At 61.2% G+C, this 113,154-nt stretch carries 108 protein-coding genes (1 of these 108 only partly in view); 57 read left to right on the top strand and 51 right to left on the bottom strand.

What is annotated here, in order from left to right; genetic code table 11:
• The first annotated feature begins 92 nt into the window (after window positions 1-92).
• Window positions 93-512 (top strand): hypothetical protein, encoded by a 420-nt coding sequence (locus CLV89_RS16350; RefSeq protein WP_133166736.1) that lies wholly within the window; start codon window positions 93-95, stop codon window positions 510-512.
• A 297-nt stretch (window positions 513-809) separates the two neighbouring features.
• On the opposite strand, the gene CLV89_RS16355 is transcribed toward CLV89_RS16350, so the two are convergent.
• Window positions 810-1,916, bottom strand: coding sequence for a Hint domain-containing protein (locus tag CLV89_RS16355; protein WP_106164744.1), 1,107 nt, complete (start codon window positions 1,914-1,916; stop codon window positions 810-812).
• Window positions 1,917-2,316: 400 nt separating this feature from the next.
• Between CLV89_RS16355 and CLV89_RS16360 the strand changes: the two genes are divergently transcribed.
• Both CLV89_RS16360 and CLV89_RS16365 read left to right on the top strand, forming a co-directional pair.
• Window positions 2,317-3,996 carry an O-linked N-acetylglucosamine transferase, SPINDLY family protein gene (locus CLV89_RS16360; RefSeq protein WP_106164745.1) on the top strand — a complete coding sequence of 560 codons (1,680 nt, stop codon included), beginning with the start codon at window positions 2,317-2,319 and terminating at the stop codon, window positions 3,994-3,996.
• 216 nt (window positions 3,997-4,212) lie between these two features.
• Window positions 4,213-4,833: an exopolysaccharide biosynthesis protein gene (locus CLV89_RS16365; protein WP_106164746.1), complete on the top strand. Its 621-nt coding sequence runs from the start codon at window positions 4,213-4,215 to the stop codon at window positions 4,831-4,833.
• A 13-nt stretch (window positions 4,834-4,846) separates the two neighbouring features.
• On the opposite strand, the gene CLV89_RS16370 is transcribed toward CLV89_RS16365, so the two are convergent.
• Window positions 4,847-6,649, bottom strand: a complete 1,803-nt coding sequence (locus CLV89_RS16370) for a diguanylate cyclase (protein WP_106164747.1) — start codon at window positions 6,647-6,649, stop codon at window positions 4,847-4,849.
• Between the two features lie 318 nt (window positions 6,650-6,967).
• Between CLV89_RS16370 and CLV89_RS16375 the strand changes: the two genes are divergently transcribed.
• The 4 genes from CLV89_RS16375 (at window position 6,968) to CLV89_RS16390 (ending at window position 12,455) form a co-directional block, all read left to right on the top strand.
• Window positions 6,968-8,344: a methyl-accepting chemotaxis protein gene (locus tag CLV89_RS16375; RefSeq protein ID WP_106164858.1), complete on the top strand. Its 1,377-nt coding sequence runs from the start codon at window positions 6,968-6,970 to the stop codon at window positions 8,342-8,344.
• Between the two features lie 809 nt (window positions 8,345-9,153).
• A complete protein-coding gene (acs, locus tag CLV89_RS16380) occupies window positions 9,154-11,112 on the top strand; it encodes an acetate--CoA ligase (protein WP_106164748.1) in 1,959 nt (652 codons plus the stop codon).
• 5 nt (window positions 11,113-11,117) lie between these two features.
• Entirely contained in the window at window positions 11,118-11,801 is a 684-nt protein-coding gene (locus CLV89_RS16385; protein WP_106164859.1) for an adenylate kinase, read from the top strand.
• 153 nt (window positions 11,802-11,954) lie between these two features.
• Complete coding sequence (locus CLV89_RS16390) at window positions 11,955-12,455, top strand: flavin reductase family protein (RefSeq protein WP_106164749.1); 501 nt, start codon at window positions 11,955-11,957, stop codon at window positions 12,453-12,455.
• A 10-nt stretch (window positions 12,456-12,465) separates the two neighbouring features.
• On the opposite strand, the gene CLV89_RS16395 is transcribed toward CLV89_RS16390, so the two are convergent.
• The 7 genes from CLV89_RS16395 to CLV89_RS16425 form a co-directional block, all read right to left on the bottom strand.
• Window positions 12,466-13,161, bottom strand: coding sequence for a 4Fe-4S dicluster domain-containing protein (locus CLV89_RS16395; RefSeq protein WP_243395047.1), 696 nt, complete (start codon window positions 13,159-13,161; stop codon window positions 12,466-12,468).
• A gap of 171 nt (window positions 13,162-13,332) precedes the next feature.
• Window positions 13,333-14,319, bottom strand: coding sequence for an ABC transporter substrate-binding protein (locus CLV89_RS16400; RefSeq protein ID WP_106164751.1), 987 nt, complete (start codon window positions 14,317-14,319; stop codon window positions 13,333-13,335).
• Window positions 14,320-14,518: 199 nt separating this feature from the next.
• A complete protein-coding gene (locus tag CLV89_RS16405; RefSeq protein ID WP_106164752.1) occupies window positions 14,519-15,367 on the bottom strand; it encodes an ABC transporter permease in 849 nt (282 codons plus the stop codon).
• A gap of 82 nt (window positions 15,368-15,449) precedes the next feature.
• Entirely contained in the window at window positions 15,450-16,367 is a 918-nt protein-coding gene (locus tag CLV89_RS16410; protein WP_106164753.1) for an ABC transporter permease, read from the bottom strand.
• 24 nt (window positions 16,368-16,391) lie between these two features.
• Window positions 16,392-17,219 (bottom strand): ABC transporter ATP-binding protein, encoded by an 828-nt coding sequence (locus CLV89_RS16415; protein ID WP_106164754.1) that lies wholly within the window; start codon window positions 17,217-17,219, stop codon window positions 16,392-16,394.
• Window positions 17,220-17,271: 52 nt separating this feature from the next.
• Window positions 17,272-18,726: a dihydropyrimidinase gene (gene hydA / locus CLV89_RS16420; protein ID WP_106164755.1), complete on the bottom strand. Its 1,455-nt coding sequence runs from the start codon at window positions 18,724-18,726 to the stop codon at window positions 17,272-17,274.
• A 138-nt stretch (window positions 18,727-18,864) separates the two neighbouring features.
• Window positions 18,865-20,115, bottom strand: coding sequence for a Zn-dependent hydrolase (locus CLV89_RS16425; protein WP_106164756.1), 1,251 nt, complete (start codon window positions 20,113-20,115; stop codon window positions 18,865-18,867).
• A 282-nt stretch (window positions 20,116-20,397) separates the two neighbouring features.
• On the opposite strand from CLV89_RS16425, the gene CLV89_RS16430 reads away from it, so the two are divergent.
• Window positions 20,398-21,036, top strand: coding sequence for a TetR family transcriptional regulator C-terminal domain-containing protein (locus CLV89_RS16430; RefSeq protein WP_106164757.1), 639 nt, complete (start codon window positions 20,398-20,400; stop codon window positions 21,034-21,036).
• Between the two features lie 199 nt (window positions 21,037-21,235).
• Here the strand turns inward: CLV89_RS16430 and preA are convergent, their stop codons facing one another.
• From preA to CLV89_RS16445, 3 genes are all read right to left on the bottom strand, one after another.
• Complete coding sequence (preA, locus tag CLV89_RS16435) at window positions 21,236-22,540, bottom strand: NAD-dependent dihydropyrimidine dehydrogenase subunit PreA (RefSeq protein ID WP_106164758.1); 1,305 nt, start codon at window positions 22,538-22,540, stop codon at window positions 21,236-21,238.
• A gap of 64 nt (window positions 22,541-22,604) precedes the next feature.
• Window positions 22,605-23,939, bottom strand: a complete 1,335-nt coding sequence (locus CLV89_RS16440; RefSeq protein ID WP_106164759.1) for an NAD(P)-dependent oxidoreductase — start codon at window positions 23,937-23,939, stop codon at window positions 22,605-22,607.
• A gap of 284 nt (window positions 23,940-24,223) precedes the next feature.
• Window positions 24,224-24,490, bottom strand: a complete 267-nt coding sequence (locus tag CLV89_RS16445; RefSeq protein WP_106164760.1) for a DUF2312 domain-containing protein — start codon at window positions 24,488-24,490, stop codon at window positions 24,224-24,226.
• A gap of 207 nt (window positions 24,491-24,697) precedes the next feature.
• On the opposite strand from CLV89_RS16445, the gene CLV89_RS16450 reads away from it, so the two are divergent.
• On the top strand, window positions 24,698-24,913 hold the full coding sequence (locus tag CLV89_RS16450; protein ID WP_106164761.1) for a hypothetical protein: 216 nt from the start codon (window positions 24,698-24,700) through the stop codon (window positions 24,911-24,913).
• Between the two features lie 72 nt (window positions 24,914-24,985).
• On the opposite strand, the gene CLV89_RS16455 is transcribed toward CLV89_RS16450, so the two are convergent.
• Entirely contained in the window at window positions 24,986-25,201 is a 216-nt protein-coding gene (locus tag CLV89_RS16455; RefSeq protein WP_106164762.1) for a hypothetical protein, read from the bottom strand.
• 571 nt (window positions 25,202-25,772) lie between these two features.
• On the opposite strand from CLV89_RS16455, the gene CLV89_RS16460 reads away from it, so the two are divergent.
• Window positions 25,773-26,195, top strand: a complete 423-nt coding sequence (locus CLV89_RS16460) for a protein tyrosine phosphatase family protein (RefSeq protein ID WP_106164763.1) — start codon at window positions 25,773-25,775, stop codon at window positions 26,193-26,195.
• A gap of 139 nt (window positions 26,196-26,334) precedes the next feature.
• Here the strand turns inward: CLV89_RS16460 and CLV89_RS16465 are convergent, their stop codons facing one another.
• From CLV89_RS16465 to CLV89_RS16485, 5 genes are all read right to left on the bottom strand, one after another.
• Complete coding sequence (locus CLV89_RS16465) at window positions 26,335-27,600, bottom strand: FliM/FliN family flagellar motor C-terminal domain-containing protein (protein WP_106164764.1); 1,266 nt, start codon at window positions 27,598-27,600, stop codon at window positions 26,335-26,337.
• A 76-nt stretch (window positions 27,601-27,676) separates the two neighbouring features.
• Window positions 27,677-30,367 carry an ATP-binding protein gene (locus CLV89_RS16470; protein WP_106164765.1) on the bottom strand — a complete coding sequence of 897 codons (2,691 nt, stop codon included), beginning with the start codon at window positions 30,365-30,367 and terminating at the stop codon, window positions 27,677-27,679.
• The gene (locus CLV89_RS16475; RefSeq protein WP_106164766.1) at window positions 30,364-30,765 is read right to left on the bottom strand and encodes a hypothetical protein; all 402 of its coding nucleotides are present in this window, start codon (window positions 30,763-30,765) and stop codon (window positions 30,364-30,366) included. Before CLV89_RS16475 ends, CLV89_RS16470 begins: the two co-directional genes overlap by 4 nt.
• A gap of 10 nt (window positions 30,766-30,775) precedes the next feature.
• Window positions 30,776-31,189, bottom strand: coding sequence for a response regulator transcription factor (locus CLV89_RS16480; protein WP_106164767.1), 414 nt, complete (start codon window positions 31,187-31,189; stop codon window positions 30,776-30,778).
• A gap of 96 nt (window positions 31,190-31,285) precedes the next feature.
• On the bottom strand, window positions 31,286-32,617 hold the full coding sequence (locus CLV89_RS16485) for a helix-turn-helix transcriptional regulator (RefSeq protein WP_106164768.1): 1,332 nt from the start codon (window positions 32,615-32,617) through the stop codon (window positions 31,286-31,288).
• A gap of 237 nt (window positions 32,618-32,854) precedes the next feature.
• Here CLV89_RS16485 and CLV89_RS16490 point away from each other — a divergent pair, with 237 nt between their 5' ends.
• From CLV89_RS16490 to aat, 9 genes are all read left to right on the top strand, one after another.
• Entirely contained in the window at window positions 32,855-34,201 is a 1,347-nt protein-coding gene (locus CLV89_RS16490) for a substrate-binding protein (RefSeq protein WP_106164769.1), read from the top strand.
• Window positions 34,202-34,359: 158 nt separating this feature from the next.
• Window positions 34,360-35,382: a branched-chain amino acid ABC transporter permease gene (locus CLV89_RS16495; protein ID WP_106164770.1), complete on the top strand. Its 1,023-nt coding sequence runs from the start codon at window positions 34,360-34,362 to the stop codon at window positions 35,380-35,382.
• Window positions 35,383-35,386: 4 nt separating this feature from the next.
• A complete protein-coding gene (locus tag CLV89_RS16500) occupies window positions 35,387-36,586 on the top strand; it encodes a branched-chain amino acid ABC transporter permease (RefSeq protein WP_106164771.1) in 1,200 nt (399 codons plus the stop codon).
• Window positions 36,587-36,598: 12 nt separating this feature from the next.
• Window positions 36,599-37,354 (top strand): ABC transporter ATP-binding protein, encoded by a 756-nt coding sequence (locus tag CLV89_RS16505; protein ID WP_106164772.1) that lies wholly within the window; start codon window positions 36,599-36,601, stop codon window positions 37,352-37,354.
• A gap of 15 nt (window positions 37,355-37,369) precedes the next feature.
• Window positions 37,370-38,125, top strand: coding sequence for an ABC transporter ATP-binding protein (locus tag CLV89_RS16510; RefSeq protein WP_106164773.1), 756 nt, complete (start codon window positions 37,370-37,372; stop codon window positions 38,123-38,125).
• 143 nt (window positions 38,126-38,268) lie between these two features.
• Entirely contained in the window at window positions 38,269-38,805 is a 537-nt protein-coding gene (locus CLV89_RS16515; RefSeq protein ID WP_106164774.1) for a PAS and helix-turn-helix domain-containing protein, read from the top strand.
• Between the two features lie 173 nt (window positions 38,806-38,978).
• A complete protein-coding gene (gene accB / locus CLV89_RS16520) occupies window positions 38,979-39,470 on the top strand; it encodes an acetyl-CoA carboxylase biotin carboxyl carrier protein (protein WP_106164775.1) in 492 nt (163 codons plus the stop codon).
• Between the two features lie 9 nt (window positions 39,471-39,479).
• The gene (accC, locus tag CLV89_RS16525; RefSeq protein ID WP_106164776.1) at window positions 39,480-40,823 is read left to right on the top strand and encodes an acetyl-CoA carboxylase biotin carboxylase subunit; all 1,344 of its coding nucleotides are present in this window, start codon (window positions 39,480-39,482) and stop codon (window positions 40,821-40,823) included.
• A gap of 72 nt (window positions 40,824-40,895) precedes the next feature.
• Complete coding sequence (gene aat, locus CLV89_RS16530; protein ID WP_106164777.1) at window positions 40,896-41,528, top strand: leucyl/phenylalanyl-tRNA--protein transferase; 633 nt, start codon at window positions 40,896-40,898, stop codon at window positions 41,526-41,528.
• Here the strand turns inward: aat and CLV89_RS16535 are convergent.
• The 8 genes from CLV89_RS16535 to CLV89_RS16570 form a co-directional block, all read right to left on the bottom strand.
• Complete coding sequence (locus CLV89_RS16535) at window positions 41,492-41,929, bottom strand: DUF2155 domain-containing protein (protein WP_106164778.1); 438 nt, start codon at window positions 41,927-41,929, stop codon at window positions 41,492-41,494. The two genes, aat and CLV89_RS16535, sit on opposite strands and share 37 nt — an antisense overlap.
• Window positions 41,929-42,384, bottom strand: coding sequence for an outer membrane lipid asymmetry maintenance protein MlaD (gene mlaD, locus CLV89_RS16540; RefSeq protein ID WP_106164779.1), 456 nt, complete (start codon window positions 42,382-42,384; stop codon window positions 41,929-41,931). The genes CLV89_RS16535 and mlaD overlap by 1 nt, the downstream gene beginning before the upstream one ends.
• 69 nt (window positions 42,385-42,453) lie before the next feature.
• On the bottom strand, window positions 42,454-42,840 hold the full coding sequence (locus CLV89_RS16545; RefSeq protein ID WP_106164780.1) for an NADH:ubiquinone oxidoreductase subunit NDUFA12: 387 nt from the start codon (window positions 42,838-42,840) through the stop codon (window positions 42,454-42,456).
• Window positions 42,841-42,953: 113 nt separating this feature from the next.
• The gene (locus CLV89_RS16550) at window positions 42,954-43,352 is read right to left on the bottom strand and encodes a glyoxalase superfamily protein (protein ID WP_106164781.1); all 399 of its coding nucleotides are present in this window, start codon (window positions 43,350-43,352) and stop codon (window positions 42,954-42,956) included.
• Window positions 43,353-43,362: 10 nt separating this feature from the next.
• On the bottom strand, window positions 43,363-43,728 hold the full coding sequence (locus CLV89_RS16555) for a RidA family protein (protein WP_106164782.1): 366 nt from the start codon (window positions 43,726-43,728) through the stop codon (window positions 43,363-43,365).
• Window positions 43,729-43,837: 109 nt separating this feature from the next.
• Window positions 43,838-44,548 carry a dienelactone hydrolase family protein gene (locus tag CLV89_RS16560; protein ID WP_106164783.1) on the bottom strand — a complete coding sequence of 237 codons (711 nt, stop codon included), beginning with the start codon at window positions 44,546-44,548 and terminating at the stop codon, window positions 43,838-43,840.
• A gap of 130 nt (window positions 44,549-44,678) precedes the next feature.
• Window positions 44,679-45,944, bottom strand: coding sequence for an ATP-dependent Clp protease ATP-binding subunit ClpX (gene clpX, locus CLV89_RS16565; RefSeq protein ID WP_106164784.1), 1,266 nt, complete (start codon window positions 45,942-45,944; stop codon window positions 44,679-44,681).
• Between the two features lie 153 nt (window positions 45,945-46,097).
• Entirely contained in the window at window positions 46,098-46,730 is a 633-nt protein-coding gene (locus tag CLV89_RS16570) for an ATP-dependent Clp protease proteolytic subunit (RefSeq protein WP_106164785.1), read from the bottom strand.
• 287 nt (window positions 46,731-47,017) lie between these two features.
• Here CLV89_RS16570 and CLV89_RS16575 point away from each other — a divergent pair, with 287 nt between their 5' ends.
• The 8 genes from CLV89_RS16575 (at window position 47,018) to mdoH (ending at window position 57,804) form a co-directional block, all read left to right on the top strand.
• Window positions 47,018-48,025: a GlxA family transcriptional regulator gene (locus CLV89_RS16575; RefSeq protein ID WP_106164786.1), complete on the top strand. Its 1,008-nt coding sequence runs from the start codon at window positions 47,018-47,020 to the stop codon at window positions 48,023-48,025.
• Between the two features lie 128 nt (window positions 48,026-48,153).
• Window positions 48,154-48,660: a DUF302 domain-containing protein gene (locus CLV89_RS16580; RefSeq protein WP_106164787.1), complete on the top strand. Its 507-nt coding sequence runs from the start codon at window positions 48,154-48,156 to the stop codon at window positions 48,658-48,660.
• 33 nt (window positions 48,661-48,693) lie between these two features.
• On the top strand, window positions 48,694-50,307 hold the full coding sequence (locus CLV89_RS16585; RefSeq protein WP_106164860.1) for a thiamine pyrophosphate-binding protein: 1,614 nt from the start codon (window positions 48,694-48,696) through the stop codon (window positions 50,305-50,307).
• Window positions 50,291-51,478: a CaiB/BaiF CoA transferase family protein gene (locus tag CLV89_RS16590; protein ID WP_106164788.1), complete on the top strand. Its 1,188-nt coding sequence runs from the start codon at window positions 50,291-50,293 to the stop codon at window positions 51,476-51,478. The genes CLV89_RS16585 and CLV89_RS16590 overlap by 17 nt, the downstream gene beginning before the upstream one ends.
• Before the next feature lie 263 nt (window positions 51,479-51,741).
• Window positions 51,742-53,106 (top strand): tetratricopeptide repeat protein, encoded by a 1,365-nt coding sequence (locus tag CLV89_RS16595; protein ID WP_106164789.1) that lies wholly within the window; start codon window positions 51,742-51,744, stop codon window positions 53,104-53,106.
• Window positions 53,107-53,128: 22 nt separating this feature from the next.
• On the top strand, window positions 53,129-54,403 hold the full coding sequence (locus tag CLV89_RS16600; RefSeq protein WP_106164790.1) for an OpgC family protein: 1,275 nt from the start codon (window positions 53,129-53,131) through the stop codon (window positions 54,401-54,403).
• The gene (locus tag CLV89_RS16605) at window positions 54,400-55,926 is read left to right on the top strand and encodes an OpgD/OpgG family glucan biosynthesis protein (protein ID WP_106164791.1); all 1,527 of its coding nucleotides are present in this window, start codon (window positions 54,400-54,402) and stop codon (window positions 55,924-55,926) included. The genes CLV89_RS16600 and CLV89_RS16605 overlap by 4 nt, the downstream gene beginning before the upstream one ends.
• A complete protein-coding gene (gene mdoH, locus CLV89_RS16610; RefSeq protein ID WP_106164792.1) occupies window positions 55,927-57,804 on the top strand; it encodes a glucans biosynthesis glucosyltransferase MdoH in 1,878 nt (625 codons plus the stop codon).
• 73 nt (window positions 57,805-57,877) lie between these two features.
• Here the strand turns inward: mdoH and CLV89_RS16615 are convergent, their stop codons facing one another.
• Both CLV89_RS16615 and CLV89_RS16620 read right to left on the bottom strand, forming a co-directional pair.
• The gene (locus tag CLV89_RS16615) at window positions 57,878-58,735 is read right to left on the bottom strand and encodes a CE1 family esterase (protein WP_207796958.1); all 858 of its coding nucleotides are present in this window, start codon (window positions 58,733-58,735) and stop codon (window positions 57,878-57,880) included.
• A complete protein-coding gene (locus tag CLV89_RS16620; protein ID WP_106164794.1) occupies window positions 58,723-59,196 on the bottom strand; it encodes a rhodanese-like domain-containing protein in 474 nt (157 codons plus the stop codon). The genes CLV89_RS16615 and CLV89_RS16620 overlap by 13 nt, the downstream gene beginning before the upstream one ends.
• Before the next feature lie 294 nt (window positions 59,197-59,490).
• Between CLV89_RS16620 and CLV89_RS16625 the strand changes: the two genes are divergently transcribed.
• From CLV89_RS16625 to selD, 7 genes are read left to right on the top strand one after another with little or no spacing between them, the layout of a single operon-like run.
• Window positions 59,491-62,352 carry a monovalent cation/H+ antiporter subunit A gene (locus CLV89_RS16625; RefSeq protein ID WP_106164795.1) on the top strand — a complete coding sequence of 954 codons (2,862 nt, stop codon included), beginning with the start codon at window positions 59,491-59,493 and terminating at the stop codon, window positions 62,350-62,352.
• 4 nt (window positions 62,353-62,356) lie between these two features.
• Entirely contained in the window at window positions 62,357-62,710 is a 354-nt protein-coding gene (locus CLV89_RS16630; protein ID WP_106164796.1) for a Na+/H+ antiporter subunit C, read from the top strand.
• Window positions 62,707-64,353 carry a monovalent cation/H+ antiporter subunit D gene (locus tag CLV89_RS16635; RefSeq protein WP_106164797.1) on the top strand — a complete coding sequence of 549 codons (1,647 nt, stop codon included), beginning with the start codon at window positions 62,707-62,709 and terminating at the stop codon, window positions 64,351-64,353. The genes CLV89_RS16630 and CLV89_RS16635 overlap by 4 nt, the downstream gene beginning before the upstream one ends.
• Window positions 64,353-64,850 carry a Na+/H+ antiporter subunit E gene (locus tag CLV89_RS16640; protein ID WP_106164798.1) on the top strand — a complete coding sequence of 166 codons (498 nt, stop codon included), beginning with the start codon at window positions 64,353-64,355 and terminating at the stop codon, window positions 64,848-64,850. The genes CLV89_RS16635 and CLV89_RS16640 overlap by 1 nt, the downstream gene beginning before the upstream one ends.
• Window positions 64,847-65,116 carry a K+/H+ antiporter subunit F gene (locus tag CLV89_RS16645; protein ID WP_106164799.1) on the top strand — a complete coding sequence of 90 codons (270 nt, stop codon included), beginning with the start codon at window positions 64,847-64,849 and terminating at the stop codon, window positions 65,114-65,116. Before CLV89_RS16640 ends, CLV89_RS16645 begins: the two co-directional genes overlap by 4 nt.
• Before the next feature lie 10 nt (window positions 65,117-65,126).
• On the top strand, window positions 65,127-65,507 hold the full coding sequence (locus tag CLV89_RS16650; RefSeq protein WP_106164800.1) for a Na+/H+ antiporter subunit G: 381 nt from the start codon (window positions 65,127-65,129) through the stop codon (window positions 65,505-65,507).
• Between the two features lie 42 nt (window positions 65,508-65,549).
• On the top strand, window positions 65,550-67,712 hold the full coding sequence (gene selD / locus CLV89_RS16655; RefSeq protein ID WP_106164801.1) for a selenide, water dikinase SelD: 2,163 nt from the start codon (window positions 65,550-65,552) through the stop codon (window positions 67,710-67,712).
• A 142-nt stretch (window positions 67,713-67,854) separates the two neighbouring features.
• Here the strand turns inward: selD and mnmH are convergent, their stop codons facing one another.
• Complete coding sequence (gene mnmH / locus CLV89_RS16660) at window positions 67,855-68,913, bottom strand: tRNA 2-selenouridine(34) synthase MnmH (protein WP_106164802.1); 1,059 nt, start codon at window positions 68,911-68,913, stop codon at window positions 67,855-67,857.
• Window positions 68,914-69,032: 119 nt separating this feature from the next.
• On the opposite strand from mnmH, the gene CLV89_RS16665 reads away from it, so the two are divergent.
• Window positions 69,033-69,506 carry a MarR family winged helix-turn-helix transcriptional regulator gene (locus tag CLV89_RS16665; RefSeq protein WP_106164803.1) on the top strand — a complete coding sequence of 158 codons (474 nt, stop codon included), beginning with the start codon at window positions 69,033-69,035 and terminating at the stop codon, window positions 69,504-69,506.
• A 99-nt stretch (window positions 69,507-69,605) separates the two neighbouring features.
• On the opposite strand, the gene CLV89_RS16670 is transcribed toward CLV89_RS16665, so the two are convergent.
• Window positions 69,606-69,908 (bottom strand): DnaJ family domain-containing protein, encoded by a 303-nt coding sequence (locus CLV89_RS16670; RefSeq protein WP_106164804.1) that lies wholly within the window; start codon window positions 69,906-69,908, stop codon window positions 69,606-69,608.
• Window positions 69,909-70,100: 192 nt separating this feature from the next.
• Between CLV89_RS16670 and CLV89_RS16675 the strand changes: the two genes are divergently transcribed.
• Window positions 70,101-70,574 (top strand): GNAT family N-acetyltransferase, encoded by a 474-nt coding sequence (locus CLV89_RS16675; protein WP_106164805.1) that lies wholly within the window; start codon window positions 70,101-70,103, stop codon window positions 70,572-70,574.
• Window positions 70,575-70,655: 81 nt separating this feature from the next.
• On the opposite strand, the gene CLV89_RS16680 is transcribed toward CLV89_RS16675, so the two are convergent.
• Window positions 70,656-72,236 (bottom strand): bifunctional metallophosphatase/5'-nucleotidase, encoded by a 1,581-nt coding sequence (locus CLV89_RS16680; protein ID WP_106164806.1) that lies wholly within the window; start codon window positions 72,234-72,236, stop codon window positions 70,656-70,658.
• A gap of 188 nt (window positions 72,237-72,424) precedes the next feature.
• On the opposite strand from CLV89_RS16680, the gene CLV89_RS16685 reads away from it, so the two are divergent.
• Window positions 72,425-72,763 (top strand): DUF952 domain-containing protein, encoded by a 339-nt coding sequence (locus tag CLV89_RS16685; RefSeq protein WP_106164807.1) that lies wholly within the window; start codon window positions 72,425-72,427, stop codon window positions 72,761-72,763.
• Window positions 72,764-72,796: 33 nt separating this feature from the next.
• On the top strand, window positions 72,797-73,855 hold the full coding sequence (locus CLV89_RS16690; protein WP_106164808.1) for a quinone-dependent dihydroorotate dehydrogenase: 1,059 nt from the start codon (window positions 72,797-72,799) through the stop codon (window positions 73,853-73,855).
• Window positions 73,856-74,054: 199 nt separating this feature from the next.
• On the opposite strand, the gene CLV89_RS16695 is transcribed toward CLV89_RS16690, so the two are convergent.
• Genes CLV89_RS16695 through CLV89_RS16705 form a run of 3 tightly spaced genes read right to left on the bottom strand, consistent with a single transcriptional unit; the run spans window position 74,055 to window position 76,336 of the window.
• Complete coding sequence (locus CLV89_RS16695; RefSeq protein ID WP_106164809.1) at window positions 74,055-75,380, bottom strand: MATE family efflux transporter; 1,326 nt, start codon at window positions 75,378-75,380, stop codon at window positions 74,055-74,057.
• An 18-nt stretch (window positions 75,381-75,398) separates the two neighbouring features.
• Window positions 75,399-75,917, bottom strand: coding sequence for a PaaI family thioesterase (locus CLV89_RS16700; RefSeq protein ID WP_106164810.1), 519 nt, complete (start codon window positions 75,915-75,917; stop codon window positions 75,399-75,401).
• Complete coding sequence (locus CLV89_RS16705; protein WP_106164811.1) at window positions 75,914-76,336, bottom strand: PaaI family thioesterase; 423 nt, start codon at window positions 76,334-76,336, stop codon at window positions 75,914-75,916. The genes CLV89_RS16700 and CLV89_RS16705 overlap by 4 nt, the downstream gene beginning before the upstream one ends.
• A 124-nt stretch (window positions 76,337-76,460) precedes the next feature.
• Between CLV89_RS16705 and CLV89_RS16710 the strand changes: the two genes are divergently transcribed.
• From CLV89_RS16710 to CLV89_RS16760, 11 genes are all read left to right on the top strand, one after another.
• Complete coding sequence (locus CLV89_RS16710) at window positions 76,461-76,832, top strand: MerR family transcriptional regulator (protein ID WP_106164812.1); 372 nt, start codon at window positions 76,461-76,463, stop codon at window positions 76,830-76,832.
• A 114-nt stretch (window positions 76,833-76,946) separates the two neighbouring features.
• Window positions 76,947-77,210, top strand: coding sequence for a hypothetical protein (locus tag CLV89_RS16715; RefSeq protein WP_106164813.1), 264 nt, complete (start codon window positions 76,947-76,949; stop codon window positions 77,208-77,210).
• A 340-nt stretch (window positions 77,211-77,550) separates the two neighbouring features.
• On the top strand, window positions 77,551-77,952 hold the full coding sequence (locus tag CLV89_RS16720) for a MerR family transcriptional regulator (protein WP_106164814.1): 402 nt from the start codon (window positions 77,551-77,553) through the stop codon (window positions 77,950-77,952).
• Between the two features lie 65 nt (window positions 77,953-78,017).
• Window positions 78,018-79,799 (top strand): acyl-CoA dehydrogenase C-terminal domain-containing protein, encoded by a 1,782-nt coding sequence (locus CLV89_RS16725; protein ID WP_106164815.1) that lies wholly within the window; start codon window positions 78,018-78,020, stop codon window positions 79,797-79,799.
• 93 nt (window positions 79,800-79,892) lie between these two features.
• Window positions 79,893-80,105 (top strand): hypothetical protein, encoded by a 213-nt coding sequence (locus CLV89_RS16730; protein WP_106164816.1) that lies wholly within the window; start codon window positions 79,893-79,895, stop codon window positions 80,103-80,105.
• A 44-nt stretch (window positions 80,106-80,149) separates the two neighbouring features.
• Window positions 80,150-81,313: an acyl-CoA dehydrogenase family protein gene (locus CLV89_RS16735; protein WP_106164817.1), complete on the top strand. Its 1,164-nt coding sequence runs from the start codon at window positions 80,150-80,152 to the stop codon at window positions 81,311-81,313.
• Between the two features lie 285 nt (window positions 81,314-81,598).
• Entirely contained in the window at window positions 81,599-82,231 is a 633-nt protein-coding gene (locus CLV89_RS16740; protein WP_106164818.1) for a glutathione S-transferase family protein, read from the top strand.
• 10 nt (window positions 82,232-82,241) lie between these two features.
• Entirely contained in the window at window positions 82,242-83,453 is a 1,212-nt protein-coding gene (locus tag CLV89_RS16745; RefSeq protein ID WP_106164819.1) for an acetyl-CoA C-acetyltransferase, read from the top strand.
• Window positions 83,453-83,938, top strand: a complete 486-nt coding sequence (locus CLV89_RS16750) for a cupin domain-containing protein (RefSeq protein WP_106164820.1) — start codon at window positions 83,453-83,455, stop codon at window positions 83,936-83,938. Before CLV89_RS16745 ends, CLV89_RS16750 begins: the two co-directional genes overlap by 1 nt.
• A complete protein-coding gene (locus CLV89_RS16755; protein WP_106164821.1) occupies window positions 83,935-86,136 on the top strand; it encodes a 3-hydroxyacyl-CoA dehydrogenase NAD-binding domain-containing protein in 2,202 nt (733 codons plus the stop codon). The genes CLV89_RS16750 and CLV89_RS16755 overlap by 4 nt, the downstream gene beginning before the upstream one ends.
• 188 nt (window positions 86,137-86,324) lie before the next feature.
• Entirely contained in the window at window positions 86,325-86,870 is a 546-nt protein-coding gene (locus tag CLV89_RS16760) for an AAA family ATPase (RefSeq protein ID WP_106164822.1), read from the top strand.
• A 63-nt stretch (window positions 86,871-86,933) separates the two neighbouring features.
• Here the strand turns inward: CLV89_RS16760 and CLV89_RS16765 are convergent, their stop codons facing one another.
• Together CLV89_RS16765 and CLV89_RS16770 are read right to left on the bottom strand one after the other, a co-directional pair.
• On the bottom strand, window positions 86,934-87,626 hold the full coding sequence (locus CLV89_RS16765; protein WP_106164823.1) for a Hint domain-containing protein: 693 nt from the start codon (window positions 87,624-87,626) through the stop codon (window positions 86,934-86,936).
• 127 nt (window positions 87,627-87,753) lie between these two features.
• Window positions 87,754-88,419 carry a sulfotransferase family 2 domain-containing protein gene (locus tag CLV89_RS16770; RefSeq protein WP_106164824.1) on the bottom strand — a complete coding sequence of 222 codons (666 nt, stop codon included), beginning with the start codon at window positions 88,417-88,419 and terminating at the stop codon, window positions 87,754-87,756.
• Between the two features lie 164 nt (window positions 88,420-88,583).
• On the opposite strand from CLV89_RS16770, the gene CLV89_RS16775 reads away from it, so the two are divergent.
• Together CLV89_RS16775 and CLV89_RS16780 are read left to right on the top strand one after the other, a co-directional pair.
• Complete coding sequence (locus tag CLV89_RS16775) at window positions 88,584-90,212, top strand: AMP-binding protein (RefSeq protein ID WP_106164825.1); 1,629 nt, start codon at window positions 88,584-88,586, stop codon at window positions 90,210-90,212.
• Between the two features lie 114 nt (window positions 90,213-90,326).
• The gene (locus CLV89_RS16780) at window positions 90,327-91,337 is read left to right on the top strand and encodes a hypothetical protein (protein ID WP_106164826.1); all 1,011 of its coding nucleotides are present in this window, start codon (window positions 90,327-90,329) and stop codon (window positions 91,335-91,337) included.
• A gap of 130 nt (window positions 91,338-91,467) precedes the next feature.
• On the opposite strand, the gene CLV89_RS16785 is transcribed toward CLV89_RS16780, so the two are convergent.
• The 5 genes from CLV89_RS16785 to CLV89_RS16805 all read right to left on the bottom strand — a co-directional run bounded on the left by CLV89_RS16785 (window position 91,468) and on the right by CLV89_RS16805 (window position 96,548).
• A complete protein-coding gene (locus tag CLV89_RS16785; RefSeq protein WP_106164861.1) occupies window positions 91,468-92,706 on the bottom strand; it encodes an SPOR domain-containing protein in 1,239 nt (412 codons plus the stop codon).
• Between the two features lie 183 nt (window positions 92,707-92,889).
• Window positions 92,890-93,522: a uracil phosphoribosyltransferase gene (gene upp / locus CLV89_RS16790; RefSeq protein WP_106164827.1), complete on the bottom strand. Its 633-nt coding sequence runs from the start codon at window positions 93,520-93,522 to the stop codon at window positions 92,890-92,892.
• Between the two features lie 86 nt (window positions 93,523-93,608).
• Entirely contained in the window at window positions 93,609-94,820 is a 1,212-nt protein-coding gene (locus CLV89_RS16795) for a phosphopentomutase (RefSeq protein WP_106164862.1), read from the bottom strand.
• Window positions 94,820-96,124 carry a thymidine phosphorylase gene (locus tag CLV89_RS16800; protein WP_106164828.1) on the bottom strand — a complete coding sequence of 435 codons (1,305 nt, stop codon included), beginning with the start codon at window positions 96,122-96,124 and terminating at the stop codon, window positions 94,820-94,822. Before CLV89_RS16800 ends, CLV89_RS16795 begins: the two co-directional genes overlap by 1 nt.
• Window positions 96,125-96,128: 4 nt before the next feature.
• Complete coding sequence (locus CLV89_RS16805) at window positions 96,129-96,548, bottom strand: cytidine deaminase (protein WP_106164829.1); 420 nt, start codon at window positions 96,546-96,548, stop codon at window positions 96,129-96,131.
• Window positions 96,549-96,858: 310 nt separating this feature from the next.
• Between CLV89_RS16805 and CLV89_RS16810 the strand changes: the two genes are divergently transcribed.
• Together CLV89_RS16810 and prpE are read left to right on the top strand one after the other, a co-directional pair.
• A complete protein-coding gene (locus CLV89_RS16810; RefSeq protein WP_106164830.1) occupies window positions 96,859-99,138 on the top strand; it encodes an NADP-dependent malic enzyme in 2,280 nt (759 codons plus the stop codon).
• 374 nt (window positions 99,139-99,512) lie between these two features.
• The gene (gene prpE, locus CLV89_RS16815) at window positions 99,513-101,402 is read left to right on the top strand and encodes a propionate-CoA ligase PrpE (protein ID WP_106164831.1); all 1,890 of its coding nucleotides are present in this window, start codon (window positions 99,513-99,515) and stop codon (window positions 101,400-101,402) included.
• A 77-nt stretch (window positions 101,403-101,479) separates the two neighbouring features.
• Here prpE and CLV89_RS16820 read toward each other — a convergent pair whose 3' ends face one another.
• Both CLV89_RS16820 and CLV89_RS16825 read right to left on the bottom strand, forming a co-directional pair.
• Complete coding sequence (locus tag CLV89_RS16820; RefSeq protein ID WP_106164832.1) at window positions 101,480-101,677, bottom strand: CsbD family protein; 198 nt, start codon at window positions 101,675-101,677, stop codon at window positions 101,480-101,482.
• Window positions 101,678-101,802: 125 nt separating this feature from the next.
• Entirely contained in the window at window positions 101,803-102,348 is a 546-nt protein-coding gene (locus CLV89_RS16825; protein WP_106164833.1) for a hypothetical protein, read from the bottom strand.
• Between the two features lie 151 nt (window positions 102,349-102,499).
• Between CLV89_RS16825 and CLV89_RS16830 the strand changes: the two genes are divergently transcribed.
• Complete coding sequence (locus CLV89_RS16830) at window positions 102,500-103,933, top strand: amidase family protein (protein ID WP_106164834.1); 1,434 nt, start codon at window positions 102,500-102,502, stop codon at window positions 103,931-103,933.
• Between the two features lie 144 nt (window positions 103,934-104,077).
• Here CLV89_RS16830 and CLV89_RS16835 read toward each other — a convergent pair whose 3' ends face one another.
• Window positions 104,078-104,833: an NAD kinase gene (locus CLV89_RS16835; RefSeq protein WP_106164835.1), complete on the bottom strand. Its 756-nt coding sequence runs from the start codon at window positions 104,831-104,833 to the stop codon at window positions 104,078-104,080.
• A gap of 175 nt (window positions 104,834-105,008) precedes the next feature.
• Between CLV89_RS16835 and glyA the strand changes: the two genes are divergently transcribed.
• Window positions 105,009-106,304, top strand: a complete 1,296-nt coding sequence (gene glyA / locus CLV89_RS16840) for a serine hydroxymethyltransferase (protein WP_106164836.1) — start codon at window positions 105,009-105,011, stop codon at window positions 106,302-106,304.
• A 124-nt stretch (window positions 106,305-106,428) separates the two neighbouring features.
• Here the strand turns inward: glyA and CLV89_RS16845 are convergent, their stop codons facing one another.
• From CLV89_RS16845 to CLV89_RS16855, 3 genes are all read right to left on the bottom strand, one after another.
• Window positions 106,429-106,716, bottom strand: coding sequence for a YiaA/YiaB family inner membrane protein (locus CLV89_RS16845; protein ID WP_106164863.1), 288 nt, complete (start codon window positions 106,714-106,716; stop codon window positions 106,429-106,431).
• Window positions 106,717-106,807: 91 nt separating this feature from the next.
• Window positions 106,808-107,482, bottom strand: coding sequence for a PspA/IM30 family protein (locus CLV89_RS16850; RefSeq protein WP_106164837.1), 675 nt, complete (start codon window positions 107,480-107,482; stop codon window positions 106,808-106,810).
• Between the two features lie 97 nt (window positions 107,483-107,579).
• Window positions 107,580-108,176, bottom strand: coding sequence for a TetR/AcrR family transcriptional regulator (locus tag CLV89_RS16855; RefSeq protein WP_106164838.1), 597 nt, complete (start codon window positions 108,174-108,176; stop codon window positions 107,580-107,582).
• Window positions 108,177-108,360: 184 nt separating this feature from the next.
• Here CLV89_RS16855 and CLV89_RS16860 point away from each other — a divergent pair, with 184 nt between their 5' ends.
• A complete protein-coding gene (locus tag CLV89_RS16860) occupies window positions 108,361-109,278 on the top strand; it encodes a DUF817 domain-containing protein (protein ID WP_106164839.1) in 918 nt (305 codons plus the stop codon).
• Here the strand turns inward: CLV89_RS16860 and CLV89_RS16865 are convergent.
• Window positions 109,232-109,597, bottom strand: coding sequence for a hypothetical protein (locus tag CLV89_RS16865; RefSeq protein ID WP_106164840.1), 366 nt, complete (start codon window positions 109,595-109,597; stop codon window positions 109,232-109,234). The genes CLV89_RS16860 and CLV89_RS16865 overlap by 47 nt on opposite strands.
• 127 nt (window positions 109,598-109,724) lie before the next feature.
• Here CLV89_RS16865 and CLV89_RS16870 point away from each other — a divergent pair, with 127 nt between their 5' ends.
• Window positions 109,725-110,483 (top strand): alpha/beta fold hydrolase, encoded by a 759-nt coding sequence (locus tag CLV89_RS16870; protein ID WP_207796959.1) that lies wholly within the window; start codon window positions 109,725-109,727, stop codon window positions 110,481-110,483.
• Window positions 110,484-110,563: 80 nt separating this feature from the next.
• Here CLV89_RS16870 and CLV89_RS16875 read toward each other — a convergent pair whose 3' ends face one another.
• The 3 genes in view from CLV89_RS16875 to CLV89_RS16885 are tightly spaced (at most 4 nt apart) and all read right to left on the bottom strand, a layout consistent with a single transcriptional unit that may run on beyond the window.
• Complete coding sequence (locus CLV89_RS16875) at window positions 110,564-111,439, bottom strand: DNA adenine methylase (RefSeq protein ID WP_106164842.1); 876 nt, start codon at window positions 111,437-111,439, stop codon at window positions 110,564-110,566.
• Window positions 111,440-111,443: 4 nt separating this feature from the next.
• Window positions 111,444-112,238: an endonuclease gene (locus tag CLV89_RS16880; protein WP_106164843.1), complete on the bottom strand. Its 795-nt coding sequence runs from the start codon at window positions 112,236-112,238 to the stop codon at window positions 111,444-111,446.
• Window positions 112,231-113,154, bottom strand: the 3' portion of a protein-coding gene (locus tag CLV89_RS16885; protein WP_106164864.1) for a DNA cytosine methyltransferase. The gene runs 414 nt beyond the window's last position; the window shows 924 of its 1,338 coding nt (coding positions 415-1,338); its start codon lies beyond the right edge, outside the window; it ends in the stop codon at window positions 112,231-112,233. The genes CLV89_RS16880 and CLV89_RS16885 overlap by 8 nt, the downstream gene beginning before the upstream one ends.

A 113,154-nucleotide genomic window follows, 5' to 3' on the forward strand; every position in this document is an offset into this window, starting at 1 on the left:
CCAGTTTCTGGTCTTGTAGGTTGGGGGTGTCGGTCTGCTCATGCAGCCCAGCTACCACGCTGGATTCACGAGATGAATCCCTCAAAGGATTTGTGAAACAGAGCCTTGTGCGCCCAGAGGAGGCCGACGCCCTCGATTTCAGCGGTTTCATCTCACGTGGCTTCTTGCATTTCTCTGACGGCTTGCGCTATCGCCTCGTGCTGGGCGACACGGTGGCGGACGCCCGTGCCGAGGACATCACCCTGCACGGTCAGCCGCTCGACAGCATGTCCGAACGCCAGTTCCGGGTGGCCTTCAACAGCTACGTTCGGCTTGGCGGGTTCTCCGAGGCCTGGAATGGCAAGGCCATCGGCGCAGGGGTGCCCGGTCAGATCCAGGGCATGGACCTGCGTGGTCTGGAGTATGAGGAAAGCGGTCTGGTCTATCGCAATGAGATCATCGCTCAGATCCGTCAGGACGGTGGGATCAGCGCCAACGCAGCCACGCTGGACGGACGACTGACCGTCGCCTGACCAGCCAATGTCACCCGAGGACATCGAAACCCTGGCCAAATGCACCGGCCAGGGTTTTTCTGCGTGGCGCAGTGGCAGCGTTCAGTCCACAGCCCTCTCGTCAATACCGATCAGAGCAGAGGGTGCTTGAGACCCCGAAAGGTTGCCAAGCCGCGACGGCTTCAGAACGGACTGTCGTTTAGCAGTTCTCAGCGCCCGACGTCGGCGACCGGATGCTGCACACTACGCACTCATCAGCTGCAGCATCACGGGCGGGGCCATACAGGTGCTATTTCGGCGCCCTGCCCCGTTTTAGGTCTATAAAACCAGCGCCTTGTTGTTCTTGACATGACGCGCGGCGAGAGAACGGGCCTGACGGCCATTCAGCAAGAGACGTGCGCCGTCGGGGGCGCAAAAACCGGACCGTGCGCGCAGTTGCGGAAAGATCGAAAATATCTCCTCCCGCGCCTCGGCACTGATGCCTTGAACCGCCATCGGCCCAAGGTAGAGCGACTCTGTCTGGGCCCCGTTCGAGGTGACAATCTGATGCGTGTCGAAGGTGAAGTGGTAATATGTGACGTCACTGATATCCGTTGCAACGTCGATGCCCTTGGCTTCCAAGAGCTGTTTCGCCGCCGCCAGAACCTCGTTGGTGCCAAACATGCGCTGCGCGATCTTGGACCGCACAAGCACCCGGTGTTGCGGTGACACCAGCAGATCACGGGACGGGGTATCATTGCCAAGGGCGCCCGCTTTGATCCGGATCGGGTAAAGTTTCGGGTCCGCAACAAGTGCCGCCGCGCTTACAGTGCGGGAACCGATCCAGCGGATCTTCTGTAGTCCGGCGTCGCGGGTCATAACCAGATCGCCTGCTTTGAGGCGCTCTACCGCGGTCTGGCCCATGTGCGTCTCGATCAGCGTGCCCGCCGCGAAGCAGACCAGAACCCCACCAACGCTGGCATGGGAATAGGCGTCGCTGTTGCTATCGATACCCAGGCTTCTGAGCGGCGTGTCCGGGGGCGGCACATCGCCGATAAAGACGAGGTAATAGCCATCCTCCCCCGCATCATTGAGATCCGCATCATTGTTCAGGTCAACATCAACAACGCCGATCTGATAGACGTTCGTCCCGTCGCTGACCTCGAACACATAATCCATGATGGCATGCCGTTCGGTGCCACCGATATTTGTGGTCTGCTGTCCGGGCTGGCCGATCACCTGGCTTGGAGAGACCGTTTCGTTTGTCGGGTCGCCGTTGTAATTGATGGCGTTGTCATCTTCTTCGCGGACAACATGCGAGGTGGTGCTACCGGAATAACTCCAGATAGCCCCGCGAGGCGGCGCAACATTATAGGTAAACCCGGATCCGTTCACGGCGCTTTGCGTGCCGAAGATCGTCTGAGTGTAGTTGTAATAAATCGCCATATTGAATGCGTTCACGCGCTAGGGGCAACCGTGGATCGGTCGGAGTTTTTGACTGCTGTCTTTAACTATAATTTAAAGATTTGTCACTTTCACCCTCAAACTCACACATATTCGGCGAGGGTGCCAACCGTGCAACTCACAAGGCAAGTCGCGGTACTCGCGGGGAAAACTTGGGGCTTGCGCTCGGGCACGGTGCGCCGCCAACGACATCGTGATCGCGGCAATACACGCCAAATTGTCGGTCCTCGCCCCCTGCCCGCTATGCGTTTTTTAATCCTTTGCCGTCATACCCAAGACACATATGGCACTCTGGCAGAACCAACCACACCCCGTCAGGAGGAGGCGCTCGACCGCCCCATCACACAGCCCCGGCTAACGTCAAACCCAAGGGTTTCATTGAATGACTGTCCCTTTCTCGCGAGGCACCTCTCGTCCCCTATATGAACAGGCCGTTGCTCTTTTGCGGGGGGGCGCGTTTTTGCGTGCCGAGGGGATGATGCAGCGGTCTGTTGCCGAAGAAGGTGAGACAGCTCTCAGCTATCATTACCTTTCTGAAATCCTGTCGCGCCTGCCTGATCGCGTCGAAGACGCCCTGCAGGCCCAGCAACAAGCCGCTGATATCGCAGGCGATCACCCTGTTTTCCTGGCGGCTCTTGGCCTTCGCCTGCATGACGCCGGCAAGGATGTCGCGGCGCTCGATGTGCTGGAACGTGCGCTTGTGATTGACCCGAACTGCCCGCTTGCATTGCCCTGGGCGCTTCGACTGCGCCGTCGTTTTCTGCGCTGGACGGATGAGGCGCAAGAAGATCAGGGCATCCGCACCGCGCTGAAGAGCGGACGCCTGATCGATCCACTGATGCTGCTGTCGTTCATCGACGATCCAGAGGTGCAGCAGGCTCACTCGCAACCCAGTGTAGCGGTTGCGCGGAGCGCGGACCATGCGCCAAAGGCCCCGCGCGGCAAACTGCGGATCGGCTATTTCTCCGCCGACTTTTGCGAACATGCGACCATGCATCTGATTGCCGGGATGCTCAAAGCGCATGATCGGACGCGGTTTGAGTTCTATGTTTATGACTTCCTCCCGCAACCACAGAGCCGCTATCACACGCTGATACGCGATTTTGCCGATATCTATCACGACATCTCACAGATCGACGATGCCGGGGCGGTTGCGCTGGCGAGGTCAGATCAACTCAACATAGCGGTCGACCTCAAGGGGCTGACGACCGACTGTCGCCCCGTCCTTTTCGAACATCGCATCGCCCCGATGCAAGTGTCGTTCCTGGGCTTTCCGGGCACAACAGCCATCCGTGAAATCGACTTCATGATTGCCGATCCTATTACCATACCGGCGGCGGAGGAGAGGTTTTACAATGAGCAGATCCTTCGCATGCCCATATGCTATCAGCCCAATGACAATACGCGCCCCGTGCCCGAGGCGGACAATCTGCGGGCAAAATACGGCCTGCCGGAAGACAAGTTCATTTTTGCGAATTTCAACCACCCGCATAAGGTCGGACCACGGGAATTTGGGGTCTGGATGAACATCCTGCGGCAGGTGCCTGACGCCGTCCTTCTGTTTTATACCGGCGCGCATGACCTTTCGCTCGAGCTTGAGCGGCAGGCACGCCGTCACGAGATCGATCCGTCACGGATCTTGCCTTGCGGAATAATGACCCAGACGGCGCATATCGAACGTCTGGCGCAGGTTGATCTCTGCCTCGATTGTTTTGCCTATAACGCCCACACAACCGCGTCCGACGCGCTCTGGGCGGGGGTTCCCCTACTCACGCTGTGCGGGCGTCAGTTCTCTGCGCGTGTTGCCACGAGTATTCTCTCGGCCGCCGGCGTTCCGGAATTGTCGACAAACTCGCTCGAAGACTATGTCGGCCAGGCCGTTCGTCTGGCCGTCTCACCTGACGAAATCAACGCGCTGAAACGCACCCTCCGGCGGAACCGCAGCTCTTGCGCACTGTTCGACACGAAGACCTGGACCAGAGATTACGAGGACCTTCTTACCGGCGCCTACCTGCGGGGCGCATCGAACAGTCCTACCGAACGACGGCCCGGCGCGGTCTAAAACGCATGCGCGCCAGAACCCGGTCTGACGTGATCGGAGCGTTCTAGAGATGCGTCCTCCGCCAAGGCAGAAGCGGCGGGGTGGACGCCGCATCTGTTGCACTGACCGCAATCGGTGCCTTGACTGTCTTGGGCTAAAATGCGCTCAGCGACGTTAGGTGATTGAAAACAGGCGATCAAAAGACGATATCGGGGGGACAAAGAAGCGAGGGATTCGATGCGACGCAAGGACGGGATACGACATCGGCCGTCCTTATCGTTGCCCATACTGCGCACGCTTCGCAGCCAGCATCAGACCGGCGCGCTCACCCTCGGAAGCCTTCTCTCCGGCCTTGGGGAGCGATCATTTGGCTGGGCGATCGTGGTGTTTTCATTGCTGACGCTACTCCCGCTCCCCCCCGGTTCAACGCTGATCACCGCGCTGCCCCTTCTGGTGACCACCGGGCAGATGATGCTTGGCTACCGGTATGTTAGCCTGCCCGGTCCGCTCGCCCGGCTGCGTCTGGACCAGAGCAAGATGCGCCACACGGTGTTACGTCTGCGTCCCATTACCCGACGGATCGAGCGGATCCTGACCCCGCGCTTAACGATGCTTTTTGCCCGGCGGTATGATCGCCCTCTTGGACTGCTGCTGTTCCTGATTGCTTTTGCGCTGTTCATCCCGGTGCCGCTGAGCGGGTGGTTTCCGGCGATCGCGCTGTTCGTATTTGGCGTCGGGCTGGTTGAGCGTGATGGCTTGGTTGCCATGCTGGGTCTGCTCCTCGGAGCGGCCTCAGTCCTGCTCACGGTGGTGATCCTGACCTCGCTTGCTGCGGGCGCCGACGCGCTGATCCACTAGACCAGACCGGGCCTCACCGCGGCTGTTCGCTCTCCAGCCCATCTGCTGCACTGATCTCGACCCGATTTCGGCCCGCCGCCTTGGCCCGCAGCAATGCGGCATCCGCGCGGGCACGCAGCGTCTCTGTGCTATCGCCTGCGTTTGCAATCGCAAGTCCAATGGAAACGGTGATCCCGTCAATATGCTGCCCCCGGAAGGAAAAGGAGGTGCTTGCCACGCTCTGGCGAACATCCTCTGCCAACTGATGCGCACGCTCTGCGTCGTAGCCCGGCAGAAGGACCACAAACTCTTCGCCACCAAAGCGATAGCAGGTGCCATGCCCCTCTGTGATGCGGGCCAGGATTCCGGAAAAAGACTGAATTACCGCATCACCGGCATCATGACCGAACTCGTCATTGAAGCGTTTGAACCAGTCGATATCGAGCATCAAGCAGGCCAACGGCGCCATCAATCGCCCTGTCGCGTATCGAATGAGCGCTGCATCGAGGGAGCGCCGGTTGAGCAACCCAGTGAGCGGATCACGTTCCACCAGCTGCGTCATCTGATCGCGCAGTTTCAAGTTCACCGCCGTCAGAGCGATATTCTCCGCAATCAGCTCCAGATACAACTGATCGTCCCGGATCATCTTGGCGTCGCCCCCACGGGCGTCGAAGCTCAGCAATCCCACCGTATCGCCCTGGGCGGAAAGCGGAATGCACAAGGCTGCAGCCTTGCCCGCGCCGAGGTGGGCGCAGCGCATATCCTCGCCCTCGTCAAAGTTACTGCCATGGGTACGTCCCCGGCGCAGCCCCCAGCACGCCTCGGTTTCGAACTCCTGCGATGGCGACAGGTCGCTCTGCCAACGCGCGACACATTGCAAGGCACCGGTCTCGTCATCTCGTAGAAAGATGCCGCCAGAGAGCTCCGGAAACATCTGCGGCGCATAACATGCAAGCACGCGCGCCATTTCCGACAGGGACTGGCAGGCCTGCAGCCGGTGCATCATCTGCAAGATCAAATCCTTGATCTTGATATCCCGACGCCGCTCCGCATCCAGACGCTCTCGCTCCAGCCCGTTCTCGCGGAAGATATGGATCGCCGAATTCAACTCGCCAATCTCGTCCCGACGTCCGTCCAAGGGAACCTCGACCGCGAAATCCTGACTGGCGAGACGTTTGACAATGCCGGTCATGCGCGACAGCGGCAGTGACACCCGACGCCGCAGAACAAAATAGAGCACAGCGAGAAACACCGCCGCGGTGAAGGACAGCATGATCCGAGCCGCAAGGCCGAACAGGTTGCTGCGCTCTTGCGCGGCGATCAGATCCTGGTCGGTACGAGATCGCACCGTACTGCGAAACTGTCGCACATCGTCGATCAGCTTGACGTGGTCGCGATAATGTTCAGCTCCGAAGAGGATCTCTTGCGCGGTTGCAGCATCGCCCGCCTGATAGGCCTTGATCGCCTCCAGCTCCATGTCTTCCAGCGCATCCACATCGGTGTTGATCCGCTTTAGAAACGCCTGCTCCTCCTCCGTCGCCCCCAGCGATGCAGCCGCTCTAGCAGTCGCTTCAAGCTGGTGCTCTACCGTGTTCGCATCGTCAAAAGCCTGCAAATGGGCGAGGTCTCCGCGCATGACATAAAGCCGTGCCTCATCGGTGCGCAGCTCGGCGCCGATTGCCAGCTCCTCCCCCAGCTCATTCAGAGCAAGATGTACGCTAACCGCGCGGCGTTCTTCGCGCGCACTATTGGCGGCCGCGATAAATGCGATACCCGAAACCGCCGTGAGAACCACGGTTACACCATAGGCCCAGTTCGTTATCGTGCTGATCTTCATGCGATTTTGTCCAGATTTGCCGCTTCCACCTTGCAGAGCACTTGCACTGGTACAATTGGAAATCGGCTATTTTCGAACAATTGGAATGTGTTGTGGTTTGAACGCCACCCCGCCACCACGTTTCACATCCGGACTAGGCACTCCAAGCAGTGAAATCTCTTGCCGGACCGGAAGAGCGCCCCCTGATGCGTTTCGATTTATCGAAACCAGCCCGGTTTAGACGCTCGCGCAGAAGGGATCTGTTAGGATCTTTTTGTTACCCAGAGTCACACGCCAGTCCGTTTTCGGACGTAGACACTGACGAAGTGGTACATGTACATGTTTTTGCGAAAGTCCCGAGAAACCGCCCAATCCAGTCAGAATGATGACCGTAAGTTGCGCGAGATGATTGAACGGACACAAGCCGTTATCGAGTTTGAGACCGACGGTACCATCATTCGAGCGAATGATAACTTTCTCGAAGCAATGGGATATTCACTGGACGAAATTCAGGGCAAGCATCACAGCATGTTTGTCTACCCGAGTTTCGTCAAATCCGACCGATACCGCCAAATGTGGCAAGATCTGGCGGACGGGATTCCTCAAACAGATCAGTTTCCACGACTTGGCAAGGGGGGGAAGGTTGTCTGGATCATGGCAACATATGCCCCCATCATCGCCGAAGATGGCACGGTTGAGCGTATCATCAAGATTGCCAACGACATTACCAAGCGCCGTATGGAGATCCTCGGCATCGCATCCGCGCTCGAACAGCTGCGCGACGGTAACCTGACCCATCGCTGCGCTCCATCTGAATTGGAAGATATCGGCAGACTGTCGAGCGCCTATAACGAGGCCGTGGACGCCCTGCAAAATGCGATCAGGACCGTCGGCGATGTGGCACACGGCGTGGAACGCACTGCCGGGCAAATGAACGAGTCCTCCTCCGAGCTGTCGCAACGCACGGAAAACCAGGCTGCAACGCTGGAACAGACCGCCGCAGCCATCGAAGAGCTGACGGCAACCGTGCGCTCTGCCGCAGATGGCGCCAAGGAAGTCGAGGGCAACGTTCAAAACGCGCGCAACACTGCCGAAAAGAGCGGCCAAGTGGTGCGCGACGCCGTCGAAGCCATGTCGAAGATCGAAACCTCGTCGCAGAGCATTTCCAAGATCATCTCCGTCATCGATGACATCGCATTTCAGACCAACCTCCTGGCGCTCAACGCGGGCGTCGAGGCCGCTCGCGCAGGAGAGGCCGGTCGTGGGTTCGCCGTCGTGGCCTCCGAAGTGCGCGGTCTTGCGCTGCGCTCGGCTGACGCGGCTGGAGAAATCAAAGGGCTGATCGATCAAAGTGCGCAACATGTGTCCGAGGGCGTAACCCTCGTTGGTCGCACAGGAACCGAACTGGAAGAAATCGTAACCAGCGTCAATTCGATCTCTGAAAATGTGAGTGACATCGCGCGCGGAACCGAAGAGCAATCCATCACTTTGGCCGAAATCAACACCGGCATCGGTCACCTTGACGAAGTCACACAACACAATGCGGCCATGGTGGAACAGACCACTGCCGCCAGCCAGACACTGGCCAGCGATGCCAAGGAAATGTCACGGCAGATGGCAAAGTTTGTGACGGAAGAAGGCGTTGTAGTTGCCGAAGCCCCATCTACGGGAGAGAGCCCAACGGCGCCGGCACCTGAGCTGCGTACAGGGACCTGATCGCGACGACGTCGTCTCGGCGTCGTTTCCCCTTGTCCCGCCTGCCCCGCCGGTTATTGGTCGGGCGGGACTGTATGCTGCCGGATTTCATTTCTCTGCGCCACCACCAACAGCCGTGTAGCATGCGCGTATCCTATCACGGCAGTACTCTTCGCCGACCCCATTGGTCGTTAAACCGGGCGCTCAGGCAGAATCCCAAACCCTGTGTGCGAACGAGCTTCAGGTTTACGGACCAGAGGAAGTTCGCCAGCTAACCATTTATTTTAAATTAGTTCTCCATGGCACCATCACTCTCGACGCGACCATTTTTCTCCAGAACATAGCTTCACCCAAGCGGGTAATCCGGACCCCCACGAGCGTTTCGTTCCTGCCTCGACATAGAGGGCGCTCACACTGCGCGGCCATGCGGCTATCTGAGTGCGATGACGAAATCCACCACAGCCGATGAATGTGAAAAGTCCCGAGATACCGGACATCGCGCCCACACGGGATAGACGCAGCCCGGCACATCACACCTAGAAACACCGATGCGCGCTGCAAACTACGGCGCAGTTTTCATGCGTGACAGGGTATGAAATTGACAGTAAAAGCGCGTCTTCTCATGTAAAAATCGTCAAATTCGTGCTTTGATTTACAACTCAGCCCCTGCCATCGGAAATTGATTTACAAGCAAGCCCTTATTTTCGCGATGTTTATTCACATCTTTTCAACTTTGCTTATTATCACGCCCGAGGTTGGAGATTGTTTGACTCTTTGCGCGCTTCCATGTGGAGATCACGCGCAAGAGAATATTGGAGGGAGGACATTCCATGACCACGCCCGAGAGCGCTGTGTACCCGCCGTCTGAGGACATCGTGAAGAACGCCCATGTGGATGCGGCGAAGTATGACGCGCGGTATGCGCAATCGCTGGAAGATCCGGATAAGTTCTGGGCCGAACAGGCCGAGCGGATCACCTGGATCAAACCGTTCAGCAAGGTCAAAAATGTCTCCTACGACTTTGGCAACGTTGACATCAAATGGTTCGAAGATGGCACGCTGAACGTTGCTGCCAACTGCATTGATCGCCATCTGAACACGCGCGCAGAGCAGACCGCAATCATCTGGGAGCCAGATGACCCGAACGAAGCGGCCAAGCATATCTCCTACAAAGAGCTGCACCTGAAGACCTCCCGGATGGCCAACATCCTGGAGAGTATGGGCGTACGCAAAGGCGACCGCGTGGTGATCTACCTGCCGATGATCCCGGAGGCCGCTTATGCGATGCTGGCCTGCGCCCGCATTGGTGCGATCCACTCCATCGTGTTTGCCGGCTTCTCTCCGGATGCGCTGTCAGCGCGGGTGAACGGATGTGACGCCAAGGTGCTCATTACCGCCGATGAGGCGCCGCGCGGTGGTCGCAAGACACCGCTGAAATCCAACGCCGATGCGGCGCTGCTGCATTGCAAGGAAAGCGTGAAATGCCTCGTTGTGAAGCGCACCGGCGGTCAGACCACTTGGGTCGACGGGCGCGATTACGACTACCACGAGATGGCGCTGGAGGCGAACGATTACAACAAGCCCGCCGAAATGAATGCCGAGGATCCGCTGTTCATTCTCTACACCTCCGGCTCCACGGGGCAGCCCAAGGGCGTGGTGCATACCACCGGCGGCTATCTGACTTATGCGGCGCTGACCCATGAGGTGACCTTCGACTATCACGACGGCGACATCTACTGGTGTACCGCGGATGTGGGCTGGGTCACCGGCCATAGCTACATCGTCTACGGCCCGCTAGCCAATGGCGCCACGACGCTGATGTTCGAGGGCGTCCCCACCTACCCTGACGCGGGCCGGTTCTGGGCTGTCTGCGAGAAACACAAGGTCAACCAGTTCTATACCGCCCCCACCGCGATCCGCGCGTTGATGGGTCAGGGTCCTGAATTCGTAGAGAAATACGACCTCTCCGACCTCAAGGTTCTGGGCACGGTGGGTGAGCCGATCAACCCGGAGGCCTGGAATTGGTACAATGACGTGGTCGGCAAGGGTAAATGCCCCATCGTCGACACCTGGTGGCAGACCGAAACCGGCGGTCACCTGATGACGCCGCTGCCGGGCGCCCATGCGACCAAGCCGGGGTCTGCGATGAAGCCGTTCTTCGGTATCGAGCCAGTGGTGCTGGACCCGCAATCGGGCGCGGAGATCGAAGGCAATGATGTCGAGGGCGTGCTCTGCATCAAATCCAGCTGGCCCGGTCAGATGCGCACGGTCTGGGGTGATCACGAGCGCTTTGAGAAGACCTATTTCTCGGACTACAAGGGTTATTACTTCACCGGCGACGGGTGCCGCCGCGACGCGGATGGCGATTACTGGATCACCGGTCGCGTCGATGATGTGATCAACGTCTCCGGTCACCGCATGGGCACCGCCGAGGTCGAAAGCGCGCTGGTGGCGCATGCCGCCGTGGCCGAGGCCGCCGTGGTGGGCTACCCGCATGAGATCAAGGGCCAGGGCATCTACTGCTATGTGACGCTGATGAATGACCGCGAGCCCTCGGACGAGCTGGTCAAGGAGCTGCGTCAGTGGGTGCGCACTGAAATCGGTCCGATCGCCTCGCCAGATGTGATCCAATGGGCGCCGGGCCTGCCCAAGACCCGCTCCGGCAAGATCATGCGCCGGATTCTGCGCAAGATCGCCGAGAATGATTTCGGCAGCCTCGGCGATACCTCGACACTGGCCGATCCTTCGGTGGTCGATGATCTGATTGCAAACCGCACGGCGAAGGGATGACCAACATGAGTGTAGACGTGATGACCCGCCCCGCGGTCTTGATCCTGCTCGGCCCGCCCGGCGCAGGCAAGGGCACCCAGGCGCGGATGCTGCAGGACCGGTTCGGCCTTGTGCAGCTTTCCACCGGCGACCTGCTGCGCGCCGCGGTGGCCGCCGGCACCCCCGCCGGCAAGCAGGCCAAGGCGGTGATGGACGCGGGCGATCTGGTCTCGGACGAGATCGTGATCGCGATCCTGAACGACCGCATGGCGGAGGAGGACTGCCGCAACGGCGTCATCCTCGACGGTTTCCCGCGCACCACGGTGCAGGCTAAGGCGCTGGACGATCTGCTGGCCTCCACCGGCCAGCGCATCAACGCCGCGATCAGTCTGAAGGTCGATGACAGCGCCATGGTCGACCGAATTTCGGGGCGCTCCACCTGTTCTGGCTGCGGCGAAGGCTATCACGACACCTTCAAGCCACCGCTGGCGGATGGCAGCTGCGCCAAATGTGGCTGCACCGAGCTGACCCGCCGCGCCGACGACCGGGCCGAGACCGTGGCCAGTCGACTGGAAGCGTATCACGCGCAGACCGCGCCGCTGATCAGCTACTACGACGAGGCTGGCGTTCTGACATCGATCAACGCCATGGCCGATATCGACAAGGTTGCCAGCGAGATGTCCTCGGTCGTTCAGTCTGTCATCGACTGACCCGATCAAACGAGGCAGACTGCTCTGATTGAAAGATCCCGGTTCTGGACCGGGGTCTTTTCTTTTGCATCTTGTGCCGGTCATTGAAATAAGAGCGCAACGCGCGCAGGCGCCCGACCTGGCACAGAGCACGATAGACGGATTTCACGACACATGACCCAAACCAGCTTCACGCCCGGCCCTGATACGCTCACTGAAATGCGTGCCGCACTCGGCTGTTTTGCCACTGGCGTCGTCGTGGTCACCACCGAGACCAAACGTGGTCCGTTGGCCATCACCGCCAACAGCTTCACCTCCGTCTCGCTGGCGCCTCCTCTGGTTCTGTGGTGCCCAGCCCTGCAGTCGAAACGCCATGATCCATTTGTCGACGCAACGCATTTCTCGATCCATGTCATGGCAGAGCGCGATATAGACACGGCGCTGCATTTTGCCCGCAATGGCGAAGTGTTCGACACCCATGACTGGGTCGAAAGCCCCGAAGGCGTGCCAGCGCTGACGCAGGCTCTGGTGCGCCTTGATTGCACTCACCATGCGGCCCACCCCGGAGGCGATCATACGATCCTGGTCGGGGAGGTCCTGCGGGTCAGCCAGCGCGGCGATCTTGGCGCTGGATTGGTTTTTCACCAAGGCAAATACGGCCGTTTCACCGACTAGGCAAAGACCGTCAGGCCCGCCGCCTTACCGGCGCAAGCGGCTGAATGGCCAACACGCGCTCCGGGCAGGCTGAGGCGCACAGACCGCAGCCCGTGCATTGGTTGTCCCGGATTTCGAGTGTCTGACCCTCCTCACCAAGGTGAATCGCTCCGGTCGGACAGGCCCACTCACATTGGCCGCACAGGGTACACCCTTGGGTTATACTGACACATCCCTGTGCCTCCGGCGCAGCGGCAGGCGCCAGCCCCGGATTGCTTGGCCCGATGTGACCGGCAATGGCATCCACGTCTTCAAGCAAGCTCCCCAGTGCGGAGTCCGAGTGAAACAGCGCGACCGCACCCTTCAGGCCAGGACATGCCGCCAGATCTTCGACGAGTTTCAATTGATGATGTATCAATCTGATATCCGGAGACAGTTCCAGGAACACCTTCTGGAACCCATGTGCAAGCGCGTCCAAGACATCTTCTGATGACAGACATGCGCGTGTGCAGACAGAGACATTCGTGACCGCGTAGGCCCCGCGCCGAAGGTTCGGCGGATGCCGGGGCATGGGGACGTTGAAGTAAAGCACCAGCGCCTGAGCCCCGCCCCCCATCTGGCTGCTGAGCCGCGCCTCAAGACAGGCGCGCTCCAATGATGCGGAGCGGCGATCACCCGCAGACGTCGCCGCGCCGCAGAAACACAAACTACTTGTTAAATGGGACATTCTATCCCCCCAGAACGCGGGGCGGCAGATGCCCCGCACACATCAAGTGAAGCGCCTAGACCCTTAACAGAAAGTTACTTTTTCTTAGAATTGACGGCGCCCACCCGCAAATGCGGATGGGCGCGCTTGGCCCCTCACTCGGGAGCCCTCGTCTCAACGAAAGTTCAGACCTTAATTGAGTGCTGCATCAGAGATTGCATGGGTCCATGCCCCTTCGGGCGTCTTGGTGATCACCGGATCGGAGCCGCCGGTCAGCAGGGTTTCCACCGTGCGTTCATAATCCGACGCATCAAGCGCACCATTGCTGCCGGAGGTCAGCTTGGCCACTTCGCGCATCATGCGCTTCTGGTGCACTTCCGTCTGCGCGCCGGATGCATCGTTGTCGAGTACAATGTCGGCCGCCTCATCAGGGTTCTCTTCCGCGTATTTCCAGCCCTTCATCGAAGCCCGAACAAACCGCTCCATCTTGCCGACAAACTCCGGATCCTCGAGGTTTTCCTCAAGTACATAAAGCCCGTCTTCCAGCGTCGCGACGCCCTGATCCTCATATTTGAAGGTGACCAGCTCATCCTCGGCCACACCGGCGTCGATCACCTGCCAGTATTCATTGTAGGTCATGGTGGAAATGCAATCGGCCTGACGTTGCAGCAGCGGGTCAACGTTGAAGCCCTGTTTCAGCACCTCGACGCCCTCGGGCCCCTTGCCCTCTGTCGAGATCCCCAGCTTGCCCATCCAGCTCATGAACGGAAACTCATTGCCGAAGAACCAGACACCAAGGGTGCGGTCGGCAAGATCGGCGGGTTCCGAAATGCCGGTGTCCTTCCAGCAGGTCAGCATCATGCCGGAGGATTTGAACGGCTGGGCGATATTGACCAGCGGCAGACCCTTTTCGCGCGCCGCCAGCGCGGCTGGCATCCATTCCACGGTGACATCAGCACCACCGCCTGCGATCACCTGTGTTGGTGCAATGTCAGGCCCGCCCGGCAGGATGGTCACGTCGAGGTCTTCCTCGCCGTAGAACCCTTTGTCGAGGGCCACGTAATAGCCCGCGAATTGAGCCTGCGTGACCCATTTGAGTTGCAGTTTGACCTCATCCGCGGCTTGGGCGCCAGAGGCGGCCATCAGTGCCATGGCGGCGGCTGTGAGCACTTGTTTCATATGTTGGAACTCCCTGTTGATTATAGTGAAAGCCTGCGCGAAACGGGTGCTTCGATCAAAGGTTTTTCGCGTCAAGACCGCAGGAAAACCTAAAAATGCGCAGGTATTGAGCACAGCCCGGTCGGGGAATTTATCCCTCTTTTCCAGATGCTTGCGCCCAAATTTGAATGCGCCCCCGCAGGATGCGGAGGCGCAGAATTCACGCCCCGCGTTGCGACGGGTGCCAGAAGGTCAATGCCTTCTCCAGCGCCGCAATCAGGCCGTAGAACAGTGACCCGGCCAGGGCCGCCACCACGATCTCGGCCCAGACCATGTCCAGCGCCAGCTGACCAACCGAGGTGGAAATGCGAAAGCCCATACCGACAGTGGGCGAGCCAAAGAACTCTGCCACGATCGCGCCGACAAGCGCCAGTGTGGTGGAAATCTTCAACCCGTTGAACACGAACGGCAAAGCCGCAGGCAAGCGCAGTTTCAACAAGCTCTGCCAGTAGGAGGCCGCATAGGTGTGCATCAGGTCGCGCTGCATCTCGGAGGCTTCGCGCAGCCCCGCCACGGTGTTCACCAGCATCGGGAAGAACACCATGACCACAACCACGGCGGCCTTGGAGTGCCAGTCAAACCCGAACCACATCACCAGAATCGGCGCGGTGCCGACGATGGGCAGGGCCGCCACGAAATTGCCGACAGGCAACAGGCCGCGACGCAGGAAATCGCTGCGATCCACCAGAATGGCGGTCACAAAGGCCGCGCTGCAGCCGATGACATAGCCGCCAAGCGCGCCTTTCAGGATCGTCTGGGCAAAGTCCTGCCACAGGATCGACAGGCTGTCCGCAAACCGCACCGCGATCAGTGTGGGTGCGGGCAGGATCACCAGCGGAACGTCCAGTCCGCGCACCAGCAACTCCCACACCAGCAGTATGGTGAGGCCAAAGATCACCGGCACCAGCAGCCCGACGGCCCGCGTATCAGCGCGCGGTCCATTGGCCAGACGCGCATTGATCCACCAGCCTGCACACCAGACCAGAAACGCAAGAAACACCAATTCCATCACTGCGCCCCTTTTTTCTGTCTAACACACAAAGGAGGCCGCACCTGCGCTGTGGGGGCCGCGCCCGTTTTTGCAACAGTCATCATGCCTTCACCCCCATGCGTCCGAGCAATACACGCTCAATCAGCCCCAGCAGCGCAACCAGCAAGGCCGCCAGAATCGCGGCAGCAAACAGCGCCGACCAGATCTGTACGGTCTGCCCGTAGTAGCTGCCCGCCAGCAAGCGCGCGCCAAGCCCCGCCACGGCACCGGTGGGCAATTCCCCCACAATCGCGCCGACCAGCGACGCCGCGATGCCGATTTTCAGCGAGGTAAAGAGATAGGGCATCGAAGACGGCAGCCGCAGTTTCCAGAACACCTGATTGCCAGAGGCAAAATAGGTCTTCATCAGGTCGAGCTGCATGTGATCAGGGCTGCGCAGCCCCTTCACCATGCCCACCACCACCGGGAAAAAGCTCAGATAGGCGGCGATGATCGCCTTGGGCAACAGCCCCTGAACGCCGATGGAATAGAGCACCACGATGATCATCGGCGCCAGCGCAATGATCGGGATGGTCTGGCTGACGATGGCCCAGGGCATCACCGACATGTCCATCACCCTTGAGTGCACGATGCCTACGGCCAAGAGAATGCCCAGCCCTGTGCCGATGGCAAACCCCAAGAGGGTCGCCGACAGCGTCACCTGCGCGTGGTAGATCAGGCTGCGTTTAGAGGTAATCTTCTTCATCACCGTGGTCTGCCACAGCTCGACCACCACCTGATGTGGCGCGGGCAAGCGCGGGCGATCCACCGACCAGACGCGGTCTATGGCAAAGCTGTTCTGCGCCACCAGACCAAGGGCGGAAGCCTCCCGGCGCTCTCTGGCGGTCGCCGGTTCGACCTGCTCACCGGCGCGCTCTGCGGCGTCCAGTACACCTTTGATGTTCATCGGAACGCAGGCGATATACCACAGGCCGACAATGGCGGCTACAACGGTGAGGACGGCTACAACGGTCTTCATGCGCGCACCTCCCGGATGTTTCGGTCAGTCATGGCCATGCCCCGCGCGCAGACCTTCGCGAACACGATGGGCGATCTCGATGAACTCCGGCGTGTCGCGGATATCCAGCGGGCGTTCCCTGGGCAATGTGCTTTCGATCACCTCATGGATACGGCCCGGACGCGGCGACATCACCACGATCTTGGTCGACAAATAGACCGCCTCGGGGATTGAGTGTGTGACGAAGCCGATGGTCTTATTGGTCCGCGCCCAGAGCTTCAGCAGCTGCTCGTTGAGGTGGTCGCGCACGATTTCATCAAGTGCCCCGAAGGGTTCGTCCATCAGCAACAGATCCGCATCGAAGGCCAGTGCGCGGGCGATCGACGCCCGCTGTTGCATGCCACCGGACAGCTGCCAGGGAAACTTGCCGCCAAAACCCGCAAGTTCTACCAGCTCCAGCACCTCGGCCACACGCTGGTCTTGTTCGGCCTTGGAATATCCCATGATTTCAAGTGGTAGCTTGATGTTCTTAGCGATGGTCCGCCACGGATACAGCCCCGCCGCCTGGAAGACGTAGCCATAGGCACGGCTTTGGCGGGCCTGCTCCGGTGTCATGCCGTTCACCGACAGGCTGCCCCCCGTCGGGGTTTCCAGCGCCGCCACGCAGCGCAGGAACGTGGTCTTGCCACAGCCCGACGGGCCGATGAAGGAGACGAACTCCCCCTTGTTGATATTGAGATTGATGTCTTTCAACGCATGCACCGACGTCTCGCCGGATCCGAACACAAGGTTCAGATCACGGGCTTCGATCACGGGGCCGGCCTGGGCGGCGTCGGAGGCGCTGTCTACCTGGGAGGTCATTTGCATATTCATTTCATAGCCTTGGTCAGACAAACGGGGACCCGAGGCCCCCGCTATATTGCGCTTAGACGCCGGTGGCGGGGATGCCGCTGCGTTCGACAGGGCGCGGTGCGGTCAGGTCCTTCCAAGTGGACAGGGCGGTGTTGACCGTGGTGTTGGGCGCGCGTTCAACGAACTTGCCGTGACCTTCCTGGGTCTTGATCTCACCATCCATCACCGCGACTTGGCCGCGGGTCAGCGTATAGCGTGGCAGGCCCTTGACCTCCTTGCCCTCGAAGACGTTGTAATCAATGGCAGATTGCTGCGACGCCGCCGAGATCGTTTTGGTCTTCTTCGGGTCCCAGACCACCAGATCCGCATCTGCGCCGACCAGTACCGCGCCTTTCTTAGGGTAGCAGTTCAGGATCTTGGCGATATTGGTCGAGGTCACCGCGACAAATTCATTTGGCGTCAGACGCCCGGTCTCAACCCCATGGGTCCAGAGCATCGGCATACGGTCCTCAAGCCCGCCGGTGCCATTGGGGATCTTGGTGAAATCCCCCACCCCATAGCGTTTCTGCTCGGTCGAGAAGGCGCAATGATCCGTGGCCACCACCGACAACGATCCGGACTGCAGACCAGCCCAGAGGCTGTCCTGATGCTGCTTGTTACGGAACGGCGGCGACATCACCCGGCGCGCGGCGTGATCCCAGTCGGCGTTGAAATATTCACTCTCGTCCAGCGTCAGGTGCTGGATCAGCGGCTCGCCCCAGACCCGTTTGCCTTGCATGCGCGCACGGCGGATGGCCTCGTGGCTGTCCTCACAGGAGGTGTGCACCACATAGAGCGGCACGCCCGCCATATCGGCGATCATGATGGCACGGTTGGTGGCCTCGCCCTCCACCTGTGGCGGGCGGGAATAGGCGTGCGCCTCGGGGCCGGTGTTGCCCTGCGCCAAGAGTTTCGCGCTGAGTTCGGCGACCACATCGCCGTTTTCGGCATGCACCATGGCAATGCCACCAAGCTCCGACAGGCGCTGGAAGGACGAATAGAGCTCATCGTCGTTCACCATCAAGGCGCCCTTGTAGGCCATGAAATGCTTGAATGTGTTGATGCCACGCGTTTCGATCACGGTCTTCATCTCGTCAAAGACCTGCTCACCCCACCAGGTGACCGCCATATGGAAGGAATAGTCGCAGTTCGCCCGCGTGGATTTGTTGTCCCAGCGTTTCAGCGCGTCCAGCAGGCTCTCGCCCGGCTGCGGCAGTGCGAAATCCACCACCATGGTGGTGCCGCCCGCCAGCCCTGCGCGGGTGCCGCTTTCGAAATCGTCGGTGGAATAGGTGCCCATGAAGGGCATCTCCAGATGGGTATGCGGATCAATCCCGCCCGGCATCACGTAGCAGCCGGTGGCGTCCAGCACCTCGTCGCCCTTCAGATCCGGGCCGATTTCGGTGATGACTCCGCCCTCGACCAGCACATCCGCCTTATAGGTCAGATCCGCGGTCACGATGGTGCCGTTCTTGATGACTTTGGTCATTGTTATCTCCCTGTGGTCCAGCGCCTGACGCGCTGTTGTCTGACATCCCCGGGCCGGCTTCTTGTGGCTCTGAATACCCCGGGGGAGGCGCGCCCGCAAAAGGCGCGGCGGGGGCAGCGCCCCCTTGTTCCTGTGCGGTCAGGCGACGATCTCTGCCGTCTCCAGCACCGCATGCAGCATCACATCGGTGCCCGCTGCCGCCCATTCCTGCGAGATATCCTCGGCCTCATTGTGGCTGAGCCCATCGACACAGGGGCACATGATCATCGCCGTCGGCGCCACATCGTTGATCCAGCAGGCATCATGGCCAGCGCCCGAGATGATATCCATATGGCTGTAGCCCAGACGTTCGGCGGCATTGCGCACCGCAGAGACACAACCGGGATCAAAGGTGACAGGATCAAAATGTCCCACCGGCTCGATCTCCAGCCCAAGACCCAGTTCTTCGGCGATCTCGGCAGCCTTGGCCTCGAATTGCGACCGCATAGAGGTCAGTTTTTCCAGATCCGGGGTGCGGAAGTCGACGGTGAACACCACCTTGCCGGGGATCACGTTGCGCGAGTTCGGATAGACGTCGCAATGCCCGACCGCACCCACCGCATGTGGTTGATGCGCCATGGCGATCTCATGCGCCGCCTCTGTCATCCGCGCCATGCCAAGGCCCGCGTTCACCCGCATATTCATCGGGGTCGAACCCGTGTGCGCGTCCTTGCCGGTCACCGTGCATTGCAACCACCAGAGCCCCTGCCCGTGGGTCACGACGCCAATGTCCTTCTTCTCAGCTTCGAGAATCGGCCCTTGCTCGATGTGCAGCTCGAACATCGCATGCATCTTGCGCGCGCCGACCGCCTCATCACCGACCCAGCCGACACGCTTCAGCTCCGCGCCGAAGCTCTTTCCCTCGGCGTCTTCGCGCCCGTAGGCCCAGTCCTGCGTGTGTTTGCCAGCAAAGACCCCGGAGGCCAGCATGGCGGGGGCAAAGCGGGTGCCCTCCTCATTGGTCCAGTTGGTGACAACGATGGGGTGTTTGGTCTTCACACCAAGGTCGTTCATGGTGCGGATCACTTCCAGCCCGCCAAGCACGCCAAGCACACCATCGTATTTGCCGCCCGTCGGCTGGGTATCGAGATGCGAGCCCATGTAGACCGGCAGCGCGTCAGGATCCTCGCCCGCCCGGGTGGCAAACATGTTGCCCATCGTGTCCAGCCCCATGGTCATGCCCGCGGCCTCGCACCAGGATTGGAACAGGGCGCGGCCCTCGGCGTCCTCGTCCGTCAGCGTCTGGCGATTGTTGCCGCCCGCGATGCCGGGGCCGATCTTGGCCATCTCCATCAGGCTGTCCCACAGCCGGTCGCCGTCGATTTTCAGATTCTGTCCAAGCGTCGTCATTTTACGCTTCCTTCCCTGTCGTCTGCCCCATTCTCATCTCGCGGAACGGGTTTATTGTGGCTGGTGCAGCCTGGGTCAGTGGCTTATGTCTCGTCCAGTGGAATTATCGGGCCTTTCGGTCTGACATTTGACCATCTGGTCAAACTCACGCTAACAGCAGATGACACTCAGTCAAGAATTAGCGCGCCTTTCGTGATGTTTTACATTCGCGCTGCTGGACAAATGCGTGAAAACCGGGCGAGTCTGCCGGTGATCATATGATAAAGAGAGACCCGGCCCGACATGCCCAGAGACCGCAGCCCCACCCGGATCCAGAAACGCAACCGCGCCACGATCATCGAAGCGGCGCTCGACGTGTTCTCCCAACATGGGTTTCGCGGCGCCACGGTCGACCAGATCGCCACTGCCGCCGGGCTGTCAAAGCCCAATCTGCTCTATTACTTCCCCTCGAAAGAAGCGATTTTCACCGAACTTTTATCAGAGTTATTAGATACTTGGCTGGCACCCTTGAGGGAGATTGACCCGAAGGGGGAGCCGCTTGACGAAATTCTGGCTTACGTGACGCGCAAACTGCAGATGAGTCAGGACATGCCGCGCGAAAGCCGTCTCTTTGCCAACGAAATCGTGCAAGGTGCGCCGCGGATGATCGATGCGCTGTCGACGGACCTGCGCGCGCTGGTGGATGAAACAGAGACGATTTTTGCGGACTGGATGGATGCGGGGCGGATCGCACGCGTGCATCCCCGTCACCTGCTGTTTTCCATCTGGTCCCTGACCCAGCACTATGCGGATTTCGAGGTGCAGGTGCAGGCCTTGATGACGCCAGAAGATCCGTTTGCAGAGGCAGGCGCCTTCCTGGATACGCTCTATCGCCGCATGCTGACCCCGACGGTCTCACCGGCGATTTTGGGTGACGCCTAGCCAGATTTTGCGGGCTTTGTCGGCCTGAAAATCGCCATTCTCTGATGCCATTTCACCGTGCGTTCTGCGCCTTTTTGCCCAGTTTGGCGTCTGGTCTGGCTGGCATCTGATCTGGGTGCTGGCGTATCGTCCTATTGTCAGACGTATACAACGCCAACACCCTCCGTAATTTCACGCGGCGCCCAAGGGCGCGACGCCCTTACTCCGCAGCAGTTGCCGCAGGGTTGTTCGGATGCGCCGTCCAGTTGCCATACTCGCCGGACACCACCTGCCCCGTGCGCTCATCTACCGCGCCGACTGCGATCTCTTCCATGGTGATGCAGTTCTCGACCGGGCAGACATTGACGCAGAGGTTACAGGCCACGCATTCATCGTCCTTCACGGTAAAGGTCCGGTCCTCAGACATGGCGATCGCCTGGTGCGAGGTATCCTCGCAGGCCGCAAAGCAGCGACCACATTTGATGCAATCGTCCTGGCTGATCCGTGCCTTGGTGACGTAGTTCAGATCGAGATACTGCCAGTCGGTGACGTTCGGCACAGCCATGCCGCGGAAGTCCTCGATCGAGGTGTAGCCTTTCTCGTCCATCCAGTTGGACAGGCCGGAAATCATCTCTTCTACCACCTTGAAGCCATAGGTCATGGCGGCGGTGCAGACCTGCACGTTGCCGGCCCCGAGCGCGATGAACTCCGCCGCGTCGCGCCAGGTGGTCACGCCACCGATGGCAGAGATTGGCAGGCCAGCGGTCTGCGGATCACGCGCGATCTCGGCCACCATGTTCATGGCGATCGGCTTGACAGCCGGGCCGCAATAGCCGCCATGGGTGCCCTTGCCACCAATCATCGGCTCTGGCGACATCGCATCCAGATTGACCGAAGTGATCGAGTTGATGGTGTTGATCAGCGACACAGCATCGGCATTGCCCGCATGTGCGGCGCGCGCCGGGTGGCGGATGTCGGCGATGTTCGGCGTCAACTTCACGATCACCGGCTTGCCGTAATATTGCTTGCACCACTCCGTGACCATCTGGATGTATTCCGGCACCTGCCCCACGGCGGACCCCATGCCGCGTTCAGCCATGCCATGCGGACAGCCGAAATTCAGCTCGATCCCGTCGCAGCCGGTCTCTGCCACACGCGGCAGGATCGCCTTCCACGCGGCCTCCTCGCAGGGCACCATGATGGAGGCAATCAGCGCACGGTCCGGGTAGTCCTTTTTCACGCGGGTCATCTCGTCGAGGTTCACCTGCAGCGGACGGTCGGTGATCAGCTCGATATTGTTGAGCCCCAAGAGCCGTCGGTCGGCGCCCCAGATCGCGCCGTAGCGCGGGCCGTTGACGTTGACCACCGGCGGGCCTTCGGCGCCGAGCGTTTTCCAGACCACACCACCCCAGCCGGCCTCAAAGGCGCGACGGACGTTGTATTCCTTGTCGGTGGGCGGCGCGGAGGCCAGCCAGAACGGGTTCGGCGATTTGATGCCGAGGAAATCTGTCGTAAGATCAGCCATTTGATCTCTCCCTGTTTGCTAACTGTGCAGCCTGCCCTGCGGCGCAGGGCGGCACACAGCGGCTTCAGCCCATCAGGCTGGTATGGATGTCTTCGGCCGCGTCGCGGCCCTCGGCAACGGCGGTCACGGTGAGGTCTTCTCCGCCCGAGGCACAATCGCCCCCGGCCCAGACCCCGGCGACGGACGTGCGGCCTGTCTCGGAGACCGCAATTTTGCCGCCAGTGACGTCGATGCCCTGCGGCGCGCCCTCCAGCGTTTGCCCGATCGCCTTGAACACCTGATCGGCGGCCAGTCGGGTGGTCTCGCCGGTGCCTTTCACGCGTCCGTCGGCAACCTCGGTGTATTCCAGCTCGATCTCGGCGGATGCGCCATTGCCGTGGATGGCCTTTGGCATCACGTTGAACATCAGCTTAACGCCCTTGGAAGCGGCGAGATCCTGTTCGAACCGGCTGGCGCCCATGGCACCGCGATCCCGGCGATACGCAATGGTGACGTTTTCCGCGCCCAGCAGTTTCGACTGCACCGCCGCGTCCACCGCGGTCATGCCGCCGCCGATCACCACCACGTTCCGGCCCACCGACAGTTCGGTCAGATCATCCGCCTGGCGCAGATCCTCGATGAAGGACACCGCATCCCGCACGCCTTCCTTGTCCTCACCCTCGGTGCGCAGCGCGTTGACGCCGGCGAGACCGATCGACAGGAACACCGCGTCATGGTCGGCCTTTAGCCCTTCGAGGGTCAGCCCCTTGCCAAAGCCCTTGTCATATTCGATCAAGATGCCGCCGATCTGCAGCAGCCAATCGACCTCGCGCGCGGCAAAGTCATTGGTGGATTTATAGGCGGCGATGCCAAATTCGTTGAGGCCACCAGCCTTGGACTTCGCCTCATAGACCACCACGTCATGACCCTTCATCGCCAGACGATGCGCCGCGGCCAGTCCTGCCGGGCCTGCGCCCGCAACCGCGATCTTCTTGCCGGTGCTGGCGGCGCGGGTGAATGGATGAACGTCCTGTTCCATCAACAGATCGGTGGCATAGCGCTGCAGGCGACCGATTTCGACCGGCTTGCCTTCGGCCACTTCGCGCACGCAGACCTCTTCGCAGAGCGTCTCTGTCGGGCAAACCCGGGCGCACATGCCACCAAGGATGTTCTGGTTCAGAATTGTTTTGGCCGCGCTTTCAGCATGGCCACCCTGAATTTCACGGATGAACTGGGGAATGTCGATCGAGGTGGGGCACGCGGTCATGCAGGGCGCATCGAAACAGAAATAGCAACGATCCGCCGCGACCGTGGCCTCATGCGCGTCAAAGGGCGCATGAAGATCCCCGAAGTTGTCGGCAATCTCTGCCGCGGACAAGCGCGCGGCGTGAATCCCGGATGCCTGGTGGCTACTCGCCATTGGGTATCTCCCTATTGGTGTTGGGTGTTCGTTTTTTCTCTTGTTGTTGGAATCAGAGTGCCACAGGCTGATTTTTTATCAACTGGTAAAATTTTGGATTGCTGTATTTTCTTTATAAAACGCACAAACAGCAGCCCGTAACCCACTGTTTCAATTGAAGAAGGCGTAAGTGATGAAATCGGTGGCAGATGCGCGTGATAGCACGTCACCTGATCGCCAAACGCAAAACGGGGACCTGAGTCCCCCCAGATCCCCGTTCAAACAGCTGTGTTGCGCAGACCGCGTTAGTGCATGCCGAGCGCTTCTTTGTACATTTCCAGCACCGCCTCTTCTTCGGCAATGTCGTTCTCGTCACGCTTGCGCAGAGCGATGATCTTGCGCAGAACCTTGACGTCATACCCGCGCCCCTTGGCTTCGGCCATGACCTCTTTCTGCTGCTCGGCGATCGCTTTTTTCTCTTCGTCCAACCGCTCGAACCGTTCCACGAACTGACGCAGCTCGCCTGCGGTCACGCGGTAGTTTTCGCTCTTTTCGTCTTCGGTGATGTCCATGTGATGGCCCTCGTGCAATTTGCCTCAACTGGTCCGGCTTGCCACCGGTTGAGGCAGAGGGATACAGCGCCCTCCCCCGCCCCGCAAGACTGGAGTTAACCGCCCTCGCGCTTGCAGTGCGGCGACCACTCTTGTAGGCGCTAATCCACCGGTACGGCCCGCGCGCGCTTCGCTGCGTCGGACGCTTGAGACAAGAGGTAGGCGGAAATGGAATATCTGGTTTGGGCCGGCGGCGCCCTGTCGATCCTGGGCATGCTGGGGCTGGCGTGGTGCGTGCTGAGCGTCGTGCGCGCAAAGCGCAAAGGGCTCGACGACGAGGAGCTGCGCGCCGTGTTGCAATCGGTTCTACCGAAGAACCTCGGTGCGTTGCTGCTGTCGGTGCTGGGTCTGATGCTGGTCATGATCGGCCTGTTCCTGAGCTGATCGCCCCGGATCAGGCTTCTGACCGGTTGCGACACCGACCCAGGCGCAACCGGCGTTCTTCAATGTCGCGTTTCAGATCGGCATATTGTCGAACTGGCTTTCGACGATTTCGTCATTGAGAACCTGCTCCGTGCGGCGCAGATGTGCCGGCACCGAAACTCCGGTGTCCTTGATCCGCTTCAAGACCTGCGCAAACTCTGGCTGCAGGTCCAATCGAGCCTGTTCCGGCGCGATGCGGATCTTCTTCTCAAGCTGGCAGGCACGTTCAATCAGTTGCTCCGTGGTCATTCGTTACTCTCCTCCCCTACACAACGGCGTCACTGGCCCCGAGGCAGTCTCTGGCGCGTCGCCGCATTGCAACAGTCTACATCAATCCAGAGTTGCTGCAATGTCAGGCGAGCGCAATTCCCTAAATTGACGCAGGCCTGCAGAAAAAGTCTAAAAATAAGGCATACCGCGCTGCAGCGAGGACGAGCTTTGATTTCTGCACAGGCAAATGAAATGCTGCGATAGCTAGCGTTAACTCAACTCTTACGTGTGTATCACATAGGAGCTCGACAACCAGAACCACATTTATTTTCTCGGTCGATTTTATTGCAGTGCAGCACCCTTCTCAGGTGATCGGAAACCAGAAAATTCCGGATCAGCCCCGCCATTCCTGTGCTGGCGGCGCGCCCTCGCGGGACGTCGACGCGAACGCGGCGCCAAAACGTTGCGGTACTGTCTCATGTCCAGAGAGGTTGCAGCCGCCTCACCCTTGCACGGGCTCTGTCGCTGGGTGCGCGTCGGCACGGCTGTGCCGGGAGCGCGCCTGTGCTTCGTTCTGGACCAGCGCGCGGCAAACGCGTAAACAAACGCCATGGATGCACGCACGCTTACGCCCCGCTATTCGGTTACTCCGCAGATCTCCGTGGAGGATGTTCCCGACATTGCCGCAGCCGGTTTCACGACCGTGATCTGCAACCGTCCTGATGCGGAGGTTCCGCCGAGCCATCAGGCGGATACGATTCGTGCTGCTGTCGAAAGCGCCGGTCTGACCTTTCATGTCCTGCCCCTGACACATCAAACGATGACCCCAGAGAACGTCGCTCAGCAACGTGCCTATTTTGAAAATGCAGACGGTCCGGTACTGGCCTATTGTGCGTCCGGAACACGTTGTTCTGTGATCTGGGCCCTGGGCCAAGCGTCCGACGTTTCGGTGGACGAGATAATGTCGACAACGCAGAAAGCGGGCTATGACCTGTCTGGTTTGCGCCCAACTCTGGAAGCGCTACAGGGCTGAGGCTGTTTCCAACGCTCGATAAAGTCACATTGCATATGGCCCGCGCATGAAATGCCGGGCCATTTTCGACAGAACACACCACGCGTTGCTCACAACTGGTTGCTCAGACGCGTTTCGCGCCATTTGCGCCTCGTCGACCTTAAGTGCCGGTTTCAGGCAGCTCGTGATTGAGGCCCGCAAGTTCCGAAATCTCTGCCGCGGCATCATCTGCGTTGAAATCCCCGAGATCGTTCATCGGCAGTTCCGGAAGCTCCCCCATGCCAGCAAAATCACCCATCGGCATATCGCCCGCATCGAGCCCGCCGTCGAGATTGCCACCAAGGTCGCCGCCCAGGCCTCCCCCGATGTCTCCGCCGAAATCGTTACCCATCATGCCGCCAAAATCATCGCCGAGGCCATCGCCCGGCTCTTGCAGCCCCTGTGCCGCAATCGACAGGTCCAATGTATTGTCTTCGAGTGCGGGCGCTGCGCCCTGCCCAATGCCGTCAGAGAAGACACCTTCGTTGCTCGGAACCAACCGGGTGCGCTGCTCATTGAGACGCACGGCCCTAGCGCCGTTGATCTGACCGAGTCGTCCCTTCGCAATATGCTGACCGTTGATCGCAATCAGATCAGTCTCATAGAGATAGGCCTGATCCAGCGGCAGCAAATCGCCTGCTTTCAGACCAGAGAACTGGCGCAGTGGAATACGCTTCTTGCACAGGACGGCCGAAAGCTCTGCGCGCATTGAGCCGACGCTGGAGCCAAGGCGCGGCCCGCTCACCGAATTGGATTCGTCATATTCCTCGACCGACGGTTCCGGCAGCACCAAGCAGATCTCGCCCTGCATCTTGCCGGTCGCCAGATCCACATTGAGGTTGATAACGCGATAGTCATCAGCTTCCATTCCAAGGACCAGCGTGCGCACATCCTCAACCTGAGCGCCAAAGCGATAGCCCTCGAAGATGCGCAGATCGGTCTGCTCCTCAAGCAAGGCCGTGACCTTGGAGAACATTTTTTCAAGGAACTCCGCCACCATGGCGGCATCCGTGGGCGTATAATTTCGCTCGTCACCGTACATGCCAAGCACGGTGCCCATGGTCTGCTGTTGAATCAACGCGGTCACCGCCGCCGCGTCGAATGTGGCCGCGCCGATGCGCCCTTCGGGACAATCCAGCACCACCAGCAGATGCTTGTCGGACAGCAGTCCACTGAGATCCTCTGGCACGCGGTTGGTCTGGCGCGCTGCAATCACAGCCATGGGCAGTTCACACAGGTCCTCCGCTGCACGCGCAACAGACCTGCGCAAGGCCTTCAGCGTGATCGAGCCACCTGTTCCTGCTGTGCCCTCTTTTGAGGCCGCAAGTTTTCGCGCCAGTCCCCCGACCGCGCGCTTGCCATCCTCGCTTTGATCCTTGTCAGTCATAAAATGAACCTGAGCCTTCCACACCCGTATGAAACTGGTTTTAGCCCAGAGCTGGTTACCAAGACCTTTACAGAATTCAGCGGATTTCTTCTATTTTCATCTGAATTGGAAAAGTTACACGAAACGCCGCCCCCGCAAGCGCTGGTTGAAAGCTGATATCGCCTCCAAGACGGCGCATGATCTCCTTGCAAATCGCCAGGCCAAGCCCCGCCCCACCAGCACGTTCCGGTGTCGCCCGCGAGAATTTTTCAAAAATCATCTCGTGGAAATCTGCAGGGATGCCCACGCCATTGTCACAAAAATCGACATGAACCTGCCCGTTCGTATTGGAAACGGAAATTTGCAACTCTGGCGCAACGGCTGTGCAATATTTCTGAGCATTCGCAATGAGATTGATAAAGACCTGCGACAGCCGGTCCACATCCGTTTCCACCTCCATTGCCTCCGCTGTGCGATCCCGCGTGACGCGCAGGGGCCCATCTGCCCCGGCCAGTGCGGATGCGACGGCATGGTCGAGAATATCCGACAGATGACGGTGAGACACATTAAGCGTCACCTCACCGCTCTCCAATACACTGAGGTCAAGCAGATCGTTCAGCAGCCGCGTCAGACGCAGAGCCTCGTCATGGATGATCGAGGCGTATTTGTGCTGCTCCTGTGCATTCAGCCCCGGCTCATCCCGCAGGATCTCTGAGAACGCCCGGACGGAGGTCATGGGCGTGCGCAATTCATGGCTGACCTGACTGAGAAAGACGTCTTTCTGCTCCGAAAGCTGCGTCAACTTCTGGTTGGTCTCACGCAGCTGCCGCGCAGTGCGCGACAGTTCCTGAGACTGCGCCTCCAGCCGACTTGAATACTCCAGAAGCTGCGCCGACTCGTCCGCCACAGCCAACAGATCTTCAACCGACACCGCCGCCCCGCTGACGATCTGACCGATCATCGCATGGGCTGCAGCCGCCCCGATCGAGGCGCTCAGCTCGCGCTCCAATTGTTCCAGGAAAACCGGCGTCGGCTCCGGCAGAGGCCCGGGTCCTCCCTGACGTTTCAATGCCGCCTGAAAAAACACCTGCGCCTCGTCCGGACCCAGGATGCGTTGGGACATGATCATCAGATCCTCGCTCTGGGCAACTGAGCCGGTCCAACCGCCGGGTCCTGCGGAATGATCGAAGACATGCACGAACTGCGCACCCTGCAGGCGCTCCATCGGGCTTGGAAAACTGCAAACGGAAACAATCGCATAGGCGGCAATATTCAGGCTCATGGACCAGAGGACGCAATGCACGATCGGGTCCAGCCCCTCGATTCCAAACAGGGCCTGCGGTCGAAGCCAATGCAGGCCAAACGGTCCCTGCATCAGCGTCTCGGCCGAGAACACCCCGCCTGCAACCTCCGGCAAGAGAAGCGTATATCCCCAGACCGTGAAGCCGATGAACAGCCCCGCCAGCGCCCCGGACCGGGTGGCACCGCGCCAGAACAACCCGCCCACAAGCGCAGGCAGGATTTGCGAAATACCGGAGAACGATATCAGGCCAATGGCGGCCAATGCGGCCCCTCCGCCGGAAATCTGGTAGTAGGCATAGCCCAGCCCCATGATGGCAGCGATGGAGAAGCGGCGCGCAAAAAGCACCACGGAGCGCACATCCCCCGACACCGACGCACCACCAAAGGCTCCGGTGGTGCGCAGCCAGATCGGCATCACGATGTGGTTTGACACCATGGTCGACAGGCTCATGGCGGCGACGATCACCATCGACGTTGCCGAGGAAAACCCGCCGAGGAACGACAGCATCGCCAGCCCGTTCTGCCCTTGCGACAGCGGCAGCGTCAGCACGAAGAGATCCGGGTTGGCGCCCTCCGGCAATAGCTCCAGCCCGACAGCCGCAATCGGCACCACAAAGATCGAGATCAGCAGCAGGTAGGTGGGAAAGGCCCAGGCGGCGACGCGCAGATGTCGCTCGTCCTCATTCTCCACCACCATCACCTGAAACATGCGCGGCAGGCAGACGAAGGCAGACGCCGCCAGAAACGTGATCGCGGTCCATCGCCCGCCATCGACCTGCCAACCACCGATAGGCGATTGGTCTACGCGATCCAGCACCTGTTCCACGCCCCCGGCCAGCCCCCACACGACAAAGATGCCGACCGCAACCAGTGCTATCAGCTTCACCACCGCCTCTAATGCGACGGCCATGACCACGCCGTGGTGGCGCTCATTCGCATTGAGATTGCGGGTTCCGAACAGAATCGCAAAAAACGCCAGCCCGGTGGCAATCCAGAACACCGTGCCGCTTTCGTTGTGGCTCCGGGTTGGATCCGCCTCCGCGAAGATCGCCACCGACAGGGTGATCGATTGCAATTGCAACGCGATGTAAGGTGTAACGGCGATCACCGCGAGCACGGTCACCCCGATGGCCAAGACGTTGGATTTGCCGTAGCGCGCCGACAGCAGATCGGCGATCGAGCTGATCCGCTGGCTGCGCCCCACGCGCACCAGTTTGCGCAGCCCCCACCACCAGCCGATCATCACCAGCGTCGGGCCAAGGTAGATGGTGATATACTCCATCCCCGACCGTGCCGCATATCCAACCGCGCCGTAGAACGTCCAGGCGGTGCAATATATCGACAATGAGAGCGTATAGATCAGCGGTGATCGCATGAAGCGCGCGCTGCGCCCCCTGAGAGCCTGCCGATCGGCCCAGAATGCCACCATGAACAAGAGGGTCACATACCCGATACTGACCATCGCCAGAAGGTTCAGTGAGGTCATGCCTTCGTCTCCGAGGAGGAGCGATCCGCCTCCGCATCCGGCAGGCGTTCTGTCAACACATCTACGGTTTCTGTCGGAGCGCCCTTGCCTGTCCAATGCACCGCCCAGCGACGCACGGCGATGGAAAAGCCGAACGAAAACAGGATCAGTCCGATCCAGACAGAGAAAATATAGATCATCGCTGAGGACATGCTGCTGCCCGACTGGCTGTCCGGCGCCACATCAGCTGACGGGTCAAGCTCTCGCCGTGCCCACAACAACGGCACCAGAAACAGCAGAGCCCCGATGAAGGGCGCAAGGCGCGAGATATCCATAAGGCGTCGACGACGATAGGTACGCCGTTCGACAAAGGGGGCACGCAGCTCGTCCTTCCCGCCTGCGCCATCGGAGCGTATCATCGCGCGCAGCTCAGCCTGCGTCGCATATGGACGACACGGAGGGCATTCCTTGCTGCGCCTGAGCGTTCAGGTCGCGCACCGCGGTCAACACTTCCGTGTTGGAAAACGGCTTGGTCATGAAGCGGGTGACGCCAGCGCGTTCCGCCATTTCACGATCCTTGAGCTGACCGCGTGCGGTCAACATCAGAACAGGCAGATGAGCCATCGCCTCCACCTCTCTGATTTCGCGGATAATTTCCATACCGCTCTTGCCAGGCAGCATAAGGTCGAGAATGACCAGATCGGGCGCCTCGGCCTCGATCACCGCCAGCGCATCGCTGCCGTCTGCATGTACCTTCACCTGCCACCCCTCGCGTGAGAGCAGGAAGCGGATCGCCTCTGCGATATTGGCTTCGTCTTCGATCAGAACGACTCGTCCAGCCATAGTCCCTCATGTCCTCCCCATGCACCGCGCCGTTTGCCGGTTCCTCCGGGTGCGGGGCGATCTTTGCATAGAACCAAAGCATCTGTCACCCAGCAGTTACATCTGCGCATGTTCCGCCCCGTCCGCATCCCGCAGGATCGACGGTTCACGACGCGCGGCGCACCCACGACGCACACAGATGCGACAGCTGGCCCCCACGGGGCGCGAGTCTTCCGGCACAGGCTCATCGGGGAGCTGGGACGGCAGGATCAGCATTGCCGCCCGCAAGACTGGGTCATGGTCAAAGATCGGGGGCTCTGCCGTCCAGGAGATCGCAAAGCACGCGCTGTCACGCGCGGCCCGACCCTGCTGGTGAACGCGCCGTCGGATTGGCCTGCCCGGCTGCGACAGCGCCGTGAACAGCGGCCACAACGGGCAGGACGCCCCAAACCGTGGCAGTGAAAAGCCCGCGACAGGCTTGCGAAACAGGATCGAGCCGGAGACGTCACAGATCACCAGACCAGCGGGGCGTCCCAAAACCTCTTCCGGGATCACCGCGAGACGGCGCAGCATGCGATGCAGATCGACGCCAAACTCCCGCGCCAGAACATCCGGTGCGACGCCACAGCGCCCTAGCGCTTCCTGCAAGATGGCCAGCGGCATTTCGCGGGCATCCGCCTCGTAATCCGCCAGCGCTGCTGCTGCGAGTTTGCGGGCGGCACGGCTGTCCAGTTCGGACGCGGCATCCGCAATCTGCTGCGCGCTGCGCTCGCCCGCCTCGAGCTCTGCAAAATAGAACCCCCGCGCGGTAAAGAACGCCTCGACTTCCTCCTGTGGAATTCCACGGCGTTCCGCCCCCTGGTCGCTGTCATCCAGAAACCGCACAAGCGCCCGGCTGCTGTCGGCCAGCCGCTGCGCATCTTCGTCCAGATTTCGGTGAAATCGGTCGCGCCACTCGGCTTCGAGTTCGCCCGGCTCTGCCAGAATGCCCGCGGTGGAGCGGATGGCCGCAGCGGTGGACAGGACCTCATGCAATGACGCCGCTAGATGCGGATCATGGGTCAGCCGATCCGAAAGACTGCGCACCGTGCGTTCCAGCGCGCCAATGCGGCCGTGCGTTTCAGCCAGCACTTCCGCCCAACCGGGAAAGCGGCCGGCAAATTCGTCGACCCGATCTATTTCCACTGCCGGCGTGCGCGCCTCCGCGGCTGCCTCGCGCAGGGAGGCCACCAAGGTCGCCTCGACACCATCGGTCAGGATCGACGGCTCAACGCCCAACACATTCGCCAGCGTCACCAGCAGCTTGCCACCGATTCTGCGGCGGTTGTGCTCGATCAGATTGAGGTATGAGGCGGAGATCCCCACATCCCGTGCCAGATCAGCCTGACGCAGCCCCAGCATCAGGCGCCGCTCACGAATGCGGCTGCCGGTCAGACTGTCTCCTGCCATGGCGATACCTCCTCCGGCAAAACATCGGATTTTCAAAGGCTTTCTGCGTCGCAGAATAAGAAAATTTACCGCAAACAGGGTGCCTCTGTACATTTCTTTACAGAAAAACCCCACAAAACAAGGGTTTTATTGCGATGATTTACAATACGCGCCCATACTCATTTTGCACAATGATGCGAGGAGACGCGCGAAAGTGAGGAGTCGCGCCTCTCTTTTTTATTCCAGGGAGGAAACCAAATGTCCAAGACAGACCTAAGCCGTCGCGGCTTGCTCAGAACCGGTGCCGTGACAAGCGCCGGGCTGGCGCTGCCGACGATTTTCACCGCGCAGAGCGCCTCGGCCTTCACCAATGATCCCACCGGCGGAAGCGTCACCCTCGGCTTCAACGTGCCGCAGACCGGCCCCTATGCGGATGAGGGCGCCGACGAGCTGCGCGCCTACCAGCTGGCGGTCGAGCACCTGAACGGCGAAGGCGACGGCGGTATGCTGAACACCTTCACCTCCAAGGCGCTGGAAGGCAGCGGCATCCTGGGCAAGAAGGTGGAATATGTCACCGGCGACACCCAGACCAAATCTGATGCGGCGCGCGCCTCTGCGAAGTCGATGATCGAAAAAGACGGCGCCATCATGATCACCGGCGGGTCGTCCTCCGGCGTTGCGGTTGCGGTTCAGGGCCTGTGCCAGGAGGCGGGCGTCATCTTCATGGCGGGTCTCACCCACTCCAACGACACCACCGGCAAGGACAAGAAAGCCAACGGTTTCCGCCACTTCTTCAACGCCTACATGTCTGGTGCCGCGCTGGCTCCGGTGCTGAAGAACCTCTATGGCGATGACCGCAAGGCCTATCACCTGACCGCCGACTATACCTGGGGCTGGACGCAGGAAGAATCCATCAAGGCCGCCACCGAAGCGTTGGGTTGGGAGACCGTGAACACGGTGAAGACCCCGCTCGCGGCGACCGACTTCTCCTCTTATATTGCGCCAGTGCTGAACTCCGGTGCAGACGTGCTGGTGCTGAACCACTACGGTGGCAACATGGTCAACTCGCTGACCAACGCAGTGCAGTTCGGTCTGCGCGAGAAGGAAGTGAACGGCAAGAACTTCGAGATCGTCGTGCCGCTCTACTCCCGCCTGATGGCGAAGGGTGCCGGGGCCAACGTGAAGGGCATTCACGGCTCCACCAACTGGCACTGGTCGCTGCAGGACGAAGGCTCCAAGGCGTTTGTGCGCTCCTTCGGTACCAAATACGGCTTCCCGCCCTCTCAGGCGGCGCATACCTGCTACGTGCAAACGCTGCTTTATGCGGATGCGGTGCAGCGTGCCGGGTCGTTCAACCCCTGCGCGGTGGCCGAAGCGCTCGAGGATTTCGAATTCGACGGCATGGGCAACGGCAAGACGCTCTATCGCGGCGACGACCACCAGTGCTTCAAGGACGTTCTTGTGGTGCGCGGGAAAGAGAACCCGACATCCGAGTTCGACCTTCTTGAAGTCGTCGAAGTCACGCCACGGGCGCAGGTCGAATACGCAGCGGATCACCCGATGTTCGCAGGCGGCCAGCTTGGGTCCTGCAACCCGGGCTCCTAAACGAGAGCACACAGCACAGGTCGGGCGCGGCACACGCGCCTGACCACCCCTCTCCCGCACAGCTGAGGTCCACCTGAAACGCGCCCCGATGGCCATCGGGCGTGACCTGCTGCTGCACTCCGAAACCAGCCACCCAGACGAACCGGAAGGTGGGGATCATGGACGCATTCCTTCTGCAAATCCTAAACGGGCTCGACAAGGGCTCTGCCTATGCGCTGATCGCATTGGGCCTGACACTCATCTTCGGCACTCTTGGTGTCGTGAACTTCGCCCATGGGGCGCTGTTCATGATCGGGGCCTTCTGCGCGGTGACGCTGCAGAAGATCTTCAGCCTCAGCTACGAGACCGTGGATCCCGACAAGACCGACTTTCTCGGCAACCCGCTGAAAGTGAAAACCCCTTATGTGGAAAGCTGGTTCGGCCCAGAGTTCGGTGGTGCGATCATCGACTGGTCGGTGCCACTGGCGATCCTCTTTGCGATCCCGATCATGGTGGCTGTCGGCTTCATCATGGAGCGCGGGCTGATCAAGCATTTCTACAAACGCCCCCATGCGGATCAGATCCTGGTGACCTTTGGCCTGGCCATCGTGCTGCAGGAAGTCATCAAGTATTTCTACGGCGCAAACCCGATCCCAACGCCCGCGCCCGACGCGCTGAACGGTGTTGCCAACCTCGGCGCGGTGATCGGCATGGACCTGATCTATCCGGTCTGGCGCATCGTCTACTTCTGCTTTGCCTGTCTCATCATCGGCGGCGTCTTTGCCTTCCTGCAGTTCACCACCTTCGGCATGGTGGTGCGCGCCGGCATGGCCGACCGCGAAACGGTGGGGCTCCTCGGCATCAACATCGACCGCCGTTTCACCATCATGTTCGGCATCGCCGCCGCGGTGGCAGGGCTGGCGGGCGTCATGTACACACCGATCAATTCGCCCAACTACCACATGGGCATGGACTTCCTCGTGCTGTCCTTCGTTGTGGTCGTTGTGGGCGGCATGGGCTCCCTGCCCGGCGCCGTCCTTGCGGGCTTCTTGCTCGGCATTCTCGAAAGCTTTGCCTCGATGGAATGGGCCATCAACCTGATCCCCGGCATCAACCAGATCATCATCTACCTCGTCGCCATCATCATCTTGTTGGTCCGCCCACGTGGCTTGATGGGGCGCAAAGGCGTGATGGAGGACTAACCCAATGTTCGGACTTGATAAAAGAGACACAACCCTGCTTTTGATTGTGGCTTGCCTCGCGATCTTTGCACCCTTCATCCTGAACCCGTTCCCGACCGACAGCGGGCTGGCACAGTTCAACGCCGGCTATCCGGACCTGATGCAGCGTTTCGTGATCTTCGGGATCTTCGCCATCGGCTTCAACATCCTCTTCGGGCTTACAGGCTACCTCTCCTTTGGCCATGCGGCGTTTCTCGGGGTGGGCTCCTACTCGGCGGTCTGGATGTTCAAGCTCCTGAGCATGAACGTGCTGCCGGCGATCATCCTCAGCGTCATCATCGCGGGCCTGTTTGCCCTGGTGATCGGCTACGTGAGCCTGCGGCGCTCCGGCATCTACTTCTCGATCCTGACGCTGGCCTTTGCGCAGATGTCCTTCAGCCTCGCCTATTCGGTGTTGACGCCGATCACCAATGGTGAGACCGGCCTGCAGTTGACACTGGATGACCCGCGGGTGCTGGGCCAGACATCCACGGCGGATGGTTCGATCCCGGTGACCAACTTCTTTGGTCTGGAGATGCGCGGCACCTACGAGATGGCGGTGGGCCCCTGGGCGTTCCAGTTCAACATGGGCTACTACCTCTGCGCGCTGGTGCTGATCGCGGCCTTCTACCTGTCGATCCGCATCTTCCGCTCGCCTTTTGGCATGATGCTGCGGGCAGTGAAGTCCAACCAGCAGCGGATGAACTATACCGGCCTCAACTCCAAACCCTACACGCTGGCGGCCTTCGTGATCTCCGGCATGTATGCGGGGCTTGCCGGTGGGCTGATGGCGTCGATGGACCCGCTTGCGGGCGCGGAGCGGATGCAGTGGACCGCCTCTGGTGAAGTGGTTCTGATGACCATCCTTGGCGGTGCAGGCACCTTGATCGGGCCAGTGCTGGGCGCGGGCTTCATCAAATACTTTGAGAACATCTTCTCCAAGATCAACAGCAACGTTCTGCACAGCTGGTTCAGCTTCCTGCCGGATGGGCTTGAGGATTTCATCGTCTTCATCATCTACCCGTTCATCGGCAAGGGCTGGCACCTGACCCTGGGCATCCTGTTCATGCTGGTGGTGATCTACCTGCCAGGCGGTCTGGTCGAAGGCGGACAGCGCATCGGCAACTGGATCAGAGGGCGCAAGAAGTCTGACGCCCGCCAGAACGAAACCCACCCGGCGGAATAAGGAGGGAAATCAATGAGCATTCTCGAAGTCAAAAACGTCGGCAAACGCTTTGGTGGCCTGCAGGCGCTCTCGGATGTGAACCTCTCCGTGAAGGAGAACTCCGTTCACGCCATCATCGGTCCCAATGGGGCCGGTAAATCCACCCTGCTGAACTGTCTGGTGGGCAAGCTGATCCCCGACACCGGATCAGTGATGTTCGATGGCCAGTCCGTGCTGGGGCGCGCACCCTATGAGATCAACCAGATGGGGATTTCCCGCGTGTTCCAGACGCCCGAGATCTTTGGCGATCTAACGGTGCTGGAAAACATGATGATCCCCTGTCTGGCCAAGCGGGATGGCGCGTTCGAGCTGAACGCGATCGCGTCCGTCATGGGGCAGCGGGACATCATCGACAAGGCCGAGCATATGCTGGTGGAGATGAACATGGCCGACAAGCGGCACATGCATGCCGCCTCGCTGTCGCGCGGTGACAAGCGGCGGTTGGAAATCGGCATGTGCCTCAGCCAAGAGCCGCGCCTGCTGCTGCTGGACGAGCCCACCGCCGGCATGGCGCGGGCCGACACCAACAACACCATCGACCTGCTGAAGCAGATTTCCGACCAGCGTGACATCACTATCGCCATCATCGAACACGACATGCATGTGGTGTTCAGCCTCGCCAACCGGATCACCGTATTGGCCCAGGGCACCCCGCTGGTGGAGGACAACCCAGAAAACATTCGTGGCAATCCAAAGGTCCGCGAAGCCTACCTCGGCGAAACCGCGTAACAAGGGGACAGAGATATGAACGTCAAACCTGATTTCTCGAAAGGCGCCAATCAGGCGGCCACCGCCCCTGCCTTCCTGTCGATCTGGGATGTGCATGCCTATTATGGCGAGAGCTATATCGTGCAGGGCATCAACTTCAACGTCCATGAGGGCGAAATTCTGGCGCTGCTGGGCCGCAACGGCGCGGGCAAGACCTCGACCTTGCGGTCGATCGCCCGCACTGGATCGCCCATGGTGACACGGGGCGAGATCTGGCTCGACCACCAGCCGCTGCACCTGATGGCCAGCCATGAGGCCGCTGCAGCAGGCCTTGGTCTTGTGCCAGAAGATCGCCGCATCATCGCCGGCCTTACCGTCGAGGAAAACCTGCAACTTGCGCAGATTGCCCCGCCCATCGGTTGGTCCATCGAGCGGCTCTATGAGCTGTTCCCGCGTCTTGGCGAACGCCGCAAACAAGAGGGTGTGACACTTTCTGGCGGCGAACAGCAGATGCTGGCGATTGCCCGTGCCCTGGCCCGCGACATCAAGGTTCTGCTGCTGGACGAACCCTATGAAGGTCTTGCCCCGGTGATTGTGGATGAGATCGAAAAGACCCTCATTCACATCAAGGAACAGGGCATGACCACTGTCATCGTTGAACAGAACGCCGTGCGTGCACTGCAACTCGCGGATCGCGCAGTGATCCTGGACACTGGCGGCATCGTCTTTGACGGCACCGCGGCAGAGGTGTTGGAAAACGAAGAGCTGCGTTCGGAATATCTCGCGATCTGAGCCCCCTCTCCTCCCCGTCGCACGGTCTTGGACAGCCGGGCGCACCTTATCGGCCGGGCCTGTTTCAGCGCCCGGTCATTTTTTGCGACCTCCGGGGCCTGCGCTCTTTCCCCGGACGGTGTGTTCGGCATAAGACAAAGACCATGTTTGATCCCGCATTTGAATTCGCCCCCGTTGGTCTGGCCCTGCTTGAGCATCGCGTCATCAAGCGCTGCAACCTCCAATTTGCGGAAACCTTCGGTGGCAGCCCGGCAGAGCTGTGCGAGCTGCCGATTGCAGCCCTCTACCCCAGCGCCGAGGACTATCAACGCATCGGAGAGATCCTGCAGCTGCCCGAGGCGCAAAGCGGGGTCTACAATGATGAGCGCATCATGCGACGCACCTCCGGCGCGCTGTTTTGGTGCCGTGTCCGGGGCCGCTCCACCAGCATCAGCCAGCCCTTCCTGACTGGGGTGTGGTCATTTGCCGACCTGTCCGAGGAACGCCCGGTGGTCAGCCTGACCCCGCGTGAGCGTGAGGTGGCCATTCTGACCTGCCGGGGGCTCTCGGCCAAGGAGATCGGACTGAAACTCGACCTCTCCTACCGAACGGTAGAGACTCACCGGGCGCGGTTGCTGGACAAGTTTGGAGCACGCAAGCTGCCCGAGCTGGTGGCAAAACTCAGCGGCATGCCCCTTTAAGCGAGGTCTGCGGCGGAACATTCCCCTGCAAAAACCATTGTAAACCGCTGGTTTCATCCCCATCCTGTGCCCTGACTGAGTACACTTTCCTTATGGTCAGCTATGGCCTATAAGGCCGCAAATTCCCGCCCCGGAACCGTTCGGGGCCAGACAGGACCCTGCCGAGGAACAAAATGACAAATAAATCTCATGAAGCAGATGTGGCATTCATCAAGGCTCTGGCAGAGCTTTTGCGCGAGAACGACCTGACCGAACTGCAGGTGAAGCGCGACTATGCCGAGGATGACAGCCTGAACGTGCGCGTTTCCCGTCAATTCCCCGCCGCACCGGTTGCGCCGATGCAGGTGGCAGCCCCGGCCCCGATGGCCGCAGCAGCACCTGCCGCCGCCCCGGCCGCCGCAGCCACACCTGCCGAGGATCCGGCCAGCCACCCCGGCGCCGTAACCTCGCCGATGGTGGGCACCGCCTATCTGTCCCCAGAGCCGGGCGCGTCCGGCTTCATCAGCGTTGGCCAGCAGGTCAGCGAGGGCGACACGCTGCTGATCGTCGAAGCGATGAAAACCATGAACCACATTCCGGCGCCCAAGTCCGGCACCGTGAAGCGCATCCTGGTTGAGGATGGTGCTGCGGTGGAATTCGGTTCTCCGCTTGTGATCGTCGAGTAAGGCGCAGCCATGTTTGACAAAATCCTGATTGCCAACCGGGGTGAGATCGCGCTGCGCGTGATCCGCGCCTGCCGCGAGATGGGCATCCAGTCCGTGGCCGTGCACTCCACCGCCGATGCCGATGCAATGCACGTGCGCATGGCTGACGAGTCGATCTGCATCGGCCCGCCCTCTGGTGCGCAAAGCTACCTGTCGATCCCCGCCATCATCTCCGCCTGCGAGATTTCCGGCGCTCAGGCGATCCACCCGGGCTATGGCTTCCTGTCCGAGAACGCCAATTTCGTTCAGATCGTCGAAGATCACGGCATCACCTTCATCGGCCCCTCGGCGGAACATATCCGCCAGATGGGCGACAAGATCACCGCCAAGGACACAGCCAAGGCGCTTGGCATCCCCTGCGTGCCCGGTTCTGATGGCGGCGTGCCGGACGTGGAGACCGCCAAGAAGGTCGCCGCCGACATGGGCTACCCGGTGATCATCAAGGCGACCGCCGGTGGTGGTGGCCGTGGCATGAAGGTGGCCGAAACCGCCGCCGATCTCGTGCAGGCCTTCCAGACCGCGCGCTCCGAATCCAAGGCGGCGTTTGGCAACGACGAAGTCTACATGGAGAAATATCTCCAGAAGCCGCGCCACATCGAGATCCAGGTCTTTGGCGACGGTCAGGGTGGCGGCGTGCATCTGGGCGAACGCGACTGCTCCTTGCAGCGGCGCCACCAGAAGGTGTTTGAGGAAGCCCCCGGCCCCTCCATCACCGCCGAGGAACGCGCCCGCATCGGCGAAATCTGCGCCAATGCCATCGGCAAGATGGGCTATTCCGGCGCAGGCACCGTCGAGTTCCTTTATGAGGACGGCGAGTTCTATTTCATCGAGATGAACACCCGTCTGCAGGTGGAACACCCGGTGACCGAAGCGATCTTTGGTCAGGACCTGGTGCGCGAACAGATCCTGGTGGCCTCCGGTCAAAAACTGTCGTTCTCGCAGGAAGATCTGCAGATCAATGGTCACGCCATCGAGGTGCGCATCAACGCCGAGAAACTGCCGAACTTCTCGCCCTGCCCGGGCAAGATCACCGCGTTCCACGCGCCGGGCGGTCTGGGCGTGCGGATGGATTCGGCGCTCTATGACGGCTATTCGATCCCGCCCTATTACGACAGCCTGATCGGCAAGCTGATCGTGCATGGCCGCGACCGGGACGAGGCGCTGGCGCGTCTCAGCCGCTCTCTGGGCGAGCTGATCGTGGATGGCGTTGACACCACCGTGCCGCTGTTCCACGCGCTGCTGCAGGAAAAGGACGTCCAGACCGGTGATTACAATATTCACTGGCTGGAAAAATGGCTCGACGCCAACCTGTGAACCAGACTTGATGACGACAGGGGTGGCAGAGTTTCTGCCGCCCCTTTTTTTCATTGTGTTAGACTCCAACTCATGACGCTGAGCGCAGATCTCCTATTGCATGCCTATGCCAGCGGCGTCTTTCCCATGGCGGAGAGCCGCGACGACCCGGACGTGTTCTGGGTCGACCCCAAGCGTCGTGGCATCCTGCCGCTGGATGGGTTTCGCATCTCTCGCTCGCTCGCCAAGCGCATTCGGCGAGGTGGCTATGAGATTGCGATCAATACCGATTTTGCCGGGGTCGTGACGGGCTGCGCAGATCGGGAAGAGACCTGGATCAATGACGAAATCTTTGATCGATATGCGGAATTGCACGACATGGGCTTCGCCCATTCGCTGGAAGTCTGGCAGGATGCAGAGCTGATTGGGGGTGTCTACGGCGTGTCGCTGGGGGCGGCGTTCTTTGGCGAGAGCATGTTCTCGCGCCGAACCGATGCCTCAAAGATCGCCCTGGCCTATCTGGTGGATCGTCTGAACGCCGGCGGCTACATCCTGTGTGACACCCAGTTCATTACGCCGCATCTTGCCTCACTCGGCGGGCGGGAGATCGCTCGCGCACGCTATCGCAGAATATTGGCAGAGGCCTTGCCGCAATCCGGGGATTTCCTGTCGCCAGAAATCCCTGCCCCTCAGCTGCTCTTGCAGCGCAGGACCCAGACGTCGTAACGGCGATGGTCCAGCGCATTCAGCGCCGGGCTTGACGCGATCATCCAACCATCAAAGAACACTTTACCGTCCTGACGATCCCGGATGCTCAGATAGGCGTAGGCATCGCCAGAGGGGTTCTCGGTTGGATAGCGACACTCTTTCAACGTCACCAGCAATCCAAAGACCTCTGCGGAACTACCGGTTTGCAGCTCGACATCAACGCTCTTGCCGTTGACTTTGTCGAGGCCACGCAGGCTGACAATATTGCCTTTTTCCGCCTCGACCCGCTCCACCGTTTCGCGTTTCTCGGGCACCAGAGGCTCGGTCGGCGCAGGGGCCAATTCTTCGATAGAGATGGACTGAGCGGCCAAAGTTGTGGCGCAGGCGAGACCAAACAAAACTGTCGTTAGTCGAAACATCACGAGTCGTCGCCGCCGCTGCCAGATACGAACTTCACCAGAAGTGAAATCAGGCTCACCGCCCCTTGGGTGTCCACAATCTCGTCCCCGGATTCAAAATTGAACGGCGACCCTCCGGGCATGACTTCTACGAAGTTGCCGCCCAGCAGGCCTTCGGACGCAATCACGATGGCGCTGTCGTCAGGGATCATGATGTCTTTACTTACCGAAAACGTCGTATCGGCGCGAAACGTTTCTGCGTTCAGCTCCACACCGGTCACCGTGCCGATCTTGACACCAGCCAGCCGGACGTCCGTGCCGACGCTGACACCTTCAAGGGAACGGAACGACGCGGTGAGCGGATAGTTTTCACCGCCGCGGGACAGGCCCGCCGCCTGCGCCGCATAGAAAGCGAAGCCCGCAGCAACCACCAGCACAAGGCCGCCGGTCAGAACTTCGGTCGTGGAATGGGTCATTCAAAACCTGCCTTTTGGCCAGATCGAAACGGGTCATCAGGTTGATCTCTGATGGCCCAGAAAATTGCTTTATTCGGGGCTCCAGGCCTCGTAGTCGCTGCGCTCTTTCGGAGCGCCGCCAGCCCGGATTGATCCTGCAGGCGCATAGGCCAGCATAGTACCGGTCAGGTTTTCCTGATGCGGCTTTTCCCACGGCTTGTGCTGCAGCGGCTTTTCACTGGGCACCTCGTTGAAGGTGCGGTGCAGCCAGCCGTGCCAATCCGCGTCGACACGGGAGGCCTCGGCCTCGCCATTGAAAATCACCCAGCGGCGACTGTCATCGGCATTGCGGTAGAACACATTGCCCTGACCGTCCTCTCCAACCTTCACCCCCTTGCGGCGGGTGTAGATCATGGTGTTCAGGGTGGCGCCGTTCCACCAGGTCACGGCCTGCAAAAGCGTATTCAGGATTCCCATCGGTCCCTCCGAAAATCTCGTTCCCGATATGGCGCATTCTGCGTCCGAGGTCCAGTGGTTCGCGCCCCCGTGGTGAAGACGCAGGCGGGAATTGGCAGTTTTAACGCAATCGCTTAGGAGGTTGAGGGCTGTTCGCCGCGATATTCACAAAACCGTAAACGATTGCCAAAGGGATCGGTCACGGTGATTTGCAGCCCCCATGGCATAGCCTCAAGCGACGGTTTGATGTTGCGATAACGCCGATCGCCCAATTCCTGATGCAGGGCCATGGCGCCCGTGATGGGCACAAAGCAGGTTGAGCCCGGCGTCGCATCCCCGTGGTGTTCGCTCAGATGCAGCACGCATCCGGACCGAGAAATCTGCATATAGATGGGGAAATCCTCTTCGTGGCGATGTTCCCAATCGACGGAAAACCCGAGATAATCGAGATAGAACTGCTGGGCCTTCTCCAGATCAAAGATGCGGATCACTGGGATAGCGGGGCGGATGTCGGTGGACGCCTTGTCTGTCATCTGATGCGCCTCAGGCCGACGGCGCCAGCGCGGTGACTTCGATCTCGATTCGAAATTGCGGCGCAATCAAATTGCACTCGATCATTGTCGCGGCCGGTGGGTGATCCCCAAAGGCGTCCTTCAACAAAGGCCAGCAGGGTTCGAACTCGGCGGCATCCGGCAGGTAATAGTTAACCCGCACCACATCCGAAAAACTGGCACCAGCCTGTTGTAATGCATTCCGGATCGTCTCAAGCGCAGACCGGCACTGAGAGATCACATCATCGCCCTGCCCCACTGTGCCAGCCACATGAACAAAGCCCCCTGCGACCACGGCCCTGCAGTATCCGATCTTGTCTTCGAATTCACCGCCGGAGGAAATGCGTCTGATGGTCATGAGGGATCCTTCTCTGTCTGCACAGTCAGTGTCTTGCTCACAATTTTGTAGGCGATCACGCGGGGGGGCAGAATTGCAATCTAAACAATCCTGCTATGCACAGACACGGTCAGGCCAGCGTGGACTGAAGAAAGCCGATCAGTGCTGTCCAGGCCCGCTTTGATGAGCGCTCATTGAACATCATGCCGCCTGCCTGATCTTGGGCTTTTGGGTTTGTGAAGGCATGTCCCGTGCTGCCAAATCCAAGCACCTGCCAGTCTGTACAATACTGACTAAGCTCCTCTGCCAGCGCCCGCAGCGCATCAGGCGGAGCCAAAGGATCATCCCAACCGTGCAGCACCAAAACTGAGGCCTTAAACGGTTTGTTGTTGAAATTCGGCGCGTCATAGACACCATGCAGTGGAATGCAGGCCCGAATATCGGCTCCCGTGCGCGCCAGATCGAGCACGGCCTTGCCACCGAGACAGTAGCCCATGGCTGCAATCCGATCTGCATCCACCTGCGGCAGGTCCCGTGCGGCGTCGACCGCAGCCCGCATCCGTCGGGCCAACACGCGGCGATCTGAGGTGACTGCCGCCATTTGCGCTCTGGCGTCCTCGGGCGTCTCCACCCGGAGCCCATTTCCGTAGTAGTCCACCGCCAGCGCCACATAGCCAAGCGCCGCCAGTTCGGCGGCCCGCGCCCGCTCAAAATCACTGAGCCCGCCAAAGGCCGGTGCGATCAGCACGCAGGGCGCCGGGCCCTGTTGCGTTTCGTCCCAGACCAGATGGCCGACAAACTCATCCACCCCGTCACTATAGGAAAAGGTCTGGCTTTGCATTTATGCCTCCGAAACAAATCAGTTCCGCCCGTGCGTCCCGCGTCCCCTGCTGCCGCGGGACCACCCAGAAAAAAGGGCCGGTGTCCTGCTGACACCGACCCCGTTCATTTCATTTCGACACCAACAGAGATCATCCGGCGGTGGCCGATTCCTTTTCATCCGCGTGGATCATCAGGGGCTGCGCATCGGAGGTGACGGCTTCCTCATTCACGACAACCTTGGTCACGCTCTCCATGCCCGGCAGTTCGAACATGGTGTTCAGCAGAATGTCCTCAAGGATCGAGCGCAACCCTCGTGCGCCAGTCTTGCGTTCGATCGCCTTCTTGGAGATGGCGGACAGTGCTTCATCGGTGAAGTCCAGCTCGGTCTCTTCCAGCTCGAACAGGCGCTGATACTGTTTGACCAGAGCGTTCTTCGGCTTGGTCAGGATGGTGATCAGCGCGTCCTCATCCAGATCTTCGAGCGTCGCCAGAACCGGCAGACGACCGACGAATTCCGGAATCAGGCCGAATTTCAGCAGATCCTCAGGTTCGAGATCGCGGAAGGTTTCACCAATGCCCGCTTCGCTTTCGTCGCGCACATCAGCGCCAAAGCCCATGGCAGAGCCCTTGCCGCGCTGTTTGATGATCCGGTCGAGACCCGCAAAGGCGCCACCGCAGATGAACAGGATGTTGGTGGTGTCCACCTGCAGGAATTCCTGCTGCGGATGCTTGCGGCCACCCTGCGGCGGCACGGAGGCCACGGTGCCTTCCATCAGCTTCAGCAATGCCTGCTGCACGCCCTCGCCCGACACATCGCGGGTGATCGAAGGGTTTTCGGACTTGCGGGTGATCTTGTCGACTTCGTCGATATAGACGATGCCGCGCTGTGCTTTCTCGACGTTATATTCGGACGCTTGCAACAGTTTGAGGATGATGTTTTCCACATCCTCCCCGACATAACCAGCCTCGGTCAGCGTCGTGGCGTCGGCCATGGTGAAGGGCACATCGAGGATGCGCGCCAAAGTCTGCGCCAGCAAGGTCTTGCCGCAGCCGGTTGGGCCAATCAGCAGGATGTTGGATTTCGCAAGCTCAATGTCATTCCCGGCCTTCTGGGCGTGGTTGAGGCGCTTGTAATGATTGTGCACCGCCACCGACAGCACACGCTTTGCCGTCGCCTGACCGATCACGTAATCATCCAGAACCTCGCAGATATCCTTTGGCGTCGGCACGCCATCGGTGGCCTTCATGCCGGAGGCCTTGGTCTCCTCGCGGATGATATCCATGCACAGCTCGACGCATTCATCACAGATGAACACCGTCGGTCCCGCAATCAGCTTGCGTACCTCATGCTGGCTCTTGCCGCAGAAACTACAGTAAAGCGTGTTCTTGCTGTCGCCGCTCGAGTTCGTCGCCATGGTCTACCTTTCCATCCGCCTCGGGGCCAGCGCGTGTCAGTATGCCCCGATTTCCAACCAGCTTAGGACAGCTCCCAACCGGCCACAATGTCAAATTGTGCTCCCTGACACACACAAGTGCACAGGGAACACAAAGCCGGCATAGTCGCCGGATCAGCTCTCTTCGTCGTCACCCTTCGCACGGTTCTCGACGATTTCGTCGATCAGACCAAATTCCTTGGCCTGCTCTGGTGCCATGAAATTGTCGCGTTCCAGCGCCTTTTCAATGGTCTCGTAGTCCTGACCGGTGTGTTTCACATAGATCTCGTTGAGGCGACGCTTCAGCTTCTGCGTCTCCTCGGCGTGGATCATGATGTCCGTCGCCTGCCCCTGATAGCCACCAGAGGGCTGGTGCACCATCACGCGGGAGTTGGGCAGCGAGAACCGCATGCCGGCCTCACCCGCGGTCAAAAGCAGGGAGCCCATCGAGGCCGCCTGACCGATCACCAGGGTCGACACCTTCGGCTTGATGTACTGCATGGTGTCATAAATCGACAGGCCAGAGGTCACGACACCGCCGGGGCTGTTGATATACATGGAGATTTCCTTGGACGGGTTCTCCGCCTCAAGGTGCAGCAGCTGCGCCACGATCAGCGACGACATACCGTCATGCACCGGACCGTTGAGGAAGATGATACGCTCCTTCAACAGGCGCGAGAAAATATCATATGCCCGCTCGCCCCGGCTGGTCTGTTCAACGACCATCGGCACAAGAGTGTTCATGTAGGTTTCTGTTGGATCAATCATTGGACCTGCCTGTCTTGGGATCTTGTCGAGCACCATACCCGACGAAGGATTACCCGAGTCTTAGTGCTGCGAAAAATGGGCTGCAAGAGGTGCACCCGCATTTTAGCGGCAGCGTGATCCTGCAAATCATCAGGCCGATGCCTCAAGCGGAAGATCTCCGGTGTCGTTAATCACCGCACCGAGGTCGCAATATCCGGGCACATATCCCTGCCACGGGGATAGCTGGTATAAGAGCGCCGAACACAAATAGTCCCGCGCCCGCACCCTTAGCCAGCATGGAAACGCCCGTGGCCGACGACAGTTTTGTTCAAAAAGGCGCTGCCGCCACGCTCTCGATCCCGCACATCGGAGAGCCGCAGGATTTCTACTTCCTGCTGTTGCCCAAGGCGACAATGCTGCCCGTCGCCGCGGCGATCGAACCGCTGCGGATTGCCAATCAGGTCACCAATACAAAGCTTTACCGCTGGTACATCATGACCGAGGACGGCGCACCGCTGCGCTGCTCCAACGGCATGATGGTGACCCCGGACATGGCACTCGGCGCCTTGCCCTCGGACGGGATGGGCTTTGTCTGCGCCGGGGTGGAGCCTCAGGATGCGGCGGGCGATATCACCCTCAACTGGCTTCGGCGCGAACATCGCTTCGGGCGCAAGCTGGGCGGCATCTGCACCGGCGCCTTTGCCTTGGCGCAGGCCGGGCTGATCAAGAACCAGCCTTTTACACTGCATTGGGAAAATCAGCCGGGCTTTGTCGAACGGTTCGAGCATCTGAAGCCCTCGCCCAATATCTACGAGGTCACCGGCAGCCTGATGACCTGCGGCGGCGGCAGCGCGGCCACAGACATGATGCTGACCCTGATCGAGGAGCGTCACGGCAAGCAACTCGCCATCATCGTCGCCGACATGTGTCTGCACGTACGCTCAACCTCGGGCGCGGCGCCGCAGAAATCGAACTACGCGGTCGCCATCGGCAGCCGCAACCAGCGCCTGCTGAGCGCGCTGCAACTGATGCAGGAATCGCTTGAGGAGCCGCTGTCGATCGGCGCGCTATGCACCCGGCTTGATATCTCGCGCAGACAGCTGGAACGGCTGTTCTCGCGTTATCTCGCTCAGAGCCCGATGCATGTCTACTCCGACATGCGCCTCAGCCATGCCTTTGCGCTGATGAACGAGACCTCGATGTCGGTGACCGAAATCGCGCTGGCCTCCGGCTTCAACTCCGCGACGCATTTCTCGCGCCAGTTCAAGCGCAAGTTCGGTGCCAGCCCGCATTTCTTCCGCAAGGGCTGGGCCTGAGTCCCTTCGGCACCGTTCCAGAGGCGCCCCCCCAGACCTGACGGCAAACGCACTGAAATGTGACGAGTATTTCAGCCCGGTTGCGCGTACACCCGGTCCAGTCTCGTAGCCAGCCAGGAGCCGTCGCCATGGTCACACAGTCACTCTCTGCCCGTCTTGCCGCCGGGGCGATTGCCGCCTTTGTTCTGGCCGCCCCATTGCACGCCTCTGAGCAGGGCGCGGATCTTCAGCCACGCGAGGGCTGGGCGGTGCACGCCAGCATCAAGGATTACCCCACCCTGCTTGCGGATCTGAAAGCGGCTGTGCGCGACCATAATATGGGCGTGGTGACGGAGGCCGGCCCCACCGATGCCGCTGCCGCCCGTGGCATAACCATTCCCGGCAATCGCGTCGTGGGAGTCTTTGCCAATGACTACGCGGTGCAGATCCTTGACCTCTCCACCGCCGCCATGATCGAGGCGCCAATCCGCTTTTATGTCACCGAAGGGGATGACGGCACCGCCACCCTCTCCTACAAGACACCAAGCCATGTGTTTGCACCCTATGTGCCTGAGGCAGGCGAGAAACTGGCCGCCGTCGCGGAGCAGCTGGATGGCGTCTTCGGCGCCATTGCAACCGCCGCCCTGCGCGACTGACCCATCTGATTCCAACGCGAGATGTTTCCTCCGATGACCCAATCCCTCCGCGCCGCCGATGTTCTCGCCCGTCGCCTCTATGAGGCGGGCTGCCGCCACGCCTTTGGCATGCCCGGCGGCGAGGTACTGACCCTCGTTGATGCGCTCACACGGGCCGGTATCACCTTCCACCTCGCCAAACACGAAAACTGCGCCGGTTTTATGGGCGAAGGGGTGCATCACGCCGATGGCGCTCCGGCGATCCTTGTGGCCACGATCGGCCCCGGCGCCCTGAACGGGGTCAACGTGGTGGCCAACGCCCATCAGGACCGGGTGCCGATGCTGGTGCTGACCGGCTGCGTCGATGCGGAGGAGGCGCAGACCTACACCCATCAGGTGCTGGACCAGCAGGCGGTCTTTGCCCCGATCACCAAGGCCAGCTTTCGTCTCGACGCCGCCGCCGCCGAGGTGATCGCCGATAAGGCCGTTACCATTGCCACGGAGGCCCGCCAGGGGCCGGTGCATATCGACGTGCCGATCACGGTGGCAGAAACGCCTGCAACCGAACGCCGCCCCCGCGGCGCGCCTGCCGGAGCTACCGCGCCTGCCGGTGCGACATTGGCGCAGGCGCATGGCTGGCTGGCAGAGGCCACCCGCCCGTTGGCAGTGATCGGCCTTGATGCGCTGCTGTCCGGCGGCGCGGAGGCCACAAAGTCTTTCCTTGAGGCCCGCCAGATCCCCTTTGTCACCACCTACAAGGCCAAGGGCATCCTGCCCGAAAACCATCCGCTCTGCCTCGGCGGGGCCGGATTGTCGCCGCGTGCGGACAGTCACCTGCTGCCGCTGCTGGAGGCCGCCGACCTGATCCTCTGCATCGGCTATGACCCGATCGAGATGCGCACCGGATGGCGTGACGCCTGGGATCCGCGCGACACCCGGGTCATCGACATCACGCCGGAGGCCAACAGCCACTACATGCATCAGGCCAGCCTGCCGCTGATCGCGGATCTGCCCGCCACGCTGGCCGCATTGGCCGTGGCGCCGCCCGCTGCCCCTCTCTGGTCGGGTGGCGAGATTGCCAAGACGCAATCCGCGCTAGCCGACGCCTTCCCGCACACCGACGACTGGGGCCCCGCAGGCGTCATCGCCCAATGCATGGAAACCTTGCCCCGCGACACCCTGCTGACGGCAGACAGCGGCGCCCATCGCATTCTGCTCAGCCAGATGTGGAATTGCGGCGCGCCGCGCCAGCTGGTGCAATCCTCCGGCCTCTGCACCATGGGCTGCGCCGTGCCGCTGGCAATGGGTCGCAAGCTGGCGCAGCCCGACCGCACGGTTGTCAGCTTTTCCGGCGATGCGGGGTTCCTGATGGTCGCAGGAGAGCTGGCCACCGCGGCCGAGATGGGGCTTGCGCCGATCTTCGTGGTCTTTGTCGATGCCTCCCTCGCCCTGATCGAACTGAAGCAGCGCCAGCGTCAGCTGCCCAACGCGGCCGTCGATTTTGGCCACCACGACTTTGCCGCCATCGGGCGCGCCTTTGGTGGCCAGGGCCATCGCGTGCGCAACCGCGCCGAGTTGACCGCAGCGCTTGATGCGGCCATGCAGGCGGACACATTCACCGTGATCGCAGCGGAAATCGACCGGGAGGGCTATGATGGCCGGATCTGACTTGTTGCCCCATGGCGCCCTCAAGGGGGTCAAGGTTCTCGACCTTACGCGCATTCTGGCCGGTCCCACCGCAACCCAGTTGCTGGGCGACCTTGGCGCGGATGTGATCAAGGTGGAAAACCCGTCGACGGGCGGTGACGACACCCGCCAATGGGGCAAGAGCGTCGCCGAAGGTGCTGACCTCACACCCTATTTCATGGCCGCCAATCGCAACAAACGCTCGCTGGCGCTGGATATTGCCCACCCCGAGGGACAGGCGATCATCCGCCACCTGGCGCAGCAGGCAGACGTTCTGGTCGAGAATTTCAAACCCGGCGGGCTTGCCAAATACGGTCTGGATTACGCCAGCCTGCGCGAGAGCTGCCCGCGGCTGGTCTATGCCTCCATATCGGGATACGGCCAGACCGGACCCAATCGCGAAAAACCCGGCTATGATTTGATGGCGCAGGGGTATGGCGGCATGATGTCCCTGACCGGCGAGCCTGACGGCGCGCCGATGAAGGTGGGCGTCGGCGTCGCGGATGTGATGTGCGGCATGTATGCCACCATCGGCATCCTCTCGGCGCTACGGCACCGGGATCTTACGAATGAGGGCCAGCAGGTCGAGCTATCGCTGGTTGACACGCAGATCGCCTGGCTGATCAACGAGGGCGTCAGCTACCTCAACACCGGGCAAAAGCCGCTGCGGCGTGGCAACGAACACCCCTCGATCATGCCTTATGGCACCTATGAGACCTCCGACGGCCATGTGATCCTTGCAGTGGGCAACGACAGCCAGTTCCGCCGTTTCATGGCGTTTTTGTCGCTTGAAGGGCTGGCGGAGGATGACCGTTTTGCCACCAACCCGGCACGGCTGGAGCACCGCGACGCGCTCAACGAGATCCTGAAGCCCGCCTTGCGACGCTTCAGCACCCAGCAGGTGATCGACGGCATGGAGGCCGCCAAGGTCCCTGTCGGGCCTGTGAAGACCCTCGATCAGGTGTTTGAGACGGATCAGGTCGACGCGCGCGAGATGGTTGTGACCATGCACTCCGGTGACACGCCGCTGCGCCTTTTGGGCAATCCTCTGAAGTTCTCGCGCACGCCGGTGACATACCGTAAAAGCCCGCCTAAGTGCGGCGCAGACAGTGACGAGATTCTCTCGTCCGATGCGCCCTTCAAGGACGACTGACATCAACAGACGTGTTGCGGCCTTTGCCCGCCCCGCAATGTTACAGCCCCCGCCGTTTGGGCTGTCATGTGCTGCGTCAAACGGCATAGCATCCCGCTTTTGCGCCGTTTTTTGCTCATTTGCTCTGACGACAGTGACACAAAACCGCGCACAGCCACACGCGCCTTCACCAAAGCGCGAGTGGGGGGCGCGCGGCCAATAGCGCTCCGCTAGCATCGTTTTCAACACAAGTTTTTTCTCAAGCGCGCGAAAGTGACCCGCCCATGACCCAGGATATATTCGGACAGGATTGCAGTCTGACGGACGCGCATGCGCTCGATGCATGGAACGGCCTTCAACTTGGCGTGCTTGCCCATGCCGCAAGCACGGCCGATCATCTGGGCGCCTTGCTGAAGGCCGCCCCTGATTTTGCACTGGGGCAGGCCATTCGGGGGATCTCGCTGCTGATGCTGGGTCGCTCTGAACTGATCCCAATTGCGCATGAGGCGCATGCGATCGCAAAATCCGCTTATGAGGGCGCCCTGCCGCGGGAACGCAAGTACATTGATGCGCTGGAGGCCTGGCTTGGCGGCAAACCCTCGCGCGCCGTTGCCTGCATGGAAGAGGTCCTGACCCTTTACCCTTGCGATACGCTGGCGATGAAACTCAGCCACGGCATCCGCTTCATCCTTGGTGACGCACGCGGCATGCGGGCCTCGATCGAACGGGTTCTGCCCGCCTATACCACGGAACACGCCGGTCATGGCTATCTGCTCGGCTGTCACGCCTTCACGCTGGAGGAGACCGGCGAATACGACCGCGCGGAGATCACCGGGCGCCAGGCCCTGTGGACTGCGCCGGATGATGCCTGGGGCCTGCATGCGGTCGCCCATGTGCATGAGATGACCGGCAATGCCAAGGCCGGGCTCGACTGGTTTGACGGGCGCGAACAGGCCTGGGCGCATTGCAACAACTTCCGCTACCACGTCTGGTGGCACAAGGCGCTGATGCATCTCGATCTCGGGCAGGTCGACGCGGTGATGCGGCTTTATGATGACGAGGTGCGCAAGGACAAGACCGACGACTACCGCGATATCTCCAACGCCACATCCCTGCTGATGCGTCTGGAGCTCGATGGGATCAATGTCGGCAACCGCTGGGACGAATTGGCGGATCTCTGCGCAGAGCGCACTGAGGACGGCAGCCTGATCTTCGCCGATCTGCACTATCTTCTGGCGCTGGTGGGCGGAGACCGAAAATCAGCAACAACCCGTCTGGTCGAGCGGATCCACGCCGACGGGGTGTCCGGAACAACCGAAACCGCGCAAAGAATGGCCGACCCGGGCGCGACAGTTGCAACAGGGCTTGAGGCTTTTGGTGAAGGTGACTACCGAACAGCCTTTGATCGCCTCGCTAAGTCTCGGGATTCGTTGCAACTTGCAGGTGGCAGCCACGCTCAGAGGGACGTCTTTGAGAGAATGACCATAGACGCCGGTCTGCGGGCCGGAAACTGGGCGCATGTGGAAGCCATTCTTGATGACCGTCAGGCAAAACGCGGTGGCGCCGAAGACAATTACGCGATTGCCCGTCGCGCTTTGATCGCATCCGCCCGGAACAAGGGCAGCACCCAAAGCGTTCCAGCGGAGTGATCCTTTAGGAGATTGAAAACTGATGGCAGAAGTCGCGCCCTTTCCGGCGCCTGATAAGGGGAGCGCGTCCCGCGCCGCCGCCAATGCGATGAGTGCCCCGCCGGAGACTGCGGTGGCGTCGCGCCCCCGCGACCCGCGCCTGGATTTCTACCGCGGCATTGCGATGTTCATCATCCTGAGCGCGCATATCCCCGGCAACCGCTGGGGCAGCTGGATACCGGCCCGTTTCGGGTTCTCGGACGCCACGGAGATCTTTGTCTTCTGCTCGGGCATGGCCTCGGCGATCGCCTTTGGCGGCTCCTTCGCCCGCAATGGCTGGTGGATGGGCACCGCCCGCGTCGCCTATCGCTGCTGGCAAGTGTTCTGGGCCCATATCGGCTTGTTCTTCTTTCTTGCCATGTCCATGGCCGCGCTTGATCTCTATGGCGGCTTTGACAAGAGCTACATCGGGTCGCTGAACCTGCACCGGTTCTTCTCCAACACGACGCAACAGATCGTCGGGATTTTCACCCTGACCTATGTGCCGAACTACTTCGACATCCTGCCAATGTATCTGGTGGTGCTGGCCTTGATGCCTGCCATCATGGGCGTGCGCAAAGCCGGACGCTGGGCCGTGGCCTGCCTATGCATCGCACTGTGGTTGCTTGCGAACCCCTATATGATCGGCATGGGCCCCGATGGCCTGTCCCTGCCAGCCGAACCCTGGTCCGAGCGCGAGTGGTTCTTCAACCCCTTCGGCTGGCAGCTTCTGTTCTTCACCGGCTTTGCCTTCATGTCGGGCTGGCTGCCAAAACCGCCCATCAGTCGCACACTTGCGGCGCTGGCCGTGGCGTTCCTGGTCTTCTCCATGCCCTTCGGCTCCTGGAAGGTGTTCAGCTGGCTCAATGCAGCCGCTCCAGATCTGGGCGAGACCATCCGCCCCGCCTGGCGCATCACCGACGAATGGCGAGAGAAGACCGACTTCGGTCTGCTGCGCTACATGCACTTCCTGTCGCTGGCCTATCTGGCGTGGCTCGTTGCCGGTGAAAATGGCCAGAACCTGGTCGCGCGCGGCACCTCGGTGATTTCGCGCATCTGGGCCACTGTCATTACCCTGATCACCAAGGTTGGTCAGCAGAGCCTCGCGGTGTTTGTGGCCTCTATGGCGCTGGCCCGCTTCATCGGAGCCGTGCTCGATCAGACGGATCGCAGCATCACCGTGACCGCTGCCGCAAACCTTGCCGGTTTTGCCCTTATCATCGGCTGCGCCTATGGCGCGGCCTGGTTCAAATCCCAACCGTGGAGACGCAAACGATGAGCAAACTGAGCCGTCGTTCCTTCCTGCAAACCGCATCCGCCCTGTCGCTGATCGCTGTCGCACCCGCTGTCCAGGCGACTGCCGGAACAGAGAAGTTTTCTCGTGCCGATGTGATCGCACGGGCCAAGGCCCTCGCGGAGCGCCCATACAGCGCGCGCAGCTCAGTCCCCGATGACTGGCTGGCGATGTCTTACGACCAGTATCGCTCGATCCAGTTTGATGTGGACAAGGCGCTCTGGGCGGGCACGGATCGAAGCTACAATGTCGATTTCTTTCTGCCCGGTCTGTATTTTGAGCGCCCGGTCCTGATCCACTCCGTTGTCGACGGCATAAGCACAAGCGTGCCTTTCGATATGGACCGGTTCAACAAGCACCCCGAAATTTCGCCCAAATTGTCCAAGGAAGGCGCGCTTGGCTATTCCGGTTTCCGCCTGCGTACGGATCTGGATGACGAAAACCATCCGGGCAAGAAAACCGAATTCTGCGTTTTCCAAGGCGCGAGTTACTTCCGCGCCATCGCCAATGGCAACAACTACGGGCTCTCGGCCCGTGGTCTGGCGCTGAAGACGGCCGACCCGGAGGGCGAAGAGTTCCCCGAATTCGTCAGCTTCTGGCTAGAGGCCCCCGGCCCGCTACAGGAGAACATGATTGTTCATGCGCTGATGGACAGTCCCTCGGTCACCGGCGCCTATCGCTTTGACATCACGCCCGGAAATCCCTGTGTGATGGATGTCGAGGCGACGTTGTTTGCCCGCAAGGACCTGACCCACGCTGGCCTTGCGCCGCTCACGTCGATGTTCCTCTTTGATGGCACCAACCACCAGCGCTTTGACGACTTCCGCCCGGCGGTACACGACAGCGATGGCCTGTTGCTGAAGAACGGCCATGGCGAGGTCATCTGGCGGCCACTGGCCAACCCGACCCGCCTGCAGGTATCGAGTTTCGTGGATGAGAACCCGATGGGCTTCGGCCTGATGCAACGGGCGCGCAAACTGTCGGAGTTTGCGGATCTCGAGGCCTTCTACCATCGGCGCCCCTCGCTCTGGGTCGAGCCCAAGGGCGACTGGGGCAAAGGGGCCGTGACGCTGGTGGAGATCCCCGCCGACAAGGAGATCTACGACAATATCGTGGCCTATTGGCGTCCGGACGAACCCTATGCCGAAGGCACGCGCGTCGATCTGGAGTATCGGCTGACCTGGGGCGAGGAGCCGGTACCGGACCTGCCGCGCGTCATAAATACCGCGTCGGGCGCAAAGATCTTCGGCGACCCGGGCCGTCTGATGGTCATTGATTTTGAGGCGCACCCGCTGTTCGAGGCGGACCCGGATGCTTTCACCATCCATGTGTCCTCTCCCAATCTGGAGACCCGCGACGGCATTCTCCAACGCAATCCGGAAACCGGCGGCATGCGGCTGGCGTTTTCCTTCGATCCGGGCGATCAGACTCATGTTGAGCTGCGCGCCCAACTTCGGAAAGATGGCGCTGCGGCCTCCGAAGTCTGGCTTTATAGGTGGACTGTTTAAATGCGTGACTTCCCTCCCACTCCCCTGATCCCTCCGGAGACTCCGCTGGCAATGCCGGCGCAGGACTTCGGGACCGAGTTTCACGACGTCAAAGCGCCGGCCACCGGTGAGGGTCAGCCCGGTGTTGCCCTGTGGCGCATCCTGGCGTTTTCGCCCGCGATGGCTGCCACAGTGGCCCTCGGCTGGGTCATGCAAGGCTGGTTTGCCGCTGATGGCACCTCCATGCTGGAGTGGGTTCTGTTGACGCTGATCGCGTTCAACTTCTTCTGGATCACCTTCACGGTCTCCACCGTGCTTCTTGGGCTCTACAGCCTGTCCCAGACCCGCCCGACGCCAGCCCGTGGTCCGCGCAAGCCGATGCGGGTTGCCCTGCTGGTGCCGGTCTATAACGAAGTGCCGTGGTACGTGCTCGGCAATGCCCGCTCGATGCTGGAGGAACTGCGCGCGATCAGCGGGTCACATCAGTACGACATGTTCATTCTGTCCGACACCCGCGATGCAGAGATCGCCGCGCAGGAAGAACAGAGTGTCCGCGCCCTGCGGGACGAATTGCCGGAGGGCATCAGCCTCTACTACCGGCGCCGCGAAAAGAACACCGCCCGCAAAGTCGGCAATATCCACGACTGGGTGACCCGCTGGGGCGGCGATTACGAGGCAATGCTGGTGCTGGATGCAGACAGCCTGATGACAGGCCGTGCCATCGTGCGCCTCACGGATGCGCTGTCACGTGATCCCGCCGCCGGCCTCATTCAGAGTTTCCCGCAACTCATTGGTGCACAATCCGTTTTTGGCCGCATGCAGCAGTTTGCAAATGGCGTCTACGGTCTTGCTCTGGCCGAAGGGCTGGCGCGCTGGACCGGGCATGAAGGCAACTACTGGGGGCATAACGCCATCATCCGCACCCGCGCCTTTGCCGCCTGCGCCGGCCTGCCGGAACTGCCGACACTCACCGGTGGCACTTCGATCATCATGAGCCACGACTTTGTCGAAGCAGGGCTTCTGCGCCGCGCGGGCTGGCGGGTGCGGTTCCTGCCGCGCATTCGCGGCTCCTACGAGGAAACCCCTGCAACCCTTGTTGATCACATCCAGCGGGACCGTCGCTGGTGCCAGGGCAACCTGCAGCATCTGCGCATTCTCAACGCCACCGGCTTTCACGCCATGTCGCGGTTCCACCTCGCTCATGGGGCGATCGGCTATCTGATGGCGCCTGTGTGGTTTGCTCTTCTGGTGATCTGGGCCGTGATCGGTCATGACGAAGGCGCCTCGGTCATCACCTACTTCTCGGAGAAGAACCCGCTGCGGCCAAACTGGCCCGACATGAGCGAGCCGCGTCATGTCGCCGTGATCATCCTGATCTACGCCATGCTGCTTGCACCCAAAATTCTATCCGTCGCCGCCCTGCCGCTGACGGGACGGCGGATTTCGGACTACGGCGGGATCGGGCGGTTCCTGCTGTCGATGCTGACGGAAATCCTACTGGCGATCCTCTATGCTCCGATCCTGATGGTTCAGCAGATGATCGCCGTACTGCGCACCGTCTTTGGTCTACAAAAGGGCTGGTCGCCGCAGGCACGCGCGGGCGGGCACTACAGCCTCGCAACGCTGTTCAAATGTCATGCGCTGGAGACCATCAGTGGTGTGATGCTGTGGATTGGCGTTGCGACGGGTTTGGTTTCGCTCTGGCTGGCACCGATCGCTCTGTCGCTGGTGCTGGCGGTCCCGTTGTCGGCCCTATCCAGCCTGCGCCTTCCGCGTCGATGGATGAGCACCGCCGAAGGGCTGCATGAGCCACGCATCAATCGCGCTGCACGGCATTATCGCGGCCTGCTGCGGAAAAACCTGCACGGTCCCGATGCGCCTGTGCAGGCCGTCGAGTGACGCTGACCTGATAACGACGCGGGGGCGGCCTGCCCCCGCATCCATCCGGACCTCCGAAAGATCCAAGCTGAAACTAGTCGGTATGTTCGGCGTCGAGTTCGCTGGCTTCCAGCCAGTTGATCGCCCTGTCCGCCCAGCCCTGCGGGATCATGTGCCCACCCGGGAACAGCTCAAAGGCCAGATCTGCTTCTGCGTGACAGCTCCAACTGCGCAGCATCAGCTCGCCCTCCTGCCACATGCGATCCGGCGCATGGGTGGCGCAGCCGAGCGTCTCGCGCCACAGCTCCAGCCCGGCCCAGATATCGCCCTGGATAAAGCGCCCACCGCCGAGGATACGCCCCTCCAGAGGCACAACGCCATCGGTCCAGCCGTGACTTTGGTAGAGCCGTACAGGCCCCGCACAGTCCTCAGGCTGCTGTCGCCAGAACCCACCCGAGACCGGAAGATACGCCGCAAAGCTGTCTGGCCTCTCGCAGGCCAGGTAGTTCACCATAAAGGCGCCCGATGAAAACCCTGCGAGAACAGAGCCTTCGACATCGATATTGAATCGCTTCCCTGCATCCGCAAGCACCGCAGGTAGAAAGTCGAAATCATCGCGGCCACCAAATGTGGGCAAAAAAGACCAACTCCGCGGTCCATCCTCGGCACGGCGCGCACCGTTGGGCGCGATCACTGCGTAGCCCCGGTCTGTCAGTGCTGAAATCACACCGCGCATACTCAGAACGCCCCGCGCAGAGCCGCCGTGGCCGTGCAGGAACATCACCGCGGGCACCGCGCCTTGCCCGTCCAACGGCAGGACGAGTTCATAGCTGCCGTCAGGCAACGTGCAGGCGCCCTCTGCCGTGCCGCATATCGCATGGGCCGCAGGCGCCGCCATGATCAGCGCAAGCGCGAGGGAGGTGATCGCAGCAGAGTGTGTCATCCGTTCCATGCGCGCACCGGCAGGTTTGAATTGAGCCAGCCCGGCCCCGCAGCAGACCCGTACATGCCTTCGGGCACATCGATGATCGTGGTGAACCCCGCCGCGATCAGACGTTTACTCAGCCGCGCGGACCGCACGCCACCCGCACAGATCAGAGCAACCGCGCGCGTATTGTCCCCCTGCATCAGCGTGGTCAGCGCTTCGGTGAAATCATCACGCCGCATATCGAGCGGAACGGCGCCCTCCGGCACGCCAGTGCGACGCCATTCCGTCGGGGTGCGGATATCCAAGAGCAGAATATCCCCCGTCGAGGCTTTGGCATGCGCCTGTTGCACCGACAGCAGAGCGCCCTCATGAGGCGGCGTATATCGGTAGAGCCACCACCAGGCGCCGCCGCTGCCCGCAACAGCCACCGCGCCCAGCATCAGGCCCCTGCGGTTGAAACTGGTCACATGTCCGATTTTTTCCATGGTTCTATCCGTAGACGTGGCCTCATCCCTCTCCTAGCATGAACGTCATGATTGCGCGCGATCCGCGCGGTGACGCGCTGTTCAAGATCGCGTCATCGCAATGCTGCATCGCCGCAACCAGCGGCGGCGGCAGAAAACATGCGGCCCAATGTCACATTTAGCTGTTTCCGATCCGAAACAGTCCACTTTCAGAGCGGATTTTCTGGAACACCACTGGAAATTTCCTTACGCAAATAGCAGCTAAGGGCCTGTTGCCCGAAAAATAAAACAAATGCCCGACCTGGAGAGTATGACGTGTCCCTTTTCTTGATAGCGGCCCTGCCATTCCTCGGCGCGCTGTTTCCCGCGCTTCTGATCCGTGCCGGTCGCAATGCCTCGGCCTCATCTGCCGGGCTTGCGACGGGCCTCGCCTTTATCGGCCTTATGCTGCACGCCCCTGCCATTCTGCGAGGAGAGACAGTGCAGGTCGGCCTCGAATGGCTGCCCGCGCTGGGGCTGCATGCGAATTTCTTTCTCGACGGGCTGGGTTTTCTGTTTGCCACCATGATCCTCGGGATCGGGCTGCTCATCATCCTTTATGCGCGCTTCTACCTGTCGCGAGAGGATCCGATGGGGCAATTCTATACCTATTTGCTGCTGTTCCAGGGCGCGATGGTTGGGATCGTTCTGTCCGACAACATCCTGCTTTTGTTGATCTTCTGGGAGCTGACATCGCTGTCGTCCTTCCTGCTGATCGGCTATTGGAAGCACCTGCCAGAAGGCCGTCAGGGCGCGCGCATGGCACTGACGGTGACCGGCATGGGCGGGCTGGCCATGATCGGTGGCATGCTGATCCTCGGCAATATCGCCGGCAGCTATGACATCAGCGTCATCCTGCAGAACAAGGACGCGATCCAGTCGTCGGATCTCTATCTTCCTGCATTGATCCTGATCCTGATCGGGGCCTTCACCAAATCGGCGCAATTCCCGTTTCACTTCTGGTTGCCGCATGCGATGGCCGCACCGACGCCGGTTTCGGCCTATCTGCATTCCGCCACGATGGTGAAGGCAGGCCTGTTCCTGATGGCGCGCCTGTGGCCAGTGCTGGCAGGCACGCCGGAGTGGTTCTACATCGTCGCCACCACGGGCCTGATCACCATGGTGCTTGGTGCCGTGATCGCGTTGTTCAAGGATGATCTCAAGGCGCTCCTGGCGTTCTCTACCGTCTCGCATCTGGGCCTGATCACCATGCTTCTGGGCATGGGCACCAAGCTGGCGGCTGTGGTCGCGGTGTTCCACATCATCAACCACGCCACTTTCAAGGCCGCGCTCTTCATGTCTGCGGGCATCGTCGATCACGAAGCGCACACGCGGGATATCAAACGCCTTGGCGGGCTGCGTCATCTGATGCCTGTCACCTTCGTGATTGCCACTCTGGCGTCGCTGTCGATGGCGGGCATTCCGCCGCTCAACGGGTTCCTGTCAAAGGAAATGATGCTGGAGGAGATTTCGCACACCAGCTGGATGCAAAGCCCGCTGGCCATGTCGATCCTGGCAACCATCGCGGCGATGTTCTCGGCGGCCTACTCCTTTCGCTATATCGCGCATGTGTTTCTCGGCCCCAAACGTGACGACTATCCGGCGAAACCCCATGATCCGGGGTTCGGCATGTGGGCATCGCCCGCCCTGCTGGTGACACTGGTGGTTCTGATCGGCCTGTTCTCGGCCAAGCTGGTCGGCCCACTGGTTGCCGCCTCCGCAAGTGCCGTCATCGGCGGAGAAAAACTTCCCTATTACTCGCTGAAACTCTGGCATGGGGTCACGCCTGCGCTTTACATGTCGATCATCGCCATTGTCGGCGGTCTTGTGCTGCTGGCCCTGCACCGCCCGCTGGAGCGGGTCTGGAACGCCCTGCCCCGCCCGGAGGCCAAGGTGATCTTTGATGCCATCGTTGGCGCAGCCACCCGTTTGATGCAGGGCATCACGGCCGGGCTGCATGACGGCTCGCTGACCCGCTACGGCGCTATCATGATCAGCTTCACCGCGGCCCTCAGTATCTATGCCTTTTCAACCGGCCTTTTGGGCGCACCCACCCGAGCGCTACAGCAGGCAGGCGCCTTGCCCATCGTTGCATGGCTTTGCCTCATCGTGGCGGCCGCCTGCATCGTGTTGTTCCACCGTCGCCGGTTCATCGCGCTGATCCTGATCGGTATCGTCGGCCTGATCGTGTCGCTGTCGTTCAACTATCTCTCGGCACCGGATCTTGCCCTGACACAGATCTCGGTCGAAGTGGTGACGATCATCCTGATGCTGCTGGCACTGAACTTCCTGCCCAAGGACACGCCGGTCGAAACCCCGGTCCTGACCCGGATGCGGGATGGCGTGATTGCGATCATCGGGGGCGTTGGCGTCGGCGGCCTGATCTACGCGATGCTGCTGCGGGATTTTGCCTTCCCGTCCATCTCCGGCTTTCACGTCGAAAACTCCTACAAGGGCGGTGGCGGCACCAATATGGTGAACGTCATCCTTGTGGATTTCCGTGGCTTTGACACCTTTGGCGAAATCATCGTGCTGGGCATCGCGGCGCTGGTCATCTTTGCGCTGACCGAGGCAGTGCTGTCCACGCGCGTCCGGGCCTATCTGCTGAACCGCAAACCCGACATTGAGCAGGCGGGCGACAGTCATCCGGGTATGATGGTCGTGGTGACGCGGATGATGATGCCCGTGGCTTTGATGGTTGCGGCCTACATCTTCTTCCGCGGGCACAATCTGCCGGGTGGTGGCTTCATCGCCGGTCTGATCGCGGCCATTGCCGTCATCATGCAATACATGGCATCTGGCTTTGGCTGGGCAACGGAGCGACAACGCTTCCCCTATCACGGCATTATCGGCTCAGGCGTGCTGATCGCAGCCGCCACGGGGATTGGCGCCTGGTTCAACGGCCAGCCGTTCCTGACCTCCGCTTTTGGCTATGTGCATCTCCCGCCGTTGAACGAATTCGAGGTCGCCACAGCCGCATTGTTCGACCTTGGCGTGTTCCTCGCCGTCGTGGGCGCTGTCCTGCTGGCGCTGGAAAGCCTCTCGCGCTTTGCATGGCAGCCGGGCTCTGCATCCGAACATGCCATGGACATCAACCCTGCCCGCGACGACGCGGAACAAGACATGAAGGAGGCCTGAGAGCATGGAATTTCTCGTTGCTTCAGCCGTCGGCCTGCTCACCGCTGCGGGGATCTATCTGGTGCTGCGTCGCCGCACGTTCCCGGTGATCCTCGGCACCTCGCTGCTGTCTTATGCAGTGAATGTGTTTCTCTTCGCCTCCGGGCGATTGGCGAGCAATGCGCCGCCGATCCTCAACAAATACGCCGATGTGGCCTATAGCGATCCCCTGCCGCAAGCGCTGGTGCTGACGGCGATCGTGATTTCCTTCGGCATGACCGCCGTGGTGGTGATGGTGGCCCTCGGGGCCTACCTCAGCGCCCGTAACGACAATATCAACATGGACGACACTGCGCCTGCGCAGGGAGAGGACGCATGAACCACCTTCTGATTGCGCCCATCGTGCTGCCTGCTCTGGTGGCACCATTCATCATCATGGCATTGCGCTACCACATTGATCTGCAGCGCATATTCTCTCTGGCCAGTAACGTGCTGCTGGTCGCGATCGCGATGGCGCTGGCCGTACAGGCCGCCGACGGAACAGTGCAGGTCTACGAGCTGGGCGACTGGCAAGCGCCCTTTGGCATCGTGCTGGTGCTGGACCGTCTCTCGGCCATGATGGTTCTGCTCACCACGGTTCTCGCGCTGGCGGTAAACCTCTATGCGGTGGGTAGCAAATGGGACGAGCGCGGCGCCAATTTCCATCCGCTGTTCCTGTTTCAGATGATGGGCATCATCGGCGCCTTCCTGACCGGAGATGCGTTCAACCTGTTCGTGTTCTTCGAGGTGTTGCTGATTGCCTCCTATGGTCTGATGATCCACGGCGGCGGCGCGCGGCGCTTTCAGGCAGGCGTGCAATATGTGGTGTTCAACCTCCTTGGCTCCACCCTGTTCCTGTTTGCGCTTGGCACCATCTACGGGGTGACCGGCACGCTCAACCTGGCCGATCTTGCGGTGCGTGTTGCAGAACTCCCGGCCGAGGACACCGCATTGATCCGTGTTGGCGCGATCATGCTCCTGCTGGTCTTTGCGATCAAAGCGTCGCTGTTGCCGCTGCACTTCTGGTTGCCTGCCTCCTACGCCAACGCGCCTGCCCCGGTGGCCGCGCTGTTTGCGATCATGACCAAGGTGGGCGCCTATTCCATTCTGCGCATCTATACGCTGGTCTTTGGCCCCGATGTGGCGGTGGTCGAAGGGTTGGTCGACAGCTGGCTGCTGCCTGCCGCGCTGCTGACCGTCGCCATCGGCGCCATTGGCGTTCTGGGGTCAAAAGAAATCGGTCGCCTGATGTCCTTTGGCGCGATCACCTCGGTCGGCACGCTCCTGACCGCGATCGCGCTGTTCACGCCCGAGGCCACCGCAGCCGCCCTCTACTACACCGTACATTCGACACTGGCTGCGGCAGCGCTGTTTTTGGTGGCTGATATGGTCCGTCAGCGTCAGGGGGACGACATCGCGCCAAAACCTGTGATGGCGCAGAGCGGGCTGATTTCGGTCCTGTTCTTCATCGCAGCAATCGCCACCGCTGGCATGCCTCCGCTGTCCGGTTTCCTAGGCAAGCTGCTGATCCTGGACGCGGCACGCGACAATACGCTGGCGGTCTGGGTCTGGGCGGTGATCCTTACCAGTTCGCTCATTACCATCATGGGCTTTGCCCGCGCAGGCACGATGATCTTCTGGAAAAGCCACGGCCTGCCGCGCGATGACAGCATGGCAGAGCCAGAGATCGAGGTGGAACACCGCCATGGCGGTGACGGAGCGCGAACGGCACCTACACCTGCGCTGCCGTTTGTCGCGACCTTCGGGTTGCTGGCCGGGCTGGTTGCGCTGACCCTCTTTGCCGGGCCGATGATGCGCTACACCAGCGCCACTGCAAACGACCTCTTTGCGCCACAGGCCTATATTGAGACGGTACTGGCCAACCGCGACCGCCCTGTTTCCGACCCTGACCCCGACGAGGCCGCGGACTATAATGCCGGGCAAGACAGCGCGAGTGAAGCCGCCGCCGAGGAGAGCAACTGATGAGGATCTTGAATCGCCTTCTTCCGCACCCGCTGCTGACACTGTTGCTGACGGTGATCTGGCAGCTGCTGGTCAATCGTTTCTCCCTAAACTCGCTGTTGTTTGGCTTCTTTCTCGGGCTGCTTATTCCATTTGTGACACAGCCTTACTGGCCCAACCGCCCCAAGCTAAAGAGCCCGCTGCGGCTGGCAGGATATGTGCTCTTGGTGTTCTGGGACATCGTGGTCGCCAACATGATCGTGGCGCGCATCATTCTCTTCATGCCCAACAGCAAGCGACAGCCTGCTTGGGTCGAAGTGCCGCTGGACATCCGCACACCAGAGGCCATCGCGATGCTTGGCGGCACCATCACCATGACGCCCGGAACGCTCACGGCGGACATTTCGGCTGATGGGCACTACCTGCTGGTCCACTGCCTGCACGCACCGGATACGGCGGCCGTCCGAGATGACATCAAATCCCGCTATGAAACCCGCCTGAAGGAGATTTTCGAATGATCGAATATGCCTATATCTTCGCCTTCGGCTGTTTCGCCGTCGCAATGCTGATGAACCTCTGGAAGGTGGTCACAGGCTCGGAAATCACCGACCGCATCCTCGCGCTGGATACCATGTTCATCAATTCCATCGCCTTGGTGGTGTTGTTTGGTGTCTTCCTGAGCTCGGAAATCTTCTTTGAGGCTTCGCTGATCATGGCAATGCTCGGCTTCATCTCAACCGTGGCCTATGCGCGCTTCCTGCTGCGCGGCAACATCATCGAGTGAGGAGACAAAAATGATCATCGACCTTCTCATCACCGGTTTCATCATCGTGGGGGGCATTTTTGGCTTTGTGGGCTCCTTTGGCCTTCTGAAGCTCAACGACCCAATGTCGCGCATGCATGCGCCCACCAAGGCCACCACACTTGGGGTCGGTGGCGTGCTGCTTGGCTCCATGCTGCATGCCTGGGCCTACGAGGGGCGCGTGTCGGCGCATGAGCTGCTGATCACCCTGTTTCTGCTGGTCTCCGCTCCGGTCACGGCAAATTTCCTTGCCAAGGTGTTTATCAACCAGCAGACAAAGCCCAAGGATCTGCCGACACCCGGCACATGCAAGCTCTGGGCGACGCATAACAAGCCCGAGCACCACCCGGCGTCTGAACAGACCGGGGCCTGAGCGGCCTCTCTGGCGGTCGCATGCGACAATGAGGCCGATACAATGCACAGTTCCCGCCTTCCGCTGACCCGCGATCTGGTCCTTGTGGGAGGCGGGCACACCCATGCGCTTCTGCTGCGGATGTGGGGAATGAATCCCCTGCCGGGCGTGCGCCTCACCCTCATCAATCCCGGCCCAACCGCCCCTTACTCCGGCATGTTGCCGGGCTTCGTGGCCGGGCACTACACGCGCGAGGCGCTGGATATCGACCTTGTGAAGCTGGCGCGCTTTGCCGGCGCGCGCCTGATCCTTGGCGCTGCCGAACAGATCGACCCGGCCAACAAGCGTATCGCCGTCCCAGGACGGCCCGAGATCGCGTATGACGTCGCCTCCATCGACATCGGCATCACCTCTGCGATGCCGGACCTCCCCGGTTTCGCCGATCACGCCATCCCCGCAAAACCACTCGGCATGTTAGCTTCCGCATGGGAGGCATTTCGCGCCGACAGTTCTGCCGCACGTATCGCCTGCATCGGTGGAGGTGTCGCCGGGGCGGAGCTGATCCTCGCCATGTCTCACGCGCTGCGCCAGCACAATCGCCTGACGCAGGCCACGCTGATCGACAGCGATAGGGCCCTGTCCGCTTTGGGAGAGCAAAGCCGGTCCCGCCTGCGCGCCGCACTTGAAACCCATGGCGTCACCTTGCTGGAGCAGACCAGGATTGATCGGCTGACGGAGGGCGAAATCCACCTTGAGGACGGCCATGTCCTTCTTAGCGATTTCACTGTCGGGGCCGCCGGTGCGCGTGCCTATGGCTGGCTTGGCTCCTCCGGCCTCGAACAACACGATGGCGCGCTTGTGGTGGATTCAAACCTGCAAACCTCTGACGCTCATGTCTTTGCCACCGGCGATTGCGCCCATATGGCCCAGACCCCACGCCCAAAGGCCGGGGTTTACGCGGTGCGACAGGCGCCAATTCTCTTTCACAACCTCAGAGCCATGCTGAGCGTTGGCCCCCTGAAAGACTATCATCCGCAAAAAGACTACCTGAAGCTAATCTCCATGGGCGGCAAGACAGCGCTCGCGGATCGCAACGGGCGCAGTTTTTCCGGCGCATTGCTGTGGCGGTGGAAGGATCACATCGACCGCAAGTTCATGGCGAAATTCGACGATCTGCCGGTCATGGCACCGCCCCCTTTACCCCGCCTTCGCGCGTCAGGACTGGAGGAGGCGCTCGGTGCAAAACCGATGTGTGGCGGTTGTGGCTCAAAGGTCGGACGCGACAGCCTGCACCGGGGGCTTGGCAGCTATACGGGCGCAGCAAGAGCCGACGTGACACCCCTGCCCGGCGATGACGCGGCGCAGCTGCTGACCGGGGGCGCGATCCAGGTGATCAGTACCGATCACCTACGCGCCTTCACCGAAGATCCGGTGACCATGACCCGCATCACCGCGCAGCACGCGCTGAACGACATCTGGGCCATGGGGGCCCGCCCGCAAGCGGCGACTGTCACCCTGATCCTGCCGCGCCAGACACCGGACTTGCAGGAGCGCCTTCTCGGCGAGATCATGAGTGCCGCGGATCAGGAGATGACATTCGCGGGCGTGGCCATCGTTGGTGGACATACCTCGCTCGGTGAGGAACTGACGCTTGGCTTTACCATCACTGGTCTATGCGCTTCCGCCCCACTCACACTGGCAGGCGCGCAGGAGGGGGATCACCTGATCCTGACCAAGCCACTGGGATCCGGCACTATTCTTGCCGCAGAAATGACAGGTCAGGCGCGGGGGCTCTGGGTTGCCGACGCGCTTGACCTGATGTGTCAGAGCCAACGCAAGGCCGCCGAGGTATTGTGTGCACAGGCCCATGCCATGACCGATGTGACCGGCTTTGGCCTGCTGGGGCATCTGCAGGGAATGTGCGAGGCCTCTCATCTGGGGGCCGAAATCCGCTTTGACGCGATCCCCACGATGTGCGGCGCCCCGGAATTGGCAGAGGCCGGGGTGCGTTCAACCATATTCGACGACAACGCCGCCTTGTTGCCCGGCATTGGCACTGCCGGCGCACGCGCGCTGCTGTTCGACCCGCAAACCTCAGGCGGGTTGCTGGCCGCAGTGCCCTCGGATCAATCAGAGCGGCTCTTGGACCAATTGCGAAACCAAGGCTATTGCGCGGCTGAGATCGGCGTCATGCGTGGTGCGGGCGAAGGGATCGTGCTGAGATAAAGGCGTAAGCTAGGCTGCAGTTTGATGGGTCTTTCCCCGCAAGGACGTCAAAGATGTAGAACACACCATGCCCCCTCAAAGATGTCTCATCGTCAGACAGCAAACCGAAATACCGGTGACTCAGGATCAATCGACCCTGCCCCTAGCGGCCAAACCTCTGCAGAAGAGTCATGATCTGCTCTGCAGCAGCAAGCCGATCCTGCGGTGCGAGCCCCTTTAGCGACAGACGCCCCAGCCCGTCCACTTCATAGCGCGCGCGTGCCTTGCGATAGGCAGGATCATAGTGGTCAGCCATCAGCCGCGCCGTCAGCCCCCGTTTATCTCCGGCCTCGATCAGCGAGATCCAACCATCCACAACCGCATGAGAGCGGTGCGTCCGCAACGGATCGAGCTGCGCCCGCAAACGTTCCGCATCCGAGAGGATGTCGTCATAGGCCTCGACCAGATAGTCGCAGCGGGCCTCAAACGGGGCCTCCACATCTATGCGGGGCGCGGTCTTCATCGCCTCCCACAGGCTGGGTGGCAGGATGCGCGCGCCGATCTTGCTGGCCTCCGCTTCCACAAGAACCGGACGCGTCGGGTCCATGTCTGCAAGAGCGCAGGCGATATAGCTCTCGAACCGTTTCTGGCTGGGTTGCCCACCGGGCCGCGCACCAAGCAGAGAGCCCCGATGCCGCGCCAATCCCTCCAGATCGAGCACCTGTCCGCCAAGGCGTTCAACCGCCTGCAAGATCTCGGTCTTGGCGGTCCCGGTCAGCCCGTCCAGCAGCACCAACTGATGCGGCAGTGATGTCTCATAGAGGGCCGCATGCACCAACCGGCGATAACTCTGATAGCCGCCTTGAACCACCTCGGCGCGCCAGCCAATCTGGCTCAGCATCCAGGTAAAGCTGCCGGATCGCTGCCCGCCGCGCCAGCAATAGACCAGAGGACGCCATCCCCCCTCATAGGCGCTCAGACTGTGCTCTATGTGGTTGGCCGCGTTGCGAAACACCATCGCAGCACCAATCTTGCGCGCGCGAAAGGAACTCTCCTGCACATATATCGTGCCGACCTCGGCGCGTTCATCATTGTCCAGCACCGGCAGGTTGATGGCGCCGGGCACATGGTCCTCGGCATATTCAGCAGGGCTGCGCACATCGATCACGGTGTCGTGCCCATGCGCAAGAAAATCGGAAAGTGTTTGAAAGGTCAGAGCCATGCCCCATCTCTACTCTCACAGCCGGGGCAACAAAACAGAAATTCGCCGGACTGACGCCGCCACCCGACTGATTTTGCCGAGATAGGGACCCGACCCAGAGCCGCGAACGGAACACTCAGATGCCCGATCCCGAATTGGAAATCGCCACCCTGCCTGCCACGCTGATCCGACGCCTGCATCAGATCTCGGTGGCGCGGTTTGCGACGGTCATGAGCGCCGCCGGGCTCGATCTGACGCCGGTGCAATACACCGCGATCGCCGCATTGGATGCAAGGCCCGGCATAGATCAGGCGACCCTCTCCGGATTGATCGGATATGACAGGGCAACTCTGGGCAAGGTCGTGGAGCGGCTGGAAATCAAACAGCTCGTGCAGCGTGAAATCTGCCCCGAGGACCGCCGCGCGCGCCGCCTGCGCTTGACGGAACTGGGGCAGTCCCTGTTTGCCGAAGCCCGTCCCAATGTGGAGGCCATCCAGCCGGAGATCCTGTCTAGCCTGACGCCAGAAGAGCGTGAGGCGTTGGTGCGGCTCCTGACCAAGGCGACGGATGTGGACGCACGCGGCGCTCCTTATGATGCGGATCGCCCAAGCTGACGCCGCATCACAGGCCGGCGTTCAAGAGGCTGCGCCGCACGTCCATTGATGTCGCATACTTCGTCACGTGATCACCCGGCCTTCAGACAGATATTCTTATCAACCGCGCTTGCGCGCAATTTCGATCCGCGCCTCCATCATGGACATATCCGCAATGATCTGACGACGTTTGCTGCGATCCCCGGTGTCGCGCAGCTCTTCTCGCAGGCGTGCCAATTCTCGGCTCAGGGAGACCACTTCCGGAACCGCTCCATTCTCTTTCATGATCCGGTTCATCACCGCGTTCTCCGGGTCCTCGCACTCCGGCAGCGGTCTGCCTGCCCCGTCAAGGTTGTCGAAGGCCCCGTCCCGCTCAGCAGCTTCAATCCGGGCATTGATAAGGTCGATCAGCGGATGGTCCATAGGGGCAAGATAGACGGAGGACCGCCGGCAGGCAACGCCATACCCAAGGCACCCTCACGTGGAGGTCCCACGTTAAGGAGCCGTTCGGCGACATGCGATGCACAGTCACGTCTCTGTCATCCATGCAACCGAATGTGTTGTGATAACTGCATATCCGCTACGTTGCCGCGATCAACATTCACAGCGACCAAAATGAAACATCAAATCACCTTCGCCCGCCTACCTGACATAGAACCCGATGAGATCATTGCTCACATGTCCGACCCACGCGTCGCCGAGCACATGCCTCTCCTGACATTCAAGTGGGACAAGTCTGCGGTGGCCAAATTTGTCGCAGCAAAGGAAGAAAGCTGGAGCCGTGATGGGCTCGGCCACTGGGCCATATTGTCGGATAAGACATATGTTGGATGGGGGGGATTTCAGAAGGAAGGGGACGAGTGGGATTTCGGCTTGGTTCTCACGCCACAATCTTTCGGGCTTGGCGCGCGCATTTCAAAGCAGGCTATCGACTTCGCCCGTGCCGACGAACGCATTCCTTTTGTGACGTTTCTCCTGCCTCCGTCGCGTCGGAACCTCGGTGCGCTCGACCGGCTTGGAGCCGTGTTCGTCGCTGAGCAGGAGTATGACGGTGAAACATTCCTTAAATTTCGGCTAGAAACCGAGTGACGGCTTCGCCCCGCGCCGCGGTCAATAAAAACCCCCGCCGGATCTCTCCGACGGGGGCTGAAAACGCACCGTTAAACGGGCTTATTTCTTGGTGATGCGGCCATCGGTATAGGCGCTGTAGGGGCCGACTTCGGCGAGGTATTCGGCAACCACATCGGCAAGGTCGGGGCCGTAGTCGTAGGCGTTCTTGTCGTCGCCTGCGAACATCTTGTAGCCGTCGCCACCGTTGCGCACGTAGTTGTTGGACACCACGCCGTAGGTTTTGGCAGGATCAATCGCGACCCAAGACTCTCCGTCCATGACCATTACCTCAGAGATACGCGCGCCCGGCTCTTTGGACGCGTCAAAGGCGAATTTCATCCCGGCAACTTGCGGGAAGCGACCCGCGCCCTCTTCGATCTGACCAACACCGTTTTCCAGCGCGTCGATCATCGCCTGACCGGAGACCTCAAAGGTAGACAGTGTGTTCTGGAACGGCAGCACGCTCAAGACTTCGCCCATGGTGACTTCGCCCGCGTCGATGGAGGAGCGCAGACCGCCGCCATTCTGAATTGCCATGCTCACGCCCTGATCTTTCACCCGCGCAAGCATCGCATCGGCAACCAGATTGCCCATGGAGCACTCACCTGCCCGGCAGACATCGCGCGAGCCATCAACGATATCCTTGGTTTCCGCAACGATCCGGGTTTTCATTTCCTCGATCGGCGCGCCCATTTCCTTGATGCGTGCCGTCATCTCCGCATCCGGGGTTACCGATGCATCCAGAAGGATCGGCTCACCCTCAGCTGAGACGACATTGCCCTCATCGTCAAAGGTCACGGTCAACTCACCGAGGTATTTGGAATAGGCATAGGCCTGCACCACCGGCACGTCGCCAACCATGGTGGGGTACGGACCAGCGGCGCGATCAGAGGTGTTGGACAGCAGCGTGTGCGAATGGCCGCCCACCACCAGATCCAGCCCCGGAACCTGCTCGGCAATCTCCATATCCTTGGCGAGCCCCACATGGGTCAGCGCGATGATCTTGTTCACACCTTCCGCTTGCAGCGCTTCGACATCGGCGGCCAAGCTGTCGATTTCATCCTGAAACACAACATTCGGCCCTGGCGAGGAGGTCTCGACCGTATCGGTCGCAAGTGCGGAGATGATGCCGATCTTCTCGCCTCCGACCTCAAGCACCACATGATTGCCGACCTTGCCCTTCAAGAGCGGCTCGGAGGTCAGGTCAAGATTGCCTGAGATCACCGGAAAGGACACGGTGTCGACGAATTTCTCAAGACCAGCCGGGCCATCGTCGAATTCATGATTGCCAACGGCCATCACATCATAGCCGATGTCTTCCATGAACTCAGCCTCGGCCGCGCCTTTGTAGGTTGTGTAGAAGAGCGACCCTTGAAACGGATCGCCTGCATCCAGAAGAACGACGTTCTGACCTTCCAGCGCACCGCGCATCTCGTCCACCTTGGCCTTCACGCGCGCGATGCCGCCAAAGCACTTGCCCTCGGCCTCATCGTCTGCGCCGCAGGTGGAATCATACTTGTTGATCGACTCGATGCGGCTGTGAATGTCGTTGGTGTGCAGAATGGTCAGCTTATAGTCCGCTGCGGCCATGCCCGCGGTCAGACCCAGCGCTGCTGCCGACGTCAGTAAACGTGAAATCATAGGATAAACCCTCACCTTGTTATGCCACCTCTACCGGCGGTTGTTATGGTCTCAGTATTCGTGATCTTTGCCCAAACAGTCAAAAACAAACTTACGTGACACCGCGATGTAGACGCAGGGGAAACTTTGCGCTGCCCTTCGCACAAGCACTCTTGCGCAAAGGGGGCGTCTGAGGGCATGAGGTGGCCATGCTGATTTACAAGATTTTCCGTGACGACGAATGGCGCGCCTTTGAGGCCGCCGGTGAAACCGATGGCGCGCCCGTGGACCTTGCGGACGGCTTTATCCACTTCTCGACCGCCCCGCAGGCGGCAGAAACCGCAGCCAAGCATTTCGCGGATGCCGAGGGGCTGTGGCTTCTGGCGTTTGAGGCGGATCAGATGGGCGATGCGCTCAAATGGGAGCCATCACGCGGTGGCGCACTGTTCCCGCATCTCTATCGCCGGCTGCAACATGCGGAACTGATCTGGGCCAAACCGCTGCCGCTGGTTGAAGGCGTTCACCGTTTTCCCGCAGAAATGGTCTGAGCGCGCCGACGCGCAACAAAGGAGGCACGGCCGATGAAGCTGTCCGAAAAACTGGCGCTGGCCGTGATGCACCGCCTTGATCCCGAAACCGCGCATGGGCTGTCCATCAAGGCTCTGAAATCCGGTCTCACACCCTGCCCCGGCCCGGTAACATCGCCGCGCCTGAAGACAGAAATTGCCGGTCTGAGCCTGCCCAATCCGGTCGGGCTGGCCGCAGGGTTTGACAAGAACGCCGAGGCGCTCAGCGCGCTCACGCAGGCCGGTTTCGGGTTTATTGAGGTGGGGGCCGCAACCCCGCGCCCACAACCGGGCAATCCCAAACCGCGCCTGTTTCGCCTGAGCGAAGATCGCGCGGCGATCAATCGTTTCGGCTTTAACAACGAGGGCATGGAGGCGGTTGGCGCACGCCTTGCTCAGCGACCCAAGGATGGTGTGATCGGCCTCAACCTCGGCGCCAACAAAGACAGCGATGACCGCGCGCAGGATTTTGCCCGCGTCCTGAGCCATTGCGGCGCGCATCTGGACTTTGCCACCGTCAATGTCTCCTCTCCCAACACCGAAAAGCTGCGTGATCTGCAGGGCAAAGCTGCCCTTTCGGCGCTATTGGCAGGGGTCATGGAGGCACGAGAGGGCCTGGATCGCCCGATCCCGGTGTTCCTCAAAATTGCACCCGACCTGGATGAGGCAGGTCTTGACGATATCGCTGATGTCGCGCGCGAAAGCGGGATTGATGCGGTGATTGCAACCAATACGACGCTTGCCCGCGATGGTCTGAAAAGCGCGCAGCGCGATGAAATGGGCGGGCTCTCCGGCGCACCATTGTTTGAAAAATCCACCCGGGTGCTGGCACAGCTCTCCTCCCGGCTTGACGGTGCCGTGCCGATCATCGGTGTGGGCGGAATTTCCTCGGCTGAGGACGCCTATGCCAAGATCCGCGCGGGTGCATCAGCGGTGCAGTTCTATACCGCGCTGGTCTATGGCGGCCTGTCACTTGCAGCAGAGATCGCCAATGGCCTTGATGCGCTTCTGGCGCGCGACGGACATGACAGTGTCGCGCAAGCGGTTGGCACAGATCGCGCAACTTGGCTCTAGTCATCCAAGGAAGCCGGGGGAGCTCCCGCCCGTCAGGGATGCTTTAAAAAGCCCCCCTTCCCGTTGGGCCCGGCAGGCCGCGCCAAAGGCGCGGCCTGCCCCCGGCGATTTGCAAACAAAGCGCAAAACCTCACCAGTGATTTGCGATAGCAAATCTCCGCTTGGTATCAGGCGCCTCGCAAAGCGTCAGCGCAGCACTTCATACGGCAGACGCAATCGACGCCTCCAGCCGAGGGTAGCGGGCCGCCAGCGTCGCCGCGCGGGCGAGGTTCAGCACCATCAGCGCCAGCCACAGTCCGTGATTTCCCAGCACCGGGACACAGACCACAAGCGCGATCACGTAGATCCCCACCGCCTGGATCATCGCGATCCGCATGTCGCGGGTCCAGGTGGCACCGATGTAGATGCCGTCGAACATGTAGCTTGCCACGCTGATCAGCGGTGCCAGTGCCACCCAGATCAGATAGCTCCGCGCGGTTTCACGCACCTCCGGCGCCGTGGCCATCAGATCGATCAGCGCAGGTCCGCCGCACCAGAAGGCCAGCGCCAGAGCCACCGCGAAGCACACACCCCAGTGTGACGACACAAGCGCTGCCCGGCGCAGGCGCACAGGGTCCCGCGCGCCCACTGCCCCGCCCACCAGCGCCTCGGCGCTGAAGGCGAACCCATCCAATGCAAAGGCGGTGATCTCGATAAACTGGATCAGCACCTGATTGGACGCCAAGGTCACATCGCCCAGATCCGCGCCAAGGAACAGGAAGGTTGTGAACGACAGCGTCAGCAGCACCGACCGCACCATGATGTCGCCATTGACCTGCATCATCCGCTTCAGCCGCGCACGGTCGAAAATCCGCGCCCAATCGTACCACTGGTCGCCCGCAAAGGCCGATCTGCACAGCCAGAGGCCAAAGGCCAGCCCCGTCCACTCGGCGATCAGCGTCGCGATGGCGACCCCTTCGACGCCCCAGCCGAGCCCCAGCACGAACCACAGGTCCAGCGCGATATTGAGCCCGTTCATCCAGATCTGCAGCAGGAAGACCCCCCGCGTGCGCTCGATCGCGATCAGCCAGCCCGTCACGGCATATAGCCCGATGGTCGCAGGCGCGCCCCAGATGCGGATCTGCAGATATTGCCGCGCCAGGCCCTCCACCTCGGCACTGGCGGGCGCCAGCGCGAATGCCCCCCAGAACACCGCCACCTGCGCCAGGATAAAGAACAGCCCCGCGCCGCCTGCAAGGATCAGCCCCCGCATCAGCAGCGCGCCGGTCTCGGCCTCATCTCCGGCGCCGCGCGCCTGTGCCGCCAGACCGGTGGTGCCCATGCGCAGAAAACCGAACACCCAGTAGATGGTCGACAGGATCACCGCGCCGATGCCAACGGCGCCGATTGGGGCCGCCTCGCCCAGCTGCCCCACCACGCCCGTATCCACCGCACCCAGGATCGGCACGGTGGCATTGGACAGAACGATGGGCAGCGCGATTTTCAACACCCGGCTGTGGGTGATCGGTCCGGAGGCCTCCGACATGAAATTGGTCCTTCGTGATCAGCCCTCGGACGGGCGCTCCTGCGGCATCAGGAAATGCCCGGTCGCCTGGGCAAACAGCTTGTCCTTGTGGTCCTGCCAGGCCGCCACATGCACCGAGGCATAGCGCCGTCCGGAGCGGTTCACGGTGGCGCGCGCGTAGGAATCACGCGGCAGGCCGGAGCGCAGGTAATCCACCGTGAAATCAATGGTCTTGGGCAGGCGCGGCATCTGCCCCGCCGCCATCGTTTCCACATCCAGATCACCGCTTTCGAACTGTGGCCAGAGGTGGAACCACTGCAGAGTGATCACCGAGGTCACCTCGAGAAACGCTGCCGTGGCCCCGCCGTGGATCGCCGGCAGCATCGGGTTGCCAATCAGATTGTTATGGAAATGCATGGTCGAGGTCAGCTCATCGCCGCGACGCTCGAAGGTGATGCCAAGAAAGCCGATGTAAGGCACCGATTCCACCAGCGCCGCAAGGGCCGCATCACGGCGTTGCTTGATCACCTGCACGGGTTCAGGACGCGGGCGGCTCATGATTTCATCTCCACTGTGAAAGCGCCGGAGGCGGTGGCCACGGGTGTCTCGCTCTGCTCATCCGTCGCCACCGCGCGCACAAAGGCGACATTGCGGGTCACGTGGTGACATGTGGCGGTGGTGGTGATGGTCTGACCCGGCGTTGCGCCACGCATATAGTCGATGCGCAGGTCGATGGTGGCAGTGCTGGAGGGCGCGCTCGGGTGGCTCATCACCGCCGCACCACAGCAGGTGTCCATCAGCGCCGAGACCGCGCCGCCATGGATGACGCCGGTGTCCGGATCCCCGATCAGCTTCTTATCGTAGGGCATCACGATCACCGCGCGCCCCTCGCCGATCTCTGTCAGCTCCATTCCCAGCGCACGCGAATGCGGGATCGCCTCGATGAACTGGCGCGCCAGTTGCGTCTTGTCTGCCATGGGGAGCTCCTTGTCGCTGTTGCCTCATTTATCAGGTCCCGCTCTCCAAAGCGCAAGGCTTGCAAAACTCCCAGTTGCACCGCTCGGTTCACTTCCTTAGGTTGCCCCACAAGGGAGGACGTGGATGACCGAAACAAAACTGTCATTCAAGGAGATGTGCGCCGAGTTCGAAGTGACTCCGCGCACCCTGCGCTATTACGAATACATCGAACTGCTGCAACCAGAGCGGCAGGGGCGGTCCCGCTTCTATGGGCCCCGCGATGTGGCGCGGATGAAGCTGATCCTGCGTGGGCGCAAGTTCGGCTTCCAGCTGGAAGAGATCCGCCAGTGGCTCCTGATCTATGACAAGGAAGGCGACGCGGCCCAAAACCGTGCCTTCATCGAAATGGCCGACCGCCAACTGAAGGAGCTGGAACATCAGCGCCAGCAGATCGACGAGGCGATGGAAGAGCTGACCGACCTGCGCAAGGTGACCCTGAACCTGCTGGATGGCTGATCTGCTCTTGTGAGGCGCAAGACCCGGCTTGGGTTTTGGATCGGTGCCAATATCTCAACTGCGGTCGCACCCTAGTCGTGATGCACGCTTGGACCTTTCAGCCATGAAACATCTATGAAGAACTTTCGCTGGCAAGTCGCCGGAAACGTCCAAGGCAATTGTTTGTCAGTAGAGCTGATCGATGAATACGGAGATGTATTTGCGGACATATCTCGCTGCGATGGCCCCAATGCACTCACACTCAACACCTATGGCAACGACATTGATCTCGGCATCGTGGAGGCATTCATCCGCGTCGCCCGCGAAAGATTGGAGTGTTTTGAAGACGGTTCGTCGCTGACAAAGGCCCGAACCAACCAGAGATTTACAACAGAGTGAGAGGCCGTGTAGACCCGCTCTTTCAACTTCGCTGACAGTCACACCAGAATTTCCAGTGCAGACAGCCCCGTCACGCCAACGGGCACGACAAAGCCCCGACCTGCACAGAAAACCCCTTATTTTACGCTTGTTTTCCGGTCGTTGCGCCGGAGAGCTTCGGCAGTTTTCTGCCCTTCCAGCTCACGACGTCACGTCAAACCGCCCTGCCACCACGTCACCCTTTGAAGTGACGCGGCGTCGAAGTTACGTAAACGTCAAGTTCATGTTGTAACTCTCGACAAGAGCCGCCAAGGTTTACGCAGACGACGCCAACGTAAAGCAACATCTGAGTGACGCCCCCATGACTGAAGACACCAAATCCATTCGCGATATGTGTGACGAGTTCGGAGTGACTCCGCGCACGTTGCGATTTTACGAAGCCAAGGAATTGCTGTTCCCAGTCCGGGACGGGCAAAAACGCTTGTTCACCAAACGCGACCGGGCGCGGCTGAAACTCATCCTGCGTGGCAAGCGATTTGGCTTTAGCCTTGAAGAAATCCGCCAGCTTCTGGACCTCTATCACATGGGTGACCAGCAACTGACGCAGCTGAGCCGCACCTATGACATTGCCCAGGACCGTCTGGCCGACATGGAACGCCAGCGCGACGAGCTGACCGAGGCAATTGATGACCTGAAGGATCAGCTGAAATGGGGCGAGAAAGTCATCGCCTCGATGAAAACAAACGCCAAGGCGGCCGAGTAACCCTCACCGCCCTGTCCGCCTGATTGAATCCGCAAACCGCACCACTCCAACCAACGAGGACCGCGATGCCGAGCTATACCGCCCCCACCAAGGACACACAATTTGTCCTGCATGACGTGCTGAACATCAAGGAGTCGGGCATCCCCGGCTACGACGAACTGGAACGCGACTTCACCGGCGCCGTGCTGGAAGAAGCAGGCAAGATCGCCCGTGACGTGCTGCACCCGCTGAACGTGGTGGGCGACACCGAAGGCTGCCGACTGGAAAACGGTGTGGTCTACACCCCGACCGGTTTTAAGGCCGCATTCGAGCAAGTAAAGGAAGGCGGCTGGCCCGGTCTCGACATGCCGGAGCAATACGGTGGTCAGAACATGCCCTATGTGATGGGCACCGCCGTGGGTGAGTTCTTCTCCGCTGCCAACCAGGCCTTCACCATGTATCAGGGCCTGACCCATGGCGCGGCCTCGGCGATTTTGGTGCATGGCACCGATGAGCAGAAGGACAAGTATCTGCCCAAAATGGTCTCCTGCGAATGGACCGGCACCATGAACCTTACGGAGCCCCATTGCGGCACCGACCTCGGGCTGATGCGTACCAAGGCAGAGCCGCAGGACGATGGCTCCTACGCGATCTCCGGCCAGAAGATCTTCATCTCCGCCGGCGATCACGACATGTCCGACAACGTGATCCATCTGGTGCTGGCCAAGATCCCGGGCGGCCCCGAGGGCATCAAGGGCGTTTCGCTGTTCATCGTGCCGAAATTCCTGGTTAAAGACGACGGCTCCGTTGGCGAACGCAACGGTGTCTCGGTCGGCAACATCGAAGAGAAGATGGGCATCCACGGCAACTCCACCTGCGTCATGAACTACGACGGCGCCAAAGGCTGGCTGCTCGGTGACATGCATAAAGGCATGCGCGCCATGTTCACCATGATGAACGAGGCCCGTCTGGGCGTCGGCATGCAAGGTGTGGCGCAGGCCGAAGCCGCCTATCAAAACGCGGTGGACTACGCCAAGGACCGCCTGCAGGGCCGTGATGTGACCGGTGCAAAAAATCCCGACGGCCCCGCCGATCCGCTGATCGTGCACCCGGACATCCGCCGCAGCCTGATGGATCAGAAAAGCTTTGCCGAGGGCGCACGCGCGTTCCTTCTGTGGGGCGCCACGCAGATCGACAAGGCCCACCGCGGCGAGGACAAGGATGCCGACGGCCTGATCTCGCTGATGACTCCGGTCATCAAGGGGTTCCTGACCGACCAAGGTTACGACATGACCGTGAAGGCGCAGCAGGTCTATGGCGGCCATGGCTACATCGAGGAATGGGGCATGTCGCAATACACCCGCGACGCCCGCATCGCGATGATCTATGAGGGCGCAAACGGCGTGCAGGCGCTGGATCTGGTGGGCCGCAAGCTGGCGCAGGACGGCGGCAAGCATGTGATGGCTTTCTTTGATCTCGTCAAAGGGTTCTGCAAGGAAAACGCCGAACTTTCCGACGATTACGCAAAGGACTTCATCGAACCCCTGAAGGCGGCATCGAAGGATTTGCAGGCGGCGGGGATGTATTTCATGCAAAACGGCATGAAGAATCCCAACCACGCGCTCGCAGGTTCCAACGACTTCATGCACATGTTCGGCCACGTCTGCCTCGGCTTGATGTGGGCGATGATGGGCAAGGCGGCCAAATCGGCGCTTGACGCCGGGGCCTCTGACGCGGCGTTCTACGAGACAAAGCTCGCCACCGGCCGCTACTACATGGCACGTCAGCTGCCCGCGACCAAACTGCACCTTGCCCGCATCGAGACCGGCGCCGACACGGTGATGGCGCTCGACGCCGCGCAGTTCTAATCGCGATCTGCGACATGACAGCGGATGTGCCCTTCAGGGCGCATCCGGTCCCTTCTGCAGCCGGGGCGCATTTGGAAAAGAGAGGATCCGAATATGCCCAAACGTTTTCGCCTGACCCGCCGCTTTCCCGTCGCCATGACGGAGGACGGATTTCGCAGGCTCAAGCGCTTTGCCCAAGAGGCCGGACTGGACGAGGGAGAGGCGCTGTCCTTTCTGTTCGAGAATTTCGACAGCGTGATCAATGAGGACAATCTGACCCACCGCATGCGGCTGTTCAACGCCGAGCTGGAGGATCGAAAACGCTGACGCCCGGACCCGAATCCTGAACCGGGGCGTCAAAGGGGAGAGAGATGAGCGCAGAGCTGGATTTCCGGACCTCATCCGCATGGATGAGCGACGAGCACAAGATGCTTGCCGACATGACACAGAGCTTCATCACCAACGAATGGGCACCGAAGTTCGAGCGCTGGCGCAAACAGGGCGAAATGGATCGGACCACCTGGGCCGAGGCCGGTGAGCTGGGCCTGCTCTGCCCCTCCATCCCGGAAGAATATGGCGGCGTCGGCGGTGATTTCGGACATGAGGCCGCGATCCTGATCGAGACCAGCCGCGCCAATCTGGCCAGCTGGGGCCATGGCATCCACTCCGGCATCGTGGCGCATTACATCCTCTCCTATGGCACCGAAGAGCAAAAACAGCGTTGGCTACCCAAAATGATTTCGGGCGAGCTGGTTGGCGCACTGGCGATGACGGAACCCTCCACCGGCTCAGACGTGCAGGCGATCAAGACCAGGGCCGTGCGCGATGGCAATGTCTACCGGCTATCGGGGCAGAAAACCTTCATCACCAACGGCCAGCACGCCAACCTGATTCTGGTTGCGTCCAAGACCGACCCCGCGCTGGGCTCCAAGGGGGTCTCCCTTGTGGCCTTGGAAACCGATGGTGCCGAGGGCTTTACCCGTGGTCGCAATCTGGACAAGGTGGGACTTCATGCCGCCGATACCTCTGAGCTGTTCTTTGACGACATCGCCATCCCGCCAGAGAACATCCTGGGCGGCAGTGAGGGCCAGGGCTTTTACCAGATGATGCAGCAGCTGCCACAGGAGCGGCTGATCATTGCCTGCGGGGCGGTTGGTGCGATGCAGGGCGCGGTAGAGCGCACCATCGCCTATTGCAAGGAACGCGAGGCCTTTGGCGGCCCGCTGACCCAATTCCAGAACACCCGCTTCAAGCTCGCCGAATGCCTGACCAAGAGTAAGGTTGCCCGCGCCTTCCTTGATGAATGCATGGTGGAACACCTACGTGGAGAGTTGAGCGTCGAGAAAGCCGCAATGGCGAAATACTGGATCACCGATACCCAAGGCGAAGTGCTCGACGAATGTGTGCAACTGCACGGAGGATACGGGTTCATGCAGGAATACGCCGTGGCTGAGATGTGGGCGGATGCACGTGTGCAACGGATCTATGGCGGCACCAATGAGATCATGAAAGAGCTGATTGCGAGGTCGATGTGACAGATCTGACGCTTTGCCTTGACGGATCTGACGGGAGCCTCCGGCGGAGGTATTTGAGAAAAGATGAAGTCATGGGGCGCGCCCGCCCCCGGGCTCTCCGCCTAATGGGCAAGCGCGCCTTCACCTTTTGCAGTCATCGGCTCCTCAGCCTGTGCCGCATCGCCATATTGCTGCCTTCTTGGTTAACGGACCCTCAAAGGTCTTCATCTTTTTCCAAATACCTCACGGGGGTGCGGGGGTGTGAACCCCCCGCCGCGACATCGCCACTGGGAGGGGCGGTCTGACATGAAACTCCATTGTTTTGGCGAATCCGGCCATTCCTACAAGGCCGCTCTCGCGCTTGAACTGGCAGGGCTCGACTGGGAGCCGGTGTTTGTGGACTTCTTCAGCGGCACGACCCGCGGCTCAGAGTTCCGCAGTGACATCAATGAGATGGGCGAATGCCCTGTGCTTGTGGACGGCGAAGTGTCGCTCAGCCAATCCGGCGTGATCCAGCAGTATCTTTCGGACACATACGGAGAATTTGGCGGCAACACCCCGGAGCAGAAGCGCGAGATCCTGCGGTGGCAGCTGTGGGATAATCACAAGCTGTCCTCCAATGCAGGGCTTTGCCGATTTTTGATGAATTTTCTCCCCCAGGAGAAGCGCCCCGCCGAGGTGATCGCCTTCCTGCAAGGACGCTTAAAGGCCACCTATGCGGTTTTGGAGAAACACCTGGAAGGCCGTGACTGGATCGTGGGGGACGCAGTGACCAACGCCGACCTCACCTGCTGCAGTTATCTCTACTATCCGGAGCCCTTCGGCTTTGACCGCGAAGAGCACCCCAATATCGACGCCTGGCTGTCGCGCATCTCTGCGCTGCCTGGCTGGAAACACCCCTATGATCTGATGCCCGGCAACCCGTCGGATCGAGCTTGAGGAGACCAATATGACCGAAGCTTACATCTACGACACCGTCCGCACCCCACGCGGCAAGGGCCGCAAGGACGGCGCCTTGCACGAGGTGACCTCTGTGCGGTTGTCCGCCCTCACCCTCAATGCACTGAAAGAGCGCAACAGCCTCGAAGGCCATGCGGTCGAGGATGTGATCTGGGGCAATGTCACCCAGGTGATGGAACAGGGCGGCTGCCTGGCACGCTCTGCCGTGCTGGCCTCGGACCTTGACGAGTCCATCCCGGGCTTGGCGATCAACCGCTTCTGCGCGTCTGGCATGGAGGCCGTGAACCTGGCCGCGAACCAGATCCGTGGCGGCGCCGGACAGGCTTATATCGCAGGCGGCGTGGAGATGATGGGGCGCGTGGCCATGGGCTCCGACGGGGCGGCGATCGCCGTGGACCCGACGCTTGCCATGGACAGCTATTTCGTACCGCAGGGGATCTCGGCGGACATCATCGCCACCGAATATGGCTTCAGCCGCGATCAGGCGGATGCCTTTGCGGTGGAATCCCAACGCCGCGCCAAGGCCGCATGGGACGACAACCGTTTTGCCAGGTCCATCATCACCGTACGGGACCAGAACGGCTTGCCGATCCTCGATCACGATGAATACATGCGTCCCGGCACCGACATGCAGGCACTCGGCGCGCTCAACGCATCCTTCCAGATGATGGGCGAAGTGATGCCCGGGTTTGATGCGGTGGCAAAGCTCAAATACCCGCATCTGGAGAAGATCAACCACATTCACCACGCCGGCAACTCCTCCGGCATCGTGGACGGCGCGGCTGCCGTGTTGATCGGCAACAAGGAATTCGGCGAACGCCATGGGCTGAAGCCGCGCGCGCGCATCCGGGCCACCGCCAAGATCGGCACAGATCCCACCATCATGCTGACCGGCCCGGTTCCGGTGACCGAAAAGATCCTCGCAGAGACCGGCATGAAGATCTCCGATCTGGATCTGTTTGAGGTCAACGAGGCCTTTGCCTCGGTGGTGCTGCGCTTCATGCAGGCCTTTGACGTGGACCCGGGGCTTGTGAACCCCAACGGCGGCTCCATCGCCATGGGTCACCCGCTCGGCGCGACTGGCGCGATCATCATCGGCACGCTTCTGGACGAGCTGGAACGCCAGGACAAGGAATGCGGTCTCGCGACGCTCTGCATTGCCTCCGGCATGGGGGCCGCCACTATCATCGAGCGCGTCTGATGCCCAAGCTCGACCTGTCACAGATCGCCACCAAGGGCGGCTCCACCTATCCCGGCAAGTTGGCCGGGAGCGTGGAGGGGCGCACGTCACAGCGTCTGGGCGATGCCGCAGGGATCAGCCAGTTTGGCGTCAACCTCGTGCATCTGGAACCCGGCGCGCTGTCCTCCCTGCGCCACTACCACATGGAGCAGGACGAGTTTGTCATGGTCACCGCCGGTGCGCTGGTGCTGGTGGATGACGCGGGCGAACATGAAATGAACCCTGGCGATTGCGCCGCCTTCCCGAAAGGCGATGCAAACGGCCACCACCTTATCAACAAGAGCGATGCGCTGGCCTCCTTTCTTGTCATCGGCACCCGCACCGAGAGCGAGACGGCCTTCTACAGCGACCTCGACATGATGGTGAAAGTTGCAAACGGCGCCTTCACCTTCACCCGTAAAGACGGCAGCCCGCTGACGGCTGACCAGATCGGAGACGACACATGAGCGATTTCACATATGACGTAGACGCCGATGGCATCGCCATCATCACCTGGGACGCGGTGGACAAGTCCATGAACGTCCTCACCCGCGAGGCCTTTGGTCTTGTCGAGGAGTTCATCGACCGCGCGCTGGCGGATGACGCTGTCAAAGGCGTGGTGATCACCTCGGGCAAGAAAGACTTTGCCGGCGGCATGGATCTGAACGTGCTGGCCTCTATCCGCGAAGAATCCGGTGAGAACGCTGCACAGGGCCTGTTCGACTTCACCATGAACGGCCACCGCATCCTGCGAAAACTGGAACGCGCCGGCATGGAGGCCAAGACCAACAAGGGCGGCAAGCCGATTGCCTGCGCCATCAATGGCACCTGTGCGGGCATCGGCACCGAGATCGCGTTGGCCTGCCACTACCGCAGCATGACCGACAATCCGAAGGCCAAGATCGGCCTGCCGGAAATCCTGCTGGGTATCTTCCCCGGCGGCGGCGGCACCATCCGCTATTCCAAGATGGTTGGTGCTGTGAATGCCGCACCGGTGCTGCTGGAAGGCAAGATGCTGGACCCCAAGAAGGCGAAATCTGCCAGCCTTGTGGATGAGGTTGCCGCCGATCCGCTGGAGGCCGCCCGTCAATGGGTGCTGAACGCCAAGCCTGCGGATATCGTCAAACCCTGGGACGCCAAGGGCTACAAGATGCCCGGCGGCGCGCCCTATCACCCGGCCGGTTTCATGAACTATGTCGGCGCATCGGCGATGGTGCATGGCAAGACCCAAGGCGCCTTCCCGGCGGCCAAGGCGCTGTTGTCGGCGGTCTATGAGGGCGCTCTGGTCGATTTCGACACCGCCCTGCGCATCGAGGCGCGCTGGTTCACCCATGTTCTGATGAACCCATCCTCCTCGGCGATGATCCGGTCTCTGTTCATCAACAAGCAGGCGCTGGAAAAAGGCGCGGTGCGGCCCAAGGGCATCGATGATCAGACCGTCAAAAAGATCGGCGTTCTGGGCGCGGGCATGATGGGGGCCGGCATCGCGCTGGTCTCGGCGCAGGCCGGCATGGACGTCGTTTTGATCGACCGCGACCAGGAGGCTGCCGACAAGGGCAAGGCCTATGCCGCCAATTACATGGATCAGGGCATCAAGCGCGGCAAGGCGACGGCAGAGAAGAAAGAGGCTCTGCTGGGGCAGATCACCGCGACGCCGGATCTGGAGCACCTCAAGGGCTGTGACCTGATCATCGAAGCGGTGTTCGAGGACCCAAGCGTGAAGGCCGAGATGACAAAGAAGGTCGAGGCGATCATCCCCGATGACTGCATCTTTGCCTCCAACACCTCCACCCTGCCGATCACCAGCCTGGCAGAGGCCTCGGTCCGGCCCGAGCAGTTCATCGGCATCCACTTCTTCTCGCCCGTCGAGAAGATGTTCCTGGTGGAGATCATCAAGGGCGAGAAGACCGGCGACCGCGCGGTGGCCAAGGCGCTGGACTATGTGCGCCAGATCAGAAAGACGCCGATCGTGGTCAATGACGCGCGGTTCTTCTACTGCAACCGCTGCATCATCCCCTATCTGAACGAAGGTCTGCGGATGATCACCGAAGGCGTTTCGCCGGTGCTGATCGACAATGCCGCGCGCCAGCTGGGCTTCCCGGTGGGGCCAGTACAGCTGACGGACGAGACGTCGGTCGATCTCGGCGCCAAGATCGCGCGGGCGACCAAGGCGGCGATGGGCGATGCCTATCCCGAAAGCCCCGCGGATGATCTGATCTTCTGGATGGAAGATCAGGGCCGTCTGGGCCGCAAGGCCAACGCGGGCTTCTTCGACTACGATGAGAAGGGCAAGCGGGTGGAATACTGGACCGGCCTTGCGGACAAGTACCCGCAGGCGTCGGAGCAGCCAGATCTGATCGAGGTGCAGGAACGGCTGATGTTCGCGCAGGTTCTGGAAGCGGTGCGTGCTCTGGAAGAGAACGTGCTGATGGACATCCGCGAAGGCGACGTTGGCGCGATCCTCGCCTGGGGCTTTGCCCCCTGGTCCGGCGGTCCGCTCTCCTGGCTCGATATCATCGGCACGCCCTATGCGGCCGAACGCTGCGACCAGCTGGCAGAGGCTTACGGCGACCGTTTTGCCTGCCCGCCGCTCTTGCGGGAGATGGCCGAGAAGGGCCAGACCTTCTATGGCCGTTTTGCCCCCGCCAAGGACGAGGCTGCCTGAGGCGGCATCCATCGAGGCACCACCACAAGGTCGCCCCTTCGGGGCGGCCTTTTTAATGCGAGGCGCTGCCTCGCGCTCCGAGATATTTGAGAAAAGCTGAAGGACAGGGCCACGATGTTGTGCTAGTCTGGTGCAGCACCTGCCGTGGTAGCGGTGTTTCCCCCCGATCAGAATTCAAGAGGTAGGTCATGTCCGACCAACTGTTTGCCGTGACCGGCGGTCCCGGATCAGGCAAAACGACATTGCTCGAAGCACTGGCACAGCGCGGGGTCACATGTATGCCGGAAGCCGGACGCGCCATCATACGCGATCAAAGCTTGATCGGCGGGCAGGCCCTGCCTTGGGAGGATCGCAGCCTCTTTGCCGAAATGATGCTGTCGTGGGATCTGCGCTCCTACCACGAGGCAAGCGCCATGCCGGGCCCTGTGATGATGGATCGTGGCATTCCCGACAGTCTTGGCTACCTGCGCCTCTGTGATCTGCCCGTGCCGACGCATATGGCGCAGGCAGCCCAACGGTTCCGATACAACAGAAGGGTGTTCGTCGCCCCGTTCTGGGACGAGATCTTCGAACAGGATGAAGAGCGTACACAAGGCAGGGACGAAGCACGGGCGACACTATGCGCCATGGAAGACGTCTACCGCGCGCTTGGATATGAATTGATCCCCCTGCCCTTTGCCAGTGTTGCGCAGCGCGTCAGCTTTGTCCTGTCGCACCTGTCAAACGCAGAATGACCTGCTCCAGGGGGAAGAAGCAGGTCATTCTTTCAGGAGGGCGTCTGTGAGAGAGTGTGGAGATCAGGCGAAAGCGGCGTATTGCGGCTCTCCGGTGCCGCCGTTTCCGGCCATTGCGCCGGGGGTCCAGAAGCTGTCCTCGGTGATCATGTCGATGACCAGTTCACGCGCCTCAGTGGCGGAGAGAATGCTGTAGAGCTCATCGGCCTGTTTCGTCACGCAGTAGTGCATCAGGTCATGCTGTGCCGGGCAGAAGGCCAGTACGCCCGCTTCGATGTAGACCACCTCGTCCTCATCAAAGCTCAGCACCACGGTTTCCATGGTCACCTGCTGCGGGGCGCGGGTGATGCCGCGATATCCTTCGAGAGCGCAAGCCGGAACAACTGCAAACGGATCACCAAGCGCATCTTCGAGCAAGTCATGTTCAATCACAACGCCCTGCTCCGGCTTGACCCAAAGGGGGTTGCGGTTGCCCAGTGCGTCACGGGGGATGTAGACCGGCGCCATTTCCTGAGCGGAGGCGGTGTCGCCCAGAACCAGCGTGCGACGTTCAATGGATTTGATCGGGCGCATGCCGTGATCAAAGGTCAGGACTTCGTCACCTGCGGTGAGCGCGTCAACCGGGCGCCAACCCGCTGCCGTGGCAACCATGGTACCGGCCAGAAAACCTGCATGCCCGGTCGCCACCATCGGATATTCAGTGGTGAACGCTTCTGCCATCGGGGAGGCATTCCGTTTTGCAAACCAATCCAGCATGTTCCTGTCCTTTCGACTTCTAAGTTGCTTCGGTCCTCTGGGGCTCGAAGCTCCAATCGCCGTTCCGTGAATTCGTTATAGCAAACCGGTCGGGCCTGGGCGCGGTCTCTTAGGGAGCCGCTCTCACTCAAAGGGATAGGGTGTAATCGTTAAAAGAGTATTCAAATCGTTCGATTTCGGTAGCGCAGCACGTCCTTACGGCAGAAACGGCCGGTGAATCATAGTAAACACGCCAGTCGCGGTCTCGGTGCGACTCATTGATAACGGGCAAATCGAGCGCGAATCCCAAATGGTCGAACAATGGCTGCGCGTCGGACGAGAAATGTTCGAGACGAATATAGAGGCTGCAATGCTCCCGCCCATCAGATTGGCGCATATACGCAGGCGCGGGCTGGGCGGACAGTGCGCGCATCACCAAGGGATCAGTCACAAAGTCCGAAAACACGCGCGTCCTGGCCAGCGGCACCATCGGGTGGTCAAAGCTCTGCGCTTGTAACCAGTGATAGAGGCTCACCATCCGGTCCCAGGGATTGCGTACCAGCGTGAAGGCAAACATTTGTCGCAACTCTTCGGCGCTGGCCAATCCTTCGATGTCAGACAGGGTGGAATGCTTCCACAACCGCCCTCGCGTGGTGCTTCCCTGCAGGCGGCGCCGACGCTTTATCGCCTTGGGCGTGTCACCCAGCATCTCATCCCCGGCCATGGCGCGATCCTCCAGCGCCAGCGCCAATGCGGTGCCACCGGTCTTGGGAATATGGATAAAGACGTAGCTGCGGCCGCGCGAAAGGATCATGCGCAGAGGCTAACTCATTCAGCCTGCTTAGGAAACACGAGGGTTCGGCGCTCTTGATCGAGATTTTCTCCCTCGATGCATTCGATCTCTTTCAATTTCGACATCTCCAGCGCAATATTCCGCCTCAAGGGGAAAAACTCCGGCACGACAGAGGAGGAGGACACATGGGTTGGCTGGCGGATGAAACGGGTCTGGAGCGGACGGCGGCAAACTATGTGCCACTGACGCCCTTGTCGCACCTGCAGCGCGCGGCGCATGTTTTTGCGCAGGACACGGCTGTGATCTATGGTGGGGTTCGACATAGCTACAGCGCGTATTACGACAGATGCACCCGACTGGCCGCAGCGTTGGCTGGCATGGGGGTGAAGCCGGGCGATGTGGTCGCGACATTGCTGCCCAACATCCCGGCGCAAGCAGAGGCGCATTTCGGCGTGCCCGCCTGCGGTGCGGTTCTGAACACCATAAACATCCGGCTCGATGTGGACACGGTCGCCTATATCTTTGACCACGGTGGCGCAAAGGTGGCTCTGGTCGACAGCGAGGTTCTGGCGCTCGCAGAGGCAGCCAAGGCGCAGATGGAGGGAGACGGCCCGATCCTGATCGAAGTGCCCGATGCCGAAGCGCGGATCAGCGCCAGCGGACGCCATGTGACCTATGAAGATCTGCTGGCAGAGGCCCCGCCTGCGTTCGACTGGATCATGCCCGAAGACGAGTGGGAGAGCCTTGCCCTCAATTACACCTCCGGCACCACCGGGCGGCCCAAAGGCGTCGTCTGTCACCACCGCGGCGCCTATCTGATGACCATGGGCACGGTGATCTCGTGGCGGCTGCAGATGCGGCCCGTCTATCTGACCATCGTGCCGCTGTTTCACTGCAACGGTTGGAATCACACCTGGATGATGCCGGTGCTGGGCGGCACGGTGGTCTGCTGCCGCAATATCACGGCGGCTGCGATCTATGACGCCATCGCCGATGAGGGCGTCAGCCATTTTGGTGGCGCGCCCATTGTTCTGAACATGCTCGTCAATGCCAAACCGCAGGACCGGCGCGCCTTTGATCATACGGTGGAGGTCTTCACCGCAGGCGCGCCCCCAGCTCCCGCCACCCTGACAAAAATAGAGGCGCTCGGCTTTCACGTCACGCAGGTCTACGGGCTGACCGAAACCTATGGTCATGTCACCGAATGCCTGTGGAAAGGGGCGGAGTGGAACATGCTCGACACCACAGGGCGCGCCGCCGTCAAGGCACGACAGGGTGTTGCCTTTCCGATGATGGAGGAGGTGACGGTTCTTGACGACAGCCTTGCACAGGTTGCCAAGGACGGAACGGCGCAGGGTGAAATCGTGATGCGCGGCAACTCGGTCATGAAAGGATATCTGAAGAACCCGGAGGCCACCGCAGAGGCCTTTGCCGGGGGGTATTTCCACTCGGGCGACATCGCGGTCCAACATCCCGATGGCTATATTCAGATCGCCGACCGCGCCAAGGACATCATCATCTCTGGGGGCGAAAATATCTCTTCGGTCGAGATCGAGGGCGTCCTGATGGCGCATCCGGATGTGAACCTGGCCGCCGTGGTCGCCAAGCCGGACGAGAAATGGGGCGAGGTTCCCTGCGCCTTTGTGGAATTGAAGGATGGCGCGACGGTGGATGAGGCCGGATTGATCGACTTTGTGCGACGCACGCTTGCGGGGTTCAAGGCCCCCAAGGCGGTGATTTTCGAAGAGCTGCCCAAGACCTCCACCGGCAAGATCCAGAAGTTCGAACTGCGCAAGCGCTTCAAGACCTTCTGACATCAGGGAAAAAAGATCCACAAGCCGGGGGTTTCGGTGGCAAAGCGGTTTGCTGCCGACATCCCTTGCATGCTAAAACAACCATAGAACAACAGGAGCAGGCATACCCGGTTCATGACGGTACTCCGTGAATTTCAGCGGCTTGAGGCGGTCGGAATCTGGCGCCCGTCGCCAGAAGACCAGCGACGTGATGTGATCGTCTCGCTCGGGAACGCCACGCTCACCATCACCGACATGCGGGACCGCCCGCTGGCGCATTGGTCTCTGGCTGCGGTGGAACGGGCCAATCCCGGTGAATTTCCAGCGCTCTACCATCCCGATGGCGATCCCGGCGAAACGCTTGAGTTGGCCGAGGATGAAAGCACCATGCGCGAGGCCATCGAAACCGTGCAAAATGCAATCAGCCGCGCCCGCCCTCGCCCCGGTCGGCTGCGCGTCTTTGGTGGCATCGGCGTGGTGGCCTGTGCGTTGGCCCTTTTGGCTTTTGGCCTGCCTCAGACCATGCGGACACAGACGCTGGCCGCAGTGTCCGAGGTCCACCGAAAGGCAATTGGTCAGGCACTTTTGGGGCGGATCGAACGGGTCTCCGGCCAAGCCTGCTCCACCCCCGAAGCCGATCCGATCCTGAAGAAACTCGCGGAACGCACCGGTGTACGCCGGGTTGCCGTACTGCGTTCCGGCATTGCAGAAAGTCTGACCCTGCCGGGGGGAATCGTGTTGATGCACCGATCCTATTTCGAGGACTACGAGGATCCTGCCGTCGCAGCAGGCGCTGTTCTGGTTGAACATGTGCGCGCCGATGAACGCGATCCAATGGCAGATATTCTTGATATTGGCGGCATCGGCGCCACCTTCCGCCTGCTGACCACCGGCGAAATCAGGCGCGATACGCTGGATCGTTATTCCGAAACCATGCTGTCCTCACCACGCCCAGATGTGGAGAGCGAAGCCCTTCTGGCCGAATTTGCCCGCGCTGCGATCCCCTCCACGCCCTATGCCTATGCCCGTGATGTCACCGGCGAAAGCACCGTCAGCCTGATCGAGGCAGACCCGATGGCGGGACGTGAACTGGCGCCGGTTCTGAATGATCGCGACTGGGTGCAGCTGCAGAATATCTGCGGCTGATCCAGCGGACTAAGCAGGCCCTCTGCACCTACGCGAACAAAAGAGACCGGGTAAATTGAAAAGGCCGGGCAATCGCCCGGCCTCTCATCTCACTCTCGGTCCCTCATCTCACCGTCACACGACCAAACAGCTACTTGCTGAGCCGTGCACCGCTGAACCCGGCGGCCCGGATGCGCTGCAGCGCTTGTTCGGCGCCGGCAGTGAATGGGCCAGACAGCACCACCTTGAGCGTCTGCCCATTGCGCGTCACAGAGCCCAGCCGCATCTTCAGTCCAGTTGCCGCCGCAAGGTCACGCGCCACCGCGCGGGCCTGCGCCGGATCCGCCAGCGTCGCGGCGCGAATGTACCGTGGCGCCGCTTGGACCGAAGATGTGTCGGGCAGCACCGCGTCAGGCGCAGAGCGCGTGGACAACCGCGTCACCACAGCCCCACCGCGACGCGGCGGCACGATCCCGTATTTCGCCTTCGCATCCCACAGCACGAATGGGGTCTTGTTCAGCGCCCGTTCGACCGGGCGGCGCGGCAGGCTGTCGCTCCAGACCTGCGCCATCTGTGCATCACCTTGCGGCGTGCGCACGCCACGCAGGCGGTTCATGCGATTGTCGGCCCGGTCCGCAGGTGCGTAGCCTTCAGGGACAACCGCACGATCACTCAAGACCGTTGGTCGGATGGTCTGTTCCGCACGATGAATATTCAGGCGATCATCTTCCCAGGCCACGCGATAGCCCTCGGGCACCTGCAGATCCTCGCTCTTGCGCCGCTCCAGGTAAACATGCACGGGCAGAATGCGGGTATTGGGCGTGATCTGAGCCAAGGGGTTATCGGACGTGCGCACGCGCGCAGCGGCAACCGGTACCGTTGTCGGCGCAACCGGGGCCGGAGCTGCAGCGACCGGCTGCGGCGCGCGTCGCACAGGACGCGCTGGAGCAAGAGTGGCCTCTGCCTGACCGGCTGAGGTCATCTCGGGTGTGCGTTGGGGTTTGACAGCGGCAACCGGGGGATTACGGACCGGTGTCGGGGTGGCCGTGCGGACCGGCGCGGCCGCGCGGCTCTCCGCTTCGGGTGCAAGTGTGATGATGTCCGGCTGCGGCCCTGCAGGTTTCTGGCTCGACGTGCCCGCGACCTTGGTCGGCTCCGCCCCGCAGAGCTGCTGACGTGCCCGGTTTACCCGCGGGATCCAGGCAATATTGCCGTCGACTCCGGCGCGAATGAAGATACAGCCCCGGCTGTCGACATATTGCCGCCCCTGATAGCTTGCCGGGGGGAACTCCGCAGGCTCGGCGGTGCGTGACGAAATTTGCGCTTCGACACCGCCTGTAAACCCACCTGCCAAGATGATGGACACTGCCGTAACTATAGTGATTTTCATGGCCCCACCCCACAACATATGGGCCCAAGATGACTGAGTTTCCGGTGTGAGTAAAGGTAATGCCCGCAACAATATCGGGTGTTTCGGCCAATCGTCGCCAGATTGTCGCCGCTCAGCCCAACGTGAGGGGCGAAACGGCTCTTTGCATGATGTGACAGCATTGCTGCCGGGCGATGTGCAGGTTTACTTGGTGCCGAACATGCGGTCGCCAGCGTCGCCGAGACCGGGCATGATATAGCCCTTTTCATTCAAGCCACGATCCAGCGATGCTGTGATGATTTTGACATCCGGATGCGCCTCTTTCATGCGCGCCACCCCTTCGGGCGAGGCCAGCAGGCACAGGAAACGGATATTGTTGGCACCTGCCTCCTTCAGCAGGTCGATCGCCGCCACCGAGGAGTTGCCGGTCGCCAGCATCGGATCCACCGCAATCACCATCCGGTCGGAGATCTGCTGCGGCACCTTGAAGTAGTATTGCACCGGCTGCATCGTCTCTTCATCGCGGTACATGCCGACAAAGCCGACACGCGCCGACGGCACCAGCTCCAGCACACCGTCTAGCATGCCGTTGCCTGCGCGCAGGATCGACACCAGTGCCAGCTTCTTGCCCGCGAGGATCGGTGCTTCCATATCCTCCATCGGGGTTTCAATGGTGGTGGTGGTCAGCGGCAGCTCGCGGGTGACCTCATAGGCCAGGAGCTGGGTCAACTCGCGCAAGAGCTGGCGGAATTCCGAGGTGGACGTGGCCTTGTCACGCATGATCGTCAGCTTGTGCTGCACCAGCGGGTGGTCAACAACTGTCAGGTGGTCACTCATCAGGCACACTCCATTTTGCTTTTCGCTGTCTTAAAACAGCGTGATTGTGAACAAAAGCGCTTTTGCCGCGCATGGCAGCACGGCAGTTACAGAAACGACCGCCCCGGCCCCTGCGCGGCCACGCCGAGATGCGCCGCGACCGAGGCCGCCACATCCGCAAACCGCACCGAACCGATCGAGCCTGCGCCCGCGCCTGCGATCAGCACCGGCACTTGTTCGCGGGTGTGGTCCGTGCCCGGCCAGCTGGGGTCATTGCCGTGATCGGCGGTCAGGACCATCAGATCCCCCGGGCGCAAGCCTTTGATGACGCGCGCGATCTCACCGTCGAACCACTCCAGCGCGCGGGCATAACCGGAGATGTCGCGGCGATGGCCATAAAGGCTGTCGAATTCGACAAAATTGGCAAATGTCAGGCTGCCGTCCTCGGCGCTCCGCACCGCTTCTGCCAGATGCCCCATCAGCTCGGCATCCGCGCCTTTCTTCAGCGTATCAATGCCTTGCATGGAGAAGATGTCACCGATCTTGCCGATCCCATGCACACGTCCGCCGCTCTGCTGCACCCAATCGGTGAGGATCGGCGCAGGCGGAATGATGGCATAGTCACGTCGGTTTGTGGTGCGGGTGAACCCCTCTTCCGGGCTGCCTACGAAGGGGCGTGCAATCACCCGCCCCACTTTCATCGCATGCAGATACGGCGCCACATCACTGCAAAGCGCCAACAACCGGTCGAGGCCAAAGCTCTCCTCATGCGCGGCGATCTGGAACACGCTGTCGGCGGAGGTGTAGCAGATGGGCAGACCGCTCCGCATATGCTCCGCGCCCAGCTCGCCGATGATGGTAGTGCCGGAGGCATGACAATTGCCGAGAATACCCTCGGTGCCCGCCGCCTGCGCTACGTGAGCCACCAGTGCGGCATCAAACGCATCGCCCTGGTCCGGAAAATAGGTCCAGTCCCAGGGCACCGGCAGCCCGGCCAATTCCCAATGCCCCGAAGGCGTATCCTTGCCCGCACTCACCTCCGAGGCCGCGCCCCAGAGCCCCTGCGGCGCAGCGTCCAACCCCGGCACCGGCTGCGATGACGCCAGCCGCACCGCCGCCCCCAGCCCCAGCGCATCCAGCGTCGGCAGGCGCAACGGCCCGCTGCGGCCCTCCTCGGCCCGTCCTTCGGCGCAGGCTTGGGCAATATGGGCCAGCGTATTGGCGCCGAGGTCCGGCAGGTCCTTATTGAAATAACTCGACGCATCCGGCGCGCCGCCGATCCCCACGGAGTCCATTACCACCAGAAAAGCACGCGCCATCATGTGATCCTTTCATGCACCAGCGGCGGCAACTCGGGGGCAGCGGGCGCTATGCTCACCGCCGCCCGCAAGGCCGACGTCGCCTCTTCCGCGGCGTCCATGTGGGCGGCATGCACCCGCGCGATCACATCGCCTCGGGTCAGGTTTGCCCCCAGCGGCACAAGATCAGAAATCCCCACCGCCGGGTCCACCCTGTCGCTCTCCACCATGCGCCCGCCGCCCAGCCGCACCACCGCAAGGCCAAGCGCCTCGCCGTTGATTGCGGCAACATGGCCGGCACTCTCGGCTGTCACCTCAAGGATCACCGGCGCTTTGGGCAGGATCGTCTCCCAGCTCTCGGCAAAGCCCATCGGCCCGCCCTGTGCCGCAACCATGCGGGCAAAGCGGTCCGCAGCCCGGCCATCCGCCAGAACGGCTGCAATCTCCGCCTCGCCATCTGCAATACTCTCCGCCAGCCCCGCCTGAACCAGCAGCCCGCCGCCCAAGGCCACTGTGATGTCGAGGATTGGCCCTGCCGCCTGCCCCGTCAGCGCCCGCATCACCTCAGCGACTTCCAACGCATTGCCCAATGCGGGCACCAGCGGCTGGTTCATATCAGTGATCAGCGCCTGTGTCGGGCAGCCGGCGGCATTGGCCGTCTCCACCAGCGAAGTTGCCAGCGCGCAAGCCTCCTCCAACGTTTTCATAAACGCGCCGGAGCCGATCTTCACGTCCAGCACCAGGGCCTGCGGGCTGGCCGCCAGTTTCTTCGACAGAATCGAGGCGGTGATCAGGTCGAGGCTTTCGACCGTCGCGGTCACATCCCGCACCGCGTAAAGCCGCTTGTCCGCCGGTGCGATCCGCGCAGTGGCGCCCACGACGGCACAGCCCACGTCGCCCACGATGCTGCTCAGCTGGTCCTGCGACACCTGCGTGCTAAGGCCGGGAATGGCCTCCAGCTTGTCCAGCGTGCCGCCGGTATGGCCCAGCCCGCGCCCGGAGATCATCGGCACATAGGCGCCGCATTCCGCCAGCGCCGGCGCCAGCAGCAGCGAGACACAATCGCCCACGCCGCCAGTGGAATGCTTGTCCACCACCGGCCCCGGCAGATCCCAGGTCAGCACGTCGCCGCTGTCCCGCATCGCCAGCGTCAGGGCGCTACGCGCTGCAGGCGGCAAGCCGTTGAGACAGACCGCCATGGCAAAGGCACCGGCCTGCGCATCAGAGACCTCGCCACCAGCCAGCCCTTGGGCAAACCACGTCAGGTCCTCGGCGGACGGCACCTGCTTTTGTCGCAACTTCGCAATGACCGCACGCGCATCCATGATGTCAGCTCCGCTCCATGTGGCCCGCGTCAAAGGCACCGGGCAGAAGATCGCCGATAGTGGTCTTCATCTCGACCCCATCCGTGGTTGCCAGGGTCACGGAGACATCCGCCGCCCCGAATTCCTTCAGCTTCTGACGGCAGCCACCACAGGGCGGGACCGGGCTCGGGCAATCTGCAATCACGTAGACCTCCGCCAGTTCGGTCTCACCAGAAGCGACCATTGCGGCAATGGCGCCCGCTTCCGCGCAGGTGCCCTCGGGATAGGCGACATTCTCGACATTGCAGCCGACATAAACGCTGCCGGAGGCCGCCCGGATGGCCGCGCCCACCTTGAAGTTGGAATAGGGCGCATGGGCGTTTTCACGCACGGCGGCGGCCGGAGCGCGCAGCGACGGGCCGGAGGGTGCATCAGATGCGGGCATGGGGGTACTCCATCCTGAGCCCCCGGCGCGGCATCCGCATGGGATCCAAAGCCGGTTGGGCCGTAGTGTTCCTGTTCACCGCCAGTCTTTGCCGGTTTTGATCGGATGGTCAAACGCGATCTCTGCGCCTGATGTGCGATCCACCCGGTTCTGCGGTTTGCTGAGGCCTGCCGTCCTGCGGCTTGTCTGGTGCGATGTGATGATGTCAGATGTGCATATTCCGCCGAGAGGAGATCGTACGACAAAACGCGGTTCCCCTCGATGAAAAAATAGTTTAACGCTAAACTATCACCATCAGGAGCGCTTATTCATGCCCGACAAGACATCGGAATCCCTGCGCGACGCGGCCCTTCGTTACCACGAGTTCCCGCGCCCCGGTAAACTGGAAATCCGCGCCACAAAGCCGCTGGCCACCGGCAATGACCTCGCCCGCGCCTATTCGCCCGGCGTCGCCGAAGCCTGCCTCGAGATCAAGGAAGACGAGGTCAACGCCGCGCGCTTCACCGCCCGTGGCAATTTGGTTGCGGTGGTCTCCAATGGCTCCGCCGTGCTCGGCCTCGGCAATATCGGCGCGCTGGCCTCCAAGCCGGTGATGGAAGGCAAGGCGGTCCTGTTCAAGAACTTCGCCAATATCGACTGCTTCGATATCGAGGTGAACGAGAACGATCCGGAAAAGCTGGCCGATATCGTCTGCGCGCTGGAGCCGACCTTTGGTGCCATCAACCTTGAAGACATCAAGGCGCCGGATTGTTTCATCGTCGAAAAGCTCTGCCGTGAGCGGATGAACATCCCGGTCTTTCACGACGACCAGCATGGCACCGCCATCGTCGTCGGCGCTGCGGCCACCAACGCGCTGCACGTGGCGAACAAGGCCTTCGAGGACATCAAGATTGTCTCCACCGGCGGTGGTGCGGCGGGGATTGCCTGCCTCAACATGTTGCTGAAACTGGGGGTGAAGCGCGAGAACATCTGGCTCTGCGACATCCACGGTCTGGTCTACGAGGGCCGCGAAGAGGACATGAACCCGCATAAGGCCGCCTTTGCGCAGGCCTCGGACAAGCGCAGCCTGGACGAGGTGATCGACGGCGCGGATCTGTTCCTCGGCCTCTCCGGCCCCAATGTGCTGAAGCCCGAGATGGTCGCCAAGATGGCGCGCCGTCCGATCATCTTTGCGCTGGCCAACCCGACGCCGGAAATCATGCCCGACGCGGCACGCAAGGTGGCCCCGGACGCGATCATCGCCACCGGGCGCAGCGATTTTCCCAATCAGGTCAACAACGTCCTGTGTTTCCCGTTCATCTTCCGCGGCGCGCTCGATGTCGGCGCGACGGAGATCAACGACGAAATGCAGATCGCCTGCGTCGACGGCATCGCAGAGTTGGCGCGCACCACCACCTCGGCCGAGGCCGCTGCCGCCTATAAGGGCGAACAGCTGACGTTCGGCGCCGACTACCTGATCCCGAAACCCTTCGACCCACGCCTGGTGGCTGTGGTTTCCTCTGCCGTGGCCAGCGCGGCCATGAAGAGCGGCGTGGCGAAACGTCCGATAGACGACCTCGGGGCCTATCGCGCCAAGCTGAACCAGAGCGTGTTCAAATCCGCCCTCCTGATGAAGCCGGTGTTCGAGGCCGCCCGCGCCGCGGCCCGTCGCATCGTCTTTGCCGAGGGCGAGGATGAACGGGTGCTGCGTGCGGCTCAGGAAATCCTGCGTGAAACCACCGAGACCCCGATCCTGATCGGTCGTCCCGAGGTGATCGAGAGCCGCGCCGAACGGCTGGGCCTGTCGATCCGCCCCGGTCAGGACGTGCAGATCGTGAACCCGGAAAACGACCCGCGCTACCGCGACTACTGGTCGAGCTATCACCGCATCATGGAGCGCCAGGGGGTCACGCCGGATCTCGCGAAGGCGATCCTGCGCACCAACACCACCGCCATCGGTGCCATCATGGTACATCGCGGCGAAGCGGACAGCCTGATCTGCGGCACCTTCGGCGAGTATCGCTGGCACCTGAACTACGTGCAACAGATCCTCGGCGGCGGCACCTATGCCCCCCATGGTGCGCTGTCGATGATGATCCTCGAAGATGGGCCCCTGTTCATCGCGGACACGCAGGTGCGCATTGAACCCACCCCGGAAGAAATTGCCGAGACCGTGATCGGCGCCGCCCGCCATGTGCGCCGCTTTGGCCTGACACCGCAGATTGCGCTGTGTTCACAAAGCCAGTTCGGCAACATTCCATGCGATACCGGAGCGCGTCTGCGCGCCGCACTGGAAATCCTCGACGACAAGCGCCGCGACTTTGTCTACGAGGGCGAGATGAACATCGACACCGCGCTCGACCCGGAGCTTCGCGAACGGATCTTCCCCAACTCCCGCCTTGAGGGAGCCGCGAATGTACTGGTCTTTGCCCATGCGGATGCCGCATCCGGCGTGCGCAACATCCTGAAGATGCGCTCCGGCGGGCTGGAGGTCGGTCCGATCCTGATGGGCATGGGTAACCGCGCTCATATCGTGTCGCCTTCGATCACCGCGCGCGGATTGCTGAACATGGCTGCCATCGCAGGCACGCCCGTAGCCCACTACGGCTGACGCCCAGCGCGCAAAGCAGACAGCAAAGGCGGGCCGCAATCTGCGCCCGCCTTTGTCCGGATTGGGGGTCGTCGGATTCCAGCCCCTGAGGCAGGCATAGCCTCATCCCACCACCCCTGCGCTGACCGTTTGCGCAAACTGAGTCGCAACTGTCTGCGCAATATCTGCAAGAGTTAGCTTTGCAACTTTGCAGACTTCAGAATTTTCTTCACCGAAATGTCGGCCATGTCATGGTTTGCAAACTTTGCAATCCGAATTGGCAAATTCATCCACAAATCTGATCCGATCTGACGCAGGGTCGCCCAGCGCGCTTGCGAGGGTTTGAGCCTTGCGCCTAGGCTCTGTCGCAAGAGGAGACAGTGAGGAGGATCCCCATGACCTATTCTGAGGTGTATGCACATTGGAAGGCTGACCCGGAAGGGTTCTGGATGGAGGCCGCCACGGCCATCAGCTGGGACCAGGCGCCGACGCGGGCGCTGAGCGATCTTGGCGACGGGCTTTATGAATGGTTCGCCGACGCCAAGGTAAACACCTGCTACAACGCTGTTGACCGCCATGTGGAGGCCGGGCGCGGTGAGCAGACCGCGATCATCTACGACAGCCCCGTCACCCACACAAAGCGCGAGATCTCCTATGTGGAATTGCGCAACCGGGTGGCGACGCTGGCCGGGGCGCTGCGGGCCAAGGGGATCGAGAAAGGCGACCGCGTCATCATTTACATGCCGATGATCCCCGAGGCCATCGAAGCGATGCTGGCCTGCGCCCGCATTGGCGCGGTACATTCCGTGGTCTTTGGGGGCTTTGCGTCCAATGAACTGGCGGTGCGTATTGATGACGCCACCCCCAAGGCGATCATCGCCGCCTCCTGCGGCATCGAACCGGGGCGCACGGTGCATTACAAGCCTCTGCTGGACGGCGCCATCGAACAGGCCAGCCATAAGCCCGACTTCTGCGTCATCTTCCAGCGCGAACAGGAAGTGGCAGAGCTGATCGAGGGGCGTGACGTGAACTGGCACGGGTTCCAGTATGGCGTGGAGCCTGCAGATTGCGTGCCGGTAGAAGGCAACCACCCCTCTTATATCCTCTATACCTCTGGCACGACTGGGCAACCCAAGGGGGTGATCCGCCATACCGCCGGCCAGCTGGTGGCGCTGAACTGGACAATGAAGAACATCTTCAACGTCGATCCCGGTGATGTGTTCTGGGCCGCCTCCGATGTGGGCTGGGTGGTGGGTCACAGCTATATTGCCTATGCGCCGCTGATCCATGGCAACACCACCATCGTGTTTGAGGGCAAGCCTATCGGCACTCCCGATGCGGGCACCTTCTGGCGGATCATCTCGGAACATAAGGTCAAGACCTTCTTCACCGCCCCCACCGCCTTTCGCGCCGTCAAACGCGAGGACTCCAAGGGCGAATACGTGGCGAAATATGATCTCTCCTGTCTCGGTCAGGTCTATCTGGCGGGCGAACGGGCCGATCCCGACACGATCACCTGGGCGCAAGATCAACTGAAGGTGCCGGTGATCGACCACTGGTGGCAGACAGAGACCGGCTGGCCGATTGCCGCAAACCCATTGGGGATAGAGACACTGCCGGTGAAACTAGGCTCTCCCGCAGTGCCGATGCCGGGCTATGACGTGCAGATCCTCGATGAAGGTGGCCACCCGATGCCTGCGGGCGAACTGGGCGCCATTGCCATCAAACTCCCCCTGCCCCCGGGCACGCTGCCAAACCTGTGGAATGCCGAGGATCGCTTCCGCAAAAGCTATCTCACCACCTTCCCCGGCTACTACGAGACCGGCGATGCAGGGATGATGGACGAGGACGGCTACCTCTACATCATGGCGCGCACCGATGATGTCATCAATGTCGCCGGACACCGTCTGTCTACTGGCGCGATGGAGGAGGTACTGTCGGGCCACCCGGATGTCGCGGAATGCGCCGTCATCGGTGTAGCGGATAGCCTGAAGGGTCAGGTGCCTCTTGGCTTTCTCTGCCTGAATGCCGGATGCAGCCGCAGTCATGCGGAGATCAACGCCGAAGTCGTCAAGCTGGTGCGCGACAAGATCGGCCCGGTCGCCGCTTTCAAGCTTTCCTGCGTGGTGGACCGACTGCCCAAGACGCGTTCGGGCAAGATCCTGCGCGGCACCATGGTCTCGATCGCCGATGGCACGGAGTGGAAACAACCGGCCACCATCGACGATCCGACGGTTCTGGAGGAGATCACCGTCGCTCTGAGGGCGCTCGGCTACGCGATGTGACCCCGCAAAGACGACAAAGCGGCCCCCGACGGGGACCGCTTTGCTTCATCGAATGCCGCTTGCTCTACGGCAAATGGTCACTGACGCGCCGCGAAATCATCGACCTGACGTTCAGCTTCGTCCTTGGCCACGCCGTAACGCTCCTGAACCAGACCCACCAGCTTTTCACGGTTGCCGGCCACCTGATCGATCTCATCTTCAGTCAGCTTGCCCCACTGGTTCTGTGCGGAACCTTTGAGTTGCTTCCATTTGCCTTCGATAATATCCCAGTTCATCGTCAATACTCCTGTCTGTTTAGCTTCGCTCACACTGCATAAACTGCGATGCGTGCTGCTTGACCTGACAACGTGGATGCACCGGGATTGTTCCAAATTTTCTGACAACCGCGCGCCCGTATCTCTCAGGGGCGCACGGTTTTTGGCTCCGCGAAAAACTGCACCCTGATGCTGGCCTGGTCTGCCAACTCTCCGTTGCGATGGCGAAACTCGACCACATACTGGCGTGGTCCTGCCGGGTAGTAACCCGCACAAGGCGCAAACGGGTCAAAGCTCGCCGCGACCTGCGCCTCGATCTGCTCTGCGTATTGCGCGCCCAACTCAGGGGTTCCACCCGACTTGTAGCTAATGCCCGCGCCCTGCCCCTGGCTCGGCGGGCATCCCCAGCCGAACAGGAACTCATACTCAGAAAAGGCCTCGAACACCCAAGGGTCACCATTTGCATCAGGAAGCGCAAACCATGCAGCATTGTAGATGATGCCCTCCTCCGAATACATCAGCGACACGCCGGAACAGCTGTCCGTCAAAGGGTCGTAGTCGGCGCATTCATAGGGCGTGTCGATCATGTCATCCATCACTTGCAGGACAGACACGAATCCCTGTGCGTGTCCCATTGAGCTGACCAACACACCGGCGGTGGCCAGCAAAGCGCACCGAATATTCTTCATCATCTGATTTTGAGCTCTCGTATCAAAGGACGCAGGATCTCCCTCCTGCACTGGCACGACACTGTTGTGACCGGCCTGAACATATCCTTAACAGGATTGGCCCTTCCCAGCCCAGAGGACGCGCACTAGTCTCTCGATCAAGGAGATTGTTAACATGTCAAATCAAGACCTTTGGCGCCTGAGCGCAACCGAATTGTCCACCCTGACCACAGCCGGTGACATCACGCCCACAGCCGCCGTGCAGAACGCCATCGCCCGTCTGGATGCAGTGAACCCGGCCCTGAACGCCGTCGTGGAGGATCTCCGGGACGAAGCCCTGGCCCGCGCAGAGGCTCTCGACGGCACCCCAGCACATCTGCGTGGCCCGCTGCATGGCGTGCCGGTGACCATCAAGATCAACGTGGACCAGACCGGCCATGCCACCTCCAACGGCATTCCCGCACTCAAGGACCTGATTGCCCCGGACGACGCGCCGGTGGTGCAGAACCTCGAACGCGCAGGCGCAGTGGTAATCGGGCGCACCAACACACCGGAATTCTCCTTTCGCACCGACACCGACAATCCGCTCTACGGGCGGACGCATAACCCCTGGGGGCGGCATATCTCGCCCGGTGGCTCCTCCGGTGGCGGCGGAGCTGCGGTCATGGCCGGCATCGGCCCGCTGGCCCATGGCAACGACATTGGCGGCTCCCTGCGTTTTCCCGCTGCCGCCAATGGCGCGGTGACGGTGAAGCCCGGCCTCGGCCGCGTGCCGGCCTGGAACCCCTCCCAGACGGCAGAACGTGGGCTGCTGGCCCAGTTGATGAGCGTGCAGGGCCTGATGACCCGCTCCGCCCGTGACCTGCATCTGGCCATGCCCGCAATGATCGCACCGGATGTGCGCGACCCCTTTCACGCACCGGTGCCCTGGCAGGGTCCCAGTGTCTCAGGCCCGACAAAGGTCGCCTTCACCCGCAACCCGCACGGCTATGATCTGCACCCGGAGGTCGAGGCCGCATTGCTCTCGGCCCGCGACGCCCTTACCGATGCGGGCTACATCGTCGAAGAGATCGAGCCCCCCAATGTGTTCGAGGCCGGACGCACCGGCTACCGCGCCTTGATGGGTGAGATACACGCGCTGATGAAGCCGGATCTGGATGCCGTCGGCTCAGACGTCATCCGCACCATGTTCGACACCTATTTTCAGGAGTTCCCGCCCTATCAGGGTGACGAGCTGCTGAAGATGTACGCCAAGCGCAGCCACTACGCCCGCCAATGGGCGCTGTTCATGGCGGATTACCCGCTGGTGCTGACGCCGTTCCTGCCACAGCCCTTCTTTGCCCCCGACCGGGACCGCGAAGGGGTCGAAGGCGCCCATGACGTGCTGGGCTGCGCGGTCTATTCCTACGCGATGAACTACATGGGGCTGCCCGCCGCCTGCGTGCCCTCCCGCCTGGCGCAATTGCCCAAAGGGCCGCAGCCCATCAACGTACAGATCGTGGCGCAGCGCTGGCGCGAGGACATGGCCGTGGATGCCGCCATCGCCATCGAGGACCGTCTCGGCCAGATGGCACCTCCCCTTTGGGACCACATGGCCGCACAGGTCTGAGCTCTACCATTGGGGCCGCCTCATGATCCCCGCGGCCTCGTTTCATCTTTTTTGAAATACCTCCCGCCGGGAGGCAACGGCCCCGTGCCCCTCGGGCACGGGGCTCACCCTGTCGCGCGTAAGCGCGTCCGCTGGGGTCAGGGGTTAGTTGAACTGCTCAGAGATCAACCGTTCCTCCAGCCCGTGGCCGGGATCAAACAGGATCTTGTGGCTGATGCTGCGCTCGCTCTGGATCTCCACCCAGTCGATATCCTTGAATGACACCGAATCTGCCTCCGCCATCACTGGCCGCTTTGCCGCGTCGATCACGTCGAACCGCACCGTCGCACCGCTCGGCAACAGTGCCCCGCGCCAGCGCCGGGGTCGGAACGCCGCGATCGCCGTCAGCGCCAGCACATCCGCCCCGATCGGCAGGATCGGACCATGGGCAGAGAAATTATAGGCGGTGGAGCCCGCCGGCGTCGACACCAGCGCCCCGTCGCAGACCAGCTCCGCCATGCGTTGCCGCCCATCGACCGAGATCTGCAGCTTGGCCGCCTGCGGCCCCTGACGCAGCAGCGACACCTCGTTGATTGCCATCGCTTCATGCATCTGCCCGTTGCGATCCCTTGCATGCATGCGCAGCGGGTGGATGGTCTCTTCCTGCGCGTCGGCCAGACGCTCCATCAGATCGCCCTCACCATAGCTGTTCATCAAAAAGCCGACGGTGCCGCGGTTCATGCCATAGATCGGCACGTTCAGATCCACCGTCTCGCGCAGGGTGTGCAGCATGAACCCGTCGCCGCCAAGCGCCACGATCACATCTGCCTCGCTCATCTCGACGCTGCCGTAGCGACTGACCAATACGCCACGCGCGGTTTGCGCCAGCGGGGCCGTACTGGCCAGAAATGCGATTCTCATGGAACGTGATCCTGTTTCCGGAAGGGTCCAAACGGTTCCGAAACAAGCACAGGTTTTCCCCGATGACCAGACTTGCCGTTCAGCTGACCCGTTTCGTCGCTTTACAGTCTTTCAGATCCGTGAAGTTTCCGATAGGAAATCTCGCAAAGACCACACCCAACCAGACGGAGCCAGCATGACTGAGACCCCCCGTGACACCGGTTTCTTCACCCAGAGCCTTTCCGAGCGTGACCCGGAGCTGTTCGGCGCAATCACCGACGAGCTTGGCCGTCAGCGCGACGAGATCGAGCTGATCGCCTCGGAGAACATCGTCTCCGCCGCCGTTATGGAAGCACAGGGTTCCGTGCTGACCAACAAATACGCCGAAGGCTATCCGGGCCGCCGCTACTATGGTGGCTGCCAGCATGTGGACGTGGCGGAAAACCTCGCCATCGACCGCGCCAAGCAGCTGTTCAACTGCGAATTCGCCAATGTGCAGCCGAACTCCGGCAGCCAGGCGAACCAGGGCGTGTTCCAGGCACTGCTGCAGCCCGGCGACACCATCCTCGGCATGGATCTGGCCTCCGGCGGTCACCTGACCCATGGTGCGGCGCCGAACCAGTCCGGCAAATGGTTCAACGCGGTCCACTACGGTGTGCGCGAAGACGACAACCTGATCGACTATGACCAGCTGCAGGCGCTGGCCACCGAGCACCAGCCCAAGCTGATCATCGCCGGCGGCTCCGCTATTCCGCGTCAGATCGACTTTGCCAAGTTCCGCGCCGTGGCCGACAGCGTCGGCGCCTGGCTGATGGTCGACATGGCGCATTTCGCCGGTCTCGTGGCCGCAGGCGAGCACCCGTCCCCCTTCCCGCATGCGGATGTGGCCACCACCACCACCCACAAGACTCTGCGCGGTCCGCGTGGCGGCATGATCGTCACCAACAACCCGGATCTGGCGAAGAAGTTCAACTCCGCCATCTTCCCGGGCATCCAGGGTGGCCCCTTGATGCACGTGATCGCCGGCAAAGCCGCCACCTTTGGCGAAGCGCTGAAGCCCGAGTTCAAATCCTACCAGAAGCAGGTGCGTGCCAATGCGGTGGCCCTGTCGGATGAGCTGATCAAGGGCGGTCTGGACATCGTCACCGGTGGCACCGACACCCATGTGATGCTGGTGGACCTGCGTCCCAAGGGCGTGACCGGCAACATCGTCGACAAGGCTCTGGGCCGCGCGCATATCACCACCAACAAGAACGGCATCCCGTTTGACCCGGAAAAGCCCACCGTGACCTCCGGCATTCGTCTGGGTACTCCAGCGGGCACCACCCGTGGTTTTGGTGAGGACGAGTTCCGCGAGATTGCCCGCCTGATCGTCGAAGTGGTCGATGGTCTGGCCGCCAATGGCGAAGACGGCAACGCGGCAGTCGAGGAAACCGTGCGTGGGAAGGTCGCTGCCCTCTGCGCGCGCTTCCCGCTCTACCCGAACCACTGAATTTGATCGCCTTTGAGCGACCATGAACACATAAACCGCCGCGTCTCGGACGCGGCGGTTTTACTGTTTCTATCTGTGGCGACTGACAATGGGAGCAGGTATTCCCTGCCCCCCGTTTGTTGCATCAGCTCTCGGAAGATGGTTCTTTCAACGCCTCTTCCAGCATGCGCTCGTTGCGGACCTCTTCGATGCGGCGGATCCGATCCGAGCTCTGACGGATATCAAAGCGGTATTTCACCACGTTGATCAGGCTCAGTGTCAGCAGCAGGATGCCCATGCCCCAATATCCTTTGGTCGCCAGCGGCACCTCGGTCGACAGCCAGAGCGAAATGCCCAGCATGCCATAGGCGACGACGACGCCGATGATGTTGAGGTTGGTGATCAGGGCGTTCTCATTGCGTGCGTCAAACATGGTTTTATCCTTCATTTCCAAATAGATTGTCTGCGGAGCCTAGCGCTCCCGGGTTTTCGTCTCAGGGCAGTTCTGCCCTCGCATGTCGGGATCAGCGTTCGGTCTTCAGGCGGCTCAGCACATCAGTTGCCGTGCTCTTGAGCGGCGTGCCAAACCCCGCATCCGCCAATTGATCCGCCACCGAGTGCGGCGCGAGACCGGTTTCAATCTCGCCCAGAATTTCCGAGGCCTCGAAGGGGTCTTCCTGGCCCAGGACCTCCTGGATCAGCTCAGCCGCTTCATCCATGGGCTGGCGGTTCAGCGACCGGCCAAGGCTGGCCTGAGCGCGATGCTCGCCCTTGACGGCGCGGGCCGAGATCGCGCCCTGCCTCAAATCAATCAGACGACGGTGCGCCGTCTCCACCGATTGACGCAGGCGCATGATACGCGCCTCCAGACGTGACCGCGTGTCCTGACGCAGGCTGCGCTCATTCTCCATTTCGGCAATCGCTGCGGCAGCGGCTTCGGCCAGATCGTCTCGCCCCTCTGTCAGGGCCGCCCGTGCCCGCGTCGTCAGATCCGCAATCCGCGTATCCAAGGTTGCAATCTGGCGCTGCTCGGCCCGTTCTTTCTGGATCAGGCTCACCAGCGTCGACTTTGCCGATTTCAGGTCATCGGTGGCCTGGGCAATTTTCTCCTCGATCAGTTCGATCGAATACTGCTGGCGGACCTGCGCCTCTGCTCTGCGATTTGCGCCCGTCATCAGGGTCTTGAAAGTTGAGAACATGATCGCTCCTCCATTCGTGAACATCGTTCACAAGTGAGGTAGCAAAGTCATGAACGTCGTTCAAGATATTTTTTGAACAATGTTCAAAAGGTATGGATTACCTGACCATCAACCGTGACAAAACCAATGCGATCATCCGTCGGATGTCCTGTGGCGGCACACCAGAGATCCGGTTTTCAAGCCCGAGGAGCACAATTCCATGAACAGAAGAGAACAACGCCCGCACCGTCAGGGCCTGCTCTTCTGGTGGCTGATCAGGAAACAACTCCGCCACCGGGCCCGCGATATGCTGGAACAGCCGATCCAGCGCCGTGCGGTACCAGACCGGCACCGCGCCATCCGCAGGCAATTCCAGATCGAACAGGGCGCGCCACAGGCGACTATTGTCACTTGCAAAATCCAGATAGGCCTCACTCATCAGGATCAACCGATCCGTGGCAGACGCGCCCCGCGATGCGGTTATGGACGCTTCGACCACCGCGCCCAACCGCTGAAACGTGCGACCGTTCACCGCCATCACAAGCGCGGTCATGTCATCGAACGCGTTGTAGATTGCCCCCACCGCACAGCCCGCATCCTTGGCCAGATCGCGTGCGCGCAATGCCGTAACCCCCGTCTCCCGAATACGCGCTTCCGCCGCAACAACCAGTTTGTCGCGCAGATCCGCTCTGCGTTGCTCTGCTTTTGTCGTCATGCTTGCCCGCCAATTCTTGAACCATGTTCATGCACCTATAAACCCGCTCAGGCGCGAGATGCAAACCTCTGCATTGCATCTGGGGCTGCACCCTGTCTCGGCAGCAACACTCTGTCAGGGCAGACGAAGTCAGGTCAAACAATCAGGATGGACTTTGGAGCGGTTTTCTCGTCATTTGCCCCGCATGATCCAGACTGACCAAAACCCGAACCGCACCCGCCGCCTTGAACGCACCCTCGGCGACTGGATGCGCGCCCGCCTGCCCTTTGCGGTGGCGGAATTCGTGATGTTCACTCTGAAACAGGGCTGGGCAGCGATATTCGGCATTCTGCTCCTTGGGGGACTGCTGATTTCGGATCGCATCTGGCAGCCGGATTGGGCGCTGGCGCGCTATGATGCGCTGTTGCTCTATGCGCTGGGGCTGCAGGTGCTGTTTCTAGCCGCCGGCATGGAAAGCTGGCGCGAGGTGCGGGTGATCCTGCTGTTCCATCTCACCGGCACGGTAATGGAGATCTTCAAGGTTGATGCGGGCAGCTGGGCCTATCCCGGCGACGGTCTGGTGAAACTCTGGGGTGTGCCGCTATTTTCCGGCTTCATGTATGCCTCCGTGGGGTCCTACATGGCGCGGGTGATCCGCCTGTTCGACATGCGCTTTGCCCCCTACCCGCCGCTATGGCTGGCCACCTGCCTCGCGGTTGCGATCTATGTGAATTTCTTCAGCCACCATTTCCTGCCGGATATCCGGCTGGCGCTGTTTGTCGCCACGGTGGTGATCTTCATCCGCACCCGGATCTGGTTCTATCTCGGCGGACAAGCCTATTGGATGCCGCTGCCGCTGGCGGCCTTCCTGTCCAGCTTCTTCCTCTGGGTGGCGGAAAACGTCGGCACCCGCACCCGCACCTGGCTTTATGCCGGTCAGGACAGCGACCAATGGGTCAGTATCGCCAAGATGGGCAGCTGGTATCTTCTGCTTTATGTGAGTTTTGTCACCGTGACATTGGTGGTGCGCGATGCGCTCTCACACACGCCTTACCGACCGGTCACGCCAACCGATGTCAGACAAAGCCCCGCCAGCGCAACACCACCACCAGAAGTGCAATGACACAGATCAGCGCAAAGCCAACAGTGGCCGCGATATCCAGCAGCCGCCCCTTGCGCCGGTCCTTCAGGTCCAGCTCTGCCAGATAGGCCCGAAGCCGCCGCGCTTTTCGGAGCAGACCGTCCTGATCCAGCGTTGCAGCGATGCGCGGATGGGCAAAGCTTGCATCCGCTGCCACCAGATCATCCGCCGCCCGGCGCATCCGGTGCGGCAGGTGACGCCGGGCGCGGCGCAGGCTGTCAGCCAGCTCGCCGGAGAGTTTCAGTCGTTTTTCCAACAGCGTTTGGATCTGGTCCAGCTCACTCTGTAACGTCTCGCTCATGGCGCGGGGATCCTCGGGCTGCGCGTGTAACAAGCTGGACCATACCCACCGCGGCTGTGGATCTCAATGCCGCGTACGCGCAAGGTTGGGGGCTGACAGTCGGGCGGGTTGCGGCTATCACCGCCCTATGCTGAACACGATCATACATGGCCACCCGACCGACCAACCACCCCTGCTGATTGCCCATGGCCTCTACGGCTCCGGGCGCAACTGGGGCGTGATTGCAAAGCGCCTGTCTGATGAGCGGCAGGTGATTGCGGTGGATATGCGCAACCACGGCAACAGTCCGCAGACCCAGACCCACAGCTATGCCGATCTGGCCGAGGATCTGGCCGAGGTGATCGCCGCCCATGGCGGGCGCATGGATGTGGTGGGGCACTCAATGGGTGGCAAGGCGGCGATGATGCTGGCGCTCACCCACCCCGACGCGGTCAACAGGCTGCTGGTCGCCGATATTGCCCCGGTCAGCTATGAGCACACACAGGCGCATTTCATCACCGCCATGCGCAGCGTCGACCTCGCGCGGGTGAGCCGCCGGTCCGACGCACAGGAGCAACTGGCAGAGGCCGGCGTGGATGCGATGCTGCAGAGCTTTTTCACCCAATCGCTGGATGTGGAGAACAAGCGCTGGCGATTAAACCTCGACACATTGGAGCGCGAGATGCCGCATATCCTGTCGTTTCCGGAGGTTGAAACCCAGTGGGACGGAGCAGCGCTGTTCCTGACAGGCGCCAACTCCGAGTATGTGCAGGCGGAGCATCGCAGCCGCATCAAATCGCTGTTTCCCGGTGCCCGCTTTGCCAAGATCCCCGGCGCAGGCCATTGGCTGCACGCGGAAAAGCCGCGCGAATTCGAGGCCACGGTGCGCGCGTTTCTGAACGCCTGACGGCAGCGCATGTATTTGGGGCTCTGCCCCCGGCCCTCACGGGCCTCTCCCAGGATTTTTTGGCTTAGAGGAAGCGGCGGTCAGTAGGTCAACAACAACCGATCCCGGACCGCCTCTGTCTGCATCCGCTGGCCACCCATCTGGAACCGCTTCAGCATGGATTGCCCCATATTGACGAGGATCTCGCGCTGAAACAGCCCGTGCGGGATCTCGATGTCACAATAGACATCGCCGGATTTCTTGGTGCCGTCGATCGACATGGCCACCCGCACCCCGCGCGCCTTGCAGGCGGCGATGCTGGCGAATAGCTCCTCCAGCCGGAACGCCTGCGCGCCATACAGAATGGTCTGCGAATGCGCATAGGGCGGGTCGCAATAGACCACATCCCCTGCTCGCGCCTGTGCCATGGCGGCGCGATAATCCAGACAGGCAAAGCGCGCGCCCGCCATCCGGGTGCGCCACATGTCGACCCGCTCGGCAAACTTATGCGGCTTCATCACCGGGTGGCTGCCGCAGGGCGTCGACATATAGCCATCCTTGCGGCGAAACCGCACCACGCCGCCGTAGCAGGCCCGGCACAGGAACAGGAAATCCGCCCCATTGGGCGTGGCATTGTAACGGGCCTTGATCGCCTCGTAGACCGCCACACGGTCGCCCGCCATGAAGGCCTCATAGCGCGCCTGATACCAATGGTTCAGCAACTCGGGGTCATCCTGCAACGCCTGCCAGATCTCAACCAGCGGCGGGTAGATGTCGGAGCCCACGGCGCGTGTGGGCCGCAAGTTGGCCATCACACCGCCCGCGCCCAGAAAGGGTTCGAAATAGGTGCCATAATCCTTGGGCAGATGGGCGACGATCTCATGGGCAAAGCGTTGCTTGTTGCCGACCCATTTCAACAGCTGGGTCTTGAACGGAGGAGCCGGTGCCTCGCCCGCCACGGGCAACAGCGCGTCCATCCCCTCAGACCTCGTCCCGATAGGCGATCCGCCGCGTGTAGCTCAGCGCATTGGCGGCCACGAGGCGATAGTGACGCTCCTGCAGCACCTGGATCTCGTCGCCCTGCACCGCCAGTTCGAACAACGCCACGATGCTGTCATCCATGAACTGCGCGGCGATCGCACGGCAGCGCATGCCGGGAAACTTGGCGTCGGCATAGCGGATGTCCTGACTGACCTGCACGATTCCGATCTGATCCTTGCCGCCCTTGGCCTGCACCGGAATGATGGTATGGCAGCCGTACCGGTCGAGGCCGATATACAGCTCGTCGATCTCGATCTGGCCCATGCCCTTCACCGTGGTGCGCAGGTGGTTTTGCAGACTGTAGGTGGTGAGGCCCAGAAACGTGTCGATCAGCCGGTTGTAGCGCACCACCGCCAACAGCGCCTGCTCGTCATCCAGCGCATAGGCGCGGATGATGGCGGGGGTGGCGTCGGGGATGTCGATGACCTCCAGATCCTGCTGCGGCAGGATACGGTTGATCTTCACCAGGCTGAATTTATAGACCGCTCGCCCGGCCAGTTCGATCACCCATTCGCGCCCCTCGGGCTGGGTGGCCACGATGGCTTCGGGCAGCACATTGCGAAAGCGAAAGGAATAGAGCACATCGCCCAGGTTCTTGGGCAGTTTGATCGCCAGCTCCTGTGCGGCCTGCTCCAGCTCCTCGCGGGTGAAGCCAAACTCGGTCGCGCCTTCGCTGTAACGTTCGACAAAGATCTTCTCGATCAGGGCGCTGTAGCGGTTCTGCTGCTTAGCCATTGGCGGTCTTGGGCGCGGTCTCTGCGCGTTCCAGCTCGATATCCGCCTGCCGCCGCTTGGTCGCGCCGCTCTTGCGGTCCCGGCGCGCGGGCATGGCGTCCACCTCGAAATGGGCAGCGGCGCGGGTCAGGTCGAACTGCAGCAGCTTGGGATCCCCCAGCGCCAGCGTACCCTCCGGGCGTTCGGGCTGATAGCCAAGTGCTGCCATCATCTGAGCCGCCACGGCGCGGGCCAGCGGCGGGGGCACCGAATTGCCGATCTGACGCGCACCATGCCATTTGGTGGCGTTGAAACGGAACCAGTCGGGGAACCCGTGCAACCGCGCCATCTCGCGCACGGTGACGCAGCGGTCGTATTTGTAGTGGATCGGGCGCGGACTGGTGAAGGCACCGCGCGCGCCATCGGTCCCCGCCCGCAACGTGTTGGAGACACCTCCCCGGGCCAGCTTGAAGAACCGGCTGATCGGCTCCACCGCGCCCTCGGCAGTTTCGCCAAAGCGACGGCGGGTGATCTCGGTGTGACCGGTCCGCGCGCTCGACGTTAGAAGCGAGGGCTGCCAGTCGCGGATATAGCCGTGGTGCCAGGCATCATTGGTCAGCCCGCGCAGTTCTGCCGCGTAGTCCGACGGTTTGCCAAACCGCACACCGCGCGTGGCATCGCTGTCCAGCAGCGCGTCAAAGCGTTCCGCATCTGGCAGATCCCCCAGCGCCTCGCGGCAGCTGGGCCCGTCAGGCAGCCCTTCGAAGGTCTTGGGCTTGCCGCTGATATTGGTCTGCGGCGCGGGGTATTCGGGCAGCGGCAGGCCTTTCTTGACCCCCATCAGGATCAGTCTCTCACGCGATTGCGGCGTGCCGAAATGGGCGGCGTTCAGCACCTTCCACGGCGTGCGACAGACATATCCAGCCGCATCAAAGGC

This window comes from Tritonibacter scottomollicae, assembly GCF_003003215.1.
GTDB classification, from domain to species: domain Bacteria; phylum Pseudomonadota; class Alphaproteobacteria; order Rhodobacterales; family Rhodobacteraceae; genus Epibacterium; species Epibacterium scottomollicae.

Excerpts from the sequence above, each read along its gene's own strand:
- CLV89_RS16355 (WP_106164744.1), bottom strand. The coding sequence starts at position 1,916 with ATGGCGATTTATTACAACTACACTCAGACGATCTTCGGCACGCAAAGC.
- CLV89_RS16360 (WP_106164745.1), top strand. The coding sequence starts at position 2,317 with ATGACTGTCCCTTTCTCGCGAGGCACCTCTCGTCCCCTATATGAACAG.
- CLV89_RS16365 (WP_106164746.1), top strand. The coding sequence starts at position 4,213 with ATGCGACGCAAGGACGGGATACGACATCGGCCGTCCTTATCGTTGCCC.
- CLV89_RS16370 (WP_106164747.1), bottom strand. The coding sequence starts at position 6,649 with ATGAAGATCAGCACGATAACGAACTGGGCCTATGGTGTAACCGTGGTT.
- CLV89_RS16375 (WP_106164858.1), top strand. The coding sequence starts at position 6,968 with ATGTTTTTGCGAAAGTCCCGAGAAACCGCCCAATCCAGTCAGAATGAT.
- acs (WP_106164748.1), top strand. The coding sequence starts at position 9,154 with ATGACCACGCCCGAGAGCGCTGTGTACCCGCCGTCTGAGGACATCGTG.
- CLV89_RS16385 (WP_106164859.1), top strand. The coding sequence starts at position 11,118 with ATGAGTGTAGACGTGATGACCCGCCCCGCGGTCTTGATCCTGCTCGGC.
- CLV89_RS16390 (WP_106164749.1), top strand. The coding sequence starts at position 11,955 with ATGACCCAAACCAGCTTCACGCCCGGCCCTGATACGCTCACTGAAATG.
- CLV89_RS16395 (WP_243395047.1), bottom strand. The coding sequence starts at position 13,161 with ATGTCCCATTTAACAAGTAGTTTGTGTTTCTGCGGCGCGGCGACGTCT.
- CLV89_RS16400 (WP_106164751.1), bottom strand. The coding sequence starts at position 14,319 with ATGAAACAAGTGCTCACAGCCGCCGCCATGGCACTGATGGCCGCCTCT.
- CLV89_RS16405 (WP_106164752.1), bottom strand. The coding sequence starts at position 15,367 with ATGGAATTGGTGTTTCTTGCGTTTCTGGTCTGGTGTGCAGGCTGGTGG.
- CLV89_RS16410 (WP_106164753.1), bottom strand. The coding sequence starts at position 16,367 with ATGAAGACCGTTGTAGCCGTCCTCACCGTTGTAGCCGCCATTGTCGGC.
- CLV89_RS16415 (WP_106164754.1), bottom strand. The coding sequence starts at position 17,219 with ATGAATATGCAAATGACCTCCCAGGTAGACAGCGCCTCCGACGCCGCC.
- hydA (WP_106164755.1), bottom strand. The coding sequence starts at position 18,726 with ATGACCAAAGTCATCAAGAACGGCACCATCGTGACCGCGGATCTGACC.
- CLV89_RS16425 (WP_106164756.1), bottom strand. The coding sequence starts at position 20,115 with ATGACGACGCTTGGACAGAATCTGAAAATCGACGGCGACCGGCTGTGG.
- CLV89_RS16430 (WP_106164757.1), top strand. The coding sequence starts at position 20,398 with ATGCCCAGAGACCGCAGCCCCACCCGGATCCAGAAACGCAACCGCGCC.
- preA (WP_106164758.1), bottom strand. The coding sequence starts at position 22,540 with ATGGCTGATCTTACGACAGATTTCCTCGGCATCAAATCGCCGAACCCG.
- CLV89_RS16440 (WP_106164759.1), bottom strand. The coding sequence starts at position 23,939 with ATGGCGAGTAGCCACCAGGCATCCGGGATTCACGCCGCGCGCTTGTCC.
- CLV89_RS16445 (WP_106164760.1), bottom strand. The coding sequence starts at position 24,490 with ATGGACATCACCGAAGACGAAAAGAGCGAAAACTACCGCGTGACCGCA.
- CLV89_RS16450 (WP_106164761.1), top strand. The coding sequence starts at position 24,698 with ATGGAATATCTGGTTTGGGCCGGCGGCGCCCTGTCGATCCTGGGCATG.
- CLV89_RS16455 (WP_106164762.1), bottom strand. The coding sequence starts at position 25,201 with ATGACCACGGAGCAACTGATTGAACGTGCCTGCCAGCTTGAGAAGAAG.
- CLV89_RS16460 (WP_106164763.1), top strand. The coding sequence starts at position 25,773 with ATGGATGCACGCACGCTTACGCCCCGCTATTCGGTTACTCCGCAGATC.
- CLV89_RS16465 (WP_106164764.1), bottom strand. The coding sequence starts at position 27,600 with ATGACTGACAAGGATCAAAGCGAGGATGGCAAGCGCGCGGTCGGGGGA.
- CLV89_RS16470 (WP_106164765.1), bottom strand. The coding sequence starts at position 30,367 with ATGACCTCACTGAACCTTCTGGCGATGGTCAGTATCGGGTATGTGACC.
- CLV89_RS16475 (WP_106164766.1), bottom strand. The coding sequence starts at position 30,765 with ATGATACGCTCCGATGGCGCAGGCGGGAAGGACGAGCTGCGTGCCCCC.
- CLV89_RS16480 (WP_106164767.1), bottom strand. The coding sequence starts at position 31,189 with ATGGCTGGACGAGTCGTTCTGATCGAAGACGAAGCCAATATCGCAGAG.
- CLV89_RS16485 (WP_106164768.1), bottom strand. The coding sequence starts at position 32,617 with ATGGCAGGAGACAGTCTGACCGGCAGCCGCATTCGTGAGCGGCGCCTG.
- CLV89_RS16490 (WP_106164769.1), top strand. The coding sequence starts at position 32,855 with ATGTCCAAGACAGACCTAAGCCGTCGCGGCTTGCTCAGAACCGGTGCC.
- CLV89_RS16495 (WP_106164770.1), top strand. The coding sequence starts at position 34,360 with ATGGACGCATTCCTTCTGCAAATCCTAAACGGGCTCGACAAGGGCTCT.
- CLV89_RS16500 (WP_106164771.1), top strand. The coding sequence starts at position 35,387 with ATGTTCGGACTTGATAAAAGAGACACAACCCTGCTTTTGATTGTGGCT.
- CLV89_RS16505 (WP_106164772.1), top strand. The coding sequence starts at position 36,599 with ATGAGCATTCTCGAAGTCAAAAACGTCGGCAAACGCTTTGGTGGCCTG.
- CLV89_RS16510 (WP_106164773.1), top strand. The coding sequence starts at position 37,370 with ATGAACGTCAAACCTGATTTCTCGAAAGGCGCCAATCAGGCGGCCACC.
- CLV89_RS16515 (WP_106164774.1), top strand. The coding sequence starts at position 38,269 with ATGTTTGATCCCGCATTTGAATTCGCCCCCGTTGGTCTGGCCCTGCTT.
- accB (WP_106164775.1), top strand. The coding sequence starts at position 38,979 with ATGACAAATAAATCTCATGAAGCAGATGTGGCATTCATCAAGGCTCTG.
- accC (WP_106164776.1), top strand. The coding sequence starts at position 39,480 with ATGTTTGACAAAATCCTGATTGCCAACCGGGGTGAGATCGCGCTGCGC.
- aat (WP_106164777.1), top strand. The coding sequence starts at position 40,896 with ATGACGCTGAGCGCAGATCTCCTATTGCATGCCTATGCCAGCGGCGTC.
- CLV89_RS16535 (WP_106164778.1), bottom strand. The coding sequence starts at position 41,929 with ATGTTTCGACTAACGACAGTTTTGTTTGGTCTCGCCTGCGCCACAACT.
- mlaD (WP_106164779.1), bottom strand. The coding sequence starts at position 42,384 with ATGACCCATTCCACGACCGAAGTTCTGACCGGCGGCCTTGTGCTGGTG.
- CLV89_RS16545 (WP_106164780.1), bottom strand. The coding sequence starts at position 42,840 with ATGGGAATCCTGAATACGCTTTTGCAGGCCGTGACCTGGTGGAACGGC.
- CLV89_RS16550 (WP_106164781.1), bottom strand. The coding sequence starts at position 43,352 with ATGACAGACAAGGCGTCCACCGACATCCGCCCCGCTATCCCAGTGATC.
- CLV89_RS16555 (WP_106164782.1), bottom strand. The coding sequence starts at position 43,728 with ATGACCATCAGACGCATTTCCTCCGGCGGTGAATTCGAAGACAAGATC.
- CLV89_RS16560 (WP_106164783.1), bottom strand. The coding sequence starts at position 44,548 with ATGCAAAGCCAGACCTTTTCCTATAGTGACGGGGTGGATGAGTTTGTC.
- clpX (WP_106164784.1), bottom strand. The coding sequence starts at position 45,944 with ATGGCGACGAACTCGAGCGGCGACAGCAAGAACACGCTTTACTGTAGT.
- CLV89_RS16570 (WP_106164785.1), bottom strand. The coding sequence starts at position 46,730 with ATGATTGATCCAACAGAAACCTACATGAACACTCTTGTGCCGATGGTC.
- CLV89_RS16580 (WP_106164787.1), top strand. The coding sequence starts at position 48,154 with ATGGTCACACAGTCACTCTCTGCCCGTCTTGCCGCCGGGGCGATTGCC.
- CLV89_RS16585 (WP_106164860.1), top strand. The coding sequence starts at position 48,694 with ATGACCCAATCCCTCCGCGCCGCCGATGTTCTCGCCCGTCGCCTCTAT.
- CLV89_RS16590 (WP_106164788.1), top strand. The coding sequence starts at position 50,291 with ATGATGGCCGGATCTGACTTGTTGCCCCATGGCGCCCTCAAGGGGGTC.
- CLV89_RS16595 (WP_106164789.1), top strand. The coding sequence starts at position 51,742 with ATGACCCAGGATATATTCGGACAGGATTGCAGTCTGACGGACGCGCAT.
- CLV89_RS16600 (WP_106164790.1), top strand. The coding sequence starts at position 53,129 with ATGGCAGAAGTCGCGCCCTTTCCGGCGCCTGATAAGGGGAGCGCGTCC.
- CLV89_RS16605 (WP_106164791.1), top strand. The coding sequence starts at position 54,400 with ATGAGCAAACTGAGCCGTCGTTCCTTCCTGCAAACCGCATCCGCCCTG.
- mdoH (WP_106164792.1), top strand. The coding sequence starts at position 55,927 with ATGCGTGACTTCCCTCCCACTCCCCTGATCCCTCCGGAGACTCCGCTG.
- CLV89_RS16615 (WP_207796958.1), bottom strand. The coding sequence starts at position 58,735 with ATGGAACGGATGACACACTCTGCTGCGATCACCTCCCTCGCGCTTGCG.
- CLV89_RS16620 (WP_106164794.1), bottom strand. The coding sequence starts at position 59,196 with ATGGAAAAAATCGGACATGTGACCAGTTTCAACCGCAGGGGCCTGATG.
- CLV89_RS16630 (WP_106164796.1), top strand. The coding sequence starts at position 62,357 with ATGGAATTTCTCGTTGCTTCAGCCGTCGGCCTGCTCACCGCTGCGGGG.
- CLV89_RS16635 (WP_106164797.1), top strand. The coding sequence starts at position 62,707 with ATGAACCACCTTCTGATTGCGCCCATCGTGCTGCCTGCTCTGGTGGCA.
- CLV89_RS16640 (WP_106164798.1), top strand. The coding sequence starts at position 64,353 with ATGAGGATCTTGAATCGCCTTCTTCCGCACCCGCTGCTGACACTGTTG.
- CLV89_RS16645 (WP_106164799.1), top strand. The coding sequence starts at position 64,847 with ATGATCGAATATGCCTATATCTTCGCCTTCGGCTGTTTCGCCGTCGCA.
- CLV89_RS16650 (WP_106164800.1), top strand. The coding sequence starts at position 65,127 with ATGATCATCGACCTTCTCATCACCGGTTTCATCATCGTGGGGGGCATT.
- selD (WP_106164801.1), top strand. The coding sequence starts at position 65,550 with ATGCACAGTTCCCGCCTTCCGCTGACCCGCGATCTGGTCCTTGTGGGA.
- mnmH (WP_106164802.1), bottom strand. The coding sequence starts at position 68,913 with ATGGCTCTGACCTTTCAAACACTTTCCGATTTTCTTGCGCATGGGCAC.
- CLV89_RS16665 (WP_106164803.1), top strand. The coding sequence starts at position 69,033 with ATGCCCGATCCCGAATTGGAAATCGCCACCCTGCCTGCCACGCTGATC.
- CLV89_RS16670 (WP_106164804.1), bottom strand. The coding sequence starts at position 69,908 with ATGGACCATCCGCTGATCGACCTTATCAATGCCCGGATTGAAGCTGCT.
- CLV89_RS16675 (WP_106164805.1), top strand. The coding sequence starts at position 70,101 with ATGAAACATCAAATCACCTTCGCCCGCCTACCTGACATAGAACCCGAT.
- CLV89_RS16680 (WP_106164806.1), bottom strand. The coding sequence starts at position 72,236 with ATGATTTCACGTTTACTGACGTCGGCAGCAGCGCTGGGTCTGACCGCG.
- CLV89_RS16685 (WP_106164807.1), top strand. The coding sequence starts at position 72,425 with ATGCTGATTTACAAGATTTTCCGTGACGACGAATGGCGCGCCTTTGAG.
- CLV89_RS16690 (WP_106164808.1), top strand. The coding sequence starts at position 72,797 with ATGAAGCTGTCCGAAAAACTGGCGCTGGCCGTGATGCACCGCCTTGAT.
- CLV89_RS16695 (WP_106164809.1), bottom strand. The coding sequence starts at position 75,380 with ATGTCGGAGGCCTCCGGACCGATCACCCACAGCCGGGTGTTGAAAATC.
- CLV89_RS16700 (WP_106164810.1), bottom strand. The coding sequence starts at position 75,917 with ATGAGCCGCCCGCGTCCTGAACCCGTGCAGGTGATCAAGCAACGCCGT.
- CLV89_RS16705 (WP_106164811.1), bottom strand. The coding sequence starts at position 76,336 with ATGGCAGACAAGACGCAACTGGCGCGCCAGTTCATCGAGGCGATCCCG.
- CLV89_RS16710 (WP_106164812.1), top strand. The coding sequence starts at position 76,461 with ATGACCGAAACAAAACTGTCATTCAAGGAGATGTGCGCCGAGTTCGAA.
- CLV89_RS16715 (WP_106164813.1), top strand. The coding sequence starts at position 76,947 with ATGAAGAACTTTCGCTGGCAAGTCGCCGGAAACGTCCAAGGCAATTGT.
- CLV89_RS16720 (WP_106164814.1), top strand. The coding sequence starts at position 77,551 with ATGACTGAAGACACCAAATCCATTCGCGATATGTGTGACGAGTTCGGA.
- CLV89_RS16725 (WP_106164815.1), top strand. The coding sequence starts at position 78,018 with ATGCCGAGCTATACCGCCCCCACCAAGGACACACAATTTGTCCTGCAT.
- CLV89_RS16730 (WP_106164816.1), top strand. The coding sequence starts at position 79,893 with ATGCCCAAACGTTTTCGCCTGACCCGCCGCTTTCCCGTCGCCATGACG.
- CLV89_RS16735 (WP_106164817.1), top strand. The coding sequence starts at position 80,150 with ATGAGCGCAGAGCTGGATTTCCGGACCTCATCCGCATGGATGAGCGAC.
- CLV89_RS16740 (WP_106164818.1), top strand. The coding sequence starts at position 81,599 with ATGAAACTCCATTGTTTTGGCGAATCCGGCCATTCCTACAAGGCCGCT.
- CLV89_RS16745 (WP_106164819.1), top strand. The coding sequence starts at position 82,242 with ATGACCGAAGCTTACATCTACGACACCGTCCGCACCCCACGCGGCAAG.
- CLV89_RS16750 (WP_106164820.1), top strand. The coding sequence starts at position 83,453 with ATGCCCAAGCTCGACCTGTCACAGATCGCCACCAAGGGCGGCTCCACC.
- CLV89_RS16755 (WP_106164821.1), top strand. The coding sequence starts at position 83,935 with ATGAGCGATTTCACATATGACGTAGACGCCGATGGCATCGCCATCATC.
- CLV89_RS16760 (WP_106164822.1), top strand. The coding sequence starts at position 86,325 with ATGTCCGACCAACTGTTTGCCGTGACCGGCGGTCCCGGATCAGGCAAA.
- CLV89_RS16765 (WP_106164823.1), bottom strand. The coding sequence starts at position 87,626 with ATGCTGGATTGGTTTGCAAAACGGAATGCCTCCCCGATGGCAGAAGCG.
- CLV89_RS16770 (WP_106164824.1), bottom strand. The coding sequence starts at position 88,419 with ATGATCCTTTCGCGCGGCCGCAGCTACGTCTTTATCCATATTCCCAAG.
- CLV89_RS16775 (WP_106164825.1), top strand. The coding sequence starts at position 88,584 with ATGGGTTGGCTGGCGGATGAAACGGGTCTGGAGCGGACGGCGGCAAAC.
- CLV89_RS16780 (WP_106164826.1), top strand. The coding sequence starts at position 90,327 with ATGACGGTACTCCGTGAATTTCAGCGGCTTGAGGCGGTCGGAATCTGG.
- CLV89_RS16785 (WP_106164861.1), bottom strand. The coding sequence starts at position 92,706 with ATGAAAATCACTATAGTTACGGCAGTGTCCATCATCTTGGCAGGTGGG.
- upp (WP_106164827.1), bottom strand. The coding sequence starts at position 93,522 with ATGAGTGACCACCTGACAGTTGTTGACCACCCGCTGGTGCAGCACAAG.
- CLV89_RS16795 (WP_106164862.1), bottom strand. The coding sequence starts at position 94,820 with ATGGCGCGTGCTTTTCTGGTGGTAATGGACTCCGTGGGGATCGGCGGC.
- CLV89_RS16800 (WP_106164828.1), bottom strand. The coding sequence starts at position 96,124 with ATGGATGCGCGTGCGGTCATTGCGAAGTTGCGACAAAAGCAGGTGCCG.
- CLV89_RS16805 (WP_106164829.1), bottom strand. The coding sequence starts at position 96,548 with ATGCCCGCATCTGATGCACCCTCCGGCCCGTCGCTGCGCGCTCCGGCC.
- CLV89_RS16810 (WP_106164830.1), top strand. The coding sequence starts at position 96,859 with ATGCCCGACAAGACATCGGAATCCCTGCGCGACGCGGCCCTTCGTTAC.
- prpE (WP_106164831.1), top strand. The coding sequence starts at position 99,513 with ATGACCTATTCTGAGGTGTATGCACATTGGAAGGCTGACCCGGAAGGG.
- CLV89_RS16820 (WP_106164832.1), bottom strand. The coding sequence starts at position 101,677 with ATGAACTGGGATATTATCGAAGGCAAATGGAAGCAACTCAAAGGTTCC.
- CLV89_RS16825 (WP_106164833.1), bottom strand. The coding sequence starts at position 102,348 with ATGATGAAGAATATTCGGTGCGCTTTGCTGGCCACCGCCGGTGTGTTG.
- CLV89_RS16830 (WP_106164834.1), top strand. The coding sequence starts at position 102,500 with ATGTCAAATCAAGACCTTTGGCGCCTGAGCGCAACCGAATTGTCCACC.
- CLV89_RS16835 (WP_106164835.1), bottom strand. The coding sequence starts at position 104,833 with ATGAGAATCGCATTTCTGGCCAGTACGGCCCCGCTGGCGCAAACCGCG.
- glyA (WP_106164836.1), top strand. The coding sequence starts at position 105,009 with ATGACTGAGACCCCCCGTGACACCGGTTTCTTCACCCAGAGCCTTTCC.
- CLV89_RS16845 (WP_106164863.1), bottom strand. The coding sequence starts at position 106,716 with ATGTTTGACGCACGCAATGAGAACGCCCTGATCACCAACCTCAACATC.
- CLV89_RS16850 (WP_106164837.1), bottom strand. The coding sequence starts at position 107,482 with ATGTTCTCAACTTTCAAGACCCTGATGACGGGCGCAAATCGCAGAGCA.
- CLV89_RS16855 (WP_106164838.1), bottom strand. The coding sequence starts at position 108,176 with ATGACGACAAAAGCAGAGCAACGCAGAGCGGATCTGCGCGACAAACTG.
- CLV89_RS16860 (WP_106164839.1), top strand. The coding sequence starts at position 108,361 with ATGATCCAGACTGACCAAAACCCGAACCGCACCCGCCGCCTTGAACGC.
- CLV89_RS16865 (WP_106164840.1), bottom strand. The coding sequence starts at position 109,597 with ATGAGCGAGACGTTACAGAGTGAGCTGGACCAGATCCAAACGCTGTTG.
- CLV89_RS16870 (WP_207796959.1), top strand. The coding sequence starts at position 109,725 with ATGCTGAACACGATCATACATGGCCACCCGACCGACCAACCACCCCTG.
- CLV89_RS16875 (WP_106164842.1), bottom strand. The coding sequence starts at position 111,439 with ATGGACGCGCTGTTGCCCGTGGCGGGCGAGGCACCGGCTCCTCCGTTC.
- CLV89_RS16880 (WP_106164843.1), bottom strand. The coding sequence starts at position 112,238 with ATGGCTAAGCAGCAGAACCGCTACAGCGCCCTGATCGAGAAGATCTTT.